The organism is Pseudoalteromonas sp. Cn5-37 (assembly GCF_021532495.1).
Classification (GTDB): Bacteria; Pseudomonadota; Gammaproteobacteria; order Enterobacterales; family Alteromonadaceae; genus Pseudoalteromonas; species Pseudoalteromonas simplex.
In genome coordinates, this window is sequence record NZ_JAKGBA010000001.1 from 461,371 (window position 1) to 576,713 (window position 115,343).

Below are 115,343 nucleotides of genomic sequence, written 5' to 3' on the forward strand. Positions count from 1 at the left end.
ACAAACGTTAAGTCTACTAAAGAAACGTTGATTGTTGGTACACGTACTGCCATGCCGTCAAGTTTACCCGCAAGTTCAGGAAGTACTAAACCAACTGCTTTAGCTGCACCTGTTTTCGTTGGGATCATTGACTGAGTTGCGCTACGTGCACGGTATAAGTCTGGGTGATAAACGTCAGATAAGTTTTGATCGTTTGTGTAAGCATGAATTGTTGTCATGCTACCTTGCTCGATACCGACTGTGTCGTTGATTGCTTTTGCAATCGGTGCTAAACAGTTTGTTGTACAAGATGCATTTGAAATGATGTTGCTGTCAGCGTTTAATACTTCGCTGTTAACACCATGAACAACTGTTGCATCCATGTCCGTGCCTGGTGCAGAAACGATTACTTTTTTTGCACCCGCTTCAATGTGTTTAGCCGCTGCGTCACGTGAAGTGAATAAACCAGTACATTCTAAAACGATATCTACGTTTAGTGCTTTCCAAGGAAGGTTTGCTGGATCACGCTCTTGTGTAAGGGTAATTTCGTCATTACCAATTAGCATGGTGTTTTCAGCAAGTGTTACTTTTTGAGAAAATTGACCGTGTACTGAGTCAAATTGAGTTAAATGCGCGTTAACATTTGCTGGTGCTAAATCGTTGATTGCAACGATTTTGATTTCGTTGTTTTGAGCTGACTCATAAAGGGCACGTAATACGTTACGACCGATACGTCCATAGCCATTAATTGCAACATTAATCATTCTAATATCTCCCGTTAATTATTTTACTTCACTTGCTTGGCGAGCAAGCGCTTCAATGGCTTGCCAGTCTTTGTTTTCAATAAGTTGTTTATCTAGCATCCAAGTACCACCTACACAGATTACGTTTTTAAGTGCCAGGTAGTTAGGTGCTGTTTCAAGGCTAATGCCGCCTGTAGGGCAAAAAGTTACTTGTGGTAAAGGGCCACCAATTGATTTCAGCATTGCCGTGCCACCCGCTGCTTCTGCAGGGAAGAACTTTAAGAACTTAAAGCCATGGCTTGCTAATTTCATGACTTCACTAGGTGTTGCTGCACCTGGTAAAAATGGAATATCAGTGTCTTTAGCCAGTGCTAATAATTCGTCGTTTACACCTGGGCTAACCATGAAGTCAGCACCGGCTTCAACAGATGCATTAAATGTTGCTTTATCAATAACAGTACCTGTGCCAACGTATGCTTCTGGTACAGCTTCTTTCATTAGCTTTACAGCTTCTGCCGCAATCGGCGTACGTAAAGTAATTTCTAGTGCTTTTAAGCCACCGTTATAAAGCGCACGTGCAAGGGGTGCTGCATCTTCAAGTTTTTCGATAACAACAACCGGTACCACAGGTGCCGATGATAAAATTTTCTCAATGCTCATTGTTTGTTCCTCATAGCCCAGTAACGGCGTATTATTATTCTAAACCAAAGGCACTTGCGCCTAGGTCTGCACTACTTACTATATTTCTGAAACCTGCGAATAACTCTCGGCCTGTACCATATGTTTGGCTTGGTTGGCTAAGTTGTAATTCACGTTTTGCTAATTCTTCATCGCTTACATGTACTTTCAATACACCCGCTGGTGCATCCAGTGTCACTAAATCACCTTCGTGAATTTTTGCGATTACACCACCTTCAACCGCTTCTGGTGCTAAGTGGATTGCAGCAGGCACTTTACCTGATGCACCCGACATACGGCCGTCAGTCACAATCGCCACTTTATAGCCTTGGTCTTGTAGTGTTGCCATTACTGGCGTTAATTTGTGAAGCTCAGGCATGCCTTTCGCTTTTGGACCTTGCTCTTTAATTACAGCAATAAAGTCTGTGTTTAATTCACCACGGCTATACGCTTCTTGTAACTCACCTTGTGAGCTAAATACTTTAGCTGGCGCAGAAACAACTTGGTGTGACTCAGCCACTGCAGAAACTTTAATAACGGCTTTGCCAAGGTTACCTGTAAGAAGCTGTAAACCACCCTGCTTGCTAAACGGGTTATCAATCGGACGTAATACTTCTTCATCATGTGATTTTTCAGGACACGCAACCCATTTAACTTTGCTTGGGCCAGTGCTGTTAGTCATGATCACTGATGAATCTTTATCTAGCATTGGCTCTGTGGTGTATGCTTCTAAGCCATCACCCACAATCGTTTTCACGTCGTTATGTAAGTACCCCTTGCTTAGTAGTTGCTTCATTAAGAAGCCCATACCGCCGGCAGCTTGGAAGTGGTTCACATCTGCTGAGCCGTTCGGGTAGATACGTGTAAGAAGTGGCACAACCTCTGATAAATCAGCCATGTCTTTCCAAGTAAGGATTACACCCGCTGCTTTTGCGATAGCTACTAGGTGGATTGCGTGGTTTGTTGAGCCGCCTGTTGATAACAAGCCAACTAAACCATTAATAATTGTTTTTTCACTGACTACGTCTGCAAGGCAGTTAGCATCTTTTGTTTCGATTAGCTGCTTTAACATGGTTTCTACAGCATGACCTGTTAAACCATCACGTAGTTCTGTGTAAGGGTTAATGAAAGAGCTACCTGGTAAATGTAGACCCATGATTTCCATTAACATTTGATTCGAGTTTGCGGTACCGTAGAAAGTACACGTACCGGCACTGTGATACGATGCGCTTTCTGCCTCTAAAAGCTCTTCGCGACTTACTAAGCCTTGTGCAAATTTTTGACGAACACGGGCTTTTTCTTTATTCGGGATACCCGATTGCATTGGACCTGCTGGTAAGAAATACGTTGGTAAATGACCAAATGATAAGGCACCAATTAAAAGCCCTGGGACAATCTTGTCACACACACCTAAACAGAAAACACCGTCGAACACGTCATGCGATAAAGAAACCGCAGTAGACATTGCAATCACATCACGTGAGAACAATGATAGTTCCATACCATCACGGCCTTGTGTAACACCGTCACACATAGCAGGTACACCACCAGCAACCTGTGCTGTAGCATCGAACTTAGTGGCAAGGTTTTTGATGATTTCTGGATAATCTTTGTAAGGAACATGCGCAGAAAGCATGTCGTTATAAGCGTTGATGATAGCTAGATTTGGTTGCTCGTCTGCTTTTAAGCGAGCTTTGTCATCGCTGCTACAAGCAGCCATAACGTGTGCAATATTACCACAGCCTAAACCTGCACGAACTCTTGTTTGTTTTTTTGCGTGCGCGATTCGCTCTAAATAAGCTTGGCGGGTCTCTTTACTGCGTTCGATAACGCGTTCGGTGACTTCTTGGATACGAGGATGCAACATATAAATTCGACTCATCTCTATAGTTAGAGGATAAAGGCTCAGTAACAATTACAGACTCCACGAAAATAATTGTACTGAGCAACTTTGATTTACCCGTTCAAAGGTACGCTGACAGGCTGTCTCTCACAACCAACCTGACACCGGTGTCACTGTATTAACTCATGACTGTGACACCGGTGTCAACCTTATCTGTTAAATTTAGTTTAATTTTTTTAAATGACCAAATAATGAACAATTCAATTTTAGTAGAATATGAGTAGAATTCATGTGAAGCACCACGATTAAAGGTGTATGCATAAGAAAGGTTTTGTTGTGAGCTTTATTTAAAAACAGCAACTTAGATCATAAAAATGCAATTTTTAGATTGAAAATAAAAAAGCCCGAGAACGCGTCACTCATTCTCGGGCTACTGTGAAAAAACAAGATGAAATTTATTTATTTTCTGCTGTCGACTCTCGAGTAATGAGTTTTGCTTCAAGGGTTACTTGATAAGGCGACTCTTGTGGATCACCAATATGAGTGATCAATTGCTTAACTGCTTGCTGAGTCATTTCTTCCACTGGTTGTGCAATGGTCGTTAACCCCGGCCAGATATGACGTGCAATTGGTGCGTTATCAAACCCTGCAATAGAAATATCATCTGGCACTCTTAACTGCATTTGTGTAGCAAGCTTTAATACTGCTGCTGCCATGTAGTCATTTGAAGCAAATACCGCTGTTGGGCGAGGGTTTAAATCTAAAATTGTACGGGCACTATCAACACCAGAGTGATAACTGAAGTTACCTTCTTCAACTAAGCGTTCATCAAACTCAATACCATTTGACGCAAGCGCTCTTCGATAACCTTTAAAACGCTGCTCTGTCGCACTGTGATCAGGGTGACCTTTGATGAAGGCAATTTCTTTATGACCCAGCTTGATAAGATGCTCTGTTATTTCAAAAGCCCCCTGCTCGTCGTTACTTCTCACCGAAATAGAGTCGTCTTCAAGTACTGCTGATGCGACGCGAGCATACGGGATCTTTTTCGACTTTAAAAAGCTTACAAGTTCAGGAAAATCTGAAAATGGCGGGGTCAATACAATACCGTCTAAACGAGAAGTTTGAATTAATTGCTCAATGTTACTAATTAATTCATCACCGCGTAATTCGCAAGGATGGATCAATAAGTTGTAGTTAAGTTCATGGCACGCCGCTAAGGCACCAGTTTGCACCCGGGTAATATAGCTTTTACTCGGATTATCGTACAAGCAACCAATAATAAAACTACGGTTTTGTGCTAAACCTCTAGCGATTGGGTTTGGCGTGTAATCGAGCTCTTTAAATACTTTAAGTACTTTTTCGCGCGTTGCATCACTCACGTTTGGCTCATTGTTAAGCACGCGAGATACTGTTTTTTTCGATACACCGGCATAGCTGGCGACACTGTTGATGGTTACTTTCTTCATCCGCTCTACATCCAACTGCTAATTACGCGTTACTTTTAACATGTATACACGCAGCAGCACCAATGAATGGAATGTTGTCTTGTGTTACAAGCGTAACAGGGATCTGTGAAGTATATTGCGACATAATGCCTTTGTCTGCAAAACGTTCAACAAATCGACTAGATAATAAACGTTGTTGCATACGAGGTAAAATACCACCACCAATAAATACGCCACCTAATGCGCCAAATGTCAGGGCTAAGTCCCCTGCTACACTACCAATCCAATCACAAAATTGATTGAGTGTTGCATCACAGACTTCGCATTGACCAGTGGTTGCAAGCTCGCTAATTTGTGCTGCATCTAAATTCTTCGCTTCTACGCCTTTTACCGCAGCCATAGCGCCATATAAATGAGCAATACCAGGGCCTGAGAACACAGTCTCCACAGAAACATGATTTAATTGCTTTTTAAGCTCAGTAATCAGCCTACGGTCTAAGTCTGTGACAGCAGCAAGGGTAATGTGCCCTGCTTCACAGCTAAGAACAGCACTGCCTTGTGATGTGCGAACTAAACATGCAGCACCAAAACCTGTACCAGGCCCCATAACTGCGATATTCGCATTTTCATCCGCCTGACCTGCTTTAACAGCCATATTTTCCGAATCATCTAAATAAGGTGCCGCATAAGCAAATGCTGCAAAGTCGTTGATTACTTCAAGTTGCTCAAATGAAAACTCAGCCTTTAAATCGGCAACGTTAAAGTGCCAGCCAAGGTTAGTTAAGTGAACTTGACCTGCTTTAATCGGGCCAGCTACTGCTAAACATGCACGGCTTGGCTTTGGAAACGAAATTTGACTAAAGTACTGGTTAATCGCACTTTCTAAAGAGCCAAAATCTGCACTTGGAAAAGTTAAATTGTGCTCGATAACAAACTGGTTAGTTTGTGCATTAAAGTCAGTGATTAAAGCGAAACGAGCGTTAGTGCCGCCGATATCGGCAACAAGAATAGGAGCGAATTCTGTGGTTGTCTGTGTGTTCATGATGTTTTCTCTATTTGTCTAAGCTAGTTGCCGCTTATTTTTCTAGTTTTCAATGGCAAAGCCACCGTGTCTGCTAAACTTTGGGTCATTGCCTCAAAGAAGCTATCTTTTGTATTAAAAAAATGCTGCCCAAATGAATGGGCAGCCAAATACGTTTTGACAACAAAATGATAAAACAGTGACATTATGACACCGGTGTCAGATTTGGATCAATAAAAATTTTCATTATTTGTGCATGCATACGTATTTAATGAGAAAACCTGCGTATTAAGTATCGAAAAGGCAATTATAAACACATAAAAAATACCTAACTGTGTACAGAACAGCCACACTCTCGCTGCTTGTCACAAATAGCTTGAAAAAAATATTAAATAGCCGAAAATGGCAATTACTAGTTCTGTTATTTGGTAACCATATGAAAGGTAAGGCGACATCTTTTGACATTGCACATTATGCGGGTGTGTCGCAGTCAACCGTGTCTCGCGCGCTGCGAAATAGCCCTTTGGTCAACGAAGAAACCCGTCGACGTGTTCATGAGGTAGCCAAGCAGCTCAACTACAAAGTTGATAAAAATGCCAGTAACTTAAGAACACAGCAAAGTAGCACCCTCGCCTTGTTATTATTTGAAGATCCCACTTCGGATGAATCACAAATAAATCCTTTCTTTTTGGCGATGCTTGGCAGTATAACCAGAGCCTGTGCAAAAGAAGGCTACGACTTACTGGTATCGTTTCAGTCGAGCAGCTCTGATTGGCAAGCCGATTACGAAGACAGCCATCGTGCAGATGGCTTAATACTGCTTGGTTATGGTGATTACCTTGATTATCAACCTAAATTTAAAACCCTAATAGATCAGCACACTAAATTTGTCTGTTGGGGTGCCAGTGTAGATAACCGACCAGATTTAACTGTGAGCTGTGATAACTACGGCGGTGGTAAATTAGCGGCAGAACATTTACTCGCAACAGGAAGAACCGATTGTGCATTTATTGGTGATGCATCTGAGCATAGTCCAGAATTTTTTGCTCGCTACCAAGGCTTTAAAGATGCATTTCTAGCCAAGGGCGTTAATTTAAACGAACGTAAGATGGCAAATGCTATTTCCACAGAAGAATCAGGCTATCACGCGACTCGTTCACTCTTAGCAAATAACATTCGTTTTAACTCATTATTTGCTGCCAGTGACCTTATTGCGATTGGAGCTATTCGCGCATTGAAAGAAGCAAAAATAAAGGTTCCTGATGATGTGCACGTTGTTGGCTTTGATAATATTGCGGTTGCCAGCTTTGTAAACCCACCACTTACCACTGTTCAGCAAGACACCACCCTCGCCGGACAAATGTTGGTCGATAACCTGCTCAAACTTATTCGTGGTGAAGATGTCGAGAATACCCTTTTACCACCTCGGTTAATTATTCGCGGTTCAAGTGTTTAATTTTTAGCGATAACAGCTTTGTTATCGCCTACTCCCTCCCTAACCAGACACTTATTGCATTAAAATCAGTTTTTTTTCGATTTACCCAAGACTATTACTTCGAAAAAGCAGATAATTACACCTATTATGTTGAAAATGCTTATCTGGCTAACAATGCTTTAGATAACAACGCGCACAAAGGTGGAATTTTTTAATGGAAATTAAAGTTAATTTTCTCGACAACCTCAGACTTGAAGCAAAGTTTGATGATTTCTCTGTCATTGCAGACCAACCTATTCGCTATAAGGGTGATGGCACTGCACCAAGTCCATTCGATTACTTCTTAGCATCTTCTGCATTGTGTGCGGCTTACTTTATTAAAGTGTATTGTAATTCACGTGATATCCCGACTGACGGTATTCGTGTTGCGCAAAACAATATCGTTGACCCAGAAGACCGCTATAACCAAATTTTCCAAATTCAGGTTGAGTTACCAGAAAGCCTTTCTGAGAAAGATCGCACAGGTATTTTACGCTCTGTCGAGCGCTGTACAGTTAAACGTGTTATTCAAACTGGCCCTGAATTTAAGATCGATACTGTTGAAAGCATCGAAGCCGACGCGCAAGCAATGTTGATGGCAAAACCCGGTGATGACAGCAACACATTTATTTTAGGTAAAGATTTACCACTTGAAGAAACCATCGCAAATATGACGGCCATCCTTGAAGAGTTAGGGATGAAAATCGAAATTTCTTCTTGGCGTAATATTGTGCCAAATGTATGGTCACTTCATATTCGTGATGCAGCTTCGCCTATGTGTTTTACCAATGGTAAAGGTGCAACGAAAGAAAGCGCACTATGCTCAGCTTTAGGCGAATTTATTGAGCGCTTAAACTGTAACTTCTTCTATAACGATCAATTCTTAGGTGAAGACATTGCTAATAGCGCGTTTGTTCATTACCCAAATGAAAAGTGGTTTGCTCTGACTGACGATGACTCTTTACCTGAGGGCATTTTAGATGACTATACCCGTGAAATTTATAATCCAGATGGTGAGCTGTGTGGCTCACACCTAATAGATACCAACTCTGGTAATAAAGAACGTGGCATTTGTTCGATTCCTTATGTACGCCACTCTGACGGTGAAACTGTTTACTTCCCTTCAAACCTAATCGAAAACTTATTCTTAAGTAATGGTATGAGCGCAGGTAACAATTTTGCCGAAGCAAAAGTACAATGTTTATCTGAAATTTTCGAGCGTGCCGTTAAACGTCAAATCATTGAGCAAGAAATAGTTTTACCAGACGTACCAGAGGACGTTTTAAATAAATACCCAGGTATTGTTGCGGGTATTAATGGTCTTGAAGAACAAGGTTTCCCTGTTGTAGTAAAAGATGCCTCGCTAGGTGGTCAGTTCCCTGTGATGTGCGTAACACTTATGAACCCTAAAACAGGCGGTGTATTTGCTTCTTTTGGCGCGCACCCAAGCTTTGAGGTTGCGTTAGAGCGCAGCTTAACTGAGTTATTACAAGGCAGAAGCTTTGAAGGCTTAAACGATGTTCCTAAGCCAACGTTCAATAGTATGGCTGTGTCGGAGCCAGAAAACTTTGTAGAGCACTTTATTGATTCAACTGGCGTGATCTCATGGCGTTTCTTCAGCGCTAAACACGACTATGATTTTGTAGAGTGGGATTTCTCTGGTAGCAATGATGAAGAAACTGAGAGCTTATTCGGTATTTTAGAAAGCTTAGGTAAAGAAGCTTACATTGCTGAATTCTCAGATCTTGGTACCGCATGCCGCATTTTAGTGCCTGATTACTCAGAAGTGTATCCAGTGGAAGACTTGATTTGGGACAATACCAATAAAGCACTTAACTTCCGTGAAGATATCCTAAACCTGCATCGTTTATCAGAAGATCAACTTGCTGATTTAGTTGAGCGCTTAGAACAAAGTGAACTTGATAACTACATAGATATCATCACCTTAATCGGTATTGAGTTTGATGAAAACACAGTATGGGGTCAGTTAACGATTCTTGAGCTGAAGCTACTTATTTACTTAGCACTTGGTGATTTAGAAGCAGCAATGGAGCTTGTTGAAGCATTCTTACAGTATAACGATAATACCATTGTTGAACGCGGCCTATTCTACCAAGCAATGCATGCAACGTTAGAAGTCGCACTCAGCGATGACCTAGAGATTGAAGATTACATTCATAGCTTCACCCGTATGTTTGGTCAAGAAACGATGGATGCAGTCGTTGGCTCAATTAACGGCGATGTAATGTTCTATGGTTTAACAGAAACCAGCATGAAGCTTGAGGGTTTAGACAGGCACCTTCGTTTAATCGAAAGTTACAAAAAGCTACACGCTGCCCGCGCTAAAAAAGCAGGGCTGTAACCAAGAAATATCAAAGCCGCACGTTTTCGTAACCTGCGGCTTTTCTGCTTTACTTAAAACCGTTACTTAACGAAAACGAACACCTGTAATGTCGTATTCAGCAATAAAGCGGCCACCATATGTATCTACAAACATAAACTCCATCTCTATTTTTTCTCGTCGGCCTTTGTGCTCAAGCAATTCAACAATAAAGTGTTTATTTGAATTAAGGTCATAAGAGCGACCTTGTGTTTCTCTGGTAACATTAAACTTTGTAGGGTTACCTATGCTATCAAAATACTCAAACAGCACGTTTAAACCGCGCGCATAAATTCCCGAGTCTCGCTGTGAGGAATTTGGTTTTTGCTGAGCTAACAACCAAGTTTTGTCCTTTTGATTTACAGCTTTAATAAACTCACTCATTAATTGTTGGTGTTCAGCAAGAGGTGGCAGCTTTATTTCTTTTAGTGACTCTGTGAGTTTATCGCCCGCTCCCCCAGTTCTTGCTATGTAATTCTCAAAACCGGCGTCTATCGACATATAATTTAAATAGTCAGCTAAGCCACCATTGTAAACCTGTTCAAATGTGCCATATTCTTCCGAGAGAATATTTTCAAGACGATTATATAAAGAAAAAGCATGCGCTGAGTCTATTTTTTTTAGTTCAGAAGTGTCTACCAATTGACCAAAGAGTAGTGCATTTAAGTCAATTACATTCGTTTTATCATCAAACGTAATGATTTCCTTGGCCCATTCTTTATCTGCTGTGGCAATTTGCAAATAGTAACGTTGAAAAGGCGCACCATGCTCATCAGTGATGGTAATTTTATTTGTCGAAAAGTCATAAATTTTGGCATTTTTAGTAGGGCCAGTTCTAACACTTACCTTTAAGCCTTTTGACAGTTCGGTAAATTTATCTGACTTTTCAATCACAACTTCTTGAGCAGCAAAAATAGTCGTCGGAAGTAGCAACAACATACTGGCAATGCATTTACTCACATTTTTCATATAAATCCCTTTAAGTTAAAAATCAGACCAAACCCAATAAAGGTACATGAATACCTTAAATGTATACTAAAGTGGTAACTAATTGAAGCCTAATGTGAATGTTAGGGTTTATATCGGTAATGCCCTGTAATTTTGTAAGTGAATAGCATATCTTCCATTTTCGGACCCCAGCCTATGTTATGAACAATCAGAGGTCTTAATTTATCTTTCGATAGTACATCTGTAACGATACCTATATGAGGCCTATTATTAGGTAGAACCCAAGTCACAATATCTCCTGCTTGATAATCAGCTGCTGTATTACTAGTAACATGACTTTCACCATGTCTTTCAAAAAACACTTGTAGGTTAGGTACCCTGCGATGGTCAATATTGGTATCTGGTTTGGTTAAGCCCCAAATTCGTTTTGAAGGATATAAGCTAAAGTTGTAGCGCATATCCTCATGTACAAGCGCTTGTAAATCAATTCCTAAAGCTCTGTAAGTACGAATAACCACGTCGGTACATACACCTATATTCTTAGGCACATCACCATTGGGATAGTCTATTTTTCGATAACTTCCGTTATAAACAACAAAGTGTTCAGTACGCTCTTTAGCAGCTTCAACAAGTTTAGATTGAAAGCTTTGTGCTTGAGAATTAAGAGCAAATAATAAAAGTAACATCCCGGCTGTTTTGATCATCTACAAACTCCATTTTAAATAATTATAAAAACTCGAATAGGCTGCTCTCTGCCCATTCTCTTTATTAAGTATTAATGCTGTTCAGTATTAGCGTATTCTGCTAAACGGTTTTCAACTTGTGAGCGCTCTTGCTCAGTGAGTTCGCCATAAAACTTGGGGTATGGCCAGCCATAACCCCAGCGAAAGCTGGTAGGTAAAAAAGGTGTCCCTCCCACTCTGACACCGGCAAGCATCAATACCGCAATTTCTTGTTCACCCACTTGTGCAACACACGCTTTTAAATCTATATCAGCTTGCTCACGTTGCTTAAAAGTACCGCCTTGCCAATAAGCGAGATCATGGGCAGTGCAGCAAGCTAACCATAAGTTTTTGTGTTCTATCGTTCCATCAGGAAAAGAGCTGCAACCATCTGTAGTGAAGGGTTTAAGTTCAGCTGCCTCAGCTTTAATTAAGCACACAGGTAAAGCAATGAGAATAAGTATAACAAGAATAAAATTTTGCTTATTCATGGTAAATTCCATTTTAAATTTGGCCCTATTATAAACAAAAAACCGCCGAGGTTAATTCGGCGGTTTAATTATTTAATTAGATATTTAAAAGAAACTTACTTAGCTAATGTTTCGGCTGCTTTCTCTGCAAAAAGGTTACCTAGTTTTATATAGTAATTACTTTTATAGTGCCATTTATCTTCAATGAATTCGACCGGCTCATCAAAGGCGACTAAATGAGCGTTAGCATTTGAGTAAACATACTTTTTCTGAGCATCCCATACTCTCTCTATATATGGCATCATGCGTGTTTCAGGTGTTTTACCAGAGTCTTCGATTCTGCCAAGAATGATTGGTAACTCTCTACTGCCAAAAGTCATCTTCATATCATTCATCAGGCTTGTTAAATTAGCTAAATAAACCTTAGATGCTTGTTCATGATAGGCATCGGCCTCACCCTGCATCCAAATGATACCTGCTGGGACTAAAGTATCGGCTTCACCATCACCATCTATATCCTTGTTAGCTAACGCAGCTCTTACGGTAGTTTGAAAGTTATCCCATTGGTTGATCTTAGTGTTGTCAGCATAGTTCTGCCCCCACGTACCAAAGCCAGATGCCCCAAGTGCAATAGATGAGCCACCCCGCGCATATTTAATAATGGCTATTTTCTTACCCGTTAGCTCAGATAAGCGTTTACCAAAACTCAATTCAGGACCAAACCTGTCAGATAAAATAATTGAATGCTCTGTCGATCTTGCCCCTGTTCCAAAACCAGGCATTAAATTAGTCCAAACACCTTTGCCACCATTTAATGCATCATCAGCAACAGGGTTACCAAAAAAGAATAAGGTATTTTCAACTGGCTTTTTATACTGTGCAGGTAAGTCTTTATTAAAGCCAAAACCTTCCATATTTGATTGCCCCCCCATAAAGTAAAGCAAATAGTCATCCGCTTTACTTTGCGTGCTTATTGCTAACAAACCACATAAGGCTAGTTTTTTTAACATTATTTTTCCTTTTACCAAAAGCCATGCCCAATAAATATTGGGTATGTAATTAAGTTTTTACTTCATAGTTATAGCTTCGTGCTATAAATACCTTTAATACAGGCATTTAGCCTAGCAGAAGCAGTTCGATTCTTTTAATCAATCAATTATTACAGTGCTTGCGCGTTTGCTCTGAACATAAACTCAAGTGGGATTTGCAATCGCTTAGCCCAATCAACTTCTGCATGCGTCGCACCTGGGAAATATTGACTCTGCCATAACGAAGCTGGATAACCGTGTTGCATAAATACATTATCAATTTGTTTTTGAAGATCAGGATACATGGAGTCTAATGTGCCATCTCCATAATCGAAGTAAACTTTTTGTGTTGTTAGTTTGCCAATATTGTCAGAAATATACTGCTTGAAAGCAGTAAATACTTGTTTGTCATAAGTAAAAATCCCTGGCCAATGCGTAGACATACAAATTGCGCCGGCAAACTCATTTGGATATTGAAGTAATGTATACCAAGAAATAAGCCCTCCCATGCTTGATCCTGCGATATACCGATGTTCAAAACCTTTATTTACTGAATAGTTATCCTCAATAAAGGGAATGACTTCTTCAACAACAAAGCGAGCATAGTTGTCTGAATAAACCTTAGAGTAAAACAGCTTTTGCCCTGGATACCTCTCTAACTCAAATAAATCTGCTTGTTTTTGCTTTGCTAAACTTTCAAATACTTTTTGTGGAAAATACTCACTATGACGATTTTCTAGCGCATTTGGAATGCCAACAACAATAAATGGCTTAACTTTACCGCTTTGAATTAACTTCGCGGCAACTTCATCAACTTGCCATTCTTGTTTATTCCATGTTGTTTTGGCATCAAACAACATTCGACCATCATGCATATATAAAACATCATACTTACGTGTGTTGCTATAACCTGGTGGTAACCAGATATTTAAAAAACGGCTCTCAACATACTTTGAACTAAAGTTTTTCTTAACATCAAGATGCCCTTCTGACACCTTAGGGATTATCACATTTGCAAAAGTGACACCTGAAAATAGCATCAAGGTTAAACAAATTAATTTCTTAAACATAATGTCTACTCAAATTTAAACTAAAAAGCCGCAAATGAATTGCGGCTTATTAATAAGGTATTACTTGAGGGCTTTTTCAACCACTGGGTAATGATCCCATACATGTTTATCACTCACGGAACGGAGTAACTTGATATATTCTGCATGAGTCCAAGCAAGCGGTGTGGCTGAGTTTGTGCCCTCACCTAACTGATAGCCTGCTTTATTGTTACCTACGCCATCCCAAACTTGTTCAGGTAACATCATGCCTTCATTGGCAAATGCTTCCATACCTTTTACATAGGTGTCTTTAATCGCTTGTTGCTTCATCGCATCTAGGCTGTTGGTTGCGTTTGCCGCAGCGATTTCATAGTGACCACGCTCACCTGTGAAAAACGGCCATACACGACCACGTTGACCAGGGGTGTTATTGCCACCTTCAGCATAGTTGTTACCTGTCACTTCATCTTCACCGTAACCATCGTTACCATAGCGACGGTAACCAGGGAATGACCCTGAGCCATCAGCAAAATTAAAGGTGTAACGCACTTGCAGATTATCGACTAAGGTTTCGTCATCGTATTCTGGTAATGTTTTTACAATGCTTGGCGCAAGTGCATCACGAACACCGTAACGTACAAGCTCTAAGAAACCACCATCAAGGATTTGCTTTTTATCAAAGCCTTCACGGCCATTATTGGCGTTAAGTGTGGTTGATGAGTTTGGATCTTTGTCTTGACCAATGCGAATGAAATATTCACCATCGCTGTTTTCAGACTTAAGGTTACCTTGAGTCGTAAACATGGTGCTTTCAATTTCACTGTTGTAGGTTTTAGCCGTTGCTAGATAACGCTCTGCATTTTTTGTGTCACCTGCTTTTTTAGCAATATCAGCAGCTGTCACTAGGCCTGCAACAACCGCAGCCGTTGTTGATGGTGAAAAACCATTTTGTTCTTCCCAACGCTCTTGTTGCGTTGCTGGCGGTGTAATTTGCGTGTCGTTCCAAAGAATTTTCGCAAGGCCACCATCAACTAAGAAATCAGCAGCTGGCTTTAACATTTTGCCATACCAATCTGTAAGCTCTTGCTCGCTAAGTACGCCTGCTTGATGTAGTTTCCACGCTAACATAATTGGCATTGCTGTTTGATCAAGCTGAACACCTACCCACTCAAGCTCACCATCAACGTGCGTCTTTTGTAAAAACCAACCCGTGTCACCACCATTGCCTGGCGTGTTATCTGTTACTTGTACTTTTTCTAGATATTCAAATGCTGTTTTAGCGGTACGTGTATCACCCATGGCCATAAATGCCATTGCGACTTGATAGAAATCACGTACCCAAACCGCTTTATAACCGGTAGAGCCTGTTTTAGCTGATACTGTTTCACCCCAAGGGTTAGACAGTGACGCAATTAAAGCACCAGCATGCGTTTTATCTTCTTGTGCTTTTAACACCATGGCGCTGGTATAAAGTAACTTACCATTATCTGCGGTGCTGTTAGTTAATGTGCTCAAAGGTTCAAGGCTTGCTAAATAGTCTTGCCAACCAATTGCAGCACCTTCACCGTTATATGCTGCAAGCACTTTTTGGTAACCTTGATTTAAACTCGCTTGACCTTCTTTTAAGCTTGCAGCTTCAGAGTTACCAAAGCTTAACGCTAAATCAAAGGTGGTGTTTTTTGATACTTCACCAAGCTCTGCAAGTAAGCTTACATTACCCGACTTATCACCAGTATTTTGGTAAGTCGTTGATAGTGATTGCGATGCTTTTAACTCTTTTAAGCCATCACTTACACCCGTAAAGCCAACGCTTGCTTGCTTAAATGGTTGAGCGGCTTGTAAAGATAAAAAGTTATCATCTTGCCACGCAACTAGACCCTTATCAGTCACTTTTGCAAAATCATCTAAACCGTTGTTATCAATGTAAGGGTTCACATTAACGTAGGCTTTCACACCTTCAAGGTCGGTATTAAATACGCTACGAACAAACAATGTTTGGCCATTTGGATCTGTAAAAATATGCTTTTCTAAAGTGAAACGACCTTGTTTATCTTTACTAACGACTTTATAAGCAAGCGATAATGGGCGACCAGCGTCGTCTTTGTATAAATAATCAATGCTTACATCGAGATCATCGCTCTCTGTAACGGTAAAGTCTTTACCGACTACAACAAACTGCATATCTTTGATTTGTGCTTGGTGAATTAAACCAAACATGGTTTCTGTGATCATGCCTTTAGCGATTGAAAACCAAACTCTTGATACTTTGCCAGTAGCAGCTGCGTCGCTGTAGTGGCCGTCTTGGTATTGCTCGTAAGAGGTACCAATACCCGTTTTACCAGAGTATGCCCAAAAAGGCTCAACACCCGGTGCACCTGGCGCTGACACCTGCTCAACTGCTGTATTAACTGATTGCTCTGAACTACAAGCAGTTAAACCTAAGGCTAACAAGCTTGCTGTAATAAGATTAAATTTTTTCATTGTGTGTCCTTATTATTGTTGCTTAACGCGCAGCACAGCGACCGCTGCTAGTACGAATGACACTGCACCTAGCACTAACGCATAAATCGGTTGATTATCAAAAAAGTGACGTAAAATTAGGCCTAATACGCTTGCCGCTAACAGCTGCGGAATAACAATAAAGAAGTTAAAGATACCCATGTACACACCCATTTTTTTACTTGGTACTGAGGTACTTAACATTGCGTATGGTAAAGATAGAATTGACGCCCAAGCAAACCCTACTCCAATCATTGGCCAGATCAGTAAACTTGGATCTTTGATAATAATGAAGCTGACCAGACCCAATGCACCTAACACTAGGTTGAGAGCATGGGCCATTTTTAGCCCTACTTTTTTAACAATAATCGGAATACACAGTGCTGCAATGGCAGCAAAACCATTGTAAGCGGCAAATAATACACCAACCCAATCCGCACCGTTATTGTAGGCAAGAGAGCTTGTATCACTGCTGCCGTAGTGGAAGCTAGTTACTGCCGACGTGGTGTAAATCCACATTGCAAACAATGAGAACCAGCTAAAAAATTGTACCCAAGCCAATTGTTTCATCGTTTCTGGCATAGTGAATACATCATTCACAACTTGATAAAAGCCACCACTGGTTGCGCTTTTAGCCTTTAAAGCACCAGCAATAAATTGAATAACACCAAAGCTAATCAAACCACCAGCGAGTAAATAAAGCTCTTTTTCAAGCGATAGACCCGTTACAATACCAAGTACTACTAGACCAAGAACCGTAAAGATTGCAGCGCCTTTGTTAAAGTTTACATCACTTTGAACATCACTCGAGTCATCGCTTTGCTCTTGTTCATGAAAGCTTTCAAGTTCTTCTGGTGAATATTCTTTCGTGGTAAATACAGTCCAAAACACAGCAACTAATAAAACTACTGCACCAAAGTAAAACGAAAATTTTACAGAATCTGGAATTTGCCCAGCAGGTGCCGTATTAGCAATATCGAACCAGTTAGTCATCATCCAAGGTAATGCAGACGCAACAACCGCACCAACACCAATGAAGAAGCTTTGCATCGCATAACCAGTTGCACGTTGTTTTTTCGGTAGGTTATCACTAACAAGGGCGCGGAATGGCTCCATAGTCACGTTAATTGACGCATCCATGATCCATAACATACCCGCCGCAATCCAAAGGCTTGGTGAGTTAGGCATGATGAATAACGATAACGTCGTTAAAATAGCCCCATAGAAAAAGAACGGACGACGACGACCTAACTTATTCCAAGTTTTATCGCTCCAGTAACCGATGATCGGTTGTACAATTAGACCTGTTAATGGTGCTGCAACCCAAAGGATTGGAATATCATCAACATTGGCACCTAAAGTTTGAAAAATACGGCTTACATTACCGTTTTGTAATGCGAAGCCAAATTGGATACCAAGGAATCCAAAACACATATTCCATATTTGCCAAAAGCTCAGCGTTGGTTTGTTATTATTCATAGTCAGCCTTTAAGGTAAATACTGCACTGCTTAAGCCATTCAGCTGTAATTGAATTGGCGCATTCGTAGCTGCCTCAGAAATCGCAATGTCGGCATGATTTTCTAGGTTATCAATTAACGTTAAGCCACTGTGATTAAGCTTAGGTAACAACGTTTGGTTAAGTGTTAGCTCAACATCTTGAGGGTTTTCTGAAAAATTACTTACGACAAGCACCAGTTGTTGACCTAGCTTACGCGTGAATGCAATGACTTGCTCTGAGCATGTCAATTCAATCGCTTGCATGTCACCACCAACAATGGCAGGAAGTGTGTTTAACGACATTAACTTGGTGTAGTAAGTGCGAAGATCAGCTTGCGGCTTTGAAAGCGCACCGCCGTCGAATTTACCATTATTCATCCACGCTTGATGCGCAGGTACACCCATATAATCAAAGATACTGGTACGCGTTGGGTCACCAAAGCCACCGTCCTCAGAGCCATCTTCACCGACAGCTTGACCAAAATAAAGTAAGGTTGGCGAGCGCGACATCAATGTAGATACCACCATCGCTGGCTTACCTTTTTCACTACTACCAGCGAAATCTGGGCTAGCTATGCGTTGCTCATCATGGTTTTCTAAGAAGTGCAGCATATGCTCTTCAATATCCGCCACTTGGCTTTGGATATCGAAAATAGTATCCGCTGATTGCTTGCCTTGCATCACAGCTTTAACCGTGTCGTAAAAACCGACTTTGTCGTAAAGGTAATCCATCTTACCTTGTTGGATAAATGTGCGGTAAAGCGTTGGGTTATATACCTCAGCCAAAATAAAGGCATCGCTTTTTTGCATCTTGATTGATGAATTTAAAAAGCTCCAAAACTCAACAGGCACCATCTCGGCCATATCATAACGGAAACCATCAACACCTTTATCTAACCAATAAAGCGCGATATCGCGGAATTTATACCAGCTATTTGGTAGGTCTTTATCTTGCCAAAATGCGTAGTGCGCACGGTAATCTTTATCAGCGTAATCATCCGGTAGTGTCGGGAAATCGTAGCTGCCATCTGGTTTCACACCGTAATTGATTTTAACTGTTTCGTACCAATCATTAATGTCAGGTTTAGCGGCACGGGCCCCATTACCCGTCCATTTTGCAGGGGTTTCGGCAAACTGATTATCAGCAAGAGGATGCGGGTTACCACCTAACACTTGGTAGCTATCGCTTGTTGGCACTTGAAATGACTGCCCTGTTACATAATAAAAGTTATTATCGCGAGCATAGGTTTTCGTCGTGTCATCTTCAGCACCAAAATCCTTTACGCCTTCAGGCTTAGCAACCGACTCATAGTTACGCGCTACGTGGTTTGGCACAATATCAATAACCACTTTCATACCGTGCTTATGAGTACGATTGATTAGCTCGACAAACTCTTCTAAGCGGCGCTCAGGGTTAATTGCTAAATCAGGATTAACATCGTAATAATCTTTCACTGCATAAGGCGAGCCTGCACGGCCTTTTACAACATCAGGATCATCTTGTGACAAACCGTATTCGGTATAGTCAGTTACTAAAGCATGACGCGGTACACCGGTGTACCAAACATGTGTTGTACCTAGTTCTTTAATACCTTGTAATGCAGCATCATTAAAATCAGCGAATTTACCTACCCCATTTTCTTCTAATGTGCCCCACGGTTTATTGATGGTGTTAGTGTTACCAAATAATCGAGTGAATACTTGGTAGACCACAGGCTTAGAGATAGCTGCTTGGCTAGATTCTGATTGCTGCTGTTGCGTGTTCTGCTGTACTGGCGCATCGTTACCACAGGCAGTTAAACCTAAAACCGAAGCCACTACTAACGCAGTTAGTTTGTATGTTGTCATCATTACTTCATTTTTCTGTAAATATCAGTTCATACTAATGTTAAGGGCTGCATACGGACAGTAAATGCATACGTATTCAGCCTATTAGTTGCAATTATTCAAGCTCTATTAAGCGTGCTTGCATAGCTTTTAAGCGGATTGGCGCAGCAAGATCAACACGCTCTTCGCTGATTAAATCGCGTCCTTTATTATTGCCTTTCAGCACTTCTTGCATGTAGCTTAAATCCCAATCAATAGCTTGTTGGTTTTTGTTAAGAACAACCAATACAGTTTGGCCATTGTGCTCTCTCACATAGCTGTAAATGCCTTGCTTGGGTGAAAAATGCATTAAACGACCTTCGCTTAACGCTGGTTTTTCTTGACGAAGCTTAAGAAGTTTTTTCATGCTAGCTAACATCTCTTGCTGATCAGCTGAAAGCCCCTTACCTGTGAAGGCATTCGCTTTTTGACCTTTAAACCCACCCGGGAAATCAATGCGAATATCACCGTGGTCATTGCTTGGCGTGTTATCGAGCAGCAGCTCAGTGCCGTAATAAATTTGTGGAATACCACGAGTTGTTAATAACAGCGTCATGGCTAATTTAGTTTTTGCTAGGTCTTGACCCAGCTCAGTGTAAACACGGCTCATGTCATGGTTATCTGCAAACACTAAAATGTTATCTGTATCAGCATATAAAAAGTCATTCGCCAGCGATTGATACACTTTAACCCAACCTGTATTCCAGCTTTCTTCTTCGTTAAGTGCTTGGATCAACGCCTCTTGTAATGAAAAGTCCATTACACTTGGTAACTCAGAGGTATAACCATCTTGATTGACTTTGCCACGCTGCCAATAAGATGCAATTGCTGGGTTGGTTGTCCACTCTTCACCAACAATATTAAAGTTTGGATACTCGGTCATAATCGCTTTAGTCCAATCGGCTAAAAATGCTTTATCAGAGTATGAATAGGTATCAACACGAATGCCGCTTAAGTTGGCGTATTCAATCCACCAAATGGCATTTTGAATTAAATACGTTGATAGTAACGGCTGGCGCTGATTTAAATCAGGCATCGTCTCAACAAACCAACCATCATTAAATTGACGTTTGTCGTATTGGCTCGCATGAGGGTCTTGAATTGTTTGTCTGGCGTGACTAGTGGCATTTTTACCGTTTTCAAACTTGCCATCAAAGTTAACCCAATCTGCCGTTGGCATGTCACTCATCCACTGATGCGATGAACCAAAGTGGTTAAGTACCATGTCCATCACTAAGCCGATACCATGCTCTTTCGCTTCTGCCGATAAGGTTTTATAAAGCGTATTATTGCCCATACGCGGATCAACTTTGTAAAAATCAGTAATAGCATAACCATGATAAGAATAACTTGGCATGTCATTTTCAAGCACCGGTGTTAACCAAAGTTGCGTTACACCGAGGTCCTCAAGGTAATCTAGGCTATTGATAACACCTTGAATATCACCGCCATGTCGGCCACCTTTAAAGCTTGGGTTTGCAGCCTCCTGCATACCTGCAACACTATCGTTACTTGGGTCACCATTTACAAAGCGATCAGGGTTTATTAAATAAAGCGTGTCTCTATTTGTAAAGCCATGACGATTGGCACTTTGCTTATCACGGTCATTTAACGGGTAAGTAAAGGTGGTGCCGTCTTCAGCTTTAAAAGTCAGTGTTCCCGCCTTTGCATTATCGCTGATGGTTAAATCTAAAAACGCGTAGTTAGGGTTATTTGTTGTTGTCACCCCTTTAAACTCAACGCCTATGTAAGGCACCATTTGCCACGCTTTGTTAGCAATATTGTTATCGTAAAGCATGACTTGTAATGAGTCGTTTTGCATCCCTACCCACCAGTTTTCTGGTGACGCAGTAATTGCAAAACTTGCTGTTGAGTTAAAAAGTGTAAATGCGGTTGTAAGCGCTAAAAATGTTTGTGTTTTTTTCATAATTAATTTTGTACTTTTTCTAAGAATTGATTGTGGGTCGGCAACTGCTCGACAGTGCTATTAATCAAGGTTTTTAAATTGCTAAATAACTCATTTAACTGTTCATCAGATAACGCATCTGTTAAAGGATGGTGATCCTCTGCAATAAGCCCTTGCCCTATCATTACTTGCTGCCATGCGATTTCGGCAAAGAGCTCATCGTCTTCTCTAATTAGCTTGCCGCTGGTTTTAAATAGCTCAATTTTCTTTCTGAGACTACATGGAATATCCATGCCTTTACAAAAACGCCAAAACGCACTGTCATCACGATCAGTAAGCTTGTAATGAAGAATAATAAAATCACGAATTCGCTCAAATTCTGTTTTACTTTGTTGATTAAATTCATCTACAAGGCTTTGTTTAATACCTTGATGAGGAAAAAACTTAATTAAACGAATGGCTGCACTTTGAATTAAATGAATACTGGTCGATTCTAATGGCTCTAAAAAACCGCTTGATAAGCCAACCGATACCACATTTTTATGCCACTGCTTTAAACGGCGGCCTGTTTTAAACTTAATAACACGCGGCTCTGTCAGTGGTTTGGCAGGTAAATTATCCAAGAGCTGTTGTTTTGCCGCTTCGTCTGATAAGAAACGTGAAGAATAAACTAGGCCATTGCCTACTCGATGCTGTAATGGTATTTGCCACTGCCAGCCTGAGTTTCTTGCAATTGAACGCGTATAGGGAATTGCATCAGAAGCTGATTCACTTTGCACCGCAATCGCACTATCACACGGTAACCAATGCGACCAATCTTCAAAGCCGGTATTAAGTGTTTGCTCTATTAATAAAGCACGTAAACCGGTGCAATCAATAAATAAGTCGCTGTCTATTTGCTCGCCATTTTTAAGTAACAAAGAACGAACATGCCCGCTTTCATGACATTGATTAACCGATTCAATTTTGCCTTCAATGCGTTTTACGCCCCTTGATTGCGCTAATTCCTTTAAGAATTCGCCATATCGAGTGGCATCAAAATGATAGGCATAATGTAAGCCCGCCAACTGAGTGTTAGGAATGTGCTTAAGGTGAGCAAATTTATGCGCTTTTGCTGCTTGGTAGTTAAGTGAAAAATCCCAAAAGTCAGGCGCTTTTTGTGTTTGATTTGCTTTTAGCCAAAAATGATAAAACTCACAAAACGGAAAATCTTTACCTATCTCACCAAAGGCATGCATATAGCTGTGGCCTTGGCTGCGCCAATTTTCAAACTCAATACCAAGCTTAATCGTGGCACCAGTAGCCTTAATAAATTCTTTTTCAGAAATGCCAAGGGCACCATTTAGATGCAAAATAGGTGGGATGCTTGCTTCGCCTACACCAACAGTGCCAATCTCTGCTGACTCTACCAGCGTGATATCAATTACTTTGCCCAGCACTTTATTAAGTAATGCAGCGGTTATCCAACCTGCAGTACCACCACCGGCAATCACGACCTTGGTTATTTTTTTTGTTTCCATAGTACACCTAACGCCAATTTCTATTCATTGAGTGTAGCTCACTGATAAAAAAAAGCCCTTGTAAAACAAATCACAAGGGCAATTTTCTATCGCTGTTTTAGCTAATTACAGCTTGTAGCTGAAGCCTAACAGGAATGTACGACCGTAGTCTTGGTAGTCACGTACTTGAAGTGAGTTATCACCTTGTAGTGATGTGAACGGCTCTTCTGTGATGTTCTGTACTTGGAAAGTAACAGATAAACCGTCAAGGCTCTCTATACCGCCTTCACTAAAGTCGTAACCAACTTGAGCATCCCAAATTGTTTCGCCTTTAATGTCAACTTGTGTAGTCGCAAAACCTAAACCGTATACGTCACCTTTAAAGTCGCTACGCTTACGCATGCTAGTACGCGCTTGGAAACCGTTACGCTCAAAGTAAACTGTTAAACTATCGATTTGGTCAGATAGACCAGGTAGCTCATAATCGTTACCATTTTGGTCAGTTAAGTCTTGCTCAACACCTGTATGGCTTGCGATTAAACCAAAACCATCAAGTGACTCGCTGAACATAGTGAATGGTAGAGTTAATGAAAGCTCATAACCCCATAGGTCACCAGAACCACCGTTCACTTTACCTGAACCTGTGCCAGTTGAAGTCGCAGGAATTTCACCAGTAGACGGATCAGCTACACCGCTCATGTCGATTTCATAAGTACCATCGAAAATCCACTGAGTGATATCTTTATAGAATACAGCTGCAGCGAAGTAACCTTCTTCATGGAAGTAGTTTTCGTAGCTTAAATCAAAACCAGTTGCTTCTTTTGGCTCAAGCTCAGGGTTACCACCTGATACACTCCAATAGTTACCGTTTTCATCTGGTTGTTGATTGTAAGTAGCGTTAACTGACGCGTTCATTTCGTCTAAGCGAGCACGAGAAATGGTTTTCGCGGCACCAAAACGTACAGTTTGCTCTTCATCAATTGCAAATGATAAGTTGATGCTTGGCAAGAAGTGGCTGTAGTCATGGTTTACATCTGTTGGTGATACAACAACTAAACCATCCACAGTGTTAGCTGCGAAGCCTTGTGAAGACTGTTCAGTTTTCACATAACGCACACCAACGTTACCTGTTACAGGGATAGAGCCCAGCTCTGCATTAATGTCAGCTTGAGCAAAGAACGCTGTTACTTCTTCTTGAACTGTCCAAGACTGTGTCTTGTGTTTTGAATCAGTTAAGCTTTCTTGAAGCAGGCTATAGTAACCATCATTCACTAGACCGTTGGTATCGTAAGCAACCATGTTGCCCATGCCAATGAAATCAAGGCTAGCTGACCCTAAACGGTATTGCTCTGGGATTGATAACATACCCGGGTTTGATAAAGAGAAGTCTTTTAATGTCATGAAGTAACCTTCAGACACTTTGCTCTTTTCACGGTCGCGGTAAGACATACCAAATGACACACGGCTGATGTAAGCGTTATCAAGTACTTTGCTAGCCGCAAGTTTCAATGTGCTTAGTTCATCATTGATTTCTGGCGCATTGATGAAACCATCTTGCGCAGTATTTTGATAAGCAGTATCAGTTAGACCGTACTTATCGTTAAGTGCAGCACTTGCACCCCAAGATAATGGGCCACCAAGTTGAATTAAGTCATAATCGCTGTAATCAAGGTTATGGCTGAATTGTGCGCCTGTGTTACCACCGTCAAACTCATAACCAATCGTATCAGCAACACCATTTGCATCACCACGACCTGTACCTGAGTAGCTTTCGATACTCCAGATTTGACGCTCAACTTCAGAGCGGCTTACGTCAAATTCTACTGACCAATCATCGCTGATGTCGTATTTTGCATTAAAACCAAACTGAGTTAGCTCCGCGTTACGCTCTTCGTAGTCATTACGAACAACAACACGTTGGCCTTCTGTTACTGCGCTTGTGATGAAACCAGAATCTGCGTCAACAACAGCTGAACTTGGGTCAATTGAACCTTGGCCCCATGCAAATGGCACTTCGATACCACGTAAAATTTTCTCATCAGAGAAATCTACATATAAAGCATCAAAGGTCATGTTTAGGCGTTCAGTCGGCGCAGCTTCAATAACAAGCATGGCTGTATCACGTTCAAGCGTTGATGAACGTACGAATGGCTTAGCACCACCTAAGATTGAGTACGTATTACCATCTTCACCTGTAAACTCAGGGTAACCCCATGAATTCCAGCGTTTTTCCTGGTTTGGAGAGCTCATCGTGTTGTATGCAAATGCAACACCGATTGTGTCATCAGCAAATTGATCAATATATGAGAACGTACCACGGAAACCTTGATCGTCACCGTCTGGGTTTAATTTATCAAAACCCGTTTGTTCGTACTGGCCATTGAACATGATAACTTGCTCACCTTTGCTTAAAGGTTTAACAGTTTGCATGTCGATAACACCAGCGATACCTTCTGCTTCAATGCCTGCGCTTGGGGTTTTGTATACCGTTACGCCACTCATAATTTCTGATGGGTAAAGGTCAAATTCAACGCCACGGTTGTCGCCGATTGAAACTTGCTCACGACCGTTGAATGTTGTTGCACTTTCGTTTTCACTGAAACCACGAACACTTACACGACTAGCGCGACCGTCTAGACGTTGTGCTGTTAAACCAGGAAGGCGTGCAATCGATTCTGCAATTGATGAATCAGGTAATTTACCGATATCTTCAGCTGAGATTGACTCAACAACTTCAGGAGTGAAGCGTTTAGTATTAATAGATTCTACAACACTGCCACGAAAACCTTTTACTTCGATAACTTCAACGTTGTCGTTTTTTGTTTTTTGGTCTTCTTCTGCAGCATACACTACAAAGCTATTTAAACCTGCGGCTGTTAAAGCCAGAGTTAATATACTTGGTTTGAACATAGACATGATGTTTTCCCATTACCCAAATTGTAATGTCAACGTGTTGCAGTTATTCATGAACATAATAGCTGTTATTCGCTGACTGATTTTGTTGTCGAATTAAATATTAACGCCCTGGTTATTTTCTTAACAAATTTATGCATACGTATTCAGCGTAGCTCATCATTACAAATATTAACACCATCTTTACAAGTCCACCCCATAACCGATTGAATATAAATGATTTATCAATTTTACTGTGTAAATTAATAGTAATGAAACATTTTCGCTATATTTTCGCCCCCAATTTGGTTACAGAAATAGGTACTAGGCCATTTACCCCGCTTAAATGGTGACTTAACGCAATAATAATAGGAACGCACATGGATCAATGATAATTGGTCTTACCAATAATCACATTGCACCATTCTGGTGTAAGCCAGCTATATTATGCACCACGCTGGCGTTTTGAGTTTGAATAAGACAATTACTTTACTAATTGGTAAATTTTACGGCGCTAAATTTATGCTGCTCAATTTTAAATCAAGTTAATAAGTTTTACTGAGGACAGAGGTGAATTTGGCGTGCATACGTATGCAGAGTTTTTACAGTATCACACCCTTCACGTATGCTTTTGACATTCCGGCAACATATACGACTAATGGTTGCCTTATAGTTTACACACTCTGAGTGTCACGATGGAGAAAAACATGGCTCAAAAGCAGTGGTATAAAGGTGCGGTTATTTATCAAGTGTATCCGCGCAGTTTCCAAGACACCAATGGCGATGGCATTGGTGATATCAAAGGTATCATTGATCGCATTGATTATATTAAAAGCCTAGGTGTTGATGCTATTTGGGTTTCACCTTTCTTTAAATCACCAATGAAAGACTTTGGTTATGACATCAGTGACTATCGTGATATCGACCCATTGTTTGGTAACCTTGATGATTTTGATGAACTCATTGCACAAGCTCACCAACGTGATATTAAGATCATTATTGATCAGGTATTGAGCCATACCTCAGATCAACATCAATGGTTCCTTGATAGCCGTGAAGATAAGATCAACGATAAAGCAGATTGGTACGTGTGGGCAGATGCCAAACCTGACGGTACACAACCAAATAACTGGTTATCTATTTTTGGTGGTCCTGCATGGCAGTGGGAACCGCGTCGTGGTCAATATTATTTACATAACTTTTTGACTGAACAACCTGATTTAAACTTCCATAACCCTGAAGTACGCAAAGCAGTATTAGACAATGTTGAGTTTTGGCTGAAGAAAGGCGTTGATGGTTTCCGCTTAGATGCAATTAACTTTTGCTATCACGATGCGCAATTACGTGACAACCCGGCTAAGCCACCAGAAAAACGTCAAGGTCGTGGTTTTAGCGAAGACAACCCGTACGCTTTCCAATATCACTACTACAATAATACACAACCTGAAAACCTGACTTTTATGCAGGACATTCGTGCCCTACTAAACAAGTACCCTGGTACCGTTGCATTAGGAGAAATCTCATCTGAAGATTCACTCGCAACCATGGCTGAATACACATCAGGTGGTGACAAACTTCATATGGGTTATAGCTTTGAGCTACTGACTAACGACTATAGCGCTGAATATATTCGTACAACAGTGAGTACTCTTGAGCAGCGTATGACCGAAGGCTGGCCATGTTGGGCATTTAGTAACCATGATGTAGAACGCGTTGCTAGCCGCTGGAGTAAAGATAACATTATCAATCCGCAGCAATGTAAAATGCTTACTGCCCTGTTAGCGTCTTTACGTGGCAGCGTGTGTATGTACCAAGGTGAAGAGCTTGGTTTAGGTGAAGCTGAAGTCGCATTTGAAGACTTACAAGACCCATACGGCATTACATTCTGGCCAAACTTTAAAGGCCGTGATGGTTGTCGTACGCCGATGCCGTGGAATGCTGCAGATGCTGAGCAAGCAGGCTTCTCAACAGTAAAACCTTGGTTACCTGTAGGCGATGCGCACAAATCAGTTGCGGTGAGTACGCAAGATCAAGATAAAGATTCTATTTTGAATGCCTACCGTGAATTTATGGCATGGCGTAAAGATAAGAACGTACTGCTTGAAGGCGACATTGAATTTATCGATACACAAGAGCCAGTACTTGCTTTTTATAGAACGCTCAACGACACTAAAATGCTTTGTGCATTCAACTTAGGTGCTCAAAGTAGCGAACTGACACTCTCTGATACTGTGTCTTCACTGCATACAGAGCTTTCTCATCACACAGCTGAATTAAAAAATAATACAGTCACTCTGCCCGGGTTTGGTTGCTTTTATGCAACTCTGAATTAAAAATCAGTTGTTAAAACCAAGCCCTGCAATGCAGGGCTTTTTTATTTCTGATCATGGTATTATACCAACCCGCAATAATACTTAATCATTTTGAGGGATTAAACCTGTCGCTAACTGCGTTAAAAATTCCTCATTTAGAACAACTAAATAACTAAATTTTTGCCTTGTTATCAACGAGGTTTTATCGCCTCAAAATAGACTACTTAATTAAGCGGATTGGTATTAGTGGTTCATGGTTTTACTATTAATGTAATCTGTAAGAGCAAACAACACCCCCGACACCACAAACGTGACATGAATTAACACCTTCCAGAGTAACTCATCTGTTGAATGGTTGTTTGAGCTGATAAAGACCTTTAAAAGCTCCACAGCCGAGATTGCAACAATTGCACTAATCAACTTCATCTTAAGGCCAGAGAAACCAACCTTGCCCATCCAAACTGGTCTATCTTCATGGTTTTCTATATTTAATTTTGAAACAAAGTTTTCGTAACCACTAAAAATAATAATAAGCAAAAGCCCAGCTAGTAGCGCAGTGTCAACTAAAGTCAAAATACCTACCAAAAGCTCTTGGTTTGACGCAGTGAACGTATTTAAAGCCATGCTGTATAAATATTTAAAGAACTTTAGCAACAGTAATACCACAGCGACTAATAAGCCAATAAAGAATGGCGCTAGTAACCAACGCGAGCGAAAAATAAAACTCTCTACAACTTGTTCTAGTTTGGTTGGTACTTTCTTTGTTTTTGAATGAGTCCCTTGTTCAGACATAAGTTAGTTCACTTTTCTTTTAAAATTAGCGCGATAATACGTGTTTTGACCTTACGATTACCAGCATTAGAGGCAAAATAGTGGTTATTTTTTGCTTATCTTTACGATAAAAAAATTTCGTTATCTTTTTTTGAAATTTAGTTTATAAATTCACTCAAGCAAAGTGACATACACATTGCGCACCATTACTGTGCATTTAGCCAGTGATAATTAATTTTTTGATTAGGAATAATTAAATGAAAAAAGCATTGCTAGCACTAATTTTGGCACCTGTTTTAAGCGTGTCAGCAACGAATGCAATCGCTAACGAAGCACCTGAAGCATCAGCTGAAATGATCAAAGAATACACTGAAATGTGTTTAAACTGGGCAAAAGATGATGACATCAGCAACGAAGAATTAAAGCCATACGTATTAAAATGTGTAAACGATGAGCTTGAAGCTGAAGGCTATAAAAAAGTAAAAGACGTACAAATCTAATTTTACGTCTACTTAGAATATGAAAAAACCGGAATGACACAATGATGTGCGTTCCGGTTTTTTATTTGCATCTCAAATTAACAATAAGTTTGCGCGACATTACGCCGCGACTTCTATTATATAATCTGGCGATTTATTTTTTGGCTGCTGTTTTTTTCTTAGCAGGCGCTTTCTTTTTACTTTCTTCTACCCATTTACCATTTTGGTAGTGGGCGGTCCAACCTGTGGCTTTGCCATCTACTTCACTCATTACATACTGCTCTTTATTTTTGCGGCTGTAGCGAACGACTGAAGGATTTCCATCAGGATCTTGTGTAGGTGCGTCAGCAAGGTAATAAAACTTTTCAGAAATACGATCTCTAAAACGCTTTAATTCTTCCACTTTAGGCGCACGCGTTTCACGTGATTTAGGGAAAGTATTAGCCGCTAAGAAAATACCTGATGCACCATCACGCAGTACAAAATAAGCTTCTGACTTTTCACATTCAAGTTCAGGTAAGTGAACTGGATCTTCTTTTGGTGGCGCAGCTTCACCATTTTTGAGTAACTTACGTGTATTTTTACACTCTTCATTACTACAACCGAAGTACTTTCCAAAACGACCAGATTTTAACTGCATGTCTGAGCCACATTTATCACATTCGATAATAGGGCCGTCGTAGCCTTTAATTTTAAAGGTGCCTTGCTCAACGATATAACCCTTACATGCCGGGTTGTTACCACACACATGTAACTTACGTGTTTCGTCAATTAAGTATGAATCCATTGCCGTTTCACAAATTGGGCAACGCTTCATTTGCATTAGAGATTCAGTTTCTACGTCTTCGACATCCGCAGCAATAGCTTCATCGCCTGATACCAAATTCATGGTTGTAGTACAGCGCTCTTTAGGTGGCAAGTTGTAACCAGTACAACCTAAAAATACACCCGTTGATGCGGTACGAATCCCCATCTTACGACCACACGTAGGGCAATCAATATCAGTTTCGACCATTTGGTTTTGACGCATGCCCCCCTGCTCTTCGTCACCTGAAGCAATTTCAAGCTGTGTTGAAAAGTCTGCGTAAAATCTATCAAGTACTTGTGTCCAAACACGTTCGCCCTCTGCGATATCATCGAGACGGCCTTCCATCTTAGCGGTAAAGTCAAAGTTCATCAGATCTTCGAAGTTCTCAACTAAGCGGTCTGTAACTATCTCGCCCATTTTTTCAGCGAAGAAGCGGCGATTTTCAACACGCACATAACCACGATCTTGAATCGTAGAGATGATAGATGCATACGTAGATGGGCGACCAATGCCACGCTTTTCTAATTCTTTAACTAGGCTCGCTTCGCTAAAGCGTGCAGGTGGCTTTGTAAAATGTTGTTTAGGATCTAGCTCAACAAGCGTTAAAACATCACCTTCTTTAACTGCTGGTAGTGATTGATCTTCTTCATTCTTTTTACGAACAGCCGGTTGGACTTTTGTCCAACCATCAAAGCGAAGAACGCGACCTTTAGCTTTTAACTGATATTCGCCAGCACCCACTGTTAAAGTGGTTAGATCGTATTCAGCAGGAACCATCTGGCAGGCAACAAATTGGCGCCAAATTAATTCGTAAAGTTTTTTAGCATCTGCTTCAACACCGTCTAAATGACCAGATAGTACGGTAACACTAGAAGGACGGATCGCTTCGTGTGCCTCTTGTGCATTGCCTTTAGAGCTATAACTAATCGGTGCTTTCGGTAAATATTTTTCACCAAATTGCTCTGTCACGTAATCACGACACATTTCAACTGCATCTTTCGATAAATTAGTTGAGTCGGTACGCATATAGGTAATGTGACCCGCTTCATATAAGCGTTGAGCAAGCATCATGGTTTTCTTAACACCATAACCTAAGCGCGTACTGGCAGCCTGTTGCATGGTTGAAGTAATAAAAGGTGCGCTCGGTTTACTCTTGCTAGGCTTTTCTTCAACGCTAATGACTTTGTAGTCAGCTTTTTCGAGTTCACTAACAGCAGACATCGCCTGCTCTTCATTAACTGGTTTAAAAGGCTTGCCAGCGTGTTTAGTAACTTCTAAGCGTAAAGCTGCCTCTGTATTTTTAACGTCAGCGTGGATATCCCAAAACTCTTCGGGGATAAATGCTTTGATTTCGCGTTCACGTTCAACAAGTAAACGTACTGCAACAGATTGCACACGACCGGCTGATAAGCCACGTGCTACTTTAGCCCACAGTAATGGCGACACCATAAAACCCACGACTCGGTCAAGAAAACGACGCGCTTGTTGCGCATAAACCATGTCAGTGTTTAGTTCACCGGGTGTTTCAAATGCCTGCTGAATCGCATTTTTAGTAATTTCATTAAAAACAACTCGCTTATATTTTTCAGGCTCGCCACCAATAATTTGTTCGAGGTGCCATGCAATCGCTTCCCCTTCTCTATCCAAATCGGTTGCGAGATAGATTTTATCGGCGTTTTCAGCAAGTTTCTTTAATTCTTGAACAACTTTCTCTTTGCCCGGTAAGACTTCGTAATGTGGCTCCCAGCCTTTTTCAGGGTCAATACCCATACGAGCAACTAAATTTTTATAGTCGCGTTGCTTTTTATAGGCAGCTTTTTCTTCTGGCGACATTTTTCGAACTTCAGCAGGGGTTTTCGTCGCTGCAGTTTTTGTTTTGCCTGAACCTGAAGTTGGTAGATCACGCACATGCCCAACACTGGACTTTACGATGAAATCGTTACCTAAGTATTTATTAATTGTTTTTGCCTTTGCAGGAGACTCTACAATTACAAGTGATTTGCCCATAGTTGCCTATTTCTGACCGAGTATTTTAAAAGTTTTTTGCCCTTATACATGTATATCAATCACATTAAACAAATAAGTATGATTTTTATCATTGGAGCACGAATATTTATAGGTATATCTACAAACACCAATTGTTACAAGCTTTTAATAGAAACTTTTCTTCATTGACTGAATAATTAAACAATTTTTGTTGCTAATTTAGTCAATGTGGTGTTTTAAGGTAATTTCAAGGGGAATATATAGAACAGCAACAAAAATGCCAACCTTCTGGTTGGCATTTTTTAAGATTTAACTTTATTTATCATCGATTATTGAAATCGATCGGCTCACCGTTTTAGTTCCGCCAAGCTGATTTTCAAATTGGAAAGTTATAGTTAGCACACCATCTTGATCTTGGTTACCATCAGACTCCCTAGCAATTCGAACATCAGAATACATTGTTGAGTCACGATTTGTGCTCGGAATCGTTTCCTCATGCTCAATTATAGAAAAATCTCCATTATCGGCCGTTAGCGAAACTTCAGTTCCAGCAGGAAGTGGATTACCAAACTCATCACTATAAAAAATACGTACATTGATACTAGATAAACCCACTTCTAAGGTCTCAGGATCTGTTTCATCGGGGTCTGTTGCATCATAGTCTGGGTTAGCACGAGATACTTCAGATAAATCAATAGAGGCGACATCGCACCACAACACATTATCAGATACCTCAAATACACCAGCTATTGTGCTCGAACAATCAGCAGGCACTAAAACCTCATATGGAGCAGATACTACTTCATTGGATTTTAATACAGCAAAGCGAACATATGGATCATCACCAGACATGACAACTTCAATTTGCTTACGAACTTCAATTAAATCACGGGTACACTGGCCTGCATTAAAGGCAGCTTCACTACACAATAAGCCATTATACAAACCATCTGCACCGTCATAAATTCCATTATTATTAAGATCACGCCATGTTTCGTTATGACCACCACGCGAGTTTAATTCAGAACATTGATCTGTGATCGGATCGTAACTATCACTATCTGCATCACTGCAGTTCGCCTTGTCAAAAGTGCTATTTTCATTATGATCATTAAACGCTTCTGGTAAGTCATATAATGTGTAATATTCGCCAATATCGAATAAACCATTGCGCCTAGTTATTCCATCTGATGACTCTTCATCGACAAAGCTTTCTTGACCTTTTGCAACAGCAATAATACTTGTTCTTCCGCCTCGTATAACACCATTAGGATCGTTTTTAGCGCGAACTAATGTCCCGATACAAGGCGCTGCAGTTTCAAAATAAGGATCGCAGTTAACATCACCCGTCTTAGGGTTTATACCTTCGGTAGTTGCAGAGTTACCATCGATTTCACCAATTCTATTACCCCACTTGTAATCATAGAACGGTCGCTCACCTTGTGAACGCCACGTTACTACACATGACGCGTCAGTAGTACGACACACCGCTTCATTACTTTGTGGACCTACAACGCCTGATTCTGTCAAAACTGTTGATTCGACACCATTACTATTAAATTGATTAAATTGATCACCAAAATAAACCGTAAGACTATTAGTAATTCCATTGTAATTCAGTGCATTAGGGTTAAAAACTTGAGGGCTTAAATCGAAACTATTTTGATCCGTAATGCCTGAATATAATGCAAGTTGCGATGATACTGCATTGATTTGCTCTGCTAGTGGTACGAGGTGAAGCGTTCCTTCAGGACAAATGTCATTTGTTGGTTCATCTGCACACAACTGCACCTCATCTGTCCAACATGATAAATCATCACCTTCTGGTAATGCAGCAACATCTGTTTTTGAAACAAAACAAGCCTTAACTACAAGAGGACCAGGCACAATACCTGAAGTGACCGTAGTTTGCACAACACCATCATTGTCTGTATTCGCTGTACGTTGAGTCAAACCAGCTAAACCAGTTGAGTCTGTTAACTTAAAGTCAATTCGCTGCTGTGGCGATACAATGCCATCGGCATCTAATAATCTAAAGCGAACGACAGACTGTGTCGGTAAGCCACCTTCACCTGGAGGAAGAGCAATTACCGGTTCTGAGACGTCGATAAACTGAATTGATTGTACTGCTGAAACTTCAACAGGGATGATCGTTGAAGCAGTAAAGTTCTTTCCGCCCGTTTCGACTGTAATATTAACAACATCATCAATTCCGCAACCATTGGCTCTATAGGTAGAACTAGCTATACCGCTTGATGATTTTACAGAGGCATCAATACTTGAATTATTGTTATCAACACATGTTGAACTAAATTCTACATCTGTTGGTGTGGTATATAAATTCCCTTCTTCGTCCTTTAAAGTGACCTCAATAATTGTACTTCCTCCAGCTTTAAGAGGAATTACATCACCATTTGAGTCAACATTTAGGCCGTTGTCCACTTCTAGAATTAAATCTGCGATACCTACTGCAAAGTTAGTGCTAATTTGTTCATCTAAAGCAGATACTGTAATTGTTCCTGCACCGCCAGTGTTACCAGGTTGGATTTTCAATAGTGCAACACCAAAGCTATCAGTCAACGCTCGACCTGATGATGGAAGGACTGTCCCTAGATCAGTTGTTACTTCGACTAGTGCATTAGCAACAGCGTCACCACTTTGCTGATTTGTTACTTCAATAAATAAATCAGCAAGTTCAGCACTCGATACCGAGTTAGTTATGCTACAGCCTGATGCTATTGAGGTCGGGTCTAGTTTTACGTTACTTCTATTGTCATCCCAAGAAGGGACACAACCAGTTAAAAGAGAAGCTGTAACCGAATACTGTATAGCATCATCAGGGGCTTCATCACCATTAGAAATAAAGCCAGCAATTTTAGTGACTGCATTACCGCTTTCATCTGTATAGGTTGCTACAACTTGACCTGCCCCTTTCGCATCACCACTGCTCAGTGTTACAAAAGCTTCACCATTTGAATCTGTTAGAGCGGTTCCTAAAACAGGCGTAATTTTACCTGTAAAATTAGTGCTGAATGAAATAAGTTGACCTGCAAGGGGCGTCTCTTCATCAAGCAAAGTTGCTGTGACTTTACCTTTATTATCTTTGCTTACAGGGTTATCAACAGTAAACGGTGCTCCAGAAGTGTCTGTAATTGTGAGGTTTAATGTGACGCTGCCGCTCACACTTGAATCATCTGATTCTGAACCATCCGATGTGAAACCAAATGTGTCGCTGTAGGTATCTCCATCAAGAGCGTAGGTAGCAGTTACTATACCAGCGCCAGCAGTATCACCTGCCGTAAGTTTAATAGAAGCAACACCATTGCTATCTGTTAGATCAGTTCCAGATACTGGATCTAAAAGACCAATATCGCCGTTTAAGCTAAAGTTAATCACAACCCCAGCAACAGCTTCATCATTATTTGTTAATGTAGCAGATATTGTTAACGGAGAGTCAGCTGTTACCTGATTATCTTGTTCACCAGATGACAGCGAAAAACCTTGTACTGCAATTTCATAACTAGCTTCAGCTGTTGAATCATCCCCACCATCAAGCGAACCACCATCACTTTCCAGTGAGCCACCGCCACCACATGCAGCTAATAATGAGCTGAAAACTATTACACTTAGCCATCGAAATAAAGGCATTGACCTCTCCCTAGTTAGCTATTTCAAACTTTGTTTTATTATTTACCTAATATTAACCTAAAATCAGTCCGAAAATAATCATTTTTTTATTCATTTCTTAACGAATTAATTTAATTATTTATCGAATTTTTCTGTATAAAAATCCTTATGCTGGTAGTCTATGACAAAATTTATAACAAGATAGATTAGGTGTATGTCAAAAGTACGGTCTTTAAGCCTTACATCGCGTATCATGGTTGGTATGGTACTTGGTGTAGTTGTTGGTTTTATCTTTCAAGCCATTTTAGCGGGTGAAGACGATTTCCTTATTCCATTAGGGTTATTCTCTTTACCTATTAAAGCTTTTTTTGTTGATGGTATTTTCCATGTTGGCGGGCAAATATTCATTGCAAGCTTAAAAATGCTTGTGGTGCCTTTAGTATTTGTATCACTTGTTTGTGGAACTTGTAGCTTGAGCGACCCAAAAAAGTTAGGTCGACTAGGTGGTAAGTCTATTTTGCTTTATTTAGCGACAACGGCAATCGCCATTACTGTTGCTATCACCTTGGCGTTATTAGTGAATCCAGGTGAGGGAATCAATTTACCTTCAGATGCTAACTATAGTGCGAAAGAAGCTCCCACCCTTGCGCAAGTCATTATTGGTATGTTCCCAACAAACCCTATTGATGCAATGGCAAGTGGCAACATGCTCCAAGTTATCGTTTTTGCCTTGTTATTTGGTGTTGCGATGGCACTCAGTGGAAAAGCAGGTAAACGAGTGGCCAGTGTTTTTGAAGATTTAAATACCGTAATTTTAAAGCTTGTAACACTGCTTATGAATATTGCACCGTATGGTGTATTTTTCTTAATGGCAAAATTATTTACAACCATTGACTTAAAGCTTATCACTAGCTTGGCCTTATATTTTGGTGTCGTTGTTTTTGCTTTATTATTTCACGGTTTTGTGAATTACAGCCTGTTACTTAAGCTGTTTACAGGTCTAAACCCTATTACATTTCTAAAGAAAATGAAAAATGCCTGTTTATTTGCATTTAGTACATCAAGCTCAAGCGCAACTATGCCTATTACCCTTGAAACAGCAAATAAAAAGTTAGGTGCTCATAACTCTGTTGCTTCTTTTACCGTGCCCCTTGGCGCAACCATCAACATGGATGGTACGGCGATTATGCAAGGCGTTGCGACTGTTTTTATTTCGCAAGTTTTTGCAGTAGATTTAACGATTTCTGATTATCTGATGGTTATTTTAACCGCAACCCTTGCTTCTGTAGGTACTGCTGGTGTGCCGGGTGTAGGCCTTATTATGTTAGCTATGGTATTAAATCAAGTTGGATTGCCTGTAGAAGGTATTGCTATCATCATTGGTGTCGACCGCTTACTTGATATGACGCGAACCGCTGTTAACGTGACCGGTGACTGCATGGTGACCTGTGTGGTTGCAAAATCTGAAGGTGAGTTTGATGAGGACGTATTTAACGACCCAAATGCCGCTAAAGATTTAGAAGATTACCATAAATCTATTAATTAATTTCACACTAATTAACTCATAAAAAAACCCGCTAAATAATAAGCGGGTTTTTTATACTACTTTCATGTTTTTAAATTTAAGGGTTTAAGCCTTTTAAACGAGACATTAAAGTCACTCCCGCTTTACTTACCCCTGAACTTAATCCGACGGCGAGCTTATCGCTTAAATTCTTCTTAACACGGTATTTTACTTTAAAGATTTGACGTTCTTTAGCTTGGCTCAATAAGATATCATCACTTGTATCAATCTTATCAACTAAACCTTTATCAAACGCTTGAGTAGCAAACCAATGTTCACCTGTTGCAACAGTATCAATATCTAGAGATGGGCGTTGCTCACTCACAAAGGTTTTAAATAAACCGTGGGTTTGTTCAATTTCTTCTTTGAATTTTTCACGACCTTTATCGGTATTTTCACCAAAGATAGTTAGCGTACGCTTGTATTCACCGGCAGTGATTTGCTCAAAATCAACATCATTCTTTTTCAAGATTTTATTAAAGTTAGGAATTTGCGCAATAACACCTATCGAGCCAACAATGGCAAAAGGTGCTGCAACAATCTCATTGGCCACACAGGCCATCATATAGCCGCCACTTGCTGCTACTTTATCAATAGCTACCGTTAAATGAATGCCAGCATTACGTAAGCGTTGCAGTTGAGAGGCAGCAAGGCCATAGCCGTGCACCACACCACCACCACTTTCAAGGCGAACCAGTACGCGGTCTTTTTCTTTGTCAGCAATGGTTAAAATAGCGGTAATTTCTTCGCGAAGACTTTCGACTTCATGGGCATCAACACTGCCATTGAAATCAATAACATATAAACGCGATTTAGGCTCGTCGTTTTGCTGTTTTTTAGCCTCAGTTTTTTGCTGTTTTTGATGAGCCTTGAGCTCTTTTTTAGAAAGGGTATTTTCGATAAAGCTTTGTTTTAGATCATCAAGTTGCTCACTTAAATCATCAATTGTTATCTCCCCTTTCTTCGCTTTTGGTTTCACTGCTGCGCCCATGATAATGGCAACAATCACTGCAATTGCGATGACAAATGTCAGGGTCTTTGCAAAAAACAACCCGTATTCATATAAAAATTCCAATCAAACTCTCCATTTATTAATACTTCGGCACAATTTACCACGCTTTAAAGCAAAAAAAAGCCACATGATGTGGCTTTTTACTTAATTGGTTATTACGTAATTAATAGCATTTAATTATTCAGTAACAACTTCTGTGTTTGTAACCTGAAGATACTGCCCACGACTTGCTAAGAAAGTCGCGATTTGTAATTGCATTTCTGTTGTTGCTGCTGCACTTTCTTCAGCAGTAGCACCTGAATCTTCTGTCGCTGCAGGTGATAATACAGAGCTGTGATGGCCTTTCGTGAATTTAACCACATAGCTCATTGCATCAGCAGTCGGGCCTTGAGTTTCTGCAACAGTTGATAAGCCCATTAGATTAGCAAGAGGTAAGCTACCAGCAATTGGGTTGCTCGCCACCATTGGTGGAATAACCATATCAGCATTGTTGTTAGCACCATCGCCAACCACTACACTCATGTACACTGGCGTGCCAAGCGCTGCAACAGAGGCAGCATAATTTGACGGGTCGCCACTATCAAGTGCTGTTTGTGCAGCAAAAGCAAATTGAGTAACCACACTTTGAATGTTTGCTAGCTTTTCTGTTTCGCCTGCCACTGTTAGTGAACCAACGTACTCTTTATAAGCACATGTGACAAATTTAGTTTGGTCTGGTAATAGCACGCCACAATTTGATAACGCTTCATTTTGAGCATAAGCACCAAACTCAGCAGATTCAGCTGTACCGGCTGCAAGTAATACAGAGCCTTGAACAAATGGGCCAAATGTATTTGACTCAATTAAGAAGCTTGCGATACCGCCGCCGCCACTGGCAAGTGCTACGCTTTTCACGTTGAACATTGGATCAACTTGATCAGCTAGCGGTGCATTAGTAACAGCAACAAATGCTGGTGCAACGACAGAGCCTAATGAATGACCTAAGAATGATACATCTTGCGTATTTAAATCAGCAGCACCGGTAAAGTTAAGACCCAAACGTAAACCAAGTAAATCAGCAACTGATTGACGTAAGCTATCACGCGCTACTAATAATGACTGTAAGTTCATATAGCTTAATACCGAACCAGTAGAGGCATTAAAATCGTCAGTACCGTCGCCATCTACATCTACACCACGCTCACCATGCATAGGATGATCGATTGCAGCTGTTGCAAAGCCTTGCAGTGTTAATTGTGCAGTAATGGCTAACATATCTTCTTTTTTAGAAGTAATGCCGTGCTGAAGGATAACAACTGGCCAGCCTGTCTCAGGCATGCTCAATGCGTCTAAGCCGAGCTGAGCTCGCACTGCATTAATTACAGGTAAAATTGGTTTAGTAATTTGTACTGGCACATTAGCAATACTTTGTGTTTTTGGAATTGTGTTGTACTTAGTTAAGTGTTTAGTTTGGTCTAAACCTAAATCACGTAACTTGCCTTCACTTAACGCCATACACAGGCCATCAGTTTCGCTAATAGGGTCTGTTGGGAATGAATCCCCCGCTGCGGCTGCATAACCTAGTACCGCAACACCGCTATCACATAAACCTTGCCAGTAAGTCGCAGATAAATCATCAACCGTTGTGCCAGTTGGTGTAGCTAAATACATAGGTAACATTACGCTACCTTTTTGATACTGCACACCACCAAACACAGGTGACACACCAGTAATACCTTGTGATGCAAATACTTGCTCAACGGTAATAACGGGTTGATCAGGAATTTGCACCATAGGCGTCGGTAGTGCATCTTGGGTTAAACTTGCAGCAAGAAGCTGCTTAACTGTTCCAAGCACTTGACCTGCTGATTGCATTGTCATCGCTGCTGAGTAAATGATTTCATCTTTTGTGATTGCACCACCTGATGTCACTGCGTTTTCATAGCTATTGATAACCGCTTGAAGTGACTTTTGTGAGTCGGTAATAAGTGTTGCTTCCTCGCTCACGAGTGCATAAGTTGAAGAAGGCTCAATTGAGCGCCCTTCTGAGTCCATTAATGACGTTGTCAAAACATTAATGTAAGTGCTGCCAGCTTTAAATGGCTTAAGTGGGATCACAGCAACCGCATCACCAGAACCTTGTGTGATAAAGTCAACACCGAAAGTAAGTTCAGACACTAATTTACAAGCGATACCAGCTGGTACTTGTGAACAGGTTTCGTCTGTTTGGCTTGCACCCATAACAACTTCAAAAATACGCACAGCGCCTGGTGAAGCAGCAGATGTCATATCAAGAGAGATACCCGAAGGAAAAGTTAAGTCAATTTTAAACGGAGTTTGCGTAGACCAACCATCAAGCGCACCAAGTGCAAGTTGTGGATCAGCATAGGCCGCACGGTCAACACTAACATTGTCGTCGTCTAATTCACCCGGCATATTTAAAGTACCATCAAGCGTACCACTCATAAGTAAATCATTCGGCACTGAGATAACACTATTCGCTGGGTCAAATTTTACTGTCGCGGTTGGGAGAACAGGAGGATTATCATTTTTTACATCTTCTAATGTTTCTCCTCCACCACAGCCAGTAATGGCTGACGCAATGGCTAGTGAGAGTAGCAGTTTTTTCATAATTTCGCTCCGCGCAAATCTTATTGTTATTGTGTGTTCAAAGTTAAAAGTAGTGGTTCTACTACCTTCATTCTAAGTTAATTTAATGTAATTAGGTTATTAATGAGACATTAGACCAGTTAAACTTAACGTAAAGTTTCAATTTTCGCCACCTTAATTTGCAATAAATTCGATAACTTGGCTTTTTGCTATGGTAAAATAGTAAAAAACTTAATCGATGGTACGTTTATGCATACTTATAAAGCCGCAGAGAATGCGCTAAAAGACAAAGTAATTTTAATAACAGGTGCTGGTGACGGCATTGGTCGTGTTGCCGCACTATCTTATGCTAAGCATGGTGCCACTGTTATTTTACTTGGAAAAACAACCAATAAGCTTGAATGTGTTTACGATGAAATTGTAAACGCTGGCTATCCACAACCGGCTATTGTGCCAATGGATTTAAAAGGTGCCACAAAGCAAAACTACCGTGACTTAGCTGCAACCATCGAAATGCAGTTCGGTAAGTTAGACGGCTTACTTAATAATGCAGGTATTTTAGGTTCATTAGGTCCACTTGAGCACTTCTGTGTATCAACATTTGAAAACATCATGAAAGTGAATGTAACTGCACAAGCTATGATCACTAAATTTATGTTCCCTCTGCTTCGAAAATCTGACAGTGCATCTGTTATTTTTACTTCATCTGGGGTGGGTCGCCAAGGCCGCGAACACTGGGGTGCGTATGCTATCTCAAAATTTGCTGTAGAGGGCATGATGCAAACGTGGGCTTGTGAAGTGGGTAAAACCAATATTCGCGTAAACTGTATCAATCCTGGCGCTACCCGCACATCAATGCGTGCATCTGCATACCCTGGTGAAGATAGGGATAAGTTAGCAACACCCGAAGATTTAATGCCAACTTATTTATACTTGATGAGCGACGACTCTAAAGAAGTGAATGGTCAGTCTTTAGATGCTCAACAAAAATAAGCCAGAAACAAATATCTAGACACAAAAAAAGCAGCTTTCGCTGCTTTTTTAATTTTTCGATTAAATAAAGCGTTTGATAATAAAATCAACTTTTACACGTTTAGCCTGGCCCAATAGCTTTTTAACCGGCGCAGGATAGTCATTCATCGTTTCTAAGTCTTGTGGGCCTGTTAAACGTCGACAGTGCTTTAATATAGCTTGTTTTTCGTTTTCTATTTGTTCAAGGATATGCTGCTTAGGGTCGTCAATTAAAATACCATTTTCGATATCTAAGCCCCATGCGCGTGGATTTAAATTGTGCCCACTTAATAAGTGTAATCGCTTATCCGAACAAATCCCCTTCAAGTGGAACGAGTTACTCTCGTGCTTCCAAAGGTAAACATTCAAATTACCATTACTGATGTGGCGTTTTTGTGACTTTAAAAATTTATACAAAATGGTTTCGTATAAATAAGGTAATGCACCAATCTTACTAAACGGCTCACTTGGCGGCAGATAAAAGTCATTGGCAGTTTTATCCCCTACCACAATAGTTACCTGCTTACCTTGCTTTAATAAACGGCGTAATGAACGCATTAATGGTGCAGGAAAGTTAAAGTAAGGGGTATAAAGAACGAGCTCTTGCTCAGTGGTATCGAATAACGATTTAATTAAACGGTTCAGCTTATTACTTCTTCGCCCAAAACCTAAAAATAAACGCACACCCAACTCACCGGCACTGGCTTCTGCAGCGCTTTCGTAACTTGCAGATTTAAGTTCACGCATCAATTGCTTTTGCGCCACTTTAATATCATTAAATTGTATCAGTGGGCGCATATCAATTCGCGGCACGGCAACTGAGCTTAACAGATGTGTTTCTATAAATTCGATGACCGAATTACATAATCCAGCTTGGTGAACTAAGAAGTAACGGTCTAAACGATAACGGTCATCTTGCTGAAGATATACATTATTTAAGCTTGCGCCGCTGTATAATAATGTATCGTCAATCACAAAACCTTTTAAATGCAGTACCCCGAAAAGCTCTTTGGCTTTTACCGGAACACCATGTACTTTCACATTTGATTGATACTGCTCTTGAAAATCACAATACATGCTGGCATTGCCATCAGACTTAGCCGCACCAATTAAACCACGTTGAGCTCGGTGAAAATCAACCAATACTTTTACTTCTAACTCAGGATTAGCAAGTGATGCCTGATGTAAGGCAGTCAATATTTCTCGTCCTGCTTCATCATCTTGCAAATACAAAGCAGTAATATAAATTCTTTTTTTCGCTGAACCAATTAAACGCAATAGTTCAGTGCGATACTCTTTTGCATTGGTTAAGACCTGTACGTCTTCTGTAGTCAGCCCAAAAGCGGGCTTTTCCTGCCAAAATACCATAATTGCCTGTTAGTTTAGTTAGCTCATACCATGAGCTAATATCAAAATTAGCTAAAACATACCAAAAAAAAATTGCTTGGTCATGAATTACCGTACTTTGATCACAGAACAATTTGTAATTAGCCTATTTTACGAACAAAAATAGGTGTTTAAATTGCATTAAGTAAGGATTATTTGACAGCTTCGCAATTTGACTAAAAAAATAATCGGGGCTTTTGTTTACTTCCGCCTTGTTTTTCTTAGAATCGGGCGCATAGACATCGTATTGAAACGTTTTTAGGAAAAACCATGAGTGACGCAAAACACTGTAAACTATTAATCTTAGGTTCTGGCCCTGCGGGCTACACGGCAGCGGTATACGCAGCCCGTGCTAACCTTAACCCTGTTCTTATCACTGGTATTCAGCAAGGTGGTCAATTAACGACAACCACTGAAGTTGAAAACTGGCCTGGCGATGCACACGGATTAACAGGTCCAGCATTAATGGACCGTATGAAAGAGCATGCTGAACGTTTCGAAACTGAAATCGTTTTTGATCACATTAATAAAGTTGATGTTTCAAAGCGCCCTTTCACTTTAACTGGTGACTCAGGCACATATACATGTGATGCATTAATTATTGCAACTGGCGCGTCAGCTAAATACTTAGGTTTAGAATCAGAAACTAACTTCCAAGGTCGTGGTGTTTCTGCTTGCGCAACCTGTGATGGTTTCTTCTACCGTGGTCAAAAAGTAGCGGTTGTAGGCGGTGGTAACACTGCTGTTGAAGAAGCACTTTACTTATCAAATATTGCTGATGAAGTTCACGTTATCCACCGTCGTGACAGCTTCCGCAGTGAGAAGATCTTAGCTGATCGTTTAAAAGAAAAAGCTGAAAACGGTAACGTTGTTTTACATTACAACCGCACATTAGATGAAGTGCTTGGTGATGAAATGGGCGTTACTGGCATCCGTATTAAAGCAACTGATTCTGAAGAAACAGAAAACTTAGATCTTGCCGGTGTATTCATTGCAATTGGCCACAAGCCAAACACTGACATGTTTGAAGGTCAGCTAGAAATGAAAGACGGCTATTTAGTTGTTCAATCTGGTTTAAACGGTAACGCAACACAAACAAGCGTACCAGGTGTATTTGCTGCAGGTGACGTGTCTGATCACATTTATCGCCAAGCAATCACATCAGCTGGTACTGGCTGTATGGCTGCACTTGATGCTGAGCGCTTTTTAGATAACCTATAAATTAGTTGATCTAAAGCACTAAATACTGGGGGCTGTTGTAAAACAGCCCCTTTTTTATAGCTAAAATTTTGTTAAAATCAGAACAAAGAACAACGACAAGCTGATATGATCAAGCAACTGTACCAACTCTCGCCCGAGACTGTTGATTTTCCAGACCCAGAACTCGCCCTTGATGAGCCCGATGGCCTGTTGGCAATTGGCGGTGATTTATCAGTTGAGCGTATTAAAAATGCCTACAACACAGGCGTTTTTCCATGGTTTAGTGACTATGAGCCCATCATGTGGTGGTCACCAAGCGTGCGTGGTGTTATTGAGCTAAATGAATTTCATGTCAGTCGCAGCTTAAAAAAGCATTTAAAGCGTTTTCCTGTGCGTGTCACCATTAATCACGCATTTCCCCATGTTATTAATGCTTGCCGTGAGCAACGTATCAATGCTGAAGGTACCTGGATCACAGAGCAAATGATGCATGCCTATATTGAAGCGCACCATCAGGGGTTAGCACACAGTCTTGAGATTTGGCATGAAGATGAACTGGTAGCTGGCCTCTATGGCATTATGCAAAACGGTATTTTTTGTGGTGAATCAATGTTCCATCAAGTCAGTAATGGTTCGAAACTGGCGATGTGGGCATTAGTTAATTGGCTTAACAAACATCAAGCCCATTTTATTGATTGCCAACTAGAAAACCCTTATTTAATCACTTTAGGTGCAAAAGTTATCCCACGTAGAGAATTTTTAACTAGACTTAAATTAGCACACAGTTATGTGCCTAAAAAAGATATGTGGCAACCACAAGAGTTGATTAATATTTATGACTGAGCACTTACCCGCTAGGCTTGGTTTAAGCCAGCAATTTGATTGCAGTTATTTACCCGACCGTCAGGAACAACTACTTGTTATACTTGATCCGAGTTGTTATTGCCCTGATAAATTTGAACAATTATTAGCATTAGGCTTTAGACGCAGTGGCGACCAAATCTATCGTCCACATTGCCCTATTTGTAATGCCTGTAATTCAGTGCGCGTTTTAGCCCAACAATTTACTCCTTCAAAATCGCAAAAGCGCAAATTAAATAAAGCAAATAAGGTTTTCACGGTCAGTTATAGTGAGTACGAACGCGCAGAATACTACCCGTTATATTGCAAATACATCACGCAAAGACATCAAGATGGTTCAATGTTTCCGCCTGACCAAAGTCAGTACGAAAGCTTTTTGTTTTGCCAGTGGCTACCCGTTACATTTATAGAGTTAAGAGATGGCGATAAGTTAGTTGCCGTTGCGGTAACCGACTGTATGACCAATGCCCTATCAGCGATTTATACCTTTTTTGATCCCGACTATGAGCAATACAGTATCGGTAGCATCATGATCATGGAACAAATTAAATTTGCAAAACAACAAGCAAAACAATTTGTCTATTTAGGCTACCAAATCGACGAATGCACTAAAATGAAATATAAAACCCAATTTTTGCCTGCACAAAAGCACATTGGCGACGAGTGGTTGGCGATTTAATTTACAAAATTGAGCCCTGTAGCTTTACTTATTGCAGTATTTTCGGCAAAATCTGCAGCGTTTAACTATTAAAGAGGTGTTACGCTAAACATGGCGAAAGAAGACGTAATCGAAATGCAAGGTACGGTCCTTGATACTTTACCAAATACAATGTTCCGAGTTGAGCTAGAAAATGGTCACGTTGTTGTGGCTCATATCTCTGGTAAAATGCGCAAAAACTACATCCGCATCTTAACTGGTGACAAAGTAACCGTAGAAATGACTCCTTACGATTTATCGAAAGGTCGCATCGTATTCCGTGCTCGCTAAGTTAGTGCGTTAACGAGAGATTTAGCTTTTTGCTGCTTTGAATGAGCAGGTGTGTTTATTACAAAGAGCTAAAAGCGTTTGTTAAATGGTGTTCAAACTAACTTAGTTTTAATTCCATTTAATAAACAAAAAGCCCAGCAATTGCTGGGCTTTTTGTTTCAGCTTGATAAATTAAGCCGTTTCTAAGCTAGTCTCAAAATCAAAGTGGATTTTCTTGTCCTTAATCGAAACCTTAACTGAACCACCATCGGCTAGCTCACCAAACAAGATTGCATTTGCCAGCGGCTTTTTAAGCTCATCTTGGATAACACGTGCCATCGGACGTGCCCCCATTGCTTTATCGTAGCCTTTATCTGCCAACCACTCTCTTGCTTTGGATGTAAGCTCAAGATTAACCGACTTCTTATCAAGTTGCGCTTGTAACTCAACAATGAACTTATCAACCACTTGCAAGATAATCTCTTTCTCAAGGTGATTAAACCAAATGATGTTATCTAAACGGTTTCTAAACTCAGGTGAAAACACTTTGTTGATTTCACTCATCGCATCATGAGAATGGTCTTGCTCAGTAAAGCCAATTGACTTACGTACAGTCTCTTGAACACCCGCATTCGTCGTCATCACCAATACTACATTTCTGAAATCGGCTTTACGACCGTTATTATCAGTAAGTGTACCGTGATCCATTACTTGCAGTAGAATGTTGTAAATATCTGAATGTGCTTTTTCAATTTCGTCTAGTAGTACAACTGCATGCGGATTTTTAATTACCGCTTCAGTTAATAAACCACCTTGCTCAAAACCTACATAGCCAGGAGGTGCACCAATTAGACGACTGACCGCATGACGTTCAACATATTCAGACATATCAAAACGAATAAACTCAACACCCATACACTTAGCAAGCTGCTTAGTAACTTCTGTTTTACCAACTCCTGTTGGGCCTGCAAATAAGAACGAACCCACTGGTTTATCTTCGTTAGCAAGACCTGAGCGTGATAAGCGAATTGCTGAAGTCAACGCATCGATTGATTGGTCTTGACCAAACACTAGCATCTTCAGGTTACGATCAAGGTTTTTAAGTGTTTCTTTATCGCTTGACGAAACGCTTTGCTGAGGGATACGCGCCATCTTAGATACAATTAGCTCGATATCAGCCACGCCAATTGTTTTCTTACGTTTAGAAACTGGCTGTAAACGTTGATTAGCACCAGCCTCATCAATAACATCAATAGCCTTGTCTGGTAAGTGACGTTCATTTATGTATTTAGCACTAAGTTCTGCAGCTGCTTTCAATGCTTTTTGTGTGTAACGAATACCATGGTGCTCTTCGTAACGCTCTTTTAAGCCGTTAAGAATCTTCGTGGTATCAGCCACACTTGGTTCAAGCACATCAATTTTTTGGAAACGACGTACTAGCGCACGGTCTTTTTCAAAGATATTCTTGAACTCATTATAAGTAGTCGAGCCCATGCAGCGCAGTTTACCACTTGAAAGTAGCGGTTTGATTAGGTTCGATGCATCCATTACCCCGCCCGATGCTGCACCGGCGCCAATGATGGTATGAATTTCATCAATAAATAAAATTGAACCTGGTTTAGCCTGTAACTCTTTAAGTAGCGATTTGAAACGTTTTTCGAAGTCGCCACGGTATTTAGTACCCGCTAATAACGCGCCCATATCGAGTGAGTAGACCACTGCATCGGCAATCACTTCAGGTACTTCTTTGTTTACAATACGATAAGCTAAGCCTTCAGCTATGGCTGTTTTACCCACCCCTGCTTCACCAACCAATAGCGGGTTATTTTTCTTACGACGACATAACACTTGTACTGTGCGTTCAACTTCGTTGTCGCGGCCCACTAATGGGTCAATATTGCCATCAATGGCCTGTTGATTCAGGTTGGTCGTAAAGTTTTCAAGCTTAGTTGGCTCTTCACCTTGCACTTCTTGCACTTCTTCATGAATGTCATCGTGATCTTCACCGCCAATGTCGTCATCTGTTTTAGAAATACCATGCGAAATAAAGTTAACAATATCCAAACGATTAACATCTGATTTTTTAAGTAAATAAACTGCTTGGCTCTCTTGTTCAGAAAAAATTGCCACTAGCACATTCACGCCAGTAACTTCGTTTTTGCCTGATGACTGCACGTGAAATACAGCGCGCTGTAATACACGCTGAAAACCTAACGTCGGTTGTGTTTCTCTGTCTTCCTCAAGATCAGGAATAACCGGTGTTGTTTCGTCAATAAAATCTGATAATTCGACTTTTAATGCGCCCATATCTACGCCGCAGGCGTTAAGCGCTTCCCCAGCAGAAGGGTTATCGAGCAGTGCAAGTAAAAGATGCTCGACGGTCATAAATTCATGACGACGTGTTCTCGCTTCGCGAAACGCCGCATTTAAGGTTAGTTCTAAGTCTTTGTTTAGCATTGGCAACCCCTTACTGAGATAATATTTATATACCGTTGTGACGGGCTAATTAGTTCACCCTACCTTGGTATTTATTCCTGCTCACAACTACATAGCAGTGGATGCTCGTTGTCTCGTGCGTAACGATTAACTTGTTCAGCTTTGGTATGAGCTACATCAGCGCTGTAAACACCGCATATCGCTTTACCATTATGATGAACTTGAAGCATCACATCTGTTGCTCTATCGCTATCCATATTAAAAAACGTCATTAGTACTTCTATCACAAAGTCCATAGGCGTGTAATCATCATTATTTAAAATGACCTTATGTTTTCGCGGTGGTTGCAATTTTTGCTTTTCACTATCGCGAACCGTTTCAATAACACCAGAATCTTTCATGCCACTCATAATTAAATATAGTCTTGTCTTTAGAACTCAAGCAAACTTGAATAAAAAAATAAATAAATTGTTAAAAAATAGTCTAAAACACTTGACTGACTGGCTAAATAAACTACAGTCAAATATAGATTGATTAATCATTAGTCAGTCTAGCAAATTACACGGTTTAGAATAACTAAATTAGTCAACTTATAGAAGGATGTAGAAGTATGGCTTGTGGAAAAGTCAAATGGTTCAACAATGCCAAAGGTTTTGGCTTCATCGTAGAAGACGGCAGCGAGACTGATATCTTCGCTCATTACTCAACGATTGTAATGGACGGTTATAAAACACTTAAAGCTGGTCAAGATGTAACATTCGAATTGCAACAAGGTCCAAAAGGGTTACACGCAACGAATATTGCGCCTAACGATGAAATCTCTTAGGTAAAACCTATTCGAGTATCAAGCGAGCGACCTTGTTAAGTTCCTCGCTTACTCTTCCACTAAAATTTATCCTTACACTTACCTTGAAATTCCATTTGTTTACCCCAATTGATTAATTGTTATTAGCCCTTTAGAGCCAAGCTTGTTACACTCTTGTTGCTTAAATTTAGCTTTTTCGTCATTTTGACGTAAGGCTTTTGGCTAATTTCATGATTTGCTTATTTGAGCTATAAGAATTTTACAGTCTGTCAGCTGTGGTTATTTTAATACTTTGTATTGAGTGGCAACAGCTAACAGACTGCTTGCTGTTGTTTTATCAAGGTACCTAAAGCTTGGTAATTCAAAGCTATCTTTTGCATTGTTGAATATGGCTAATTAAGGGTTACTGTTAGCAGTCATTACCAAACATTACGCCAACTATCTAGGAATGATGATGACATCAAAAATTATCTATACTAAAACAGATGAAGCGCCAGCTCTTGCGACGTATTCATTGTTACCAATCATCCAAGCGTATACAAACGCTGCTGGTGTTGAAGTTGAAACTCGCGATATTTCATTAGCGGGTCGTGTAATTGCAAACTTCCCTGAGTACTTAACTGAAGATCAACGTATTGATGATGCACTTGCAGAATTAGGTGAAATGGCTAAAACACCTGAAGCTAACATTATCAAACTACCTAATATCAGTGCTTCTATCCCTCAGCTACGTGCAGTAATCAAAGAGTTACAAGAAAAAGGTTACGCACTACCTGACTACCCTTCAGAGCCAAAAACTGATGAAGAAAAGAAAGTTAAAGCAACTTACGACAAAATCAAAGGTTCTGCTGTAAACCCTGTACTTCGTGAAGGTAACTCTGACCGTCGTGCTCCTGGTTCAGTAAAAGAATATGCGCGTAACAATCCACACTCAATGGGCGCATGGAGCAAAGATTCAAAGTCTTACGTTGCTAGCATGGAAGACGGTGACTTCTTCGGTTCAGAGCAATCAGTCACTGTTGAACAAGCAACTGACGTACGTATCGAGCATGTTGCTGAAAATGGTGATATCACAGTTCTTAAAGCAAGCACACCATTACTAGCAGGTGAAGTAATTGACGCTTCGCGAATGAGTGCTGCTAAGCTTCAAGCTTTCCTTGCAAAAGAAATTCAAGCAGCAAAAGACAAAGGCGTGTTGTTCTCATTACATATGAAAGCAACGATGATGAAAGTGTCTGACCCAATCATCTTCGGTCACGCTGTAAAAGTTTTCTTCAAAGACGTTTTCACAAAACACGCTGATCTTTTCAAAGAACTAGATGTTGACGTAAACAACGGCTTTGGTGATGTATTCTCAAAAATCGAAAGCCTAGATGCAGCTAAGAAAGCTGAAATCGAAGCGGATATCCAAGCGGTATACGACAACAACCCTGCTATTGCAATGGTTGATTCTGACCGTGGTATCACGAACCTTCACGTACCAAGTGATGTGATCATCGATGCATCAATGCCTGCTGCAATCCGTTCTAGCGGCCAAATGTGGAATAGCGAAGGTAAATTACAAGACACGAGCTTTGTCATTCCAGATCGTTGTTACTCAGGTGTTTACCAAGCAACTATCGATTTCTGTAAAGAAAACGGTGCATTCGATCCAACTACTATGGGTAGCGTACCTAACGTTGGTCTTATGGCTCAAAAAGCTGAAGAGTACGGTTCACATGACAAAACGTTCGAAGTAGCAGCAGCTGGTACAATCCGTGTTGTAGACACAGCTGGTACAACTTTACTTGAGCATGCTGTTGAGCAAGGCGATATCTGGCGTATGTGTCAGGTTAAAGATGCACCAATTCAAGATTGGGTTAAACTTGCTGTTAACCGCGCTCGCGCAACGGGCACGCCAGCAGTTTTCTGGTTAGACGAAAACCGTGCACACGATGCTGAGTTAATCAAAAAAGTTAACGCGTATCTGCCAAACCACGATACTGATGGTCTTGAAATCCACATTTTAGCACCTGTTGAAGCAACTAAATTCTCTTTAGAGCGCATCAAAGAAGGTAAAGACACTATTTCAGTAACTGGTAACGTACTACGTGACTACCTAACTGATTTATTCCCAATCCTTGAGCTTGGTACAAGTGCTAAAATGCTTTCAATCGTACCACTTATGAATGGTGGTGGTTTATTCGAAACAGGTGCCGGTGGTTCTGCGCCTAAGCACGTTCAACAATTCGAAAAAGAAAACCACTTACGTTGGGATTCATTAGGTGAATTCTTAGCACTAGCGGCTTCTTTGGAGCACTTAGCAGTTAATGCTGGTAATAAGAAAGCGCAAGTACTTGCTGATACGCTTGATAAAGCGACAGGTACTTTCCTAGCGGAAAACAAATCACCTTCACGTAAAGTGAAAGAGATTGATAACCGTGGTTCGCACTTCTTCCTTTCATTATTCTGGGCACAAGAACTTGCTGCACAAAATGATGACGCGGAATTAAAAGCACAGTTCACGCAAATTGCTGCTGATCTTGAGTCTCAAAAAGACCAAATCGTTGCTGAATTAAACGATGCACAAGGTCCTGCTATGAGTGTTGGTGGTTACTTCCAACCAAATGATGAGTTAGCATTCAAAGCGATGCGCCCAAGCTCTACATTTAATGATATATTAGCAAAGTTAGTTTAATCTCAAACTAAGCTTACGAAAAAGGGTTATCAATTTGATAACCCTTTTTTTATTGGACTCTGATCGCGAGCCATTTCGTGAGGTTAATTAGAAAAAACATTACATAAATAAGTGCTCTTTTGCTGAAATAATAGCTTGTTCTATGGCTGTATTTTTAACAGGTTTAGAAACAAACAAGTCCATACCAGCTCGCTTACATGCAGCCTTATCATCGGCTGAAGTATTAGCTGTCAAAGCAACTATGTAAGTTTTATGTACCGGGCAAATTAGTTCTTCTCTTAAAATACTAGTTGCTTCAATACCATCCATTTCAGGCATTACACAATCCATAAATATTAGATTGTAGTTATTTTGTTTGCACTTATTTATCGCATCAATACCATCGCATGCATAATCGGCAGTTAAACCTAACTTTTCTAAATGGGCTTTTAGAACAAAACGATTAATTTGATTATCATCAACAACAAGTATCGACAATGGCAAGGTTGAAAAGTCAATATTTGCGGCAGTAATAAGGTCAGACGTCTGAGCTACTCCCCTTTTTAAAGTTAATTGAATATCAAAACAACTTCCTTTGCCGTATTCGCTAGTAACTTTAATAGAGCCGCCCATGTAGTCAATAAGTTCCTTAACTATTGCAAGGCCAAGCCCTGTACCACCTTTTTTACGCTCTTTGTTTACTTCTTGTGTAAAGGGAGAGAATAGTGACTTCATAAAAGATTCTGACATGCCGACACCACTATCACTTACCCGCAGATTTAGAAGCACATCATCACCTTGTTGCTGTGCGACAGCGCGCAATTTAATATCACCTTGCTCAGTAAATTTTAATGCGTTGCTTAACAAGTTAGACACTATTTGGGTGATCCGCGTGTTATCACAGTAAGTCCAGCACTTATCACTGATATCAATATCAACTTCAAAATTTAAGTTCTTTTCTTGGTATAGCGGTAAATATAACGAAGCAAGGTCAACAAAAATTGTCTTTAACAAGAAATGACATGGCTCTAGTTTCAGCTCTCCATGGTTAATTTTCGAAAAATCGAGAACTTCATTAATAATATTAAGCAATATATCGGCGCTACGAAGCGCAACTTTCAACTTCTCTTCACGCTTTTGCTCAGATTTCTCATAAAGCAAAGTCGTCAACATGCCACTTATACCATTCAACGGAGTACGTAATTCATGACTTATTTTTGCAAGTAAAATACTACGATCTTCTAAGGTGCGTTCTGCGTCTGCCTTTTGCTTTTTAAGTTCTTCTCGCAATAATACCGATTTAGTAATATCTTGAAATGTACCTATTAATCTTACGCACTTTCCGTTTTTGAATTCAGGTTCACCAAAAGTGGATACCCATATAGGTTTACCTTTCGCTGTGATCAATTCAATTTCGATATTCCACTGTTTTCCATCTTCAATAGCTTCTTTCACAGCAAGCTCAATAGCATCCCTACTTGGCCCTTTTTTGTAATATTCTATGGCATTATCAAGTAAGGGAGTAAAATCTTCTGGCACCTCATGGATCGCTTTTGTTTGTTTACTCCAATAAAGGCGATTTGATGCAAGATCTAACTCCCATGAACCAATCTTCGCAACTTTCTCAACTTGAGCAAGCATAGAGTTCTTTTTTATTAATTTTTTTGATGCTGAATTTCGTGCAAACTCATTTCCAAGCCATTGCGCAAAAAGCTCAACATAATCATGGGCATCATCATTAAAAGGCGGTGAAGCTTGCGGTGCAGAAAAGTTAAGAGTACCAAAGACTTTATTACCTACAAAAATAGGTGCGCCAATATAAGATTCAAGTTTGAAATTCAGATAACAAGGATGCTCTGCAATAGTACTTTTAGAGGCTTGATGAAAAGATATCGCTTTATTCGCTGTGAGCGTATGGGTGCAATACGTACCCGATAGTTCAAACTGAGTACCAACAGCAATTGCATCATCTGGAGCAATTACGTGTATGACCGTGTAAACATTATTTTCTACACGACTAATTATCGCAAAATCAAGATTAAATACATCTAGACCAAATTTTAGTAACTCTGTTATTTTCTCTGAGAAGTCAGTATTTTGATCAGATACGATGTTGTGAAATTGGCGCAGAAAGTTCAACCTAGCTCCCTAGTTACACGAATTTTATTTTGCTTTAATAAGCATACCAAGAATTTCAAATAACAACAGTAGTAATCATAATTTATGACTGTATTTAAATTATTTATAATGACTTGCTCCTATTAAAAAAGCCCCTTTAAAAGGGGCTTTTTCGCTATTTTAATCTCTGTATAGTCGCCTTCTATAAACAAAAGGTAACAAAGCAATGAGAAATACAAAAACGCCACCGCTACTAGATTCAGCTTTATCACTATTGCTAGTAGTAGGTACATTTTTAACAGTAACATCTATCGATTGTTCTGTAGTTCCTTCCCCATCCGAAACTGCTACTTTGAATTTGAGCAATGAATCCTCTGAAACAGCTGGAGATTTGAATTTTAACGTTGCCGAATTCGATTGAAGAATATCAGCTTGAAGACCTTGCGTTTGTGTCCAATTGTAAGTTAACGACTGTGATTCCTTATCTGTCGCAGAAACGGTAATTACACCGTCTGCATTCTCATTAACTGTATAACTACTAGCAAGTTCAATAGTTGGCAATTGGTTTACATGCACGAATAGAACAGATTGTTCATGAACAAATTCCTCATAACCATCGTTAATGGTTAAAGAAATTGTCCCTTGCTTTGACTCTGTTAGCTCTGACACTTTTAAGATTGCTATACTTTCATTTTGGTTTTCGATAGTAACTTCAGGTATTGAAATAGACCAGTGATACGTTAGCTCATCTGCGTCGCTATCTGACGTGCCTGACGCATCTAAAACGAAAGTATGCAGCTCTTCTATCGTTTCAGGAATAATAAGAGACAATGTCGGTGCGCTATTAAGACTTTCTTGGGCAAGTTTTGCGACAACTTCAACAAAACCATTTTTCTCGCCGTCTAAGTCAAATTCACTACCATCTTCAATCCTAATCACAGAACAATTACTGCACTCAGCACTAAACTCGCTGCTTGCAATTATCTCTACCGATTTCCAACCACTCAACGTTAGTACGCGTGCTTGTAGCTCATCGCTCAATAAAGCGTTTTCAAGCATTGGTAAAGCAAGGTCTACTGATTCTGTGCGCTGAGCGAGCTCAACATTGATGTTTATCATGTCACTCTTCAACTGGAAATGAGGATCTTCAACCCTCATCTCGGTGAAGGCATCAAGCAGTTGGCCCTCAGAGACATTCATATTTTCTATGAAGTGCTCACTGTGAGTGCGAATAACGTCACCTGCTCTGATGATATGGAAAACATTGTTCGTATATACATAAGAGTCAGATGCGAGTACCCCTTTCGAGGTGTTTGCTGAATTATCTAAGAAATCAACAATTCCATCACCATCACTGTCGCCTATCCACTCTACAATATCAGGGATATTATCACCATCGGTGTCGACGCTTTCATCATCAAAGTTAACATTATTAATTAATGGCACGGTCTCAGTTTTAGTCAGAACCGACTCTCCATTTTGTAAAATGTCATACTGTAAGGTAATGTCTCCTTGCCAAGTATCTTCAATACCAAAATAGCCACTCCAAATTGATGTGTCATACATATACACGTCAACTTCATTGATGACTTGTTCACCAGATAATAATGTTACTTTTAGCTCTAAACTTTCATAATTTGAAAAGCCATATACTTGAATAGAAAGGTCGGCGCTATTCCCTTTGACCAAACTTGCCATTTTCTTACCATTTTGTTTATAAGTGGCACTGATAGTACGTGGAGCATCTTCATCTAAATGAATTATTTCAGATTTACTAAACTCACCTGTATAACCGCCGTCGTATACTTCAAGCTCAATTGAATCAACTGACGAGTCAAGCGTATTTCCTAATACTACATTCTTGATCCCTTCGATACTGTAGTCACTAAAATAGTGGCTATAATTGCCAGCAGTTAAATTCAAGCCCAAGTAGCCATTTAACGGCTTACCTCTTACATTAAGCGCAACGACAGGCAGAACATTTCGATAAGCATAGGTATAAGGCTGAATATCAATACGAGGATTTATATGTAGGTTTATTGTGCCTGAGGCTGTATTACCTGCATTATCGCTTGCCGTAATATCTAAAGAGTAACGCCCTGATTCAAATTCTATATCTAGCCCTGATCCGACAGTTATTTCTTTGATGCCTGATACCCTATCAAAAACAATAAATTGCTCTAGCAAGGTTTCAAACAATTGTTCTTCAGTAAATTCGCCGTTCATAGCGACGACATCGTTTCGGATGGTTGGAGCCGTCGTATCAGTAACAAAGAATGTTTGCACAGCTCTTGCGCTATTCCCTGCAATATCTTCAGCGACCCAAGTTACTTGATTCTCGCCATATACTAGCGTTCTAGATAAAGGGTATACCTCAACTGCTGCTCTATTGTTATCAGTAACCTCAGGATAAAGACTTCTAGGAATAGATGTGTTTTCATAGACACCTTCAATTGTCACAGCTGTCAAATCAGAGAAAACAGGTGGTAAATTTTCTCCTAAATTTGGATCATCTGGATGACTATCCTCACTATCAACCACACCATCTGAATCAGTATCTTCAGCTGTTGGGTTTGACCCTATTTCAAATTCAGTTAAGTTAGTCAAACCATCTCTGTCTAAATCTTGACTTGCATCGTATGAGTCAAGAACATTTAAGCCAAATTGATACTCCCAAAAATCTGGAATGCCGTCATTGTCGGTATCTAAACGAGTATCAACCTCTGTAACCCACATAACTCTATCAATAAAGAATGGATCATAGCGGTAAAAATCAGCATCAACTAGATTAAGTTTTATGACGTTGAAGCCATCAGTGACAGGTATTAGTAAACGAGACTCATTATATTGAACCTGAATGTTTTCGTTGTTTAGTTGAACATTAAAGCGGTCATATTTGTTAACTCTATAGTCAATTGTGATAAAACCCTGCTCAAACAAGCCAGCAATAGCAAAACCTGCATTTACTTCTGTATAATTTTCGCCATCAAACTTAGGATTGAAAGAAAGGCTATTCACTCCGTCCGTAGACCAGCTATCACTTGAAATCCAGTCAACATTATTTGTTGATGACATTGTAAATCGATTTGGTAGCCCACCATTTTCAAAGCTTTCGAAGAGGTTATTTATTGCTGAAGGCGTTGAAGAGTATTCTGTTGGCGAGCTTTGCGCGTAATACTCTTGTACGTCTGTGTAACCATCTTCATCTAAATCAGAACCAGCAACATTTGTGTTAATCGGTGAAGTCATAATTACATTGACTTCGTAACCGTCAGGAAGTTCATCTCCATCACTATCCGAAAGCCTAGGATCTGTTCCAATACCATACTCTTGCAGAGCTGTTAATGCGTCATTATCGTAGTCAGAAGATGCATCATTAGCATCAGTTAAATTAAGCCCATTTTCAACTTCCCAAAAATCTGGCAACCCATCACTATCTGTATCAGCATCGCTCGTTTTAGCAATAAACTTAAAATTATCTAGCCAAACAGCATCCTCTCCAGTAGATATTGATCCATCTTTTGAATATGAAAACTCAATAACGTTAACACCTTCGGGGATTTTAACTATTACCGACCCTTCTTTAGTCCCAGCGATCCACTCAATATCACTGTTTGAACCATTTATTTTCATTATAAAAGAGTCGCAACATTCTTCAGACTCTATTTTATAGTCAAATACAAGGTATGCTTCAGCGAAGACGCCTGTAGCACTGAATGAGCTCATTTGACCATCTGAGATTTTACCGGAGCGAATGCTTTGCGAACCATCTGTAGCAAAACTATTATCAATGTACCAATCTGCGTTGTTCTCTGATGAATGGTTAAACCATTGAGGTAGTTGAGAGTCTTCAAATGAACTAGTTAGATTCAATTGCTCTGGAAATGACTCTGCATCCTGCGGATCAGTTTGTAACTGAAACTCGGTAAAGTTGCTAAATCCATCGTTATCACTATCAAGCATAGCATCAGTAGAGTCTGTTAAATTTAGACCATACTCATATTCCCAGCCGTCTGGAATTTGGTCTCCATCTGTATCAAGGTTATTGGGGTCTCCCTGATGTAAAAACTCATTTAGATTACTCAAACCGTCATTATCATTATCTAGTAATGCATCATCTGGATTTGAAGGATCTAAGCCGTGCACAACTTCCCAAGAGTCAGGTATTGAATCACCATCATTATCGGCAAACTCATTACTGATATAAATGTTATCAATGAAGACAGTATCTAAACCGGATGATACAGAACCATCTTTAATATATGCGAATTTAAGTGTATTTAAGCCTGCAGGAATGACCTGCTCGAAAGAGCGCCAATCGGTAATACCAGAATCAATAACAATTAATTGCTCGTTTAGGTATACATACAAATGGTCAAAACCTGCTTCTGTAGAAAGTTTATAAATGAAACTTAAATACTTAGTCTGGTCTGTTACAAAGCTGTATTCAAAACTAGTTGCTTGACTATCGTCAATATCATTATTAGCCAAAGAGAAGCTATAGCTTTCATCTATTTGTGACGTTACCCATGGCGTAGAAGGATCTGTAAAATTAAAACTTTCAGGAACAAGATTATCGTTAAAGTTAAAAGAGATTGTTGCAGGAATTGAAGGCGTAGAATCAGCATCAGTTGGGTCTGAACCTAATAAAAATTCAATTAGGTTAGTGAAGCTATCTTGATCTAAGTCACTTTGTGCATCTGCACTGTCTAGTGGATCTAACGTAAAATTGACTTCCCAACCATCTGTCATTTTGTCGTTATCAGAATCTGGATTAGTTAAGCTCGTTTGATATTCATGATGTTCTTGATAGTCCGTTAGACCATCGTCATCTGTATCAGAATTATTAGGCAGCGAATTTAATCTGTATTCTTCTAGGTTGCTCAATCCATCTTCATCAAGATCACCTGCTGCATCTGTAGGGTCTGATGAGTCGAGTGAATATAACAGCTCCCAGTTGTCATCCATTTCATCGTTATCATTATCAATAAATTGGATGTTATTACATACAACGCCTACCGTATTGAATGCATCAACAACATCATTTGCTGCATAACCTAAATCTATGGCGCTGTTTATTGCACCACATGCTCCATCAATAAAGTCAGTTGAATTAACCCAATAATTTTGGTTTGCGTAAAGCATAATTTGAAAAGCTTTTCGCGGATCCCACTCAGGCTTATTTGCAAGTAAATAAAATGCTCTGTTAAATACACCACTACTGTAATGGACATCAATGCCAGAATAAAACTCTGATGCATGGTCTATTGAAATACCATCATTTGACGGTGTTTCAAAATAACGCAATGCAGTTCTATTTTTTGTGATGTCGGCACCCGACAACCAATCTGTAGTGCCTCTGACAAAGTATTCAGCAGTTTCACCAGCCATGTCTGAAAAAGATTCATTTATCCCGCCTGATTGGTCAAAATAAAATAAATTAGAATTTTGTTCTGTTACACCATGACTTACCTCGTGAGATACAATATCCAAAGATACTAGTGGGTAAAAGCTATCAGCACCATCACCAAAACTCATCGCAGAGCCATTCCAGGTGGCGTTTTCCCATCCATCTCCTTGGTGAACACGCAGTAATAATTTAAAGGTCAGGGGCGCCGTGTTGTACCATTGCTCATACATATCAAACACTGAGGTACCAAATGCATGCGCATCGTTTAAAGGCGAATAGGCACCATTGACCTCTTTGTGAGTATTTCGATCACACGGGAATGAAAACGCAGATGATGGCTCACTGCCTGACTCCATCGAAACAGTTTTCACTTTATCATTCTCTAAAAAGCATGTTTCTCCTACTTGAGAAACTGCAAAGGCAGGATAATCTTCGCCATATTCATAACGGCCAACTTTCTCATTCCCCCCAGGACCCATCGCCTGTGTGTGCTTAATATTATTCCACGCTTTATACACTTCATAAGTATTTTCATTGATGATAGCTGAAGGCTTTGACTCATGTTCGGCATTTAAAATTTCAAGTTCAATTAAATATGCGTAATGAGCTTTATCATCCTTAACATAAATATAACGTTCTGATTTTATGAGCTTATATGGCAAGTCTAATGACAATTTAGCAGCTTCAAGTACTGCGTTAACTGCAGTATCTAAATCAAATTGATTGTTCGCTCTTAATTGTAATTGCGCATCATTGATGCCAGTCGCAAAAAAGCCACTCATGTGCTGTGACTTCTCTTGAACACGAATTTGCTGACCCCAAATAGGAATACCAGAGTAATACTGCTGCAGAATTTTATTTGATGAGCTTTTTCTTAACACACTATTAGAGTGTTGGTGAGTAGAAGTAATTTCTTCAAAATAAGAGCCTTTTATTTGGCTTTTTTGAAGAGTCTGATTCATTAACAACAGGTTTTGAAGTTGAGGCTTGTTAGATGGACTTACCCTTTCGACTGTTGCAGCTTGAAGAGAGTATGCAGTGAACATACTAAAAACTGCAGCACCTGCAATTAATCCCTTATGCATAATAGTTCCTTAAATACATTTTTTACTTATTATCGGGACCAAAATACCAAAAATAAACACAATCTGCACCAATTTGTTAAGCTCACATTAATTAATTAGCTAAAATTTCGAATCCATATATCAAAACTCAAACTGGTAAAATACTCAACCTCAGTCAATACTTTATCATTACAGGTTAGTAATTTTAGGCTGTCGCTATTTCAATGTCGCTGAGAATTAAATTCATCTTTTTGCTATCTACCATTTTTTTAGTGGTGGTAGCCAATACCTTCATTATCTATGTATTAGATAAACAAGGTCAGGCTAAGCTTGAGGCAGTGATCCATACTCATGATGTGCTCGATGAATCAGAAAAGCTCTACAATCAAATAACGAACGCAGAAACCGGGCAACGTGGTTATTTATTAACGCAAGACCTGAACTATTTAGAACCCTACTACGCAGCACTTGAACAAGTTAAACAACATTTTTTAGCCATCAATAGACTAACGCTAAGTAACCCCGAACAACAAAATACACTTGCAGTAATAGATGAGCTAGTCGACAAAAAGTTAGCGGAGTTAGCGTTAACTGTCACACTTGTAATGCAAAACACGCCATATGCAATCGAAGAAGCAAAAGCGATTGTTTTGACGAATGAGGGGAAACAGTATATGGACCAAATCCGCAAGCATATTTTACTGTTTCAAAATATTGAACGTGCCAAGCTAGAACAGCAAAATGCTGACTACCAAAGAAACAGACTATTCATAACTCGGTTTGTTACTTTGCAAATACCACTAATAGTGACCTTGTTAGTTTTTTGTGCTTTTTATATTAATTCAAGGCTTTTTAAACCTCTTAAGTTGTTAATTCAAAACACTGAACAACTAGAAAAAGGCGAAAGACCTAAAATGTTGACGATTAATTACAACGATGAAATTGGCTTTGTGTTAAAACGTTTTGCACGCATGAGTGACATTGTTTATAAACGAACGAGCAAGTTAAATTTTCAAGCTAGTCATGATCATCTTACAGGTGTTTTGAATAGAACAGAGCTAAAGCCTGCATTAAAGCAAGCCATTTCTACTTGCTCTAAAGACAGTAAGCTGGCCGTTATATTTATAGATATCAATAAATTCAAAAAACTGAATGATGAGTATGGTCATTTAATTGGTGACCAAATTCTCATTGAAACCGCAAAACGAATTACGTCATCTGTTAGAGCTGATGATGATGTATATCGTTATGGAGGAGATGAATTTGTCATAATTACACATAATATTGCCAAATACAGATACGTTAATGCGATGATCACTCATTTATTAGCACGTTTTGACAATCCTTTTGTACTCGAACAGCTGACATTAAATATTTCATTAAGTATTGGAGTAGCCCTCGCTCCTGATCACAGCCTAAATCATCAACATCTACTTAAACTCGCTGACCAAGCAATGTATCAGGCTAAGCATGAGTCAAAGAATAGTTATCACATACACAACAATCGCGGCTAGAAGACTAATCTAAATTACTGCTTTATACGTATAAATTTGCAAAAAGCCCCATCACTATGTATAAAAAATACACACAGATATTAATTAAGGTAGCACTATGCATATTTTATTAACAGGTGGAACAGGCCTCATTGGTAGACATTTGTGCCCTTTCTTACTTAATCACCACAAGGTTACTGTGCTAACACGCAATCCGATACAAGCTGCTGTGATACTGACTCATCAGGTACACACAGTTAGGTCGTTAGATGAAGTCAATTTTGAAGAGATTGATGCTGTCATTAATCTTGCAGGAGAGCCAATCGTCAATAAACGTTGGAGTGAATCGCAAAAGCGCACTTTACTTAATAGCCGGATTAATCTTACCCAACAAATCTCAAAAGCGATTAGCCGCTGTGAGTCCCCTCCTCACACATTCATTTCTGGCAGTGCGATTGGTTTTTATGGCCGTCAAGAAAACCAGCCAATCGATGAAAGCTTTAATGATATTTACCCTGAATTTAGCCATGTCCTTTGTCGTGATTGGGAGCATGCCGCAACGAAAGCGCACGGTGAGCAAACTCGCGTTTGCTTGCTGCGTACAGGCATCGTTTTAGCAAAACAAGGGGGAGCTTTAGGTAAAATGTTGCCAGCTTTCAAGTTTGGTTTTGGTGGCCCTTTAGGTCATGGTCGTCAAGGGATGTCGTGGATCCATATTGACGACATGATCCAACTCATTCTTTTTGTGCTTTCACATCAAGAGATTCAAGGACCAATTAATGCCACCGCACCAAACCCCGTTGATAATAATGAATTTAGTCAAACACTTGCGAATGTAATTTCGCGTCCTGCCATGTTGCGTATGCCTAGTTGGGTTCTCAAATTGATGATGGGAGAGATGTCAGATCTTCTACTTCATGGTCAATTTGTGCTTCCCAATAAATTACTTAATCACAATTTCCGTTTCCATTACCCAACATTGAAGCCCGCATTAGAAAGTCTGAAATTATAGTTACAATGTACTAGTTGATAAGATTCAACTAATACATAATAATTAACCTGATTTTAGTCGAGTGATTATCCAGGGAAAATCATGATGCATTTACCCACCATAATCAGCATTTCAATTTTATTGAATGTGATTATTGGGGCGTTTCTACTGTCTTTATATTTCTTGAGACAACAAGCAAGCTATTTATATTGGGGTAGTTCGTGTTTACTTTTCGTATTTGCGCAGATCACCGCATCTCTGCGTGTTTTTATCGACTTCCCCTTAATTACCCATTACTTGGCTGATTTATTCATTATTTCAGCGCCTTTAGCTGCAATTTTAGGGATCCATGCTTACAGTCAGTCAGATAAAAAATATCATAAAGCCTGTGCATTTGTAGTGATTCTATCCATGCTGATATTGCTGCCAGTGCATGACTCCCCGTTAAACCAAATAATCACCACGGCCATTATCGTCATATGCTTTAGCTACGCTGCTTTTGCCCTCAGAAAACTACAGGTTGAGCGCATCATGCATCTGGCTTTACTAAAACTATGCTTTGTAATTCATGCTTTAATTATGCTTTTACAGTTTTCGCTTTTAGTTTCGGATTATCAAGACATTATTGATACTGATTTAACTCACATTCTCGCGGTCATTCTGATAAGCCATATTATAATTACCACTCTAACCGCCATGATCTGGCCATTAATGATGTTTTTAGAATCAGAGCAAGTACTAAACGATCTAGCAAATCGAGATCCACTTACTGGATTATTAAACCGTAGATCATTTATAACAATTAGTAACAGCTACTTAGAACAAGCTAATCATAACCTGACTGAACTCTGCGCTTTGATGATTGATATCGATTTCTTTAAAAAAGTAAATGACCAATATGGACACGAAACAGGAGATGAAGCACTCAAATGGGTTGCAAAAAAGATTAAAAGCCAACTACGTGAACACGATTTGGTGGCCAGAATCGGTGGTGAAGAATTTGCAGTCATACTACCTAGCACCACTCAAACTCAAGGCGAAAGCCTATCTGAACGAATTCGTTTAGCGATACACAACGATCGTTTCTTTTATCAAAACCAAGCTCTAAAGCTTACGATCAGTGTCGGTATTATTACACATAAATCGGGCGCCAATAATGTCAATGAGTTGCTCGCAGAAGCCGATAAAGGTTTGTACAAAGCCAAGTCAAATGGCCGAAATCAAGTTGTAACTATGGCATTTTAAATGCGGTAGTTAGAATCTTTAATTTAAGCTTTCATTGAGTAGGTTTAGCTCATTAGTGACCCACTGTTTATTTAAACATTGTTCTAAATTCAACTGAGCAAATTTTAAAAAGCTACGCGCCGCATGCGATAAATGGCGATCGGTGCGCACCACAAAATACCAATGACTAGCTAAATTGACATCTTTTACATCTAACATACAAAAACTTGTATCATGGGGTGGCAATACGTGGCGAGAAACAACACCTAGCCCCATTCCTGAACCAACCGCAACCCGAATAGCTTCGTTACTTGCCATTTGTACTGTGTTGCTTAAAACAAAGCCTCTGCTTTGCAGTTCACTTTCGAACAGCATTCGTGTGGCAGAGCCAGGTTCTCGAAGCAAAATACGTTCAGATACTAAGTCTTGTAATGTGACCTGAGTCTGACTCGCGAGCGCATGGTTGGTTGGTGCAATAAACACTAATGGGTTTTGTAAAAACCGTCCTGCTTTTGCATGTTCTAATGAAGGTGGATGACTAAAGACATAAATATCATCTTCGCCTCTTTCAAAACGGGCTAGCACTTCAGCCCGGTTACCTATTTCAAGTGGCAACTCAACATGAGGGTGTAAATTACTATACGGACCAAGTAACTTAGGCAAGATATATTGCGCGGTGTTAACCATGGCTATTTTACAGCGCCCTCTCTCACCACCTCTAAGCTCAGCAAGATAATCTTGATAGTCATCAAAGTGACCAAACACCTGCTGACAAGTTTGAAACAATGCAAAACCCGCTTCAGTAACATGAATTCGCTGCTGATTAACCATCACTAATGGTTCATTAACTGTTTCTTGTAAGCGTTTAATTTGTTGCGAAACCGTTGGTTGCGTTAAATGTAATTGCCTTGCTGTTTCACTAATTGAGCGTGTTTTTACAACGCACATGAATACCTCGAGTAAACGAAAAGAAATATGCCTTAAATCCATAAAATCAAACCCATAGATAAAAACCTATAGGATATTATCATTTATTTTATTATTTACTATGTAATTTTTTATCTAGAATAGCGGCGCTTTTTAATCAAGAGGAGAACAAAGTGCCTGATATTGTTGTAATGTTTTTTGTTTTAGGACTCACTGCCGGATTACTTCGCTCTGACCTAAAAATTCCGCAAGCGACCTATGAAACTCTTAGCCTATTGTTAATGCTCACCATTGGCTTAAAAGGAGGTATGGTGCTGCATGGCAATTTGCATTGGCAACTTCTACCAGAAATGGGCGCTGTATTACTACTTGGTGGCTTAATACCATTGATGCTGTTTCCTATTTTAAACAAACTGCTAAACCTCTCTATCGCAAATAGCGCAAGTATTGCTGCCCATTACGGCTCAGTAAGCGCAGGTACATTTGCAGTTGCTTTAGCCTATGCTGAATCGAATTCACTTAATGTAGGTGCTGAAGTCACACTTTATTTAGTAATGCTTGAGTTACCTGCGATTATTGTTGGATTGTTACTGTATCGCCGCCTTGGTAATGGTTCTGGACAAAACCTTTCTCTAAAAGCACTTTGGCATGAAACACTCACTAACAAAAGTGTCATTCTGCTAGTTGGTGGTGTAATTATTGGCATGATGTACGGCACACAACAAGGGAGCCAAGTAACGAGTCTATTAACGAACAGCTTTAAAGTTGTGCTGGCACTATTCCTTCTTGAAATGGGTTTAATGGCTGCACAAACTTTGCGCCCTATTCCATGGCACCAATGGCGATTAGCATTATTTGCTCTTATAACACCAAATTTATTAGGTGCAATCGGAGTCTGCGTTGGTACTGCATTACAACTAGAGTTAGGCTCTGTGGTAATACTAGCAAGCCTAGTTGCAAGTGCCTCTTACATAGCAGCCCCTGCCGCGATTAAAGCAGCCATACCCGATGCAGACATTGGTTTAGCCATGTTATGTTCTTTGGGCATTACCTTTCCTTTCAATGTATTAGTAGGAATTGGCTTATATCATCAAATAGCCTTATTTATGGGCTAAAAAACGGTCACACCTTAACTTTATTAATGAGATCTTCTGAAAAGTCGTTTAATATAAACAAAAAAGCAGCGCAAGGACATGCTATGTTTAATCAAACGCTCAGCACCGAGCAACAGCATGTGAGTGATATTTTTAAGCGCATATGTACGCTTTGTAAGGTGCAAAACTATGCTGAATTAGAAAGCCACTTATCGTTAACATCAGGTTTTTGCGAGCAAAGTATTGAAGTTGCTGCAGTGCCTTATGAACTAATTGATAACGTGGCTAAAGCTTCTGAAGTTAGCTTTGACTCACTACTTAATGGTAGCGAACAAACCATAGTGACACTTGATGGGGCGTTACTACAAGCAGTAAGTAACGGTATTATTAAGAGTATAAAAAAGCTTTCTATGGCGGGGCTAATTAAAGGTGATAACCACACTCATGAAGCCCTTAGTCAGCTTGCAGATATTCAGCTAAAACAAATAAAAAATGAGCTCAAAATACAAAGCCAGGTTAAATAACCTGGCTTTTTACTAATTCTTACCTTTGTACATTTTATCGTAGATATCGGATATATTATTTTGTTTATCGTAGTAGCGCTGCAGCTCCCCAAGCGATAACTCTTTTATTTCATTACTATCAAGCCCAACAGGCTCTGCTAACTTAAAGTCTGCAGCTTGCGGTGAATTACCCATTAAGGTGGCAATTTCACTCTTTAACTGTTCAGCTTTATTAAATAGTTTAATTGCTTTGCTGATATCTGTTTCATGCTCAGCTTGTAACGTGCACCAAACTACCTCAACTGATTTAGATCTGATTTGATCTTCAAAGATATTTTTGCGCGCAATCAACCATGTACTTGCAACAAGCAAGATGGCTAAAACGACAATGGCTATGTAAATTAGTTCAAGCATTACGATCCCTCGGTAAACTAAATGTTACTATACACCCAAACTTGGTTCGCAATACATCAGGAAAAAGCATTATAAATGAAGTTATAGGACTGAAAAACATCATAAATTCATGTTAACTTTTTGTTCCAAAAGGCCAGCTTGGACTAAGTAATAGTTTCAATTTGGTTTTCAAAAGACCTGGAAACAACATTACAACAGCAAGGACAATACTAATGTAGAGCACAATAAAACTATACATGTAGTGTATGTAGGCGTGTTCAGCTTGTATGTCTAACACAACAAACTTAAACCAAAGAATAAAGTGAGCTATAGAAAGGACAACTGTTAGCTTGATAACACAAAAGAATAGCAAGCCAAATTTATAGCTAAATTTTGTATGTAATAGATAAAGAATGTAAATACTAATTAAATTAATTAGGCAAGCTACAAAATAAATATTCTGCGTATTGCCAATACTTTGATTTTCGGCAATGAAAATCAATACATACTCCATCAATAAAGATGTTACTGCATATTTTACTACAACTGTCGCAATTGATAGAAAATCACTAAATAGTTCTTTATTCCCGATAGCTCGAAACAAAGATGTAGCAAAAGCTAAAACATACATAGCTGCAATAATTGCTTGCATTGAAATTACTTGATGATTTTCTGTAGCAACCATTAACTCTCTATATAAATTTTGAATAGATTCAAACATTTCTTACCCTTACACGAAGCTATAAGGGTAAGATGTAATTAAGAAAAAGACCAGCCAAATTGACCTTTGATTTTTAATTTTCTTTCTTTTTCTCTCTTACAATTACAATTCCACCTGTTCCATTAAGTTGTTGTTCTTCTTTTTTCTTTTCGCGAATAATAACAATCCCACCAGTACCTTGAAGTTTTGTTGTATCAAAGCTAGGAGCTGGTGCTGCGTCGAATGCTAAAGTAGATAGTAATAAAGCTGATAAAGTCATTTTTTTGTTCCTTCATTGTTAAAGATAGCTTTCGTTAGCAAATACCGAGCCACTACAATAAAAATTTAGGTAAAAACTAACGACTAGACCCTATATAAGCATAAAACCTAGCCGTTAGGCTATTTTTTATACCGCACAGGTATATAAAACGACCACTAAACAGCATCAACACCTTTAACTCTATAAACTAACAAGTCTCTATGCCATAATTCTGTCAATTCAAAAATAAGTCAAAGCGGCCCTACGCTTAGCAAGGTTTAATGCATGGCATATCCAGAACAACAGCAACCAACAATTTATTGGCACGACTACGAAACATTTGGCGCAAGCCCGCAAAAGGACCGCCCAAGTCAATTTGCAGGTATTCGTACCGATCTCGATTTGAATATTATTGGTGAGCCGTTAATTGAATATTGCAAGCCTGCAGCCGATTACTTGCCGCACCCTGAGGCGTGTTTAATAACAGGTATTACCCCGCAAGTTGCAATGCAAAAAGGCTTAGTTGAAGCTGAGTTTATGGCAAAGATCCATGCTGAATTTAGCCAACCTAACACCTGTGTTGCGGGCTATAACAGTATCCGTTTTGATGATGAAGTCACACGTTACAGCTTATACCGTAATTTTTATGACCCTTACGAGCGAGAATATAAAAACAATAATAGCCGCTGGGATATTATTGATTTAGTGCGTGCCTGTTATGCACTGCGCCCAGAAGGTATTGAATGGCCGCTCAAAGAAGACGGTACACCGAGCTTTAAGCTCGAGCACTTAACCGTTGCCAATGGCATTGAACATGCAGCCGCTCACGATGCATTAAGTGATGTAACGGCAACCATAGCGTTGGCAAAATTAATAAAAGAAAAACAACCTAAGCTGTATCAGTTTTTCTTTAGCTTACGCTCTAAAAAAGCACTGGCTGATTTAGTTGATGTGTTTAACATGACACCACTGGTGCACACTTCATCACGAATTCCGGCAAGCCAAGGCTGCACCAGCTGGATTGCACCAATGAGCTTTCACCCAGTCAATAAAAACGCCATTATTTGCTTTAATTTAACTGAAGATCCGCAAGTGCTATTAGATTTACCTGTTGAAGAGCTACGCACGCGTCTTTACACAAAACACAGCGACCTTGGCGAAGACGAAGCACCGGTAGGCTTAAAACTCGTGCATTTAAACAAGTGCCCTATTCTTGCTCCAGCAAAAACCTTGTTACCAGAGAACGCAGCCCGTTTAGGTATTGACCGCGAAAAGTGCCTACAAAATCTCGCTATTTTAAAAGCCAACACTGAGCTTCGCGACAAAGTAACCGAAGTGTTCAACGAACAACGTGATTACGGCGAAACCACTAACCCTGACTATCAACTTTATGATGGTTTTACCAGCCATGCTGATAAAGCAAAATTTGCTATGATACGTGATGCAAGCCCTGAGCAATTAGCCTCAATGCAGCTTGATTTTGATGATAAAAAGTTTGCTACCTTGTTATTTAGATACCGCGCTCGAAACTGGCCACATACACTTAGCCAAGATGAATTGGCAAAATGGCGCCAGTATTGCCAAAACAAGCTAATGCACGGTGAAGATAGCCCGTCGATCAGTGGCCAAGATTTCATGATCACTCTTGAGAATCTGGCTCATGAAAATGATGATAACGAGAAAAATCTGCATATATTAAAAGCGTTGTACAATTACGCACAAAGCATGTAATAAAAAACGCGACAATCATTGTCGCGTTTTTTATGGATATTACTTTTTATGTAACGCTTCGATACGCGCTAATAAACTAGATGTGTCGTACCGACCGCCACCTAAGGCTTGTACATCGGCGTAATATTGATCAACTGTTGCCGTCATCGGCAAAGTTGCGCCGTTGGCCTTTGCCTCATCCAAAGCGATGCCTAAATCTTTACGCATCCAATCAACAGCAAAACCAAATTCGTATTCGCCAGCCCACATTGTTTTGTAGCGGTTTTCCATCTGCCATGAGCCTGCAGCGCCTTTAGAGATGGTTTCAATTACTTTTTCACCATCAAGGCCAGCTTGTTTTGCAAAGTGTAACCCCTCAGCCAAGCCTTGTACCACACCCGCAATACAAATTTGATTTACCATTTTACACAGTTGACCAGAGCCTACTTCACCTAATAATTGGCTAAAACGGCTAAAAGCAGCCATAACAGGTTGAACAACATTAAAATCAGCTTCGTCGCCACCAACCATCACGGTTAATACACCATTTTCTGCCCCAGCTTGACCGCCAGAAACCGGCGCATCTAAAAATGCGATGCCTTGTAGTTTCGCTTGAGCAGCCACTTCACGTGCCACTTCAGCTGACGTTGTAGTGTGGTCAACTAAATAGCTGCCCTCATGCATGCTTGCCAGCACACCCTGTTCGCCATAAACAACTGAACGTAAATCATCATCATTACCTACGCACATGAAAACGATATCAGCCCCTTTTGCTGCTTTACTTGGTGTTTCAGCGTATTCACCTTGATACTCAGAAACCCACTTTTGCGCTTTAGCCGTTGTGCGGTTGTAAACTGTCACGTTGTGACCTGCGTTGGCAAGGTGACCCGCCATTGGGTAACCCATTACACCTAATCCGATGAAGGCGACTTTCATTGACATAAAACTGACCTATTTGAGTGATAAATTAGTAACAATTTCATTATCTCAACCGAATAACTAAAAAGCGAATGAAAAAAAGTTCATTTAAACCGTTAAAAAACACACAGGTAAAACATGGATAGTATATATCGTTTCAATGCCCAGCTTGCATCTGGTGAAAACTTCAGCCTTGAATCGCTACAAGGAAAAACAGCACTTATTGTCAATATTGCCAGCAAATGTAATTTTTCAGTGCAAATGGCAAGCCTTGAAAAACTCTATCAAGAATATAAACAGCAAGGATTTACCGTACTCGGTTTTGCCTGTAATCAATTTGGCCACAATGAACCTCTAGATGGCAATGAACTTAAAGCCTTTTATCAGCAACACTTTGATGTCAGCTTTCCCATTTTTAACAAGGTGTTAGTCAACGGCCCAGACGCCCACCCGTTATTTAATTATTTAAAGTGCCATACTCGAGGAATTGCGCAAAACCGCGCAATTAAATGGAATTTCACCAAATTTCTTATAAACTCAGAAGGTCAACTCGTTGCGCGATATGCCCCGCGCACCAAACCCGAAACCCTCAAAATGGTGATAGAGAGTAATTTAAATGATGAAACTGGCCTTATTCAGTGCGCAAAAGTATGAGCAACCGTTTTTTGAAAGGAATCTAACTGAATACGCTGAGTCTGTTTCGCTCAGTTATTTTGAGCAATCCTTAAACAGAAATACCACGCCCCTCTGCCAAGGTTTCGATGCAGTGTGCGTGTTTGTTAACGATACGGTCGACAAACACGTCATTGCAGATATGGCGGCTGTTGGCATTAAAGCAATCTTGTTACGCTGTGCAGGCTTCAATAATGTAGACCTTGATGCTGCCAAAGAGCATAACATCAAGGTTTGCCGCGTCCCTGCATATAGCCCAGAAGCAGTAGCAGAGCATTGTATTGCACTCATGCTAACGCTCAACCGAAAAACCCACAAAGCCTTTAACCGCGTGCGTGAAGGTAACTTTGATTTAAACGGTTTACTTGGTTTTAATCTGTTTAAAAAAACGATTGGGATTATCGGATGTGGCAAAATAGGTTTAGCACTGGCTAATATTTTAAATGGCTTTGGAGCTAAGGTACTCGTTTGCGACCCAATGGCTGGTGAAGGCCCTTATACCCTGTGCGATTTAGACACATTGCTCACCCAAAGTGATGTCATCTCATTGCACTGCCCGCTCAACGAGCACACCCATCATTTAATTGATGCTAGCGCATTTGAGAAAATGAAAGACGGTGTCATGCTGATTAACACCTCTCGTGGTGCGCTACTCGATAGCCAAGCATGTATTCAAGCACTTAAGTCTAAAAAGCTCGGACACCTAGGCCTTGATGTGTACGAACAAGAGTCAGAGTTATTCTTTAAAGATCACCGTGAAGAAATCATGCAAGACGATATTTTTTCACGCCTTATTAGTTTTCCAAATGTGTTAGTGACAGGCCACCAAGGCTTCTTCACCCAAGAAGCACTGAGCGAAATAGCCTGCACCACATTACAAAGTGCCAATGAAATAAGCCAAGGCTTAGCATTAACTAACGAAGTTATTTAAGAAATGGCCTTGATACTTCTCATCAGGCCGTTAAGCTCATCAATGCTCGTTTAACCTTTCATTGTTATCGAGCATTTTTACTGGTAATTGGTGATCAACCAAAAAGTCGTAAAATCGTAAATCTTCAATTAGATCGGAAGATGCTAGCTCGAAATCTTGGTAAGTTAGGTTTTTATAACTAAACCTCACTGTATGTTCGAACCTTTTAGTTTGTGAGTAAAGAATTTCAGTTACTTCGGAAATATCTATTTTAACACCTAATAATAGTAACTTTTCACCGTCTATTGACACCTCAACTGAATTTTTTGGCTCTATCATCCAATAATCTACAATGATAGAAATGATGCAACATACAACTATAAAGCCGAGCTGCATAAAAAATGGTTTTTCTGCAAATTCAGTTAAATAATAAGCAAACATACCACCAAATAACAATCTGTATAAAAAGCTGTTGAGCAATTTAAAGCTAACCTTCTTCCTTTTTCTTCTAAACACTTGCAAAGCTAACCATCCTTTATTAACTTATTGATTTTATGGCATTTTAATAAAATTATGTTTCATTACTTTTGAGATAACTCTTTGAGTGCATCTATGAAGTGTGTATGGTTGTATGAATAACTGCCATCTTCCTCTTCAACAAGCGAAGGGCTATTTAGTAATTCAGTGAGGAGCACTAAGAAATCATCAAGTGACTTTGCAAAAACACACTTATCATCTTCGTCTCGGCCAAAATTGATAATTTGACCTTTCGTTCCTGTCGGGCCTGGATCAAAGTCCACCCCTATAAAATTACCTCCTCCATCTCCAAGTAGAGGTAACCATTTAGTATTCGCATATTCAATTTTTATAGCGCTAGGTGTTAGGGATGAACAACTCTCATTTAACCCTTCTAATCCTTGGTCAATAATCTCTCGCCAAACATTTAACTCATGAATAATTTTTTCTGTACTTAATAATGAAAGGCCAAAAACGAAACCAGCCTTAGTGCGGAATTGACCATTACAATTTGCATATATTGATACAAAAGATTGAGGTAAAGTATTTCCAACCAAATCTGCAATTTTATTTAATGACTCAACATTCGACTCATTATTAATAACATCTATCAGAGCTGGAAACTTTGATTCTATTTTTTCTCTTAAAACAATCCATTCGTTCATAATATATCCTTATTTTAAATGACTTTACTTAAGATGGTCTGATTGAGTAAATGTGAGTATTAGTTTTTTATTTCAACAACGCCACGTTCACAAATACCGCCGTCATTAATAACGGGCACACAAAGCGAATGTACTGGGCAAACCAATAATGAGGGCCGCTCGATACTTGATGCAATTTATTACCACGCTGCCATAACCAACCAACAGTAATGAAATAGAACAGTCCCATTAAAGGTAATTGGTACTGTGTGAGCACCATAATGACTAAACCAAATAACCAGTCAAAGTTTAAGATAATAAGTGACGAGGCAATAAACACGATTAGCGTTACAAATATGGTCGCTTTTTTACGCTCTACACTGTGATTCTCAACTAAAAATGCCACTGGAATTTCGGTCGATGAGATGGTTGATGTCACTGAGGCAATCGACATTAATACAAAAAATAATAAGCCAACGAGTAAACCCACTTGGCCCATTGTGCTAAAAAGTTCAGGTAAAATCGCAAAAATTAACTGCCCTTCACCGACCAATTTACCGCCGCTAAATACCTCTACACCGTTATGTTGAGCAACAAAAATAGCCGGAATAATCAATAAACCCGCTAAAAAGGCCACACCAGTATCAAGCAGTGCCACGGTTCCAGTTAGTTTAGGCAGGTTAGCATCTGGTTTTAAATATGAGCCGTAAACCATCATACAACCAACACCTAACGACAATGAAAAGAATGCTTGCCCCATTGCTGCAATAATTAAGTTTGCATCAAGAATTTGACTAAAATCTGGCACTAAATAGGCTGCAAAGCCATCCATCGCACCGTCTAAGGTAGCGATATAAGCAATTAACGCCACTAATAACACTAGCAATAATGGCATTAAGCGACGAGACCAAGTCTCAATACCTGATTTAACACCTTTTAAAATAATACTCGCAGTAAGAATAAGCATCAGTGGCGTAAACACAAAATTGCGCGCCATGGAGTCACTGTGCAAAAAGTTACTTAACTCAGTAAAACCAAAGAAGCTTGCGACTGGCTCGAGCGCATAAGCGAGCATCCACCCTGCAACTATCGAATAAAAGCTCAGCATCACAATCGCACCAAAGAGGCCAATATAGCCAGCTGCAGCGCCCACTTTAGGTGCTGTGTCTTGCCATGCACTAGATAATGCTTTTACCGGATTAGCTTGCGCTTGGTGGCCTAAGTACAGCTCTGTATAAAGAGCTGGAAGCGCTAATAAGAAAATAACAATGAAATAAACAAGTAAAAATGCACCGCCGCCATGGTTTGCCGCTTGTGTTGGAAAGCCCCAAATATTACCTAAACCTACCGCCGCACCAGAAGCTGCTAAAACGAAACCTAATCGACTTTGAAAGCCGTCACGAACTTGTGCCATACATCTACAAATCTGTTATTATTTTTCCTCATTAAACCATAATTACAGTCAACTGCGTAAACTATTTGCGTTTGTTCATGCCTATAAAAGTGCATCTGCTGTAAAAATAAACAAAACTAAATACGAGCTTTCGTGTAAGCGTTAAACCATGAGCAGTCACTACTTTTCGAATACTCTTATCATCGAGCAGCAAAGCCAAACAACGGCCAAAAAAATTATGCTAATGCATGCAGCACGTATTGATGTTGCAAGTTTACCCCTTGATAAATTACTTAGTGAGTTTGAGTTAAGTGTGCTTGAAAAACGCAAAGTGCCTAGTGCAAAGCAAGAGTACTTAGCGACTCGCCTAACGTTAAAGTATTTGTATCAACATGCTTACCCTCATGATGATTTAGCGCTCAGTGAAATATCGAGCCAGTTTGATGACAAAGACAGCAAGCTAAAATTACATACCCCGGTTAGAGAACCTGTGTGGGCTTGTTTATCACATTCAAATGGCTTGATTGGCGCAGCCCTTAACCCCGAACAGCAGCTATTTGGTTTTGATATTGAACAAAGCAGTAAGCCTCGCCCTTTTATCAAACTCGCAAAGCATTTTTATCATCAAGATGAAGTTGACTTAATTAGCCGTTTTGACGCTCCCGATGAACAGGCACAGTGCTTTTTTAGAATTTGGACATTAAAAGAAGCGCTTGCAAAAGCAAGTGCTCAGCCGATTGCGAAACTACTTGCTCCTAATGTATTTGAAGAATTGAGCAAACATAATTTCAGCGCGAGTAGTAACTCTGTTGAAGGCTTTGATATAAGTGTTGTGGCACAAAAAAGCACTGACTGGCAGTGCTCTTTTATTAATTTTAACGACTTACGCTGCGACTTGGGTTTCTAATAGTCGGCTGTGAATAGCCTGCACGACTTCATCTGACTCACTTTGCTCAACTAAGAAGCACAGGTTATGTTTACTTGCACCGTGGCAAATTAAACGAATATTAAAATCGCTTAATACCTGCATTAAGTTCATTTCTTGCTGACGTAATTGAATTTCAGAACCAATTAAAGCCACCAGCGTTAAGTTATTCTCAACCGACACATGACAAAACTCAGAAAGCTTATCTAAACAAGCTTGATCAAGCTCAGGGCGTGATGCATTTGGTGCGTTATCTAAAGTGATTGCAACACTTATCTCGGAGGTAGTAACCAAATCAACCGAAATATTAAACTCACTTAAAATGGTGAAAACACGCGCTAAGAAACCACTCGCTAGGAGCATTTCTGGGCTTTTAACCGTTAACAGAATTTGGTTTTTACGCTGCGTTACCGCACGAATACCTGGTTGCTGAGATTTTTCTTTTTCAATCCATGTACCACCTAACTGTGGTTCACGGCTTGAACCAACAAACACACTAATATGGCTACGGCTTGCAGGTAAAATGGTTGCAGGGTGCAGTACTTTTGCACCAAACGTTGCCATTTCTGCCGCTTCATCAAAGCTTAAGCGTGCAATTGGGCTTGCTTTAGCGCATAAACGCGGATCAGTACTGAAAATACCCATAACATCGGTCCAAATATGCACGCTTTTTGCGTTAATTGCTTCAGCGAGTAATGCAGCACTGTAATCTGAACCACCACGGCCTAAAGTGGTCGTTTGATTGTGCTCATTGCTACCAATAAAACCTTGAGTTACCACAACATGGTCATCAAGTAGCGGCACTAAATGCTCTTTAGCAGCCGCAGCGGTTGCTGCAACATTTGGGGTAGCTTTAGCAAATTGGCTATCTGTTTTTAGCACTTTACGTACATCAAAACGCACCGCATCAAGACCTTGACCGCGTAATACTTGAGTGAATAAATACGATGATAAACGCTCACCAAAGCTCAGTAGTTCATCCTGATCTGCTACTGACTGAGCCCCGTCTGATGCTAGCTTTTGAAAAGCCTTAAGCGTTTCATTAAAGCCATGTGCTAAATCAGCATCAAGCGACAGCTCTGCCAAGATTGCTTCTTGAATGGCGACAACGCCAGTAATGTGCTCATCACGTTCAGCCGCACTCAAATCAGCTTTACATAATGCAACTAAATGATTGGTCACGCCTGCACTGGCACTCACAGCAACTATACGTACTTGATTATCAGCACAAATGATTTCAGCGCAGCGGCTCATAGCATCAAAGTTAGCTACACTGGTACCACCAAATTTTGCAACAACGTAATCTGATTTTGTGTTGGCGGCTAATTGGGTATTCATGTCGTCTCCTTTTGTGGAAAACTATCCACAGTAATTCAAGAAGAACTCGGCAAGGGGGTGCTTTGAAAATAAAGAGTAGTCCATGCCAGAAGCTCTCCACCTAGTTTGGTGACAGTTTTGAGGATTCAGCCCCATAAACCGAAAAATAACCGTGACGTCCGGTTAATTTTCTCGGCGAGTACTTCCCTCATTAATGGTCATCGGCGTTCGTCACCTCACATTAATTACCTAAGTATCGCACCTCTTCTGAATGTTAAGTTAACACCTGGTTAAAATAACAAAGCCTGCTGTTAAAAGCAGGCTTCGAAAGTTAACGTTTAGACGTCTAGCTGTCAAGTTGTTTTATGAAATTAAACTGCCCGCTAAGTACGAACCGTAATAACCAACGGTATAAGCAATTAATAAATAAACCGACATTTTAAGATAGCTCATAAAGGTCAGTGCTTTTACCTTACTCATGGCAATAATACCTGCCGCAGAGCCGATAATAAGCATTGAGCCACCGACCCCAGTTGCGTAAGTAAACGACAGCCATTGCTGAGGGCTCATCACTATATCAGCTTTTAAAAGTGCTGCAGTGAGAGGTACGTTATCTACCGCCGCTGATAATAGTCCCATTAAATAGTTGGCATATTCCGGTGCCATCAACTCATATAAGTGAGTAAATTTAGCAAGCATGCCCACTTCTTTTAATGCACCAACCAGCAATAACACACCAACGAAGAACAATAAGGTGTCGTATTCAATTTCACGAATATAATCGATGATTTTTTTGTTTACGTCTTTTTTGCGCATTAAAAATTGCGCAACCAAAAACATAAGTGATAAACCAAATAAAAAGGTTAACAGCGGCGGCACACTATAAAGCACACTCAAAGTTAACGTGGCAATAATCGTCGAGAAGAAGATAACCGCAATGGTAATATCTGTCTTTTCGATACGACGGGCTGCTTGTTTTTCAAACACAACATTACCCGACATACCCACCGACAACATCGCCGCGAGCAGTGCAACACTTGTCAGTGCAGGGGCAATTAATAATAGTAGATTAGCAATGGTGACTTTTTCGTCTAAGAAAATCATCAAGGTTGTCACATCACCTGTGATCAACGACACCCCACCCGAGTTAACACTAAATACAATTAAGGTCGCATATTTTATTAATTTTTTAGGATCTAACTTAAGTGACATCACCACCGCAAGCGAGATTAAAGTTGCCGTTATGTTGTCTGAAATAGATGAAAATAAAAACGCAAAACCACCAATCAGAAACATCAGCTTTCGTTCACTGATTTGATTTGGCATAATTTTATGAACAATATTCTGGATAAAGCCTTTAGAGTTTAAATACGCTACAAAGGTCATCGCAGCCATTAAGAATAGCCACAAAGTCGCGATTTCTAATATGTTGTGATCCAGTTGATGTTGTATGGTTTCTGGGCTTTGCCCATGAATTGGAGAGATAAATAAGATAATCCAGCATAAAGTGCCAAAAAAAAGCGTCGTTTTGGCCTTGTTTACATGGATAATATCCTCTATAACGATAAGCAAAAATGCCACCGCTATCAGGGTTAGGATAAGTGGGGTTACCATGGTGTTTGAACAACCTTTATAATAATGTAAACATTGTAAGTCGAGTGTTTCGGCGCGGATTCTAGCAGCATAGAAAGCATAAAACTATTCTCAATTACATAATTTACTACTAATCGCCAACACCAAAGTCTGAATTTACTGGAGCTTTATGATCCCAGCTAAAAAGTTATTAAATACCCTTACTGAACATTGGGGGGTGTTAGAACTGCTATTTAAACGTTTTAAGATGGCTGATTTCAGCTTAAAAGACGTACAAAATGCGATAAAACAAAAACAACCTTCATGGTCAAATGAACGCATTTATAAAGAAACAAATCGTTTATTGAATCAAGATATTATCATTCCACTGGCAAAATCATCACAGTTAGAAATAAACCGCGCGATCGCCGATTTTGCGACTTTCTTGCTACAAGAAGAACACTTAGGTCTTGCCCAAGAAATTAGTGTGCTTGTTGATGACTTAGCTCGCCTTGGCAATCGCCTTGCTAAAGCGGGTGAAATTGAAGATTACGACGAGCTTCGCCGCTTTAGCCGCATTATGGATGATCGGGTACGCAAAATAATGAAATTGTTTGCCCACAATGAAAACGCAATTTTAAATATTGTTGAGCAAGCAAAAGCAGACAACGCGGTGCAATCACTGCAAAAACGCTATCAGGCTGTAATTGAAGCGTTCGATGAATACATCGAGCCTATGCTGGAAATGGTTGATATTCGAGGTGACTTCCACGCTTGCTTTAATACCATCGAAGCGCAAATTAGCTCGCAAATAGAGCAAATTGACCGCCTTGGTAAATCATATCAAGACAAGCGCATGCTTGAACAATTACGTACTCGTATTCTAGAAATGCATTTAGTTGGCCGTGAAAGTTTACGTAAAAGCGCCGATATGCTGATGCCGTTACGTGAAGAGTTACGCCGCAACAACCTAATTACGCGCCAAGCGGCTAAAGTGCTTGGTTTAGTGCGTAAAAATGGCGTCGATAACATGTTAAGTGCAGTACAGCCTAACTTTGTTTCAGACGCACAACGTTTTTCACTTGGTCAGCAACGTCATATCGTGGCTTATATGGCAGGCTTAGTTGACTTTGAGCACGATGAATATCAGCTTCCTGAACATGATGATGTGCCCGCCTATCAAAGCCCGCATATTCCTGATTACAACGACGTTAAAACACAATTTAGAAAACGCTTTAAAAAAGCCAGCAAAAAAGCTCAGCCGCTGCTTAGTTTCTTAGATGAAAGCTACCCAGATCTAGAGGCTGACGAAATGCTGTTCTTATATCAAAAATTGATTAGCGATGGCGACCTTGAAATCAGCCAAAGCCAAGAGAAAGTAAAAATAAAAATTGCCCAGCAACACTTCTCTCTTTATCCATTTAACTCATCGATTGCTGACGATAAAAAAGCAACAGAGCAATAACCATGACAGATATTAATTTAGATGATTTAACGCATCTGCAAGCTATTAATAAAAAGCTCACATCAGGCTACCACATTAGCGAACAAGACACGCTGATGTGGCAAGAGCTTGATCAACACATTGATGCTTATCGCGCGTTATTTAACGCCCTTGGCCATGACCTACAACACGATAGCCGTGGCTTTTACTATTTTGGTAGCGACGAAAGCACCCCAAATATGGGGAAAATTTCGCGAGCCATCGCACTGACTATCTACATCTTGATTGAGCACTATGCCAATACTGGTAAAGATCCAATGCGTGCCTTGTTTGACGAAGTAAACGACCTTGAACTAATGCAAACCTTAGTGCAAATCAACAAGCATTTGTTTGATCAATTAGAAATTTTCTCAGGCTCAGATTTACGCAAAGACGTCTACCTGCGTATGGTGCGTTTAGGTCTGGCTCGCGAAGTAGAAAACGGCTTTATGCTGCAAGCACCTATTTATCGTTATATCGATGCATTAATGGAAGTAAACGAAGAAACCTACCTAGGAGATGACGAATAATGCAAAGCCAAAGCCTATACGGACTCAGCAAACTTGCGCTTTTAAATACCGCTGGCTATGCAAAATGCGTGATCCCGTTGGATAAAAGTAGCTCTATTTGTGCACCGAATAATACCGGTAAAAGCTCGGTAATTAATGCCCTGCAATTTCCACTGATTAATGATTTGCGTTTAACAGAATGGGATGGCCATGATTTAGACGAAACCCGAAAATTCTACTTTTCGTCAGATCAATCCTATATTTTGCTTGAAGCTGACCTGCCTAATGGCCCTGTGGTGATTGGTGTTGCCGGCCTAGGTAAAATAGCCGGTTACGCGCATCAGTTTTTTTGCTACCCAGGTAAGTTGAACCTTGAACACTACACGCAAGGCAAAACTATTGTAAAATTCACTAAGCTTTTTAATCACTTAAAAGAGCAAGGTTTCAATCCAATTGAATTAAAAGCGCAAGAGCTAAACGCCCTACTCACTGGCGGCGCAACCCCATTTGATGGCGATATCAACTTAAAGATGATCCCCCTCAATAACGTGCAAGACTCAGCGATTTACAAAGAAATTTTCCGCCGTATCCTTAACTTGCATAAGTTAGGTGCCAGTGATGTTAAACGCTTTATGCTACGTGTATTTGAGCGCCATATGTCAAACTCACGGGTTGATTTTTATGAAGTATGGCGACGTTCATTTGATAAAGTGAATCGCGCTAAACGTGAATTAAAAGCCCTTGAGTCAATGCAAGAGCCAATTGCAGCTCTTGAATCTATGCTTGAAAACCAAACGGTTTTAAAAGGTAAGCTTGCTGCCTATGCGCCAAAAATTGACCAAGCACTGATTGACTTTGAAACCTATCAACAAGAGCAACTCTCTGAGCTAAATATTGCCCTTGAAGATATCGAACACGAAAAGCACGAGTTCGAACAAAAGCAGCAGCTTTATATTCAACAATCCCGTGATATTGAGCGTAAACAAACTCAAATTGAACAGTGGTTTTTAGACTATCGAGCGCTTAAATCTGAGTTTGAATTGGTCAATAAAGCCACTTTAAAAGTCAGCCTTACTCAGCTTAAACAAGATTATGAATCGCTATCGCATTCATTAAGCAGTGCCCAAGGTCAAAGCTTGCACACCCTTGATTACCGTATTAGCGAAACACAAAAGCAAATCAAGAGCTTAAAACTGCAGTTAAAGAACCTCGAGTTCAATTTATTCACCCGTATGCGTGAAGATTTGTCTTTAAAAGAAGTTGAAGAAATTTCGCGTATTCTGAACCCAGATATCTTATCGTTTGCCACCACCAGCAATGGTGATGTTGAGATCACAGACGAAGATGCCTTTGGGGAGTTCTTAGAGCAGTTATCGGCTAACGTGAAAGGCGGTGTACTGACTCTTCCGGGCGCGACGATTAAACTGAAAAAGCTAAGCCCAGTGCAAATGCAAACTGGCGAAAATAAAGAGCAATTAACTGCGCAACTTGCTGCTCTTGAAAACTCACTGAAAGAGTTTAAACAACAGCGCGAAGTCGCCGCAAATGTCGCCGAAAAGCAAAAAGAAAAAGATGCCTTGTATGATGAGTTAATGGCCTCAGAAGAAGCATTAAAACGTTTTGAACAATTTGAAGTGATGCAGCAATCTGTCGATGCACAAACCCTGCTAAAAGAGCAGTTAAATGCAGAACGCGAGCAAGTTGACGACTACCTGCAAGATATTCAAAAGAATAGTGGCTCAATCAGCGATCGTCGCTCAATTATCAAGTCGAAAAAAGATTTGCTCGCGCGCCAAGCTGACCGTTTACGCCAAGTTAAATCTGAACGTATCGATCACACCCTTGATGTTTACTCAGGAAAAGTCACTCCGTACATGATTGAAATCAGTATTGATTTTGATAACTTAAGTGACCTCATTCACCACTTCAATAAAGACTGCCAAGAGTTACGTAACTTTGATATCAACGTACGTAACACCTACCTGCATATTTACAATGCAGGTATTACTAAATTTGATAACGAAAACGATGAGTTTACTAAATACGAAAAGCTTATCAGCGCGTTTCATAACATTGATAACGAGCGCGATGCGGTTGAGCGTCAAGGCCGAGTTGCGTTAACTGAAGTAGCCGCTACTATTAAAGGTTTGCGCGAAGACTTAGACCGCCTGCGCCGGGAAATGAACAGCTTTAATAAAGGGATTAGTCAGCACCGTATCTCTAATCTTCAAGCATTCAAAATTAATGTTATTCCGCGCAAGATGTTGGTTGATAGCATTGATACTATTATTAGTACCTCAAATCAGTTTGAGCAAGGCGATACCCTCGACCTATTAAGCCAAGAGCCTTATAGCGAGTCTGCGGTAAACGAAGCGAAAGATCATTTGATTAAGCTTGCCTCTGAAAAAGCCGGTTTAACTCTGACCGACTTATTCGATATTCGTTTTGAAGTAGTAAACCGTGCTGGTGAAACTGAGCACTTCGAAAAAATCGATTCAGCCGGCTCTAACGGTACCCGTATCACCATTAAGCTACTTTGTGGCATGCTGTTTATTCGTTACTTATTAAGCGACCAAGAACAAAACTTGTATCGTATTCCGATTTATATCGATGAAGCAGCTGATATCGACCCACAAAACCAAAAAGCAATTATCGAAACCGCGCTTAGCTTTGGCTTTGTGCCGATTTTTGCCTCTGTTAAACCACAAGTTAGCTGTGATTACATCGTCCCTATTCGCACTGTTAAAGATGGTGCACAAAACTGGGTCGATGAAAAAGATTGGATAGAAGTGGAACACACTGCTTAATTACAAAAATTAATCATTGATTCAGTCAAGGATGACTATGTTTACAAACTATTACAGTACTTTTTTGTAAATGTGCCATAGTCTTTAAATAATCATTCAGTTGAGTGTTTTTTGTGTTATGTTATCAATCAAGTAGTGGAATTTTTGCCAAGGAGCAAACAATATGAAGAACTTATTAATCGCGACGGCTGTATTATTTTTAGCGGCTTGTGCTAAAACGCCTGATTGGGATTACGACAAATCAGCAGATTTTAGTAATTATAAAACCTTCTCTTGGGTACCTAATGCCAGCTTGACTAAAAACGTAGCGAACTACCAAATTAGCCCTTTAATGGAAAAGCGGGTTCGTGAAGCCGTTAATGCTGAACTTGAAAAAAGCGGTATGAAGCTAGTTGATTTAGCACAAGCAGATGTGCTGATTAACTACCATGCCTCTGTTGATACTAAAATTGATGTAGATACCTTCAACGTAGGTTACGGTGCACGCTGGAATTACTGGGGTATGGGTTATAACACGCAAACAACTGCTCGCGAATACGAAGTGGGTACGTTAATTTTAGACGTGGTAGACCGTGCTTCTAACCAATTAGTTTGGCGTGGTGCGAAAGAAGGTCGTTTGCAAAAGAACCAATCACCTGAAAAGCGCACTGAAGTTATCAAAGAGACTGTTGCTAACATTCTAAGTAACTTCCCACCAAAACCTCAGCAATAAGCCTTTTACATAATTTTGAAAAGCTCACAAATTGTGAGCTTTTTTGTTTGTGAAGATCAAAGTTTGCTATGATGCTTTAACTTAAATAACTCTAAATGGAATTAGGGGTCTTAGAGAAAAGATCCAAAAAGGAATAAAATGAAATTAACTTGCCCAAACTGTAAAACCATAATTGCGACTAAAGATATAAAAAAGGTTAATACAAACAGCCTCTTCATTGAAAATCAATGCCCTTCTTGTCAAGCATGGTTTTGCTTAAATAAAACACAGACGATTTTAAAAATTTCCGGTATTTCTCTATTGTTAATAACTAGCTTGCTTAATATTTTTAATATTAAAGCTGAATATAGCCTAGCTTTTTCAGTCATTGGATTTATAGGTATTTTTGTTGCTCTCATCATTACTTTCTTTGGTAAATATGATGCGGTTAAACATAAAAAATCAAACTGAAACACACATCTTTTTTAAATAATAAATAGACACAGCTCTTATTGCACAACCGCTCCTTAGCGCGGTTTTTTGTTACCTGCTGAAATCTGGTTGGAGTGGTATAACTCAGTGATTCAGATACAATACCTGCAATTTCCAGTGCGCTCTTAACGGCCACTGCAACGAGTTAATCAAAATAATAGAGAGTTTTAGATGGTACGCGCAGTACAGCTTACACTTCCCGCATTATTCGTCACTTGCTCAGTGCTAGCAGAAGACACCAACAATATTGAACAAATCACCGTTGAAGTTTCAGCAACCGCAAATAAAGAGCCTGTTGGTACCTTTGATGCGCCGGTATCAAACTTAGAATATGACCCACGTGTCGATTTGCAATCACGTAACATGGCTGAAGCACAAGCTGATGTCACCATTCGTGGTGGTATCTTTGAAAATACTGGCTTTCGTGTTGGTAGCAGTACATTATTCGACCCGCAATCTGGTCACTACTTTGCTGAAATTCCAATTGCGCCACAAATGCTAACAGGCCCTTCAGTGCTTACAGGGGCTGATAATGCCCTTTATGGTATGAATAGTTCGGTTGGCACAGTTTCATTTGGCTGGCGCCCTATCACAAACACTGGCAGCGTTTCACTTGGCACAGGTACGAATGGCTTTAATTTACAAAGCATTCATGCTGCCCATAGCCAAAAGCTGGATAGTAAACCTGATTGGCGATTAGGTTTTGAGGGTGAATACTCGCACTCAAAAAGTGATGGCTCAATTGATAATGGCGACCACGACTTTGAACGTGCTTCAGCGCGTATTCAACTTGCAAGCTCTACCTCACAAACTGATTTAATGTTCGGACGCCAAGAGAAGTTTTTTGGTTGGCCAAACCTTTACACGCCATTTAATTTTAATGAAACTGAAGATCTTGAAACCAAGCTTTTCATGCTCAATCACAAACAAATGTATGGTGAGAGCAATACCTTTGAAGTGACTGGCTATTATCGTAAACATAACGACCATTACGTGTTGTCTCGTGAAAACCCAGCTATTTTTGAAGCGTTTCACGAAACCACGGTTAAGTCATTGGGACTCTCTGGACGCCACCGTTTAAATAACCAGTATGCAATTAATTATGCTGGGCAATTTATTGCTGATGAAATTGAATCAACGTCTCTTGAAAACAACTTTACGTCACGCAATTACACTAAGCTAAGTATCTTGCCTGAGTACAAATCAGCCCTTACAGCGAACAAAGAGCTTACTGTACGTATTGGTGCAGCATTTGATAATACTAACCACGATAGCTCAGCTACCTCATTGATTGCCGATGCCAGCCTTAAAGTAGCTAATCATAATGGCGGTGAACATACTTGGTATGCATCATACGCAGAAGCAACACAAGTTCCCGGTTATACCGCCATCGGCGGCAGCGAAACGGGCGGATTATTCAGAAGTAACTACAGCCTTGAGCGCGAAACAACCGATAACCTTGAGCTAGGTTTACTGATTGAACAGTCTTCGTGGCGTTTAGATTCAGCTATTTTCTACCGTAAAGATAAAAACCTGACAGATTGGACATATCGCTTTGATGCAACCTCAGCTCGTTTTGCAAACCCGGTTGATATAGACACCTTAGGCGTTGAGTTTTTAGCGAATAAATCGTTTGAAAGCACTGAGTTGATTGCCAGCTACACCTACTTAGAAAAGTCAGAAGACTATGGCGCGGCAGATATTGATGCGAGCTTTTATGCGCTTAACTACCCTGATCACCGTGTAACACTGGGTGCAGTATGGCAACCAATGGATGTGCTTGAGCTACGTATCGATAACGAATGGCGTAAGCAACATAGTAACCGCTTACGTAACTCTGATGATGAAGCCTTCTTCACGCAGTTAACGCTAAAGTTCACCCCTGCCCAGCTTGATAATGTGTTTATAACCTTTGCAGCTGACAATATTTGGGATGAATCGTTCGAAGAAGTCCCGGGTACCCCTGGCCGCGGCGAACAATATACTCTTAGCGCTACCTATACATGGTAAGCAAAAACAATAATGCCAGCCAATTGACTGGCATTATTACTATTCATGAATAACATTATCTAGCTAAAATTTTTCACAAGCTTCGGTATTAAGCTCAAATAAGAAAGCCTATTTTCTTTGTGACTAAGTTCATTCACACTTTCATGATCAAAAAATTGTAAGCCCGAAAGCTCATTCTCAACTCGGCCTTCGAATGATTGTATCAATTGGCTTTTATCTACATTAAGCTTGATATTAAATAATATTACGACACTCATCGTGTTAGTTAGAATAAATGAATTAAGGTTTACCCAATCAATCATTGAACTGGTTATATTCGCCTCTTCAAATGCTTCTTTTAGTATATTGTTTTTAATATCAATAGCCTGCTGCACATCCAACTCATCTTTTTGAAGCCCACCGCCGATAAGGTCAAGATAATAAGTACCTGACTTTATTGTTTTTTGACCAAACACAAACAAGTCATCACTTGTCGATATTAACGCCCCTGTATTTATATGGTATGGAAAGTAGCAACTCGCTAGGTTCTGTTGTAGGCCTAATTTTATCAAAGAGCGAATTGTAGAATATGGGATAGTACTCAGATTTAATTGCAATGAACCTCGTTGTATTTCATCAATATTTTCTAATCGATAATACTGCCCATCCCAAATTTCTGTGCCTGCGCTTTGCGCATCTGCTATAACCTCATGCCAATAACCTTTTATAACTTGTTCGTATGGCGCTATATTTAGGCTCGATTCCGATGCGATAACATCATAACTTTCAATCTCCGAAACATTTCTTATTAGTATTTTAGAATTAGGCATCACAATTAATAGTCCAAAAATTGTTACTCTATAAAGAATGCATAAAAGCTGATAACAAGCTCACTTATTTTGAGAGTTTGGCGGCCATTTGTGTAAAATTAAGGCTTGCTGCTATCCATGCACTTAAAAATATAGCCATACTCATGATTATTCATTCGACAAGCATCTATAAAATGACTTCTTCGATTTCTATTAAGCAAATGATAATAGCTTGGTTCATATATAGAAGACTTTTTAATAACTATCTCTACCTTCGGGTTACTTGAAGCCTTCACATTTTTATCGCTCGCGGCCAAAAGGTTAAAATTAATGTTACTGCTTGACTGCTCAGCGGAGATTTCTCCTTTTAAAATATACTCTGTATTTTCATAAAACTTCTTGGCTAAAAAAGACAAATTAGCGTGGGGTAATTTTATACTAAAATAACCTGACTCATCAGTAATGACCTTTTTTACTAACTTTTTATTATTTAATAAATATGAGAATTCGATTTCAACATTAGCAACAGATACATTGCTATTAAAGTGTGGTGGGTTCAGCTTTCCATTTAATAAAAAAGTGTCCAAATAGAAATTAATTTCACCATAATAATCTACGTCTACGTCCACCTCTTTACCTCTAGCAGAAACCATTAAAGTGAGTTCGCCAAATATAGCCCTTGAACTAAAAAATGATTTAAACTCCTCGAAAGACTTAGGTGTAAGTATACCATCCACAACATGGAAATAATGTGATATATCAACTGATGGTTGTTTTTCTAGATTTATTTCTCTACCGTCAACTCTGGCTAACTCAATGATAAAAGAGGGATTTTCATCTATATCTATCGGTAATTCATTATGTGAGAACGAAATATCAAAACTCGAAAAGTTTTTATCTATCGTATTTTCTGTAATACTGGAGACAGACATATTTGCCCACTCAGCATAGCCATGATTTTCATTAAGGGGAATATACACTGAATTAGTTTGGTAGTTTTCTTCAGTTAAAGTCACCTCACCAAATGAAGATACTTTACCAATTAACGAAATTGTATTTTTTATAGTTGGGTCAACATTGAGTGTGATATTAACCGTATCAACCATTTCACCGACAAAATCACCATTAATGAAAACAAGCATATCATCAAAAAGGCTTTCTGAATCATCTATCGAGTCCCCATAATAGCCATTGTTATAGCCCATAGTTACATCAACTGATACTGTCTCTGTAGATGAAGAATTACATGTAATAGGCAAAAGAAAACAGATAAAGCAAAGAAAAGCTGAAATTGAATTGACCATTATTTAATCCTTTAAACTAATGTCATCCATTAACGTTAAACTCATAGGAATGAAAGAGCAATTAAAAAAGTATGCCTAGTACTTCAACTTAATAAATGAAGCAGCAAATAAAATTACATACCTAAAAGTTTCCTTAAGACATTAAGTCATCTGCTCAAGCTCGGTAATTAAATACAACGCTTGCTCATTTGTCGTGCCGCACACATCAATAGTGGCAGAAAAGTCACTACACACCTTAGGCCTTGATTCATCACCAAATAATTTACATAGGTTATTATCATCAAGCTGAATACAGCGCTCTCCCGCTGCTTTCCCATTGGGCATTCCTGGGATCGGTGAGCTAATACTGGGTGCAATACAACAGGCGCCACAGCCTAATCTGCATGCCATTTTATCTGTCATTGAGTACCTCTTATAGAACCTTTGTAGCGCCTTTGTAATATGTGTAATGGTTTGTTACATCTTCAAACGCCTTGTAAACACTTTATTGCGTATGCTTAGCCTATCAAATTTATTTTTAATTACCGTCAACCGTGAGGGACTATCCCGTGGCTAGTAAAAAACAAATCATTCTCCCTATCGCCGTATTAGTCGGCGGACTTGGAATGGCATTCGCATTTGCCTCAATGAAGCAACCGCCAGTAGAAAAACCAGAACAAGATCTGCGCCCGCTTGTATCAATCAAACCGTTAAGCTTTGACGCCATTACCCTCGATGTAAAATCATACGGTATCGTTAAACCTAAAAACCAAACTGAGCTTGTTGCGCAAGTAAGTGGTCAGGTTGTGTCGTTATCAGATCAATTCGTACAAGGTGGATTTGTTAAGCAAGGCGACATTCTAGCACGTATTGACCCAAATGATTACGAAGCAGCACTCATTGAAGCTGAAGCAGGACTAGCCCAAGCAAGCTCTGCACTTGAGATAGAACGTGCACAGGTGTCAGTTGCGCAAGCTGAGTGGGACCGCATCAAAGGTGACTCAAACCAAGTTATCCCTTCTGAGCTTTATTTACGTAAACCACAACTTGCTGAAAAACTTGCAAGTTATCGTGCTGCGCAAGCGAGTGTAAAACGCGCTAAACGTAATCTTGAGCGCACATATATTAAAGCGCCTTACAATGCGATTATCGACGAACGCCTGATTAGTCTAGGTAGTGTGGTAAACCCAGGTAACAGCTTTGGTAGCCTGAGCTCAACGTCACTGGCTGAAATTCGTTTACCTGTTGCTGATAAAGATCTGCAATACCTAAATAACCAAGGAATTGGTGCAAGCGTATCAATTAATGCTGAATTTGCAGGTAAACAAACAACGTGGCAAGCAACTATTGTTCGTAGCGAAGGAGTTGTTGACCAACGTAGCCGCATGAATTACTTAGTAGCACAAGTAGCAACGCCTTATGAGCAAAAGCAGCCATTACGTTTTGGCTCATACATTAACGCCACTATCGAGGGCCGAGCGTTAGACAACGCGATTGTTGTTCCGCACCATTTAGTTAAAGATAAAAAAGTCGCTGTTTTACAAGATGGCGAAACGCTTACCTTTAAAACACTTAACATCGTTCGCGAGCAAAATGGCATGGTGATCGCCGATAATGGCCTTGCTAATGGTGAGCAACTGATTACCTCGGCACTCGAATACCCAACTGAAGGCATGGCGGTCAAGTTAGATGACGCAACACTGAGTGTGCCAACAACGCAGTTAGCGTTAAAAGAGGAATAAGCCATGACCACGCACAGAGAAAAAGGGCTTATTGCTTGGTTTGCTCGCAACCCAGTTGCTGCAAACTTACTTATGATTTTCATTTTAGTGGGTGGCTTATTGACGGCAATGTCGGTGCGTAAGCAAATGTTCCCACAATTTGAGAGTAACTGGATCAGTATTCAAGCTGTCTACCCAGGGGCTGCGCCGCAAGAGGTAGAAGAAGGCATCACCATTAAGGTCGAAGAGTCTTTAGAAGGCCTCGAAGGCATTAAACGTTTAATTACCTATTCGAACCGTGGTTTTTCACAAGCTTGGATCGAAATCGAAGAAAAGTACGACCCGCAAGAAGTACTCGATGAAATTAAGATGCAGGTTGATTCAATCAATACCTTCCCTGCAGAGATGGAACGCCCAATTGTTCGCCGCGAAAAGTTTGAGCAAGAAGTGATGATACTCGCGCTGTATGGCGATATGAGTAACTACCAGCTCAAAGAACTTGGTAATGATATTAAAGATGAGCTACAAGCTTTACCACAAATTAACTTGGTCAACTTTTACAGTGGCTTAAACTACGAAATTGGCATCGAAATTAGCCCAGATAAACTACGTGAGTATGGTTTAACTTTCCGTGATATTGCCACAGCCGTTCGCAGTTTCTCTGCCAATATGTCAGCAGGTCAAATTCGCTCTGAAAATGGCTATATTTCGATGCGTGTTGAAAATCAAGCGTATCGTGGTAAAGAGTTCGAAAATCTGCCTTTATTACACTTACCAGATGGTGCACAAATTTTCTTAGGTGATGTAGCAACAATTAACGACGGCTTTGAAGAAGGCTTACAATACTCTAAGTACAACGGTAAAAACTCACTGACTTTTGAAGTAAATGCGTCGAAAGATCAAGACATCACTAAAGTTGCTGCGGTATTAAAAAAATACCTAGCAGATAAAGCACCACAGTTACCAGCAGGTGTAAAACTATCACCGATTGTTGATTTAACTTACTACCTTGAAGGTCGTCTAAACATGATGATCGACAACATGATTTGGGGTGGTATTTTAGTGATGGTGGTACTGGCGCTATTTTTACCACTACGCTTAGCGTTTTGGGTAATGATGGGCTTACCTGTGTCATTCCTAGGCGCATTTTTAATGATGCCACTGGGCTTTATTGATATCACGGTTAACTTAGCTTCTTTATTCGCATTTATACTGGTGCTCGGGATAGTCGTTGATGATGCTATTGTCGTCGGTGAGTCAGCCAGTGCTGAAATTGAAAAGCACGGTCATAGCCTAGATAACGTAGTACGCGGCGTAAAACGCGTTGCTATTCCTGCAACCTTTGGGGTGTTAACCACAATTGCAGCATTTTTACCACAAACACTGGCATCCGGTCCTGGCTCTGCGTTTTCTAAAGCCATTGGTGGTGTAATTATCCTATGTTTAATTTTCTCACTAATTGAGTCAAAACTAATTTTACCGGCTCACTTAGCGGCAATGAAAAATAAACCTGCGAACCCTAAAAATCCACTACATCGCTTACGTTTAGGTATGGATAAAGGCCTCAAGAACTTTGTTGATAATTACTACACACCATTTATTGGCCGCTGTATTCATTACCGTTACACCGTGATTGTTGGCTTTATCTGTGTACTTATTGTTAGTGGCGGTATGTTCGCTGGTGGCTTAGTGAAATTTGTTGCGAACCCTAAAATTCCACATGATTTCCCGCGTATCTCAGTTGAAATGAACTTATCTTCGTCTGAGCAAGCAACCCTCGAGACAGCGCAAACAATTGAAAAGCTGATTTTAGATGTCGATAAACAACTTGAAGAGCAATATGGTCAAGCAATGATCCGCGATTTATCGGTTAGTTTACGCGGTCGAACAAGTGCACGCATTATGGCGATTTTGGTTGAACCAGACTTACGCCCTATTGATACCTTCCAATTAAGTGCAATGTGGCGTGAGCAAATGCCACCACTGCCAGGTGTGAAAACGCTGAATATTGAAGACAGTATCATGAACGGTGGTCGTGATGACGGTGATGTGAGCTTTCGCTTAGAAGGTAAAGATATCAATAAGCTCAAAGAAGTGGCTGCTAAGTTAAAAGAAAAGCTAAATAGCATGCAAGGCGTAGGTGATGTAAATGACTCACTACAATCTGCAACTGACGAGGTTCAACTTGAACTTAAACCACTCGCTTACAGCTTAGGGTTAACCCTTTCAGATGTGGCATCACAAGTTAGTTTTAGCTACTACGGCCTTGAAGCACAACGTATTTTACGTGACGGTGAAGAGATCAAAGTAATGATCCGCTACCCTCGTGAATCACGTAACGCAGTTAGTGACATCACAGATGCGCGTATCATTACGCCAACAGGTGTTGAAGTGCCGCTTGCTGAAGTTGCTAAAGTTAACATTGTAGATGGTGTAAACCGTATTCGCCGTGAGAACGCTAAACGTACTGTAAACGTTTGGGCTGCGGTTAATACTGACCAAGCTGAACCATTTGCCATTGCAAAAGAAATTCGTGACGAATACTTACCTAGCCTACTGAAAAGCTACCCTGGTGTAGAAAGTAATGTGGCAGGTCGTATTCAAGAAGAGATGGACAGTGTGGCAGAACAAGTACGTGACTTTGCTTTATCAATGATGATTATCTTTGCGTTACTTGCTATTCCACTACGCTCGTACTCACAGCCATTTATCATCATGTCGGTTATTCCATTCGGTGTCATTGGTGCAATGTTTGGCCACATGATCTTAGGTATGACAATGAGTAGCCTATCAGTATTCGGTATCATCGCTGTTGCAGGTGTTGTCGTAAACGACTCGCTAGTGATGGTCGACTTTGTCAATAAAGCCCGCGCCGAAGGTGTTGCAATCAAAGATGCGGTAATGCAAGCCGGTGCGCGTCGTTTTAGAGCAATATTACTGACCTCGATTACAACCTTTATTGGTGTATTACCAATCATTATGGAAACAAGCTTACAAGCAAAAATCGTTATCCCAATGGCTGTATCTCTAGCATTCGGGGTGTTATTTGCAACGGTCATTACGCTTATTTTAATCCCTTGTCAGTACGTCGCGTTAGAAGACTTCAAACGCTTAATTGGCAAGCTAAGAGGTAAAAAAGCAGAGCCAGAAGCAAAATTACAAACAACCAGTAATTAACCCCCCCCTCAAAATCCCAACCGAGCGCTTGGCAAGCTTATTTGCCAAGCGTTTTTTATTTAAAAATATGTTCCTATAAATCCTGTTGTTTTGCTAAGCTTAAATGAGCAAAAAAGAAACAATTCAAAAAATAACTAAATACGTTATAAGGACATAGCTATGAAAATTCTGCGCTACACAGCTTTGCTCAGTTGTTTATCAATTTGTATGCCAGTGCTTGCTGAGAACCAATACTTGCAACAACAGCTTGAACCTATTCTGATTGGTGAATCTCACAATATAGAAGGACAACAAATCCACTCCCCAGAAATGACTGTTGCCACCTATAAAGCAAATAGTTTTGAACGAGTATGGGATGACAGCAAATATGCCAAACAAGCGCTCAATTTAATTGCGCAAGCAGAACTTGAAGGGCTATCTCCTAACGACTATCACTTTGATACATTAATGGCGCTGGCCAACGAAATAGAGAAGCGCGGAGCATATGCCGTCGAAGCCCAGTTTGATGTACTGATGACAGATGCCGTGATGACCTATGCAAAACACCTAATACGCGGAAAGGTGAACCCAAAACAATTGGCTGCCACATGGAACTATGAACAGTTTGATGTTAGCCCAGATGCCGCAGCGGCCTCATTACTCAAACATGTAAAATCAAAAAGCCTTGATAAAGGACTTGAAAACCTAAAACCTGTTTTGCCTCATTATAAGCGTTTAAAAGACGCCCTTGTGTTTTATCAAGAGCTTGATGCCACTGGCGAGTTACCTGACTTCGCACTGCAAAATAAGGTATTAAAACCCGGACAATCAGACCCAGCAGTACCGCTTTTAAGACAAAAGTTAAAACGACTAAAGTATTTTGACGGCAGTAACAGTGATGCCACTGATTATAACGATGAGCTAGTCACAGCAGTTAAACGCTTTCAAAATGCCCATCAAGTTGCTGATGATGGTGTGATTGGCAATGCGACGATAAAACTACTCAACAAAGATTACAGTGAGTACGTTAATGATATTTTAGTAAACCTAGAGCGCATTCGTTGGGTTGATAACACGCTCACAGAGCGCTTCTTAGTGGTAAATATCGCAGGCTACTTGCTGTATTTGTTTGAAGACAACAAATTGAAATGGCAAACCAACGTAGTTGTAGGCAGAAACTACACCAAAACGCCAATATTTAAAGGGCAAATGAGTTATATCGTGATGAATCCAACGTGGACAGTACCGCGGAGTATTTCAGGTGGCATCATCAAAAAAATGAAAGAAAACCCAAACTACTTAAACGAGAAAGACTTTGTTGTGGTTGATAGTCGCCGTAACCCAGTTGATAGCAAGAGTATTGATTGGCCGAATGCTAGCCGCAAAAACTTCCCGTATTGGTTTGTACAACAGCCTTCAGAGAATAATTCATTAGGGCAAATCAAGTTTATGTTCCCAAATAAATACTCAATCTATTTGCACGATACCCCTGCAAAAAGTTTATTCCAGCAAGACCAACGTGCATTTAGCCACGGCTGTGTAAGAGTTGATGACCCATTCACCTTAGCTGAGAAAATATTAGAAACCTCAGATAATTGGAGCCGTAGTGAAATTGATGACGCCATTGCAGCGAAAGAAACTAAAAAAGTCAGCTTATCAAAACCGCTGGATGTACTTTTAATGTATTGGACCGTTGCGGGTAACGACGAGGGCCTACAATTTTATACCGACGTTTATAATCGTGATGGCGCGTTATTAAAAGCTCTCACCACGCCATTAGCAAACAATACAATTTAGAGGTCACTATGTATTTCAGCCGTATTATTTTTAGTGTGTGCTTAGCGTTAACTACATGGCCTGTTGCTGCCATTGAATTAACTGACTCGCTGCACAGCCTTGTACTTGATGCAAAACAAGTGCTAACACTTGATAACACGGCTGACTTTACAGCGACTGCGGTTTCAGATGTTGAGACAGAGCGATTAGGGCCAAATAGCATTGCCGTTTATGCCCCAGAAAATGCAGGGTTTTATAGCCTAGTACTGAGTAACAACAAAACGAGCAAACGCTTACTCGTTATAGTGAAAAAACCATTCAATGCTAACAATAAGCAATTAAATAATTACCAAATCGGCCTCTACCCTGCGCCTTATAAAGGCTATACACAATACAGTGCGCCAAACGGGTTTATAGAAGTTTTTGAGAAAGACTTATCACGCCAGCTGACCCCTCATGTGCAAGTTAAGAATGTAATTTGTAAGCAAGTGAGTAGCTTTCCAAAATACCTTTATGTCAACAACGATGGCTTGATGATGCTCGAAGATCTGCTCTCGTTTATACAAAATGAAGGGATTAAAGTCAGCAAATTTGCCTTTATCAGCGGCTATAGAACACCCCACTACAATCGCTCAATTGGTAATGGCAAACACAGCCGACACCAATACGGCGATGCCTTTGACCTATATATAGATGAAGATGGTGATGGCCGAATGGATGATTTAAATGGCGATGGCAAACTAACGATTGCTGATGTTGACGTGCTTTATAAAGTGTTTGAAAAGTTCCAAAAACAGAGTCGCTATAATGGCGGTATCGGCCGCTATAAACCCGCCTCCCACCACGGTGGTTTTGTTCACATAGATAACCGAGGATTTACCGCTAGGTGGTAATTGCAAGCTCCATATAACCCTTGAATAAATATTATCCAATTGCATTATTACTATTTGATTGGTAAGTTGTTGTGATTAATGGAAATACTACAATAACAACAAAGGGAATTATGCGCTTTATCCTCTGCATTTTTTATATTTCAGTCCTCAGTGGTTGTCAGAGTTTTATTGCTTATCAAATCACTCAACCTGTAGAAGAGATATCTTACGGTGGCCCTGACGACCCAATGTTGAATACCGTTTACGAAGGTATATCTCACAAAACATGTAACACTACACATGAATGTTTAGCAGTTAGAATATTTTCCCATAATGATTTAATCGAATATTTTGAGCAAGGTGAACAATTTGGCATAACTTTTCAACTTAAATCAAAAGAGGAAATGGAAACATTTGAAACAACTTTGACCTCTATAAATGGTGCCAAACAGAAAAACGATTCAGCAATTATACTATTCCCAGGTTATGGTGTGAGTAGTTTGATTTATAGCTTTCAAGCCCGCTGGCTTAGTCATTTTACCGGCAAAGATGTCATCCTAATGCCTGCGAGCAATCAATATAGTGAATTCAAATTTGGCCTAAATAGTCTTGATGTATTAAAGCATTTTTTAAATACCAACCAATACCAACAAATTGATATTTTAAGTTATTCAATGGGCAGTATTGCTGCTATGCAACTTGCAAAGCAAATGCCTAATGTAAATCAACAGATAATGGTTGCACCAATGGTGCATTTTGATACCGCATTAATGTCCGTAGCTAAAAGTTATCACCCAACCTTAAGCTACTTTGTCAAAGATAATGATTTTAAAAACGCAGCAAAAGATGTAATTCAAGAAACAGGTATTGATGAAGCACAGCTTGATTTAATCGCCCTACTCAACGACAAGCAATCAGCTGATAGAACCACACTCTATGTCAGTAACGCAGACCCAATAAGCCCAGCTGGTTATTGGCAAGCGCTTCAAAATAAGAGTGTATCTGTAGTGCATTACAGTAATTTGAACCACACCAGAATGGTCAGCCTTATCAATCAAGCCATGCGCAATGAAGTTTTACATCGATTAATGTAACCAACAAATAACAAGGAAAGCAATGAACAAATTCTTTAATAAACTAAGGTTGCTTGTAGTTTTTTATTTAGTCGCAATTTCAAGCCTCGCACATAGCCAAAACATGCAAGCAGAGATGGCTGACTTTATTAATGGCTTTCATAACTTTAAGCAGTTTAATGGCAATGTGTTAGTTGCAAAGGATGGAAAAGTACTGTTTGAACAAAGCGTTGGCTATGCCAACTTTGAATGGGATATAAAACATAGTAATAAAAGTAAATTTAGAATTGGTTCAATTACCAAACAGTTTACCGCCATGTTAATTCTGCAATTGGCACAAGATGGTAAACTCAAACTCGATGATCACCTTGCAACATACCTCCCTAATTACAGACAAGATATAGCCACTAAAATTACCATTCGGCAAATACTTAATCACACCTCTGGTCTTGGTAATTATACTCAAGCAAAATCGTTTCGTGATGAGTATAGCCGAAACCCTTACAGTGTTGATGAATTTATTCGCTTATTATGTAGTGATGATCTAGTGTTCGAGCCTGGCACTGAGTTTCGTTATAGCAATTCTGGCTATTTTATTTTGGGTGCGGTAATCGAAAAGGTAACTGGTCAAAAATATCAAGACGTATTGCAGAAGAATATTTTAGATCCACTCGATATGAAGAATACAGGCTATGATTCTCACAATAAAATCATTAAATTTCGCGTATCGGGTTACGACAATGGCCTAGCAGGTTATAGCAATACTGATTATTTAGATATGTCTATCCCGTATGCTGCTGGGTCAATGTATTCAACAGCACGAGATTTACTAAAATGGGATCAAGCTCTCTACACAGGTAAATTATTGAACAACGAATATAAAAAACAGATGTATCAAGTTTCTGAGCAAAGAAATTATGCGCTTGGTTGGGAAGTTACAAACCTTGATAAAAGCACCTACGGAAAACCCCTAACACGTATCCAACATGGCGGTGGTATTAATGGTTTTAATGCATTTATAAGTAGAATAATCGAAGACAAATTACTGGTTATTATTTTAAATAACACCGGTGGTGCGCCACTCACACCCATGACTAATGGCTTACTTGCAATCTACTATGGCAAACCCTACGAAAAAGCGACAGAGCATGCAGATAGTAAACTTTATAACGCATTTAAACGTGAAGGTATTGCAGGACTAAAGAATAGCTATCAGCAAATGGTGAGTGAGGGTAATACGCCTAGAGAAAGGTCGCTAAACTACTTTGGCTATGAATTAATGCAGATGGATGAGCTAGACGCCGCAATCACAGTGTTTGAACTCAACAATCAATCTTACCCAGATTCAGCAAATACGTTTGACAGTTTGGGTGAAGCATATTTAGCAACTGGTGATAAACAAAAAGCATTAGCAAGTTACAAAAGTGCGCTAAAACTTAATCCTGACAGTGAAAGTGCTAAACACGCTATTGAGAAATTACAATAAATAAAGGCCACAAGAGTGGCCTTATTTTTTTACTTACGGCTTAAAGCTTTTAGCAAGCCTGTTTTTGCGTTGCTTGGATATAGGCAACTAAATCTTCAATCGATACAACAGGCATGTTGTGCTCATTGGCAAACTTGCTTACTTCAGGCAAGCGAGCCATTGAACCATCTGGATTCGTTAATTCACAAATAACACCAAACGGTGTTAAACCCGCTAACTGCATTAAATCAACAGATGCCTCGGTATGGCCACGGCGCACTAATACCCCACCCGTTTGTGCACGCAGTCCAAACACATGTCCTGGACGAGACAAATCTTCAGGCTTTGCATTGTCAGCTGTTGCCGCTTTAATGGTGGTTACACGATCAGCTGCTGAAACGCCGGTTGTCACGCCCGTTTTAGCTTCAATGGTCACTGTGTAAGCTGTTTTGTTCTGGCTGGTGTTATGTTCAACCATTTGTGGTAAATCAAGCTGTTTAACACGCTCATCGCCCATACAAAGACACACAATACCGCTGCCTTCACGGATCATCATGGCCATTTGCTCTGTGGTCAGGTGCTGTGCTGAATACACAAAATCACCTTCGTTTTCACGGTTTTCGTCATCTACTACAAGTACGCCTTCACCTTGCTGCAAGGCAGCAATAGCACGTTCAACGCGTTCAAGTGGTTCGCCAAATTGGCTAAGTAAAGAAGACTGAATCATCATTTTTAATACCTATTAAATTAAATATGAAAAGATTCAGGACATTGAAAGGCACAGCAAAAAAGACCACCCGCAGGCAGCCAATTACTGTTTTATAGATAAACTATATTCTCTTTCATCCGGACTATCACCGTCGGCTCTGGCCTCTCACCAGATCTGCTGACCTTTAACCAAAGTTAAAGCGCTCGCGGGCTCACTTAAATTTAAAGTATACCGCCGGTGGGGAATTTCACCCCGCCCTGAGAATGTTGCTTAATCAATAAGATGAATAAGCCAAGCTATTCTATACCTAAAGTAATTAGTTATCGAGTACCCGCTTATCTAATATGCCTTTTTCAATCAGTTGATTGAGGATCGCCTTGGTTTTTTCTCGGCATATATCACGCACTAGACGAACCGCGGGTGTAATGGACTGTCGACTTGGGCATATTAGCCAAAGCTCTGCACATAAGTGGGGATAATTTTTCATCACTGGCACTACCCGCCCACTTAGTAAATCATCACTGATATCAATACATGATTTAACCGCTAGGCCTTTACCAGCCACGCACCAACGCCTTACCAAATCACCATCATTAGATGCTCGGCGGCCTTGCATTTTCACCTTAAAACGCTCGGTTCCATCGGTAAATTCCCAGACATTATTGATGATATCTTGTAGTTGATAAAACAGGCCTTGATGCTGATTTAATTCATCGGGATGTGTCGGCGCGCCATGTTCGGCAATGTACTCCGAGGTTGCACATAACAGCCGCGGAACATTACAAATTTTAAAGCCATACAAATTTGAGTCGGATGGCGAGCCATACCTAAGGGCAAAATCAACGGAGTCTCGGTAAAAGTCGACATTACTATCGCTAATATGCGGGCGCATACTCAGCTTTGGATACTCATCAAGTAGCTCATCTAACCATGGGATAATGATGTTGCGGCCTAAATCTGAAGATAATGCGACTCTTAGTTCTCCTTCAATTTCATCATGCTCACCTTTTAACGCGAGTGTGGCTTGGTCTAGCATGAGCACTGCTTGCTGACACTGAGGTAAAAAGCGCTCCCCTGCCGCAGATAAACGCAAATGACGAGTAGTTCTAACAAATAACTCAGCCCCCAGCGCTGCTTCAACACGTTTAATTGCCGCACTGGCGGTAGCAGCTCGCATGTCTAATTTGGCTGCCGCGGTTGTAATACTGCGAAATTCAGCCACCTTGAGGATTAATTTAAGATCTTCAACCAGCATATTAACTAAAAATTTTTGATAATGTTTATTCGATTATGAGCTTTATCGTAAAGTATGCAAGGCGTAAACTGCACCTAATTGTTATACATGCGGGAGCAAATCATGACACACCCAATCATTTCTGACTTACAACGCCGTTATACTAGTAAACGTTACGACGCTTCAAAACAAATTAGCCAAGCAGACTTAGCTGTAATTTTAGAAGCATTACGTTTATCGCCATCGTCTATTAATTCTCAACCATGGAAGTTTGTGGTCATTGAATCAGAGCAAGGTAAACAGCGTCTGCATGATAGTTTTGCAAATAAGTTTCAGTTTAACCAAGTTCATGCAAAAGCGGCATCACACACCATTTTATTTGCTTATAACCCAAGCTATAAACGTGCTGATTATGAAAAAGTAATTGATGCCGATATTGCTAATGGCCGTACAAAAGCAGAAAACAAAGAGCAAGCATTTGGCGCCTTCGCCTTTGTTGATTTAAATACTGATGAGCAAGGTGTTAACGCTGCTTGGACTAAAGCGCAAACCTACATTGCCTTAGGTAATACCATGCATACAGTGGCTCGTTTAGGTTTAGACTCAACACCGATGGAAGGTGTCGATAAAGACTTACTCGGTGAGCTTTTTGCAGATGAATTAGGCGACTATGTTTGTGAGGTGGCACTCGCTATTGGTTATCACGAGCCAGAGCAAGATTATAATGCTGCATTACCAAAATCGCGTTTAGATAAAAATTCTGTAATTAAGATTGTTTAACAAACCTTAATAGTTACGCCTTTTAATGTAGGCGTAACTTTAAATGGCTATTATAAATGAGCTTATAAGCTTTTAATCAGATAGAAACTGCCTATACACTTTTTCATCCAAGCCTAAATTAGGGCAAACCAAGGTTTTATCCTTCACCTTTGACAATGATAGCTTTTCATTATTAACAATAACTGCTTGATATTCTAGTGAACAGTTATCTTCTTTTGTTACGGACCATCTCGACAGCTTATCTAACGGTGATGGTGCCCCAGAAATAATATAAACCTCTGTTTCACCATATTTCTTAATATTCAATAAATTATCATGAACTTTCACTAAACTGCATGGAGTAATTAACCCCAGTTTTTTTTCTGTGTTATTTAACTTCACTGTACAACTTTCAGAATTTACATAAAGAGCACTTTTCGCAGTTGAACAGGACAAAAGTAATATCATGCCAAGCAATAATAATTTTACTTTCACACTAATATCTCCCAAAACCAAACTTGGTCACCTAGTTCTAGCCAATCAGAGCTTCCTTTAATTACATATTGTCTTCACAACCACATTACTCGCCATACCTTCACACAAATCTGCAGTTATTGTGGCAACAGCACCATTAATTAATGCTAAATTAGGGGCTACGTGGCCAATGTCGGCATCAACAATAACTGGGAACAAATTGCCTTTAAATGCGAGCTCTATTGCTTGGTATTCATCAAAGTAGCAGTCGTTATTAATTGCAGGGCTGCGGCCGAATACCACCGCATTTACATCAGTAAAAACATCATTCAACTTTAACGATAACAAACAACGTGCAAGGGCCATTGGACTGAGCTCTGCATTTTCTAGGTATAAAATTAACCCCTCTGGTGCATACTGTTTTTTAAACTCATGCAATGCATAGTAATTAGAGGGTAACAACAGACCTAAGGTATCTAAACAGCCGCCAATTAAGCGACCAGACACTTCAATTTGGCGTTTATCTTTATAGTTAATACAGCGCCATTGGCTAGGAGCAGTATAGTCAAATTGAGCCTCAGGCTTAGCTTTATAATCAATTTGCTTTTGCTGATAAAAAGGCGAAGCAACTTGATGCAATTGCTGTTTTTCTTCAAGTGACATGGCACTGAATATATTTGCTAAATAAACATCGGGATCGTCAGGGTGAATTTGCATTAAATTCGCAGCGTGCAAGGTTGCCCAGCCACAACGAGTGGTTAATGCACATGCAAACGTGCTGATATCTGAAAAGCCAACCAACCATTTAGGTTTTGCTTTACTTATCGCATTAAAATCGAGAAGCGGTAAAATTTCCATGGTGAGATCGCCCCCCCATGGCGGCATGATGGCTGCGATTGAATCATCAGTTAAATACTGCATGAGCTCATCAGCACGTTGCTTTGCACTATTGTGTGACTGACGTAAGCAGGCACCTTCAATAACAATAAAACCTTTGGCTGTTAAGCCATTAAGTACTATGTCTAAGCGCTCATGAAAGGCTTTATCAACACCTGATGAAAAAGCACATATGGCTATTTTATCACCTTGAACAAGTGGTTTAGGATACTGAATTTTCGCCATTATTACTCCTCATTGCAACAGTTTGTAGCCAACGTACCGAATAAATCCACGCCTGTAAACAGGCATAAAAAAACCGCAGTGTGAACTGCGGTTTTTCTCAATGCTTGGTTAAGCTACTAAATATACTCAACTTCAATGATTTCGTACTCTACTTCACCGTTTGGCGTTTTAATGATAACGGCATCATCTACCTCTTTACCAATTAAACCACGCGCGATTGGTGAGTTAACAGAGATCAGGTTGTTTTTGATATCTGCTTCGTCATCGCCTACGATTTGGTATTTTACTTCAGCATCGGTTTCAACATTAACGATAGTGACCGTTGTGCCAAAAATAACTTTACCTGTGTTAGGCATTTTAGTTACATCAATGATTTGCACATTTGAAAGCTTCGCTTCAATTTCTTGAATACGGCCTTCGCAGAAACCTTGTTGCTCACGAGCAGCGTGGTATTCAGCGTTTTCTTTCAAATCACCGTGCTCACGTGCTTCAGCGATATCAGCAACGATTTTTGGACGGGTAACTGTTTTTAATTCGTTAAGTTCTTCGCGCAGTAATGCTGCACCACGAACTGTCATCGGAATTGATTGCATATTATTCTCACTTAATCCCAAGAGCGATTGCCTCGCCCTTGGCACATTTCCTTAGTTCATTCGCTGGTGTAGTTCCTGAACTGACGTCACCTTGCTACGGTCATCTGCTTGGTTTGCAGTACAGTTAGCAAATGCCGCGTTCAGAGTCGTTGTGTAGTTAGTCTTATGCTGTAACGCACCACGACGTAACACCTTCGAATCTTCAATCGCTTGGCGGCCTTCAGTAGTGTTTACAATGTAGCTGTATTCACCATTTTTAATTCTATCAAGAATATGAGGACGACCTTCGTATACTTTGTTCACGCGACGAACTGCAATGCCAGCTTCTTCAAGTGCTTTTGCAGTGCCACCTGTTGCATCTAGCTCAAAACCAAGATCAGTCATGGTTTTAGCTAGTTCAACGATACGTGGTTTGTCACTGTTGCGTACCGATAGTAACGCGCGACCACCGCGTGGTAAAGTGTTGCTTGCACCTAATTGTGCTTTTGCGAATGCTTCGGCGAAAGTTTCACCAACACCCATAACTTCACCCGTTGAGCGCATTTCTGGGCCACGAATTGGGTCAACACCTTGGAACTTAGCAAATGGCAGTACCACTTCTTTTACGCTGTAGTAAGGAGGGATTACTTCTTTTGTAATACCTTGGCTTGCTAGCGACTGACCCGCCATACAACGTGCCGCTACTTTAGCAAGTGCGATACCTGTCGCTTTTGAAACAAACGGTACTGTACGCGCAGCACGTGGGTTTACTTCGATTAAGTAAACTTTACCGTCTTTCACAGCAAACTGTGTATTCATCAGACCTACTACGCCAAGCTCTAGTGCCATATCTGTCACTTGCTTACGCATTACGTCTTGTACTTCAGCTGTTAGTGAGTGAGCCGGTAATGAACACGCTGAGTCACCTGAGTGAACACCTGCTTGCTCAATGTGCTCCATGATACCACCTATGATTACTTGCTCACCGTCACAGATAGCGTCAACGTCAACTTCGATTGCGTTATCTAAGAAGTGGTCAAGTAGTACTGGCGCTTCATTTGACGCTGATACTGCTTCAGTCATGTAACGACGTAAATCGTCTTCATCATAAACCACTTCCATCGCGCGACCACCTAGTACGTACGAAGGACGTACAACCAGTGGGAAGCCAATTTCAGCAGACTTAACAATCGCTTCTTCTAAAGAAGTAACCGTTGCATTCTCTGGTTGAAGAAGGTTTAGACGCTCAACAAGCTGTTGGAAACGCTCACGGTCTTCTGCACGGTCGATTGCATCTGGTGAAGTACCAATAACTGGCACGCCATTCGCTTCAAGCTCACGAGCAAGTTTCAGTGGTGTTTGACCACCGTACTGAACGATAACACCTTTTGGCTTTTCAACACGTACGATTTCTAATACATCTTCAAGCGTGATTGGCTCGAAGAATAAGCGATCAGATGTATCGTAGTCAGTTGAAACAGTTTCAGGGTTACAGTTAACCATGATTGTTTCATAGCCGTCTTCACGTAAAGCTAATGCTGCGTGAACACAACAGTAATCGAATTCGATACCTTGACCGATACGGTTAGGACCACCACCGATTACCATGATTTTATCTTTGTCAGATGGATTCGCTTCACATTCTTCATCATAAGATGAGTACATGTAAGCTGTATCTGAACTAAACTCTGCAGCACAGGTATCAACACGCTTATATACAGGCACGATAGCTAACTGGTGACGTTTCTTACGAATTTCGGCTTCAGAAACACCGGCAATTTCAGCGATACGCGCATCAGCAAAACCTTTACGCTTAAGCTTGCGTAAAAACTCAGCATTTAAACCAGCCATACCTACTTCGCTGATTGTTGCTTCGTCTTTTAAGATGTCTTCGATTTGTACTAGGTACCAAGGGTCAATCTTAGTTAATTCGAATACGTCTTCTACACTCATACCGTGACGCATTGCATCAGCAACGTACCAAATACGCTCAGCACCTGGCTCACGTAATTCACGGATGATTTTTTCTTTTGCTTTCGGATCATCAAGGGCAACAATTGGGTTAAAGCCCGTTGCGCCAACTTCAAGACCACGTAATGCTTTATGCAGTGATTCTTGTTGGTTACGACCAATCGCCATCACTTCACCCACAGACTTCATCTGTGTTGTAAGACGGTCGTTTGAACCTGCGAATTTTTCGAAGTTAAAACGTGGGATCTTAGTAACAACGTAGTCGATTGACGGCTCGAAAGACGCTGGTGTTTTACCGCCAGTGATGTCGTTTTGAAGCTCATCAAGGGTGTAACCTACTGCTAGTTTTGCAGCGATTTTCGCAATTGGGAAACCGGTTGCTTTTGATGCTAGTGCTGAAGAACGCGATACACGTGGGTTCATCTCGATGATAACCATACGGCCATCAACTGGATTCACACCAAACTGTACGTTTGAACCACCTGTTTCAACACCGATTTCACGAAGTACCGCCATCGATGCATTACGCATGATTTGGTATTCTTTATCAGTTAGTGTTTGCGCTGGTGCAACCGTGATTGAGTCACCAGTGTGAACACCCATAGGGTCAAAGTTTTCGATAGAACATACGATGATACAGTTGTCGTTTTTGTCACGAACAACTTCCATTTCGTACTCTTTCCAACCGATTAACGATTCGTCGATTAGAAGTTCATTTGTTGGTGATAAATCTAAACCACGCTCACAAATTTCATCAAATTCTTCTTGGTTGTATGCAACACCACCACCGGTACCACCCATAGTGAATGATGGACGAATGATACATGGGAAACCGATACGGCTAAGTACATCGTGTGCTTCTTCCATTGAGTGAGCGATTTCTGCACGTGGACACTCAAGGCCAATGTTCTTCATTGCTACGTCAAAACGCTCACGGTTTTCAGCTTTATCGATTGCATCAGCAGTTGCACCGATTAGCTCAACACCATGTTTTGCCAGTACACCGTGCTTGTCTAAATCAAGCGCACAGTTTAATGCTGTTTGACCACCCATAGTAGGTAGTACTGCATCTGGCTTTTCTTTTTCAATGATTTTCTCTACCACTTCCCAGTGAATTGGTTCGATGTACGTCGCATCCGCCATTTCAGGGTCAGTCATGATAGTTGCAGGGTTCGAGTTTACAAGAATTACTCGAAAGCCTTCTTCTCGTAGTGCTTTACACGCTTGTGCACCAGAGTAGTCAAATTCACAAGCTTGACCGATTACGATCGGGCCCGCGCCTAAGATAAGAATGCTTTTTATGTCGGTACGTTTTGGCATTGTTACTCCGGTTAAATTAGTTAGAACGTGCTTGCATCAGGTCGATGAAGTGGTCAAATAATGGCGCCGCATCATGAGGACCTGGGCTTGCTTCAGGGTGACCTTGGAAGCTAAACGCTGGCTTATCTGTGCGGTGAATACCTTGTAGCGTACCATCGAATAAAGAAACGTGAGTTGCACGTAAATTCGCTGGTAATGTTGCTTCGTCAGCTGCGAAACCGTGGTTTTGCGCTGTGATCATTACAACGTTGCGGTCAAGGTCTTTAACTGGGTGGTTACCACCGTGGTGACCAAACTTCATTTTCACCGTTTGTGCACCTGAAGCAAGTGCAAGTAATTGGTGACCTAAACAGATACCAAAAATTGGCGTGTCTGTTTCTAGGAAAGTTTTAATTGCTTCAATCGCGTATGTACACGGCTCAGGGTCGCCTGGGCCATTTGATAAGAAGATACCGTCTGGGTTTAATGCCAGTACGTCTTCTGCAGATGTTTGTGCAGGAACAACGGTTAATTTACAACCGCGATCAACTAACATACGTAAGATATTACGTTTAACACCGAAGTCATAAGCAACAACGTGGAACTTCTCCTCTGCTGCTTCTAGCGTTTTAAAGCCTGAACCTAACGTCCAGCTTGATTCGCGCCACTCAAAATTTTCCTTGGTTGAGACAACTTTTGCTAAATCCATGCCTTTTAAGCCTGGGAAGGCTTGCGCAGCTTCAAGCGCTTTATTCTCATCTAACTCGTCGCCTGCAATGATACAACCATTTTGAGCGCCTTTATCACGTAAGATACGTGTTAATTTACGAGTGTCGATGTCGGCAATACCTAAGATATTGCGTTCTTTTAAGTAATCACTTAACGATTGCTCGTTACGGAAATTACTTGCTAGCAGTGGCAAATCACGGATCACTAGGCCTTTAGCCCAGATTTGACCCGCTTCTTCGTCTTCGCTGTTAGTACCCGTATTACCGATATGTGGGTACGTCAAAGTTACGATTTGTTCCGCGTATGAAGGGTCAGTCAAAATTTCTTGATAACCAGTCATAGACGTATTGAATACTACTTCACCGACTGACATGCCGTCAGCGCCGATTGCAGTACCGCGAAACACTGTGCCGTCTTCTAGGACTAACAGAGCGGATTTAGTCAAGTTAACCTCCTAACAGTAAAAAACGGGAGTAAAGTCATTTGCTCTACTGCCCGTTTAAAGCGATTGGAAACACGCATTTATGAATTTTTGGCAAATTGGCGCTATTCTACAGTAATTTAGCTTTCAGATCTAATCTTAATTAATAAAATAGTAAAAATAAGCGTTATTAACTAAAAATTCACTGAAACTGCCAAAAAAGAAACTAAACTACTTCAAGTCAAGCACATCTTGCATGTCATAAAGTCCAGCTGGTTTATTTTTCAACCAGCCCGCAGCTCTTACAGCACCTAATGCGAAGGTCATTCTTGAACTTGCTTTATGAGTTAATTCTAGCCTTTCGCCAGAAGTTGCGAAATATGCAGTGTGTTCACCTACTATATCTCCGCCTCTCATGACTGAATAACCGATTTCATTTTGCGATTTTGCGTGTTCGTCATTGCTTCTATCAAAACGCGCGACTTCATCATGCTGCCAGCCTTTTGCTTCAGCAATAGCTTCACCAATTGCCAATGCAGTTCCCGATGGCGCATCGATTTTATGACGATGATGAGCTTCAAAAATTTCGATATCCATATCATCGCCAAACTTCACAGCCGCAGTCTGCACTAAGTTAAGCAGTAAATTCACGCCTACGCTATAGTTGCGGGCAAAAACAATCGGAATGTGTTTCGCGGCTTCATTAAGGGCATCCAGATCATCTTGGTTAAGGCCCGTAGTACCAATTACCATGGCGATATTTTTTTCGACCGCTGTTTTCAGGTGGTTGCGCATGCCTTGAGGTAAGGTGAAATCTATCAATACATCTGCATCTTTTACGTCTGTTTCTTTACTAAATGATACATCTGCTGATGCAGCGCTGTTTAATTGATTAACCGCACTATCTAAAAGTGGTGAGTTTTCGCGTACGTACGCGCCCGTTAATGTTGCGTCATCTTTTTTTGAGACTGCTTCTAAAAGTGCAAGTCCCATGCGGCCGTTTGCGCCAAATACACCTATGCGGTTCATATAGTTACCTTATCTATTCTTCTTAGCTGGCTGGATTTTATCGAAAACTCATGTAATAGTCAGGTTAGCTTATAAAAAATACAGAGCTAATTTTAGATTTATTAATAGAACAACAATAATAACAGATAGTCTTTGCATTTAGCCATCTATACATTTAAACTTCTTCCTTTGCGCCGATTTGGTCTTTGGCTTGCGGGCGCTGTTGTTGTCTTTTAGACACAACTAAATACAGCTAAAAGAAGTGTTTGGCTGTGTTATTGGTTATCTAACGAGGAATATGATGCAGCCATCATTTAATAAAACAAAAGCAAAACTTTCTTTGCTGCCGCTTTTGGTGTTTGTCGGCTTATTTTTAGGCGCTGGCTTATACTTACAGTCTCAAGGTGTCGATTACGCCTTCTATCAATTACCAGCTCCTGTGGCAATTTTACCTGCCATCATGCTGGCGTTTATCTTAAATAAAAATACCATCAACCACAGTGTTGAAACCTTTATTAAAGGTGCTGGCCATAGCAACATCATCACTATGTGTTTGATTTATTTGCTTGCTGGTGCGTTTTCTGCGGTTGCTGGTGCAACCGGTGGTGTTGATGCCGTTGTTAATGCGGGCTTATCACTTATTCCACCGGCTCTGTTACTACCAGGATTATTTTTAATTGCTGCGGTTGTGTCGACTGCGATGGGCACTTCTATGGGTACTATCGGTGCGATTGGCCCGATTGCTTATGCCGTCGCCCAAAAAACAGGCATTGATCCATCTCTGATGGCAGGCACGATTGTATCGGGTGCCATGTTTGGTGATAACTTATCAATCATCTCGGACACAACTATTGCTGCAACCCGCACGCAAGGCTGTGAAATGAAAGATAAATTCCGTGAGAACTTAAAAATCGCCTTACCTGCTGCGGCATTAACTATCGGCTTATTATTCTTCTTAACCCCTGCAGCAGAAGCTGTAGAGACACAAGACTTCGATATTTTATTAGTGTTACCTTATGCCTTTATCTTAGTGCTCGCGGTAATGGGCTTTAACGTATTCGTGGTGCTGTTTAGTGGTATTATCTTTGCCGCACTCATGGGCTTTACTGGCAGCTATGAAGGTGCAAGCTTTGTTAAAGATATTTATAAAGGCTTTACTGATATGCAGGAAATCTTCTTGCTATCGATGTTTATTGGTGGCCTTTCAGAGTTTATCCGTATTAATGGTGGTCTTGATTATATTGCTAACAAAATTCAAGCAATTACAAAAATCGTTGCAAAATGGCACCGTAAAGTTGCAGATCAATTAGGGATTGCAGCACTGGTTATGACCAGTAACTTATGCATCGCTAATAATACCGTGTCTATTATAGTTGCAGGCCCGATTGCTAAAAAATTAGCGGATGATGGTGAAATTACAGGAAAGCGTTCAGCAAGCTTACTTGATATTTTTGCTTGTGTTACGCAAGGCTCATTGCCGTATGGCGCACAAGCACTTCTACTGGGCGCAACCTTCAAAATTAGCCCATGGGAAGTCTCTACCTCTTCTTATTACTGCTTTATTCTTGCCTTTACTGCCGTTGCAGTAATTTGCTTACGCCGAAATAAAGCATAAGTTAAATAATTTTTTCTCTCGATACGCCCAAATATGGGCGTATCTGCTATAATCCTCACTTTATATCCCCCATTACACCATCAATATTGAGATATGAACTTGAAAAAGATCCTTTCTGTTGCTGCGCTTTGTGCAGTAAGTACTTCGAGCTATGCCGCTAATTGGAGCTCTACGCAATTACACGTTAATAACGGTGAACACAAAAACCCGTTTTCATTGACTAAGTCAAACACCACGGTTGTATCACTACAGCATGCGTCTGGTTATGACTATGGCGACAACTTCTTTTTTATTGATTACAGCAATGACGACCGTCAAGATGGTTATCAAGATAAAGACTTTTACGGCGAATGGTATTCAACATTCAGTTTATCAAAAATCTCTGGCAGTGATTTCTCATACGGCGCAATTACTGATGTAGGTTTAACGGCAGGTTTTAATGCCGCAGGCGATTCGAAAGTTCTTAAGTATTTACCGGGTGTAAAACTAAGCTGGCAAGCACCTGGCTTTAGCTTTTTATCTACTTTATTTACCGCTTACATCGATGACAGTGAAGGTGTAGCACGCGGTGGTGCTCCAACTGAAACGAACAGCTGGATGATTGATGTTGCTTGGGGCTACCCATTCACTATTGGCTCACAAAAGTTCAACGTAACAGGCCATGTTGAATACATTGCAGAGCGTGAAAATGAATTTGGCGAAGATGTTAAAGCGTGGATTTTAGCGCAGCCAATCATTACGTGGGATTTAGGTCACGCAATGAGCATGAAAGAAAACACCTTACTGCTAGGCCTTGAGTGGCAATACTGGCACAACAAGCTAGGTACAGACACAACTGAGTCAGTACCACAACTTCACGTTGAGTGGACGTTCTAATAAGCTGTAAGCTGAAAAAAATAAAAGCCTGTAGCCAGTTAAACTACAGGCTTTGTTATATCTAAATAACAAAATTTGACATACATTCGCTCATAGTTCTAAAGTTAGAATTTAGGGGAATGTCATGAATAAATCATTTATCATTAGTAGCTTATTAATTTTAACCACTTCTTTCTTAGCCAATACAGCTGAGCTTAAACCTGCGATAAAGTGCGGTTTGCCTAAACCATATACAATGCCAAAACTTAACCAAGCTACTTACGACGGAAAGGCTTGTTTTTGCCAAGCAAATAATTGTAATTGGAAAGATATAGATATCACTCCATTAGTTGAAAGTATATCTATGGTCAGTATGGCGCGAAAATGTGGTATTCCTGAGCAGCTACCAGCTCCTACATTGGAGCAGTTAACTTACCCAGGAAAGGTGTGTATTTTTGAAAATAATAGATATCATTGGCAGAATGTCGATATTCAACCTTTGATCAATTGATCATAACTTACACTGTGGAGTTTTACCCTTTGCTCGCGCCGCTTGTTGGGCTTTTAATGCTTCCGACATATGCTTTTGAAGCTCTTTGATGCGGTTACCCGGTGCTGGGTGAGTCGACATAAACTCAGGTGTACCGCTACTGCCAGCAGCACTCATATTTTGCCAAAGCGACACTGATTGCTCTGGGTTAAACCCTGCTTTTGCCATTAAATCTAAGCCAACAATATCCGCTTCTGATTCATGTGAGCGGCTAAATGGTAAAACAACACCATACTGTGCGCCTAAGCCTAAGGCTTGCATAATTTCGCCACGATATTGAACATTACCCATATCAAGTGCTGCACCACCAACTTGTAGGCCTGTTTGTAACAGTGCGTTTTGTGATACACGCTCATTAGAGTGCTCAGCAATAACATGTGCAACTTCGTGACCTAGTACTGTAGCCAATTGGTCTTGGTTTACAGCGACTTTTAATAAACCTGTATGAACACCAATATACCCCCCCGGTAATGCAAATGCATTTGCTGAATCTTCTTCAAATACAACAACTTCCCAAGACTGCTTGGCATACTCTTTAGGTAAAACCGCAATAACATCATCGGCAATACACTTTACATAAGCATTGACACCTGGATCAGTATTAACAGGCTGTGTTTTTTTCATTTCAGCAAAGCTTGCTTGACCCATTTGGCTCATTTGTTGATCTGAATAAAGTGCGATTTGGGTACGTCCCGTAGGAGAGGTTTTACAGCCAGCTAAAACAGCGGTGGCCAACACTGCCATGATTAACTTTTTCATACTAGTCCTTCAAATACTTTGTGTAATTGAGGCTAATATAGCAAAGCATTGCTTAATTTTATATGAAAATGAACAATCACCCACTCAGTTGTTACCATTTAGTTAATTCTTTTACTTAGCAGGCAAACTAAGTTCACCACAGTGACTCACACTGCTACAATAGTGACCTACTATTTGATGAATGAGTAAACAATGCCTTCCCCTGAGACTTTAAATAAACGCATTTTATTACCTTTACTGGCAAGTATTGTCGCGATTACGCCTTTGGCAATTGATCTATATTTACCAGCGATGTTGGTGATTGCCAACGACTTGCAAACAACCATGCCAAATGTGCAAATATCACTCAGCATCTATTTAGCAGGTTATGCTCTTGGCATGCTTTTTTTTGGCCCGATTGCCGATGAACTTGGTAGGCGATTACTTGCTAAAGTGGGTTTAGCGCTATTTGGTATTAGCTCATTAGCATTGGCGTTTTGTACTAACATCGAATTATTTTGGTCTTTAAGAGCTGTGCAAGCATTCACAGGTGCCGCTGCAACCGTTGTAGTGCCGGGTATTATTCGCCATATTTACCGAGAGAACACAGCCAAAGGCATGTCTTATGTCTCAATGATCATGATGGTTGCCCCATTAATTGCTCCTACTCTAGGCTCATTGATCATGGGTATTTCGACATGGCAGGTTATTTTTATTGCATTGGCGGCCTACAGTTTTGCTATTTTAGCCTTGGTGCAAATTCATTTAATCGATATTCCAATCTTTAAGAGTCAGCAACGTGGTTTGGCACTGTTCTTTAATAGTTATAAAACGGTATTTTCACGCCGCAGTGCCCTTGCCGATATTGCCAGTTCCATGTTTGCCTCATTCGCATTCTTTTGCTTTTTAACATCGGTACCTTATGTATATCTCGATTTCTTCAAAGTAGATGAGCAATTGTTCGGTGTGTTATTCGCCTTTAACGTGTTGGCTTTAATGTTCGGTAACTTTATGAATACACGTTTAGTGCCGCGCTTGGGTTCTCGTAAACTGTTATTTATTGGCCTTAGCATTGGCTTTGTGTCTGGTGGGGCATTGTTATTATTCAGTGTGCTGCATTTATCACTGTATTTTATCGTAGCAAGCATCGCACCACTGATGATGAGCTTAGGTATTGTCGCGAGTAATGCGGACTCATTGATACTGATGCAATTTGAAGAAAAATCAGGCACTGCAACAGCTGTTATTGGTACCCTGAGATTCGGCAGTGGCGCTCTCGTTGGGCCTATTCTTGCTTTTGTTCACCCACAAAGTGCTATTCCATTTTCTGCGATGATGTTCAGCGCACTGATACTTATCTTACTCGTGCAGCTTTGGCATCGAAAACAATACCAAACGAGTTAAATACTTAAACATAATTGGTAAAAAAAATGCCTGTAATTAACAGGCATTTTTTTATTTTTCTTTAAAGCTTATTCAGCTTCTTTTGATACCATAACCATTGCAGGGCGTAATAAACGGCCATTTAATGTATAACCTTTTTGCATTACTGCAAGAACAGTGTTAGGTGCTACATCATTGCTTGGTTGAATTGACATTGCTTGATGGAATTCAGGGTTAAATTGCTCACCCTGTGGGTTAACAATTTCAACACCGAATTTTGATACCGCATCATTAAAGCTCTTAACAGTCATTTCGATACCTTCAAGCACAGGTTTAAGCTGCTCATTTTCTTTATCAGAAAACTCAATTGCGCGCTCTAGGTTATCGATAACTGGTAATAATTCGTTAGCAAACTTTTCAAGTGCAAACTTATGCGCTTTTTCTACATCTTGAGCGGCACGACGACGCATGTTCTCAACATCTGCAGCAGCACGAACAACACTGTCTTTTTGATCGTTAATAGTTTGTTTAGCCGCTTCTAATTCGCTGTGTAGTAAAGCGATTTCAGCTTCAGGGCTCATTTCTTCGCCGTCAACTTGTTCAGCTGCTTTT

Annotated in this window: 87 protein-coding genes and 2 riboswitches (2 of these 89 only partly in view); of the genes, 38 read left to right on the top strand and 49 right to left on the bottom strand. The window is 40.2% G+C overall.

Annotated elements, in window-relative coordinates:
* The 5 genes from gap to glk form a co-directional block, all read right to left on the bottom strand.
* On the bottom strand, window positions 1–743 hold the 5' portion of the coding sequence (gene gap / locus L1266_RS02160; RefSeq protein WP_054551438.1) for a type I glyceraldehyde-3-phosphate dehydrogenase. It extends 262 nt beyond the left edge of the window; 743 of the gene's 1,005 nt are visible here — the first part of the coding sequence; its start codon is at window positions 741–743; its stop codon lies off the left edge, out of view.
* Window positions 744–761: 18 nt separating this feature from the next.
* Complete coding sequence (locus tag L1266_RS02165) at window positions 762–1,382, bottom strand: bifunctional 4-hydroxy-2-oxoglutarate aldolase/2-dehydro-3-deoxy-phosphogluconate aldolase (protein WP_235376733.1); 621 nt, start codon at window positions 1,380–1,382, stop codon at window positions 762–764.
* 34 nt (window positions 1,383–1,416) lie between these two features.
* Window positions 1,417–3,267: a phosphogluconate dehydratase gene (gene edd / locus L1266_RS02170; protein ID WP_235376734.1), complete on the bottom strand. Its 1,851-nt coding sequence runs from the start codon at window positions 3,265–3,267 to the stop codon at window positions 1,417–1,419.
* 431 nt (window positions 3,268–3,698) lie between these two features.
* On the bottom strand, window positions 3,699–4,712 hold the full coding sequence (locus tag L1266_RS02175; RefSeq protein ID WP_138600577.1) for a LacI family DNA-binding transcriptional regulator: 1,014 nt from the start codon (window positions 4,710–4,712) through the stop codon (window positions 3,699–3,701).
* 22 nt (window positions 4,713–4,734) lie between these two features.
* Window positions 4,735–5,733 (bottom strand): glucokinase, encoded by a 999-nt coding sequence (glk, locus tag L1266_RS02180; RefSeq protein ID WP_235376735.1) that lies wholly within the window; start codon window positions 5,731–5,733, stop codon window positions 4,735–4,737.
* Window positions 5,734–6,148: 415 nt separating this feature from the next.
* Between glk and L1266_RS02185 the strand changes: the two genes are divergently transcribed.
* A complete protein-coding gene (locus L1266_RS02185; protein ID WP_138600573.1) occupies window positions 6,149–7,168 on the top strand; it encodes a LacI family DNA-binding transcriptional regulator in 1,020 nt (339 codons plus the stop codon).
* A gap of 193 nt (window positions 7,169–7,361) precedes the next feature.
* The gene (locus tag L1266_RS02190) at window positions 7,362–9,548 is read left to right on the top strand and encodes an OsmC domain/YcaO domain-containing protein (RefSeq protein ID WP_235376736.1); all 2,187 of its coding nucleotides are present in this window, start codon (window positions 7,362–7,364) and stop codon (window positions 9,546–9,548) included.
* A 66-nt stretch (window positions 9,549–9,614) separates the two neighbouring features.
* Here the strand turns inward: L1266_RS02190 and L1266_RS02195 are convergent, their stop codons facing one another.
* From L1266_RS02195 to L1266_RS02245, 11 genes are all read right to left on the bottom strand, one after another.
* Complete coding sequence (locus L1266_RS02195) at window positions 9,615–10,535, bottom strand: hypothetical protein (RefSeq protein ID WP_235376737.1); 921 nt, start codon at window positions 10,533–10,535, stop codon at window positions 9,615–9,617.
* A gap of 101 nt (window positions 10,536–10,636) precedes the next feature.
* Entirely contained in the window at window positions 10,637–11,218 is a 582-nt protein-coding gene (locus L1266_RS02200) for a DUF1287 domain-containing protein (RefSeq protein ID WP_235376738.1), read from the bottom strand.
* Between the two features lie 71 nt (window positions 11,219–11,289).
* Window positions 11,290–11,727 carry a hypothetical protein gene (locus tag L1266_RS02205; RefSeq protein ID WP_235373121.1) on the bottom strand — a complete coding sequence of 146 codons (438 nt, stop codon included), beginning with the start codon at window positions 11,725–11,727 and terminating at the stop codon, window positions 11,290–11,292.
* A 95-nt stretch (window positions 11,728–11,822) separates the two neighbouring features.
* The gene (locus L1266_RS02210; RefSeq protein ID WP_054551448.1) at window positions 11,823–12,716 is read right to left on the bottom strand and encodes a sialate O-acetylesterase; all 894 of its coding nucleotides are present in this window, start codon (window positions 12,714–12,716) and stop codon (window positions 11,823–11,825) included.
* A 149-nt stretch (window positions 12,717–12,865) separates the two neighbouring features.
* Window positions 12,866–13,804 carry an alpha/beta hydrolase gene (locus tag L1266_RS02215; protein ID WP_082389171.1) on the bottom strand — a complete coding sequence of 313 codons (939 nt, stop codon included), beginning with the start codon at window positions 13,802–13,804 and terminating at the stop codon, window positions 12,866–12,868.
* Between the two features lie 60 nt (window positions 13,805–13,864).
* Window positions 13,865–16,264 (bottom strand): glucan 1,4-alpha-glucosidase, encoded by a 2,400-nt coding sequence (locus L1266_RS02220; protein WP_235376739.1) that lies wholly within the window; start codon window positions 16,262–16,264, stop codon window positions 13,865–13,867.
* A 12-nt stretch (window positions 16,265–16,276) separates the two neighbouring features.
* Complete coding sequence (locus L1266_RS02225) at window positions 16,277–17,761, bottom strand: MFS transporter (protein ID WP_054551451.1); 1,485 nt, start codon at window positions 17,759–17,761, stop codon at window positions 16,277–16,279.
* Window positions 17,754–19,628, bottom strand: coding sequence for an alpha-amylase family glycosyl hydrolase (locus tag L1266_RS02230; RefSeq protein ID WP_442960588.1), 1,875 nt, complete (start codon window positions 19,626–19,628; stop codon window positions 17,754–17,756). The genes L1266_RS02225 and L1266_RS02230 overlap by 8 nt, the downstream gene beginning before the upstream one ends.
* A gap of 94 nt (window positions 19,629–19,722) precedes the next feature.
* On the bottom strand, window positions 19,723–21,573 hold the full coding sequence (locus L1266_RS02235; protein ID WP_235376742.1) for a glycoside hydrolase family 13 protein: 1,851 nt from the start codon (window positions 21,571–21,573) through the stop codon (window positions 19,723–19,725).
* A 2-nt stretch (window positions 21,574–21,575) separates the two neighbouring features.
* Window positions 21,576–23,072: a tryptophan halogenase family protein gene (locus L1266_RS02240; protein WP_235376744.1), complete on the bottom strand. Its 1,497-nt coding sequence runs from the start codon at window positions 23,070–23,072 to the stop codon at window positions 21,576–21,578.
* A gap of 105 nt (window positions 23,073–23,177) precedes the next feature.
* The gene (locus L1266_RS02245) at window positions 23,178–25,967 is read right to left on the bottom strand and encodes a TonB-dependent receptor (protein ID WP_235376745.1); all 2,790 of its coding nucleotides are present in this window, start codon (window positions 25,965–25,967) and stop codon (window positions 23,178–23,180) included.
* Window positions 25,968–26,650: 683 nt separating this feature from the next.
* Here L1266_RS02245 and L1266_RS02250 point away from each other — a divergent pair.
* On the top strand, window positions 26,651–28,276 hold the full coding sequence (locus L1266_RS02250) for an alpha-glucosidase family protein (RefSeq protein ID WP_235376746.1): 1,626 nt from the start codon (window positions 26,651–26,653) through the stop codon (window positions 28,274–28,276).
* A 222-nt stretch (window positions 28,277–28,498) separates the two neighbouring features.
* Here the strand turns inward: L1266_RS02250 and L1266_RS02255 are convergent, their stop codons facing one another.
* On the bottom strand, window positions 28,499–29,047 hold the full coding sequence (locus L1266_RS02255) for a TIGR00645 family protein (RefSeq protein ID WP_054551457.1): 549 nt from the start codon (window positions 29,045–29,047) through the stop codon (window positions 28,499–28,501).
* Window positions 29,048–29,283: 236 nt separating this feature from the next.
* Here L1266_RS02255 and L1266_RS02260 point away from each other — a divergent pair, with 236 nt between their 5' ends.
* A complete protein-coding gene (locus L1266_RS02260; protein ID WP_054551458.1) occupies window positions 29,284–29,526 on the top strand; it encodes a hypothetical protein in 243 nt (80 codons plus the stop codon).
* A 133-nt stretch (window positions 29,527–29,659) separates the two neighbouring features.
* On the opposite strand, the gene topA is transcribed toward L1266_RS02260, so the two are convergent.
* Window positions 29,660–32,320 carry a type I DNA topoisomerase gene (gene topA / locus L1266_RS02265; protein WP_054551459.1) on the bottom strand — a complete coding sequence of 887 codons (2,661 nt, stop codon included), beginning with the start codon at window positions 32,318–32,320 and terminating at the stop codon, window positions 29,660–29,662.
* 294 nt (window positions 32,321–32,614) lie between these two features.
* On the bottom strand, window positions 32,615–35,947 hold the full coding sequence (locus L1266_RS02270; protein ID WP_235376747.1) for a hypothetical protein: 3,333 nt from the start codon (window positions 35,945–35,947) through the stop codon (window positions 32,615–32,617).
* Window positions 35,948–36,140: 193 nt separating this feature from the next.
* Between L1266_RS02270 and L1266_RS02275 the strand changes: the two genes are divergently transcribed.
* Window positions 36,141–37,472 carry a dicarboxylate/amino acid:cation symporter gene (locus tag L1266_RS02275; protein WP_054551461.1) on the top strand — a complete coding sequence of 444 codons (1,332 nt, stop codon included), beginning with the start codon at window positions 36,141–36,143 and terminating at the stop codon, window positions 37,470–37,472.
* A gap of 76 nt (window positions 37,473–37,548) precedes the next feature.
* Here L1266_RS02275 and sohB read toward each other — a convergent pair whose 3' ends face one another.
* Window positions 37,549–38,565: a protease SohB gene (sohB, locus tag L1266_RS02280; RefSeq protein ID WP_138600541.1), complete on the bottom strand. Its 1,017-nt coding sequence runs from the start codon at window positions 38,563–38,565 to the stop codon at window positions 37,549–37,551.
* A 114-nt stretch (window positions 38,566–38,679) separates the two neighbouring features.
* Complete coding sequence (locus L1266_RS02285; protein ID WP_235376748.1) at window positions 38,680–41,112, bottom strand: VolA/Pla-1 family phospholipase; 2,433 nt, start codon at window positions 41,110–41,112, stop codon at window positions 38,680–38,682.
* Between the two features lie 228 nt (window positions 41,113–41,340).
* Between L1266_RS02285 and L1266_RS02290 the strand changes: the two genes are divergently transcribed.
* Window positions 41,341–42,084, top strand: a complete 744-nt coding sequence (locus L1266_RS02290; RefSeq protein ID WP_235376749.1) for a YciK family oxidoreductase — start codon at window positions 41,341–41,343, stop codon at window positions 42,082–42,084.
* A 60-nt stretch (window positions 42,085–42,144) separates the two neighbouring features.
* Here the strand turns inward: L1266_RS02290 and pssA are convergent, their stop codons facing one another.
* Window positions 42,145–43,470 carry a CDP-diacylglycerol--serine O-phosphatidyltransferase gene (pssA, locus tag L1266_RS02295; RefSeq protein WP_235376750.1) on the bottom strand — a complete coding sequence of 442 codons (1,326 nt, stop codon included), beginning with the start codon at window positions 43,468–43,470 and terminating at the stop codon, window positions 42,145–42,147.
* Window positions 43,471–43,758: 288 nt separating this feature from the next.
* Here pssA and trxB point away from each other — a divergent pair, with 288 nt between their 5' ends.
* The 4 genes from trxB (at window position 43,759) to infA (ending at window position 46,537) form a co-directional block, all read left to right on the top strand.
* Window positions 43,759–44,709, top strand: coding sequence for a thioredoxin-disulfide reductase (gene trxB, locus L1266_RS02300; RefSeq protein WP_054551466.1), 951 nt, complete (start codon window positions 43,759–43,761; stop codon window positions 44,707–44,709).
* Between the two features lie 105 nt (window positions 44,710–44,814).
* Window positions 44,815–45,531: a leucyl/phenylalanyl-tRNA--protein transferase gene (gene aat / locus L1266_RS02305; RefSeq protein WP_235376751.1), complete on the top strand. Its 717-nt coding sequence runs from the start codon at window positions 44,815–44,817 to the stop codon at window positions 45,529–45,531.
* On the top strand, window positions 45,524–46,228 hold the full coding sequence (locus L1266_RS02310) for an arginyltransferase (RefSeq protein ID WP_054551468.1): 705 nt from the start codon (window positions 45,524–45,526) through the stop codon (window positions 46,226–46,228). The genes aat and L1266_RS02310 overlap by 8 nt, the downstream gene beginning before the upstream one ends.
* Before the next feature lie 90 nt (window positions 46,229–46,318).
* Window positions 46,319–46,537 (top strand): translation initiation factor IF-1, encoded by a 219-nt coding sequence (gene infA, locus L1266_RS02315; protein ID WP_002962494.1) that lies wholly within the window; start codon window positions 46,319–46,321, stop codon window positions 46,535–46,537.
* A gap of 171 nt (window positions 46,538–46,708) precedes the next feature.
* Here infA and clpA read toward each other — a convergent pair whose 3' ends face one another.
* Both clpA and clpS read right to left on the bottom strand, forming a co-directional pair.
* On the bottom strand, window positions 46,709–48,973 hold the full coding sequence (gene clpA, locus L1266_RS02320; protein ID WP_054551469.1) for an ATP-dependent Clp protease ATP-binding subunit ClpA: 2,265 nt from the start codon (window positions 48,971–48,973) through the stop codon (window positions 46,709–46,711).
* Window positions 48,974–49,044: 71 nt separating this feature from the next.
* Window positions 49,045–49,353 (bottom strand): ATP-dependent Clp protease adapter ClpS, encoded by a 309-nt coding sequence (clpS, locus tag L1266_RS02325; RefSeq protein ID WP_235376752.1) that lies wholly within the window; start codon window positions 49,351–49,353, stop codon window positions 49,045–49,047.
* Between the two features lie 209 nt (window positions 49,354–49,562).
* On the opposite strand from clpS, the gene cspD reads away from it, so the two are divergent.
* Both cspD and L1266_RS02335 read left to right on the top strand, forming a co-directional pair.
* Window positions 49,563–49,778: a cold shock domain-containing protein CspD gene (gene cspD / locus L1266_RS02330; RefSeq protein WP_036968098.1), complete on the top strand. Its 216-nt coding sequence runs from the start codon at window positions 49,563–49,565 to the stop codon at window positions 49,776–49,778.
* Between the two features lie 433 nt (window positions 49,779–50,211).
* Window positions 50,212–52,434 (top strand): NADP-dependent isocitrate dehydrogenase, encoded by a 2,223-nt coding sequence (locus L1266_RS02335; RefSeq protein WP_235376753.1) that lies wholly within the window; start codon window positions 50,212–50,214, stop codon window positions 52,432–52,434.
* Between the two features lie 99 nt (window positions 52,435–52,533).
* Here the strand turns inward: L1266_RS02335 and L1266_RS02340 are convergent, their stop codons facing one another.
* Complete coding sequence (locus L1266_RS02340) at window positions 52,534–54,552, bottom strand: ATP-binding protein (protein WP_235376755.1); 2,019 nt, start codon at window positions 54,550–54,552, stop codon at window positions 52,534–52,536.
* A gap of 159 nt (window positions 54,553–54,711) precedes the next feature.
* Window positions 54,712–61,026 (bottom strand): M4 family metallopeptidase, encoded by a 6,315-nt coding sequence (locus L1266_RS02345; protein ID WP_235376756.1) that lies wholly within the window; start codon window positions 61,024–61,026, stop codon window positions 54,712–54,714.
* A 203-nt stretch (window positions 61,027–61,229) separates the two neighbouring features.
* Here L1266_RS02345 and L1266_RS02350 point away from each other — a divergent pair, with 203 nt between their 5' ends.
* The 3 genes from L1266_RS02350 to L1266_RS02360 all read left to right on the top strand — a co-directional run bounded on the left by L1266_RS02350 (window position 61,230) and on the right by L1266_RS02360 (window position 64,734).
* Window positions 61,230–62,519, top strand: coding sequence for a diguanylate cyclase domain-containing protein (locus L1266_RS02350; RefSeq protein ID WP_194441561.1), 1,290 nt, complete (start codon window positions 61,230–61,232; stop codon window positions 62,517–62,519).
* A 97-nt stretch (window positions 62,520–62,616) separates the two neighbouring features.
* Window positions 62,617–63,510: a TIGR01777 family oxidoreductase gene (locus L1266_RS02355; RefSeq protein WP_235376757.1), complete on the top strand. Its 894-nt coding sequence runs from the start codon at window positions 62,617–62,619 to the stop codon at window positions 63,508–63,510.
* Window positions 63,511–63,591: 81 nt separating this feature from the next.
* Window positions 63,592–64,734, top strand: a complete 1,143-nt coding sequence (locus L1266_RS02360; protein ID WP_235376758.1) for a GGDEF domain-containing protein — start codon at window positions 63,592–63,594, stop codon at window positions 64,732–64,734.
* 18 nt (window positions 64,735–64,752) lie between these two features.
* On the opposite strand, the gene L1266_RS02365 is transcribed toward L1266_RS02360, so the two are convergent.
* The gene (locus L1266_RS02365; protein WP_235376759.1) at window positions 64,753–65,703 is read right to left on the bottom strand and encodes a LysR family transcriptional regulator; all 951 of its coding nucleotides are present in this window, start codon (window positions 65,701–65,703) and stop codon (window positions 64,753–64,755) included.
* Between the two features lie 110 nt (window positions 65,704–65,813).
* Here L1266_RS02365 and L1266_RS02370 point away from each other — a divergent pair, with 110 nt between their 5' ends.
* On the top strand, window positions 65,814–66,755 hold the full coding sequence (locus L1266_RS02370) for a sodium-dependent bicarbonate transport family permease (RefSeq protein ID WP_235376760.1): 942 nt from the start codon (window positions 65,814–65,816) through the stop codon (window positions 66,753–66,755).
* A gap of 83 nt (window positions 66,756–66,838) precedes the next feature.
* The gene (locus tag L1266_RS02375) at window positions 66,839–67,258 is read left to right on the top strand and encodes a hypothetical protein (RefSeq protein WP_235376761.1); all 420 of its coding nucleotides are present in this window, start codon (window positions 66,839–66,841) and stop codon (window positions 67,256–67,258) included.
* Between the two features lie 12 nt (window positions 67,259–67,270).
* Here L1266_RS02375 and L1266_RS02380 read toward each other — a convergent pair whose 3' ends face one another.
* The 3 genes from L1266_RS02380 to L1266_RS02390 all read right to left on the bottom strand — a co-directional run bounded on the left by L1266_RS02380 (window position 67,271) and on the right by L1266_RS02390 (window position 68,610).
* The gene (locus tag L1266_RS02380) at window positions 67,271–67,651 is read right to left on the bottom strand and encodes a hypothetical protein (protein ID WP_138600519.1); all 381 of its coding nucleotides are present in this window, start codon (window positions 67,649–67,651) and stop codon (window positions 67,271–67,273) included.
* Window positions 67,652–67,763: 112 nt separating this feature from the next.
* Window positions 67,764–68,351 carry a hypothetical protein gene (locus tag L1266_RS02385; protein ID WP_235376762.1) on the bottom strand — a complete coding sequence of 196 codons (588 nt, stop codon included), beginning with the start codon at window positions 68,349–68,351 and terminating at the stop codon, window positions 67,764–67,766.
* A gap of 73 nt (window positions 68,352–68,424) precedes the next feature.
* Window positions 68,425–68,610 carry a hypothetical protein gene (locus L1266_RS02390; protein ID WP_199529728.1) on the bottom strand — a complete coding sequence of 62 codons (186 nt, stop codon included), beginning with the start codon at window positions 68,608–68,610 and terminating at the stop codon, window positions 68,425–68,427.
* 264 nt (window positions 68,611–68,874) lie between these two features.
* On the opposite strand from L1266_RS02390, the gene sbcB reads away from it, so the two are divergent.
* Window positions 68,875–70,320, top strand: coding sequence for an exodeoxyribonuclease I (gene sbcB, locus L1266_RS02395; protein WP_235376763.1), 1,446 nt, complete (start codon window positions 68,875–68,877; stop codon window positions 70,318–70,320).
* Between the two features lie 39 nt (window positions 70,321–70,359).
* Here sbcB and L1266_RS02400 read toward each other — a convergent pair whose 3' ends face one another.
* Window positions 70,360–71,241 carry an NAD(P)-dependent oxidoreductase gene (locus tag L1266_RS02400; protein ID WP_235376764.1) on the bottom strand — a complete coding sequence of 294 codons (882 nt, stop codon included), beginning with the start codon at window positions 71,239–71,241 and terminating at the stop codon, window positions 70,360–70,362.
* 114 nt (window positions 71,242–71,355) lie between these two features.
* On the opposite strand from L1266_RS02400, the gene L1266_RS02405 reads away from it, so the two are divergent.
* Together L1266_RS02405 and L1266_RS02410 are read left to right on the top strand one after the other, a co-directional pair.
* Entirely contained in the window at window positions 71,356–71,871 is a 516-nt protein-coding gene (locus L1266_RS02405) for a glutathione peroxidase (RefSeq protein WP_054551485.1), read from the top strand.
* Window positions 71,837–72,820, top strand: a complete 984-nt coding sequence (locus L1266_RS02410; RefSeq protein WP_235376996.1) for a 2-hydroxyacid dehydrogenase — start codon at window positions 71,837–71,839, stop codon at window positions 72,818–72,820. Before L1266_RS02405 ends, L1266_RS02410 begins: the two co-directional genes overlap by 35 nt.
* Window positions 72,821–72,859: 39 nt before the next feature.
* On the opposite strand, the gene L1266_RS02415 is transcribed toward L1266_RS02410, so the two are convergent.
* The 3 genes from L1266_RS02415 to L1266_RS02425 form a co-directional block, all read right to left on the bottom strand.
* Complete coding sequence (locus L1266_RS02415) at window positions 72,860–73,321, bottom strand: hypothetical protein (protein WP_054551487.1); 462 nt, start codon at window positions 73,319–73,321, stop codon at window positions 72,860–72,862.
* A 59-nt stretch (window positions 73,322–73,380) separates the two neighbouring features.
* A complete protein-coding gene (locus L1266_RS02420; RefSeq protein WP_235373097.1) occupies window positions 73,381–73,980 on the bottom strand; it encodes an SMI1/KNR4 family protein in 600 nt (199 codons plus the stop codon).
* A gap of 67 nt (window positions 73,981–74,047) precedes the next feature.
* The gene (locus L1266_RS02425) at window positions 74,048–75,373 is read right to left on the bottom strand and encodes a sodium-dependent transporter (RefSeq protein ID WP_235376765.1); all 1,326 of its coding nucleotides are present in this window, start codon (window positions 75,371–75,373) and stop codon (window positions 74,048–74,050) included.
* Between the two features lie 148 nt (window positions 75,374–75,521).
* Between L1266_RS02425 and L1266_RS02430 the strand changes: the two genes are divergently transcribed.
* The gene (locus L1266_RS02430; RefSeq protein ID WP_199529732.1) at window positions 75,522–76,259 is read left to right on the top strand and encodes a 4'-phosphopantetheinyl transferase family protein; all 738 of its coding nucleotides are present in this window, start codon (window positions 75,522–75,524) and stop codon (window positions 76,257–76,259) included.
* Here L1266_RS02430 and lysC read toward each other — a convergent pair.
* Window positions 76,236–77,615 (bottom strand): lysine-sensitive aspartokinase 3, encoded by a 1,380-nt coding sequence (lysC, locus tag L1266_RS02435; protein WP_235376766.1) that lies wholly within the window; start codon window positions 77,613–77,615, stop codon window positions 76,236–76,238. The genes L1266_RS02430 and lysC overlap by 24 nt on opposite strands.
* A gap of 81 nt (window positions 77,616–77,696) precedes the next feature.
* Window positions 77,697–77,869, bottom strand: a riboswitch (Lysine riboswitch).
* Window positions 77,870–77,957: 88 nt separating this feature from the next.
* Window positions 77,958–79,208 (bottom strand): sodium:proton antiporter NhaD, encoded by a 1,251-nt coding sequence (gene nhaD, locus L1266_RS02440; protein WP_235376767.1) that lies wholly within the window; start codon window positions 79,206–79,208, stop codon window positions 77,958–77,960.
* Between the two features lie 148 nt (window positions 79,209–79,356).
* Between nhaD and L1266_RS02445 the strand changes: the two genes are divergently transcribed.
* From L1266_RS02445 to L1266_RS02470, 6 genes are all read left to right on the top strand, one after another.
* Window positions 79,357–80,631 (top strand): hypothetical protein, encoded by a 1,275-nt coding sequence (locus tag L1266_RS02445; protein ID WP_166340378.1) that lies wholly within the window; start codon window positions 79,357–79,359, stop codon window positions 80,629–80,631.
* 2 nt (window positions 80,632–80,633) lie between these two features.
* On the top strand, window positions 80,634–81,179 hold the full coding sequence (locus L1266_RS02450; protein ID WP_063705788.1) for a condensin complex protein MksE: 546 nt from the start codon (window positions 80,634–80,636) through the stop codon (window positions 81,177–81,179).
* The gene (locus tag L1266_RS02455) at window positions 81,179–83,965 is read left to right on the top strand and encodes an ATPase (protein ID WP_235376769.1); all 2,787 of its coding nucleotides are present in this window, start codon (window positions 81,179–81,181) and stop codon (window positions 83,963–83,965) included. Before L1266_RS02450 ends, L1266_RS02455 begins: the two co-directional genes overlap by 1 nt.
* A 163-nt stretch (window positions 83,966–84,128) precedes the next feature.
* On the top strand, window positions 84,129–84,677 hold the full coding sequence (locus tag L1266_RS02460) for a DUF4136 domain-containing protein (RefSeq protein ID WP_235376771.1): 549 nt from the start codon (window positions 84,129–84,131) through the stop codon (window positions 84,675–84,677).
* Between the two features lie 138 nt (window positions 84,678–84,815).
* Window positions 84,816–85,127 (top strand): hypothetical protein, encoded by a 312-nt coding sequence (locus tag L1266_RS02465; RefSeq protein ID WP_235376772.1) that lies wholly within the window; start codon window positions 84,816–84,818, stop codon window positions 85,125–85,127.
* A 192-nt stretch (window positions 85,128–85,319) separates the two neighbouring features.
* On the top strand, window positions 85,320–87,158 hold the full coding sequence (locus tag L1266_RS02470; protein WP_235376773.1) for a TonB-dependent receptor: 1,839 nt from the start codon (window positions 85,320–85,322) through the stop codon (window positions 87,156–87,158).
* Window positions 87,159–87,217: 59 nt separating this feature from the next.
* Here L1266_RS02470 and L1266_RS02475 read toward each other — a convergent pair whose 3' ends face one another.
* The 3 genes from L1266_RS02475 to L1266_RS02485 all read right to left on the bottom strand — a co-directional run bounded on the left by L1266_RS02475 (window position 87,218) and on the right by L1266_RS02485 (window position 89,640).
* Window positions 87,218–87,970 carry a hypothetical protein gene (locus L1266_RS02475; RefSeq protein ID WP_235376774.1) on the bottom strand — a complete coding sequence of 251 codons (753 nt, stop codon included), beginning with the start codon at window positions 87,968–87,970 and terminating at the stop codon, window positions 87,218–87,220.
* A gap of 95 nt (window positions 87,971–88,065) precedes the next feature.
* Entirely contained in the window at window positions 88,066–89,250 is a 1,185-nt protein-coding gene (locus L1266_RS02480) for a hypothetical protein (RefSeq protein WP_235376775.1), read from the bottom strand.
* Between the two features lie 141 nt (window positions 89,251–89,391).
* Complete coding sequence (locus tag L1266_RS02485; RefSeq protein WP_054562006.1) at window positions 89,392–89,640, bottom strand: YkgJ family cysteine cluster protein; 249 nt, start codon at window positions 89,638–89,640, stop codon at window positions 89,392–89,394.
* Between the two features lie 158 nt (window positions 89,641–89,798).
* Between L1266_RS02485 and L1266_RS02490 the strand changes: the two genes are divergently transcribed.
* The 6 genes from L1266_RS02490 to L1266_RS02515 all read left to right on the top strand — a co-directional run bounded on the left by L1266_RS02490 (window position 89,799) and on the right by L1266_RS02515 (window position 99,313).
* Window positions 89,799–90,971, top strand: coding sequence for an efflux RND transporter periplasmic adaptor subunit (locus L1266_RS02490; protein ID WP_138600497.1), 1,173 nt, complete (start codon window positions 89,799–89,801; stop codon window positions 90,969–90,971).
* 3 nt (window positions 90,972–90,974) lie between these two features.
* Window positions 90,975–94,127, top strand: coding sequence for an efflux RND transporter permease subunit (locus L1266_RS02495; RefSeq protein WP_235376776.1), 3,153 nt, complete (start codon window positions 90,975–90,977; stop codon window positions 94,125–94,127).
* 159 nt (window positions 94,128–94,286) lie between these two features.
* Complete coding sequence (locus L1266_RS02500; protein WP_235376777.1) at window positions 94,287–95,903, top strand: L,D-transpeptidase family protein; 1,617 nt, start codon at window positions 94,287–94,289, stop codon at window positions 95,901–95,903.
* Between the two features lie 8 nt (window positions 95,904–95,911).
* Window positions 95,912–96,775, top strand: a complete 864-nt coding sequence (locus L1266_RS02505) for a D-Ala-D-Ala carboxypeptidase family metallohydrolase (RefSeq protein WP_235376778.1) — start codon at window positions 95,912–95,914, stop codon at window positions 96,773–96,775.
* A 71-nt stretch (window positions 96,776–96,846) separates the two neighbouring features.
* Window positions 96,847–97,848 carry an alpha/beta hydrolase gene (locus L1266_RS02510; RefSeq protein WP_235376779.1) on the top strand — a complete coding sequence of 334 codons (1,002 nt, stop codon included), beginning with the start codon at window positions 96,847–96,849 and terminating at the stop codon, window positions 97,846–97,848.
* A gap of 22 nt (window positions 97,849–97,870) precedes the next feature.
* Complete coding sequence (locus tag L1266_RS02515) at window positions 97,871–99,313, top strand: serine hydrolase domain-containing protein (protein ID WP_235376780.1); 1,443 nt, start codon at window positions 97,871–97,873, stop codon at window positions 99,311–99,313.
* A 49-nt stretch (window positions 99,314–99,362) separates the two neighbouring features.
* Here L1266_RS02515 and ribB read toward each other — a convergent pair whose 3' ends face one another.
* Both ribB and L1266_RS02525 read right to left on the bottom strand, forming a co-directional pair.
* Window positions 99,363–100,016 (bottom strand): 3,4-dihydroxy-2-butanone-4-phosphate synthase, encoded by a 654-nt coding sequence (gene ribB / locus L1266_RS02520; RefSeq protein ID WP_138600706.1) that lies wholly within the window; start codon window positions 100,014–100,016, stop codon window positions 99,363–99,365.
* Between the two features lie 106 nt (window positions 100,017–100,122).
* A riboswitch (FMN riboswitch) is annotated at window positions 100,123–100,270 on the bottom strand.
* Window positions 100,271–100,317: 47 nt separating this feature from the next.
* Complete coding sequence (locus L1266_RS02525; protein WP_235376781.1) at window positions 100,318–101,256, bottom strand: LysR family transcriptional regulator; 939 nt, start codon at window positions 101,254–101,256, stop codon at window positions 100,318–100,320.
* A 102-nt stretch (window positions 101,257–101,358) separates the two neighbouring features.
* Between L1266_RS02525 and L1266_RS02530 the strand changes: the two genes are divergently transcribed.
* Window positions 101,359–102,015 carry a nitroreductase family protein gene (locus tag L1266_RS02530; RefSeq protein WP_054551938.1) on the top strand — a complete coding sequence of 219 codons (657 nt, stop codon included), beginning with the start codon at window positions 101,359–101,361 and terminating at the stop codon, window positions 102,013–102,015.
* A 72-nt stretch (window positions 102,016–102,087) separates the two neighbouring features.
* Here the strand turns inward: L1266_RS02530 and L1266_RS02535 are convergent, their stop codons facing one another.
* From L1266_RS02535 to dapB, 6 genes are all read right to left on the bottom strand, one after another.
* A complete protein-coding gene (locus tag L1266_RS02535; RefSeq protein WP_235376782.1) occupies window positions 102,088–102,489 on the bottom strand; it encodes a hypothetical protein in 402 nt (133 codons plus the stop codon).
* Window positions 102,490–102,546: 57 nt separating this feature from the next.
* The gene (locus L1266_RS02540) at window positions 102,547–103,590 is read right to left on the bottom strand and encodes a S66 family peptidase (protein ID WP_138600478.1); all 1,044 of its coding nucleotides are present in this window, start codon (window positions 103,588–103,590) and stop codon (window positions 102,547–102,549) included.
* Window positions 103,591–103,706: 116 nt separating this feature from the next.
* Entirely contained in the window at window positions 103,707–104,183 is a 477-nt protein-coding gene (greA, locus tag L1266_RS02545; protein WP_054551507.1) for a transcription elongation factor GreA, read from the bottom strand.
* Between the two features lie 51 nt (window positions 104,184–104,234).
* A complete protein-coding gene (gene carB / locus L1266_RS02550) occupies window positions 104,235–107,453 on the bottom strand; it encodes a carbamoyl-phosphate synthase large subunit (protein WP_054551508.1) in 3,219 nt (1,072 codons plus the stop codon).
* Between the two features lie 16 nt (window positions 107,454–107,469).
* Entirely contained in the window at window positions 107,470–108,606 is a 1,137-nt protein-coding gene (carA, locus tag L1266_RS02555; RefSeq protein WP_063527508.1) for a glutamine-hydrolyzing carbamoyl-phosphate synthase small subunit, read from the bottom strand.
* A gap of 207 nt (window positions 108,607–108,813) precedes the next feature.
* Window positions 108,814–109,611: a 4-hydroxy-tetrahydrodipicolinate reductase gene (dapB, locus tag L1266_RS02560; protein WP_138615973.1), complete on the bottom strand. Its 798-nt coding sequence runs from the start codon at window positions 109,609–109,611 to the stop codon at window positions 108,814–108,816.
* A 280-nt stretch (window positions 109,612–109,891) separates the two neighbouring features.
* Here dapB and L1266_RS02565 point away from each other — a divergent pair, with 280 nt between their 5' ends.
* From L1266_RS02565 to L1266_RS02575, 3 genes are all read left to right on the top strand, one after another.
* A complete protein-coding gene (locus L1266_RS02565; RefSeq protein WP_054551511.1) occupies window positions 109,892–111,205 on the top strand; it encodes a Na+/H+ antiporter NhaC family protein in 1,314 nt (437 codons plus the stop codon).
* Window positions 111,206–111,298: 93 nt separating this feature from the next.
* Entirely contained in the window at window positions 111,299–112,081 is a 783-nt protein-coding gene (locus L1266_RS02570) for an outer membrane protein OmpK (RefSeq protein WP_054551512.1), read from the top strand.
* A 124-nt stretch (window positions 112,082–112,205) separates the two neighbouring features.
* Complete coding sequence (locus L1266_RS02575; protein ID WP_235376783.1) at window positions 112,206–112,571, top strand: hypothetical protein; 366 nt, start codon at window positions 112,206–112,208, stop codon at window positions 112,569–112,571.
* On the opposite strand, the gene L1266_RS02580 is transcribed toward L1266_RS02575, so the two are convergent.
* Window positions 112,572–113,369 (bottom strand): M48 family metallopeptidase, encoded by a 798-nt coding sequence (locus L1266_RS02580; RefSeq protein ID WP_235376784.1) that lies wholly within the window; start codon window positions 113,367–113,369, stop codon window positions 112,572–112,574.
* A gap of 192 nt (window positions 113,370–113,561) precedes the next feature.
* On the opposite strand from L1266_RS02580, the gene L1266_RS02585 reads away from it, so the two are divergent.
* On the top strand, window positions 113,562–114,752 hold the full coding sequence (locus L1266_RS02585) for a Bcr/CflA family efflux MFS transporter (RefSeq protein ID WP_235376786.1): 1,191 nt from the start codon (window positions 113,562–113,564) through the stop codon (window positions 114,750–114,752).
* Between the two features lie 68 nt (window positions 114,753–114,820).
* Here the strand turns inward: L1266_RS02585 and grpE are convergent, their stop codons facing one another.
* Window positions 114,821–115,343 carry the 3' portion of a nucleotide exchange factor GrpE gene (gene grpE / locus L1266_RS02590; RefSeq protein WP_054551515.1) on the bottom strand. The gene runs 86 nt beyond the window's last position, so 523 of the gene's 609 nt are visible here — the last part of the coding sequence; the start codon falls outside the window, past its right edge — the gene reads right to left on this strand; the stop codon is at window positions 114,821–114,823.

Bases quoted from the DNA above. Each gene is read 5' to 3' on its own strand.
- L1266_RS02580 (WP_235376784.1), bottom strand. From the start codon at position 113,369: ATGAAAAAGTTAATCATGGCAGTGTTGGCCACCGCTGTTTTAGCTGGC.
- L1266_RS02255 (WP_054551457.1), bottom strand. From the start codon at position 29,047: ATGTCTGAACAAGGGACTCATTCAAAAACAAAGAAAGTACCAACCAAA.
- L1266_RS02410 (WP_235376996.1), top strand. From the start codon at position 71,837: ATGAAACTGGCCTTATTCAGTGCGCAAAAGTATGAGCAACCGTTTTTT.
- lysC (WP_235376766.1), bottom strand. From the start codon at position 77,615: ATGAATACCCAATTAGCCGCCAACACAAAATCAGATTACGTTGTTGCA.
- L1266_RS02400 (WP_235376764.1), bottom strand. From the start codon at position 71,241: ATGTCAATGAAAGTCGCCTTCATCGGATTAGGTGTAATGGGTTACCCA.
- L1266_RS02260 (WP_054551458.1), top strand. From the start codon at position 29,284: ATGAAAAAAGCATTGCTAGCACTAATTTTGGCACCTGTTTTAAGCGTG.
- L1266_RS02385 (WP_235376762.1), bottom strand. From the start codon at position 68,351: ATGTTTGAATCTATTCAAAATTTATATAGAGAGTTAATGGTTGCTACA.
- L1266_RS02195 (WP_235376737.1), bottom strand. From the start codon at position 10,535: ATGAAAAATGTGAGTAAATGCATTGCCAGTATGTTGTTGCTACTTCCG.
- L1266_RS02235 (WP_235376742.1), bottom strand. From the start codon at position 21,573: ATGAAAAAAACACAAACATTTTTAGCGCTTACAACCGCATTTACACTT.
- L1266_RS02365 (WP_235376759.1), bottom strand. From the start codon at position 65,703: ATGGATTTAAGGCATATTTCTTTTCGTTTACTCGAGGTATTCATGTGC.
- aat (WP_235376751.1), top strand. From the start codon at position 44,815: ATGATCAAGCAACTGTACCAACTCTCGCCCGAGACTGTTGATTTTCCA.
- L1266_RS02540 (WP_138600478.1), bottom strand. From the start codon at position 103,590: ATGGCGAAAATTCAGTATCCTAAACCACTTGTTCAAGGTGATAAAATA.
- L1266_RS02215 (WP_082389171.1), bottom strand. From the start codon at position 13,804: ATGTTTAAGAAATTAATTTGTTTAACCTTGATGCTATTTTCAGGTGTC.
- L1266_RS02460 (WP_235376771.1), top strand. From the start codon at position 84,129: ATGAAGAACTTATTAATCGCGACGGCTGTATTATTTTTAGCGGCTTGT.
- L1266_RS02345 (WP_235376756.1), bottom strand. From the start codon at position 61,026: ATGCATAAGGGATTAATTGCAGGTGCTGCAGTTTTTAGTATGTTCACT.
- L1266_RS02575 (WP_235376783.1), top strand. From the start codon at position 112,206: ATGAATAAATCATTTATCATTAGTAGCTTATTAATTTTAACCACTTCT.
- L1266_RS02270 (WP_235376747.1), bottom strand. From the start codon at position 35,947: ATGCCTTTATTTCGATGGCTAAGTGTAATAGTTTTCAGCTCATTATTA.
- L1266_RS02585 (WP_235376786.1), top strand. From the start codon at position 113,562: ATGCCTTCCCCTGAGACTTTAAATAAACGCATTTTATTACCTTTACTG.
- L1266_RS02175 (WP_138600577.1), bottom strand. From the start codon at position 4,712: ATGAAGAAAGTAACCATCAACAGTGTCGCCAGCTATGCCGGTGTATCG.
- greA (WP_054551507.1), bottom strand. From the start codon at position 104,183: ATGCAATCAATTCCGATGACAGTTCGTGGTGCAGCATTACTGCGCGAA.
- L1266_RS02285 (WP_235376748.1), bottom strand. From the start codon at position 41,112: ATGAAAAAACTGCTACTCTCACTAGCCATTGCGTCAGCCATTACTGGC.
- L1266_RS02275 (WP_054551461.1), top strand. From the start codon at position 36,141: ATGTCAAAAGTACGGTCTTTAAGCCTTACATCGCGTATCATGGTTGGT.
- sbcB (WP_235376763.1), top strand. From the start codon at position 68,875: ATGGCATATCCAGAACAACAGCAACCAACAATTTATTGGCACGACTAC.
- L1266_RS02165 (WP_235376733.1), bottom strand. From the start codon at position 1,382: ATGAGCATTGAGAAAATTTTATCATCGGCACCTGTGGTACCGGTTGTT.
- dapB (WP_138615973.1), bottom strand. From the start codon at position 109,611: ATGAACCGCATAGGTGTATTTGGCGCAAACGGCCGCATGGGACTTGCA.
- L1266_RS02290 (WP_235376749.1), top strand. From the start codon at position 41,341: ATGCATACTTATAAAGCCGCAGAGAATGCGCTAAAAGACAAAGTAATT.
- L1266_RS02480 (WP_235376775.1), bottom strand. From the start codon at position 89,250: ATGGTCAATTCAATTTCAGCTTTTCTTTGCTTTATCTGTTTTCTTTTG.
- L1266_RS02360 (WP_235376758.1), top strand. From the start codon at position 63,592: ATGATGCATTTACCCACCATAATCAGCATTTCAATTTTATTGAATGTG.
- L1266_RS02430 (WP_199529732.1), top strand. From the start codon at position 75,522: ATGAGCAGTCACTACTTTTCGAATACTCTTATCATCGAGCAGCAAAGC.
- pssA (WP_235376750.1), bottom strand. From the start codon at position 43,470: ATGGTATTTTGGCAGGAAAAGCCCGCTTTTGGGCTGACTACAGAAGAC.
- L1266_RS02500 (WP_235376777.1), top strand. From the start codon at position 94,287: ATGAAAATTCTGCGCTACACAGCTTTGCTCAGTTGTTTATCAATTTGT.
- L1266_RS02445 (WP_166340378.1), top strand. From the start codon at position 79,357: ATGATCCCAGCTAAAAAGTTATTAAATACCCTTACTGAACATTGGGGG.
- L1266_RS02570 (WP_054551512.1), top strand. From the start codon at position 111,299: ATGAACTTGAAAAAGATCCTTTCTGTTGCTGCGCTTTGTGCAGTAAGT.
- L1266_RS02355 (WP_235376757.1), top strand. From the start codon at position 62,617: ATGCATATTTTATTAACAGGTGGAACAGGCCTCATTGGTAGACATTTG.
- L1266_RS02250 (WP_235376746.1), top strand. From the start codon at position 26,651: ATGGCTCAAAAGCAGTGGTATAAAGGTGCGGTTATTTATCAAGTGTAT.
- L1266_RS02390 (WP_199529728.1), bottom strand. From the start codon at position 68,610: ATGACTTTATCAGCTTTATTACTATCTACTTTAGCATTCGACGCAGCA.
- L1266_RS02245 (WP_235376745.1), bottom strand. From the start codon at position 25,967: ATGTCTATGTTCAAACCAAGTATATTAACTCTGGCTTTAACAGCCGCA.
- clpS (WP_235376752.1), bottom strand. From the start codon at position 49,353: ATGAAAGATTCTGGTGTTATTGAAACGGTTCGCGATAGTGAAAAGCAA.
- L1266_RS02565 (WP_054551511.1), top strand. From the start codon at position 109,892: ATGCAGCCATCATTTAATAAAACAAAAGCAAAACTTTCTTTGCTGCCG.
- trxB (WP_054551466.1), top strand. From the start codon at position 43,759: ATGAGTGACGCAAAACACTGTAAACTATTAATCTTAGGTTCTGGCCCT.
- L1266_RS02485 (WP_054562006.1), bottom strand. From the start codon at position 89,640: ATGGCATGCAGATTAGGCTGTGGCGCCTGTTGTATTGCACCCAGTATT.
- nhaD (WP_235376767.1), bottom strand. From the start codon at position 79,208: ATGGTAACCCCACTTATCCTAACCCTGATAGCGGTGGCATTTTTGCTT.
- L1266_RS02375 (WP_235376761.1), top strand. From the start codon at position 66,839: ATGTTTAATCAAACGCTCAGCACCGAGCAACAGCATGTGAGTGATATT.
- L1266_RS02515 (WP_235376780.1), top strand. From the start codon at position 97,871: ATGAACAAATTCTTTAATAAACTAAGGTTGCTTGTAGTTTTTTATTTA.
- clpA (WP_054551469.1), bottom strand. From the start codon at position 48,973: ATGCTAAACAAAGACTTAGAACTAACCTTAAATGCGGCGTTTCGCGAA.
- carB (WP_054551508.1), bottom strand. From the start codon at position 107,453: ATGCCAAAACGTACCGACATAAAAAGCATTCTTATCTTAGGCGCGGGC.
- L1266_RS02505 (WP_235376778.1), top strand. From the start codon at position 95,912: ATGTATTTCAGCCGTATTATTTTTAGTGTGTGCTTAGCGTTAACTACA.
- L1266_RS02350 (WP_194441561.1), top strand. From the start codon at position 61,230: ATGTCGCTGAGAATTAAATTCATCTTTTTGCTATCTACCATTTTTTTA.
- cspD (WP_036968098.1), top strand. From the start codon at position 49,563: ATGGCTTGTGGAAAAGTCAAATGGTTCAACAATGCCAAAGGTTTTGGC.
- L1266_RS02470 (WP_235376773.1), top strand. From the start codon at position 85,320: ATGGTACGCGCAGTACAGCTTACACTTCCCGCATTATTCGTCACTTGC.
- L1266_RS02450 (WP_063705788.1), top strand. From the start codon at position 80,634: ATGACAGATATTAATTTAGATGATTTAACGCATCTGCAAGCTATTAAT.
- L1266_RS02380 (WP_138600519.1), bottom strand. From the start codon at position 67,651: ATGCTTGAACTAATTTACATAGCCATTGTCGTTTTAGCCATCTTGCTT.
- L1266_RS02200 (WP_235376738.1), bottom strand. From the start codon at position 11,218: ATGATCAAAACAGCCGGGATGTTACTTTTATTATTTGCTCTTAATTCT.
- L1266_RS02495 (WP_235376776.1), top strand. From the start codon at position 90,975: ATGACCACGCACAGAGAAAAAGGGCTTATTGCTTGGTTTGCTCGCAAC.
- L1266_RS02420 (WP_235373097.1), bottom strand. From the start codon at position 73,980: ATGAACGAATGGATTGTTTTAAGAGAAAAAATAGAATCAAAGTTTCCA.
- L1266_RS02230 (WP_442960588.1), bottom strand. From the start codon at position 19,628: ATGACAACATACAAACTAACTGCGTTAGTAGTGGCTTCGGTTTTAGGT.
- L1266_RS02335 (WP_235376753.1), top strand. From the start codon at position 50,212: ATGACATCAAAAATTATCTATACTAAAACAGATGAAGCGCCAGCTCTT.
- L1266_RS02310 (WP_054551468.1), top strand. From the start codon at position 45,524: ATGACTGAGCACTTACCCGCTAGGCTTGGTTTAAGCCAGCAATTTGAT.
- L1266_RS02190 (WP_235376736.1), top strand. From the start codon at position 7,362: ATGGAAATTAAAGTTAATTTTCTCGACAACCTCAGACTTGAAGCAAAG.
- L1266_RS02185 (WP_138600573.1), top strand. From the start codon at position 6,149: ATGAAAGGTAAGGCGACATCTTTTGACATTGCACATTATGCGGGTGTG.
- L1266_RS02210 (WP_054551448.1), bottom strand. From the start codon at position 12,716: ATGTTAAAAAAACTAGCCTTATGTGGTTTGTTAGCAATAAGCACGCAA.
- L1266_RS02405 (WP_054551485.1), top strand. From the start codon at position 71,356: ATGGATAGTATATATCGTTTCAATGCCCAGCTTGCATCTGGTGAAAAC.
- L1266_RS02205 (WP_235373121.1), bottom strand. From the start codon at position 11,727: ATGAATAAGCAAAATTTTATTCTTGTTATACTTATTCTCATTGCTTTA.
- infA (WP_002962494.1), top strand. From the start codon at position 46,319: ATGGCGAAAGAAGACGTAATCGAAATGCAAGGTACGGTCCTTGATACT.
- L1266_RS02225 (WP_054551451.1), bottom strand. From the start codon at position 17,761: ATGAATAATAACAAACCAACGCTGAGCTTTTGGCAAATATGGAATATG.
- L1266_RS02465 (WP_235376772.1), top strand. From the start codon at position 84,816: ATGAAATTAACTTGCCCAAACTGTAAAACCATAATTGCGACTAAAGAT.
- L1266_RS02425 (WP_235376765.1), bottom strand. From the start codon at position 75,373: ATGGCACAAGTTCGTGACGGCTTTCAAAGTCGATTAGGTTTCGTTTTA.
- L1266_RS02530 (WP_054551938.1), top strand. From the start codon at position 101,359: ATGACACACCCAATCATTTCTGACTTACAACGCCGTTATACTAGTAAA.
- L1266_RS02240 (WP_235376744.1), bottom strand. From the start codon at position 23,072: ATGGAAACAAAAAAAATAACCAAGGTCGTGATTGCCGGTGGTGGTACT.
- glk (WP_235376735.1), bottom strand. From the start codon at position 5,733: ATGAACACACAGACAACCACAGAATTCGCTCCTATTCTTGTTGCCGAT.
- edd (WP_235376734.1), bottom strand. From the start codon at position 3,267: ATGTTGCATCCTCGTATCCAAGAAGTCACCGAACGCGTTATCGAACGC.
- L1266_RS02525 (WP_235376781.1), bottom strand. From the start codon at position 101,256: ATGCTGGTTGAAGATCTTAAATTAATCCTCAAGGTGGCTGAATTTCGC.
- L1266_RS02220 (WP_235376739.1), bottom strand. From the start codon at position 16,264: ATGAAAAAATTTAATCTTATTACAGCAAGCTTGTTAGCCTTAGGTTTA.
- topA (WP_054551459.1), bottom strand. From the start codon at position 32,320: ATGGGCAAATCACTTGTAATTGTAGAGTCTCCTGCAAAGGCAAAAACA.
- L1266_RS02455 (WP_235376769.1), top strand. From the start codon at position 81,179: ATGCAAAGCCAAAGCCTATACGGACTCAGCAAACTTGCGCTTTTAAAT.